The sequence below is a fragment of the Paenibacillus sp. FSL R10-2782 genome (genome assembly GCF_038592985.1).
Taxonomy (GTDB): domain Bacteria; phylum Bacillota; class Bacilli; order Paenibacillales; family Paenibacillaceae; genus Paenibacillus; species Paenibacillus terrae_C.
In genome coordinates, this window is record NZ_CP151951.1 from 3,459,449 (window position 1) to 3,574,791 (window position 115,343).

At 47.0% G+C, this 115,343-nt stretch carries 103 protein-coding genes, 1 tRNA gene, 1 other RNA gene, 1 pseudogene and 1 other annotated feature (1 of these 107 cut by a window edge); of the genes and pseudogenes, 18 read left to right on the plus strand and 88 right to left on the minus strand.

Annotation, left to right across the window (positions count from 1 at the left end; all coding sequences use genetic code 11):
• Window positions 1-499: the 3' portion of a glycosyl hydrolase gene (locus NST83_RS15645; protein WP_342414847.1), read on the plus strand. Its footprint begins 533 nt before the window's first position; 499 of the gene's 1,032 nt are visible here — the last part of the coding sequence; the start codon falls outside the window, past its left edge; the stop codon is at window positions 497-499.
• Between the two features lie 73 nt (window positions 500-572).
• On the opposite strand, the gene NST83_RS15650 is transcribed toward NST83_RS15645, so the two are convergent.
• The 3 genes from NST83_RS15650 to NST83_RS15660 form a co-directional block, all read right to left on the minus strand.
• A complete protein-coding gene (locus NST83_RS15650; RefSeq protein ID WP_025685324.1) occupies window positions 573-788 on the minus strand; it encodes a hypothetical protein in 216 nt (71 codons plus the stop codon).
• Between the two features lie 158 nt (window positions 789-946).
• A complete protein-coding gene (locus tag NST83_RS15655; RefSeq protein ID WP_342414848.1) occupies window positions 947-2,050 on the minus strand; it encodes a glycerol dehydrogenase in 1,104 nt (367 codons plus the stop codon).
• A 133-nt stretch (window positions 2,051-2,183) separates the two neighbouring features.
• On the minus strand, window positions 2,184-2,732 hold the full coding sequence (locus tag NST83_RS15660) for a GNAT family protein (RefSeq protein WP_342414849.1): 549 nt from the start codon (window positions 2,730-2,732) through the stop codon (window positions 2,184-2,186).
• 351 nt (window positions 2,733-3,083) lie between these two features.
• Between NST83_RS15660 and NST83_RS15665 the strand changes: the two are divergent.
• A pseudogene (locus tag NST83_RS15665) lies at window positions 3,084-3,251 on the plus strand (excalibur calcium-binding domain-containing protein); the annotation flags it as partial.
• 70 nt (window positions 3,252-3,321) lie between these two features.
• Here NST83_RS15665 and NST83_RS15670 read toward each other — a convergent pair.
• The 3 genes from NST83_RS15670 to NST83_RS15680 form a co-directional block, all read right to left on the minus strand.
• Window positions 3,322-4,308, minus strand: coding sequence for a ketoacyl-ACP synthase III (locus tag NST83_RS15670; RefSeq protein ID WP_342414850.1), 987 nt, complete (start codon window positions 4,306-4,308; stop codon window positions 3,322-3,324).
• 53 nt (window positions 4,309-4,361) lie between these two features.
• Window positions 4,362-4,712 (minus strand): hypothetical protein, encoded by a 351-nt coding sequence (locus tag NST83_RS15675; RefSeq protein ID WP_342414851.1) that lies wholly within the window; start codon window positions 4,710-4,712, stop codon window positions 4,362-4,364.
• 186 nt (window positions 4,713-4,898) lie between these two features.
• Window positions 4,899-5,546: a cell wall hydrolase gene (locus tag NST83_RS15680; protein ID WP_342414852.1), complete on the minus strand. Its 648-nt coding sequence runs from the start codon at window positions 5,544-5,546 to the stop codon at window positions 4,899-4,901.
• A gap of 350 nt (window positions 5,547-5,896) precedes the next feature.
• Between NST83_RS15680 and NST83_RS15685 the strand changes: the two genes are divergently transcribed.
• The 3 genes from NST83_RS15685 (at window position 5,897) to NST83_RS15695 (ending at window position 7,651) form a co-directional block, all read left to right on the plus strand.
• Window positions 5,897-6,568 carry a cupin domain-containing protein gene (locus tag NST83_RS15685; protein ID WP_342414853.1) on the plus strand — a complete coding sequence of 224 codons (672 nt, stop codon included), beginning with the start codon at window positions 5,897-5,899 and terminating at the stop codon, window positions 6,566-6,568.
• Window positions 6,569-6,658: 90 nt separating this feature from the next.
• On the plus strand, window positions 6,659-6,889 hold the full coding sequence (locus NST83_RS15690; protein WP_137063729.1) for a hypothetical protein: 231 nt from the start codon (window positions 6,659-6,661) through the stop codon (window positions 6,887-6,889).
• A gap of 492 nt (window positions 6,890-7,381) precedes the next feature.
• Entirely contained in the window at window positions 7,382-7,651 is a 270-nt protein-coding gene (locus tag NST83_RS15695) for a YuzF family protein (RefSeq protein WP_137063731.1), read from the plus strand.
• A gap of 80 nt (window positions 7,652-7,731) precedes the next feature.
• On the opposite strand, the gene NST83_RS15700 is transcribed toward NST83_RS15695, so the two are convergent.
• Complete coding sequence (locus NST83_RS15700; RefSeq protein WP_342414854.1) at window positions 7,732-8,919, minus strand: GH25 family lysozyme; 1,188 nt, start codon at window positions 8,917-8,919, stop codon at window positions 7,732-7,734.
• Between the two features lie 200 nt (window positions 8,920-9,119).
• Window positions 9,120-10,181: a putative sulfate exporter family transporter gene (locus tag NST83_RS15705; protein WP_342414855.1), complete on the minus strand. Its 1,062-nt coding sequence runs from the start codon at window positions 10,179-10,181 to the stop codon at window positions 9,120-9,122.
• Between the two features lie 118 nt (window positions 10,182-10,299).
• Between NST83_RS15705 and NST83_RS15710 the strand changes: the two genes are divergently transcribed.
• Together NST83_RS15710 and NST83_RS15715 are read left to right on the plus strand one after the other, a co-directional pair.
• Complete coding sequence (locus tag NST83_RS15710) at window positions 10,300-11,187, plus strand: LysR family transcriptional regulator (RefSeq protein ID WP_342414856.1); 888 nt, start codon at window positions 10,300-10,302, stop codon at window positions 11,185-11,187.
• A gap of 66 nt (window positions 11,188-11,253) precedes the next feature.
• Window positions 11,254-11,763 carry an STAS/SEC14 domain-containing protein gene (locus NST83_RS15715; RefSeq protein WP_342417969.1) on the plus strand — a complete coding sequence of 170 codons (510 nt, stop codon included), beginning with the start codon at window positions 11,254-11,256 and terminating at the stop codon, window positions 11,761-11,763.
• A gap of 161 nt (window positions 11,764-11,924) precedes the next feature.
• Here the strand turns inward: NST83_RS15715 and yqeK are convergent, their stop codons facing one another.
• The 8 genes from yqeK to NST83_RS15755 form a co-directional block, all read right to left on the minus strand.
• A complete protein-coding gene (yqeK, locus tag NST83_RS15720) occupies window positions 11,925-12,545 on the minus strand; it encodes a bis(5'-nucleosyl)-tetraphosphatase (symmetrical) YqeK (RefSeq protein WP_342414857.1) in 621 nt (206 codons plus the stop codon).
• 183 nt (window positions 12,546-12,728) lie between these two features.
• A complete protein-coding gene (locus NST83_RS15725) occupies window positions 12,729-14,306 on the minus strand; it encodes a glycoside hydrolase family 43 protein (protein ID WP_342414858.1) in 1,578 nt (525 codons plus the stop codon).
• The gene (locus NST83_RS15730; protein ID WP_342414859.1) at window positions 14,272-15,276 is read right to left on the minus strand and encodes a pectinesterase family protein; all 1,005 of its coding nucleotides are present in this window, start codon (window positions 15,274-15,276) and stop codon (window positions 14,272-14,274) included. The genes NST83_RS15725 and NST83_RS15730 overlap by 35 nt, the downstream gene beginning before the upstream one ends.
• A 25-nt stretch (window positions 15,277-15,301) precedes the next feature.
• A complete protein-coding gene (locus tag NST83_RS15735; RefSeq protein ID WP_342414860.1) occupies window positions 15,302-16,186 on the minus strand; it encodes a prolyl oligopeptidase family serine peptidase in 885 nt (294 codons plus the stop codon).
• A 48-nt stretch (window positions 16,187-16,234) separates the two neighbouring features.
• Entirely contained in the window at window positions 16,235-17,596 is a 1,362-nt protein-coding gene (locus NST83_RS15740; RefSeq protein ID WP_342414861.1) for a glycoside hydrolase family 28 protein, read from the minus strand.
• Between the two features lie 179 nt (window positions 17,597-17,775).
• On the minus strand, window positions 17,776-19,296 hold the full coding sequence (locus NST83_RS15745) for an extracellular solute-binding protein (protein WP_342414862.1): 1,521 nt from the start codon (window positions 19,294-19,296) through the stop codon (window positions 17,776-17,778).
• Between the two features lie 28 nt (window positions 19,297-19,324).
• Window positions 19,325-19,948 (minus strand): DUF624 domain-containing protein, encoded by a 624-nt coding sequence (locus NST83_RS15750; RefSeq protein ID WP_342414863.1) that lies wholly within the window; start codon window positions 19,946-19,948, stop codon window positions 19,325-19,327.
• 21 nt (window positions 19,949-19,969) lie between these two features.
• Window positions 19,970-20,941, minus strand: a complete 972-nt coding sequence (locus tag NST83_RS15755; RefSeq protein WP_137063747.1) for a sugar ABC transporter permease — start codon at window positions 20,939-20,941, stop codon at window positions 19,970-19,972.
• 268 nt (window positions 20,942-21,209) lie between these two features.
• Between NST83_RS15755 and NST83_RS15760 the strand changes: the two genes are divergently transcribed.
• Window positions 21,210-22,094 carry a carbohydrate ABC transporter permease gene (locus NST83_RS15760; RefSeq protein WP_137063748.1) on the plus strand — a complete coding sequence of 295 codons (885 nt, stop codon included), beginning with the start codon at window positions 21,210-21,212 and terminating at the stop codon, window positions 22,092-22,094.
• A gap of 31 nt (window positions 22,095-22,125) precedes the next feature.
• On the opposite strand, the gene NST83_RS15765 is transcribed toward NST83_RS15760, so the two are convergent.
• Window positions 22,126-24,387 carry a helix-turn-helix transcriptional regulator gene (locus NST83_RS15765; protein WP_342414864.1) on the minus strand — a complete coding sequence of 754 codons (2,262 nt, stop codon included), beginning with the start codon at window positions 24,385-24,387 and terminating at the stop codon, window positions 22,126-22,128.
• A gap of 219 nt (window positions 24,388-24,606) precedes the next feature.
• Here NST83_RS15765 and NST83_RS15770 point away from each other — a divergent pair, with 219 nt between their 5' ends.
• Both NST83_RS15770 and NST83_RS15775 read left to right on the plus strand, forming a co-directional pair.
• The gene (locus NST83_RS15770) at window positions 24,607-26,118 is read left to right on the plus strand and encodes a GDSL-type esterase/lipase family protein (protein WP_342414865.1); all 1,512 of its coding nucleotides are present in this window, start codon (window positions 24,607-24,609) and stop codon (window positions 26,116-26,118) included.
• A gap of 85 nt (window positions 26,119-26,203) precedes the next feature.
• A complete protein-coding gene (locus NST83_RS15775; RefSeq protein ID WP_342414866.1) occupies window positions 26,204-26,725 on the plus strand; it encodes an AAA family ATPase in 522 nt (173 codons plus the stop codon).
• Window positions 26,726-26,926: 201 nt separating this feature from the next.
• On the opposite strand, the gene NST83_RS15780 is transcribed toward NST83_RS15775, so the two are convergent.
• From NST83_RS15780 to lspA, 11 genes are all read right to left on the minus strand, one after another.
• Window positions 26,927-27,000: transfer RNA gene (locus tag NST83_RS15780), tRNA-Ile, on the minus strand.
• A gap of 125 nt (window positions 27,001-27,125) precedes the next feature.
• Complete coding sequence (locus tag NST83_RS15785; protein ID WP_014282411.1) at window positions 27,126-27,290, minus strand: hypothetical protein; 165 nt, start codon at window positions 27,288-27,290, stop codon at window positions 27,126-27,128.
• Between the two features lie 128 nt (window positions 27,291-27,418).
• A complete protein-coding gene (gene pyrE / locus NST83_RS15790; protein ID WP_342414867.1) occupies window positions 27,419-28,060 on the minus strand; it encodes an orotate phosphoribosyltransferase in 642 nt (213 codons plus the stop codon).
• Complete coding sequence (pyrF, locus tag NST83_RS15795) at window positions 28,057-28,794, minus strand: orotidine-5'-phosphate decarboxylase (RefSeq protein ID WP_342414868.1); 738 nt, start codon at window positions 28,792-28,794, stop codon at window positions 28,057-28,059. The genes pyrE and pyrF overlap by 4 nt, the downstream gene beginning before the upstream one ends.
• Window positions 28,795-28,918: 124 nt before the next feature.
• A complete protein-coding gene (gene carB, locus NST83_RS15800; RefSeq protein WP_137063754.1) occupies window positions 28,919-32,137 on the minus strand; it encodes a carbamoyl-phosphate synthase large subunit in 3,219 nt (1,072 codons plus the stop codon).
• Between the two features lies 1 nt (window position 32,138).
• Entirely contained in the window at window positions 32,139-33,275 is a 1,137-nt protein-coding gene (locus tag NST83_RS15805) for a carbamoyl phosphate synthase small subunit (protein ID WP_342414869.1), read from the minus strand.
• Window positions 33,276-33,338: 63 nt separating this feature from the next.
• On the minus strand, window positions 33,339-34,661 hold the full coding sequence (locus tag NST83_RS15810; protein ID WP_342414870.1) for a dihydroorotase: 1,323 nt from the start codon (window positions 34,659-34,661) through the stop codon (window positions 33,339-33,341).
• Between the two features lie 103 nt (window positions 34,662-34,764).
• Entirely contained in the window at window positions 34,765-35,679 is a 915-nt protein-coding gene (locus tag NST83_RS15815) for an aspartate carbamoyltransferase catalytic subunit (protein ID WP_025684627.1), read from the minus strand.
• On the minus strand, window positions 35,676-36,242 hold the full coding sequence (gene pyrR / locus NST83_RS15820) for a bifunctional pyr operon transcriptional regulator/uracil phosphoribosyltransferase PyrR (protein WP_137063758.1): 567 nt from the start codon (window positions 36,240-36,242) through the stop codon (window positions 35,676-35,678). The genes NST83_RS15815 and pyrR overlap by 4 nt, the downstream gene beginning before the upstream one ends.
• A 502-nt stretch (window positions 36,243-36,744) precedes the next feature.
• Entirely contained in the window at window positions 36,745-37,716 is a 972-nt protein-coding gene (locus tag NST83_RS15825) for an RluA family pseudouridine synthase (RefSeq protein WP_342414871.1), read from the minus strand.
• A 1-nt stretch (window position 37,717) separates the two neighbouring features.
• A complete protein-coding gene (lspA, locus tag NST83_RS15830) occupies window positions 37,718-38,209 on the minus strand; it encodes a signal peptidase II (RefSeq protein ID WP_342414872.1) in 492 nt (163 codons plus the stop codon).
• A gap of 237 nt (window positions 38,210-38,446) precedes the next feature.
• Here lspA and NST83_RS15835 point away from each other — a divergent pair, with 237 nt between their 5' ends.
• Window positions 38,447-39,178 carry a TraR/DksA C4-type zinc finger protein gene (locus NST83_RS15835; protein WP_137063760.1) on the plus strand — a complete coding sequence of 244 codons (732 nt, stop codon included), beginning with the start codon at window positions 38,447-38,449 and terminating at the stop codon, window positions 39,176-39,178.
• Between the two features lie 30 nt (window positions 39,179-39,208).
• Here NST83_RS15835 and NST83_RS15840 read toward each other — a convergent pair whose 3' ends face one another.
• From NST83_RS15840 to NST83_RS16020, 37 genes are all read right to left on the minus strand, one after another.
• Window positions 39,209-39,559 (minus strand): DUF5665 domain-containing protein, encoded by a 351-nt coding sequence (locus NST83_RS15840; protein ID WP_342417970.1) that lies wholly within the window; start codon window positions 39,557-39,559, stop codon window positions 39,209-39,211.
• 186 nt (window positions 39,560-39,745) lie between these two features.
• The gene (gene ileS, locus NST83_RS15845; protein ID WP_342414873.1) at window positions 39,746-42,832 is read right to left on the minus strand and encodes an isoleucine--tRNA ligase; all 3,087 of its coding nucleotides are present in this window, start codon (window positions 42,830-42,832) and stop codon (window positions 39,746-39,748) included.
• A gap of 76 nt (window positions 42,833-42,908) precedes the next feature.
• Window positions 42,909-43,195 (minus strand) — a binding site (T-box leader).
• A gap of 167 nt (window positions 43,196-43,362) precedes the next feature.
• Window positions 43,363-43,872 (minus strand): DivIVA domain-containing protein, encoded by a 510-nt coding sequence (locus NST83_RS15850; protein WP_014282424.1) that lies wholly within the window; start codon window positions 43,870-43,872, stop codon window positions 43,363-43,365.
• Between the two features lie 171 nt (window positions 43,873-44,043).
• Window positions 44,044-44,826, minus strand: coding sequence for a YlmH/Sll1252 family protein (locus NST83_RS15855; protein ID WP_342414874.1), 783 nt, complete (start codon window positions 44,824-44,826; stop codon window positions 44,044-44,046).
• Between the two features lie 8 nt (window positions 44,827-44,834).
• Window positions 44,835-45,092, minus strand: a complete 258-nt coding sequence (locus NST83_RS15860; protein ID WP_014282426.1) for a YggT family protein — start codon at window positions 45,090-45,092, stop codon at window positions 44,835-44,837.
• Window positions 45,093-45,099: 7 nt separating this feature from the next.
• Entirely contained in the window at window positions 45,100-45,552 is a 453-nt protein-coding gene (locus NST83_RS15865) for a cell division protein SepF (protein WP_137063763.1), read from the minus strand.
• Window positions 45,543-46,244 (minus strand): YggS family pyridoxal phosphate-dependent enzyme, encoded by a 702-nt coding sequence (locus NST83_RS15870; protein WP_342414875.1) that lies wholly within the window; start codon window positions 46,242-46,244, stop codon window positions 45,543-45,545. The genes NST83_RS15865 and NST83_RS15870 overlap by 10 nt, the downstream gene beginning before the upstream one ends.
• An 8-nt stretch (window positions 46,245-46,252) precedes the next feature.
• Window positions 46,253-47,137 (minus strand): peptidoglycan editing factor PgeF, encoded by an 885-nt coding sequence (gene pgeF / locus NST83_RS15875; protein ID WP_342414876.1) that lies wholly within the window; start codon window positions 47,135-47,137, stop codon window positions 46,253-46,255.
• Window positions 47,138-47,233: 96 nt separating this feature from the next.
• Window positions 47,234-47,578: a YlmC/YmxH family sporulation protein gene (locus NST83_RS15880; RefSeq protein ID WP_170970873.1), complete on the minus strand. Its 345-nt coding sequence runs from the start codon at window positions 47,576-47,578 to the stop codon at window positions 47,234-47,236.
• A gap of 117 nt (window positions 47,579-47,695) precedes the next feature.
• Window positions 47,696-48,478, minus strand: coding sequence for an RNA polymerase sporulation sigma factor SigG (sigG, locus tag NST83_RS15885; RefSeq protein WP_007431182.1), 783 nt, complete (start codon window positions 48,476-48,478; stop codon window positions 47,696-47,698).
• Window positions 48,479-48,574: 96 nt separating this feature from the next.
• Entirely contained in the window at window positions 48,575-49,315 is a 741-nt protein-coding gene (sigE, locus tag NST83_RS15890; protein WP_342414877.1) for an RNA polymerase sporulation sigma factor SigE, read from the minus strand.
• A 116-nt stretch (window positions 49,316-49,431) separates the two neighbouring features.
• Complete coding sequence (spoIIGA, locus tag NST83_RS15895) at window positions 49,432-50,394, minus strand: sigma-E processing peptidase SpoIIGA (protein WP_342414878.1); 963 nt, start codon at window positions 50,392-50,394, stop codon at window positions 49,432-49,434.
• 196 nt (window positions 50,395-50,590) lie between these two features.
• Window positions 50,591-51,715 (minus strand): cell division protein FtsZ, encoded by a 1,125-nt coding sequence (gene ftsZ, locus NST83_RS15900; protein ID WP_137063769.1) that lies wholly within the window; start codon window positions 51,713-51,715, stop codon window positions 50,591-50,593.
• A 67-nt stretch (window positions 51,716-51,782) separates the two neighbouring features.
• Window positions 51,783-53,054 carry a cell division protein FtsA gene (ftsA, locus tag NST83_RS15905; RefSeq protein ID WP_137063770.1) on the minus strand — a complete coding sequence of 424 codons (1,272 nt, stop codon included), beginning with the start codon at window positions 53,052-53,054 and terminating at the stop codon, window positions 51,783-51,785.
• A gap of 199 nt (window positions 53,055-53,253) precedes the next feature.
• Window positions 53,254-54,018: an FtsQ-type POTRA domain-containing protein gene (locus NST83_RS15910; RefSeq protein ID WP_342414879.1), complete on the minus strand. Its 765-nt coding sequence runs from the start codon at window positions 54,016-54,018 to the stop codon at window positions 53,254-53,256.
• A 56-nt stretch (window positions 54,019-54,074) separates the two neighbouring features.
• Window positions 54,075-55,385: a UDP-N-acetylglucosamine 1-carboxyvinyltransferase gene (gene murA / locus NST83_RS15915; RefSeq protein ID WP_342414880.1), complete on the minus strand. Its 1,311-nt coding sequence runs from the start codon at window positions 55,383-55,385 to the stop codon at window positions 54,075-54,077.
• Entirely contained in the window at window positions 55,375-56,280 is a 906-nt protein-coding gene (murB, locus tag NST83_RS15920; RefSeq protein ID WP_342414881.1) for a UDP-N-acetylmuramate dehydrogenase, read from the minus strand. The genes murA and murB overlap by 11 nt, the downstream gene beginning before the upstream one ends.
• Window positions 56,281-56,425: 145 nt before the next feature.
• Window positions 56,426-57,535, minus strand: a complete 1,110-nt coding sequence (gene murG / locus NST83_RS15925) for an undecaprenyldiphospho-muramoylpentapeptide beta-N-acetylglucosaminyltransferase (RefSeq protein ID WP_342414882.1) — start codon at window positions 57,533-57,535, stop codon at window positions 56,426-56,428.
• Between the two features lie 6 nt (window positions 57,536-57,541).
• Window positions 57,542-58,639, minus strand: a complete 1,098-nt coding sequence (gene spoVE, locus NST83_RS15930; protein WP_342414883.1) for a stage V sporulation protein E — start codon at window positions 58,637-58,639, stop codon at window positions 57,542-57,544.
• Window positions 58,640-58,688: 49 nt separating this feature from the next.
• Window positions 58,689-60,110, minus strand: a complete 1,422-nt coding sequence (murD, locus tag NST83_RS15935) for a UDP-N-acetylmuramoyl-L-alanine--D-glutamate ligase (RefSeq protein ID WP_342414884.1) — start codon at window positions 60,108-60,110, stop codon at window positions 58,689-58,691.
• A gap of 4 nt (window positions 60,111-60,114) precedes the next feature.
• The gene (gene mraY / locus NST83_RS15940) at window positions 60,115-61,083 is read right to left on the minus strand and encodes a phospho-N-acetylmuramoyl-pentapeptide-transferase (RefSeq protein ID WP_014282442.1); all 969 of its coding nucleotides are present in this window, start codon (window positions 61,081-61,083) and stop codon (window positions 60,115-60,117) included.
• Window positions 61,084-61,105: 22 nt separating this feature from the next.
• On the minus strand, window positions 61,106-62,509 hold the full coding sequence (gene murF, locus NST83_RS15945; protein ID WP_342414885.1) for a UDP-N-acetylmuramoyl-tripeptide--D-alanyl-D-alanine ligase: 1,404 nt from the start codon (window positions 62,507-62,509) through the stop codon (window positions 61,106-61,108).
• Window positions 62,509-63,996, minus strand: a complete 1,488-nt coding sequence (locus tag NST83_RS15950; protein WP_342414886.1) for a UDP-N-acetylmuramoyl-L-alanyl-D-glutamate--2,6-diaminopimelate ligase — start codon at window positions 63,994-63,996, stop codon at window positions 62,509-62,511. Before NST83_RS15950 ends, murF begins: the two co-directional genes overlap by 1 nt.
• Window positions 63,997-64,052: 56 nt before the next feature.
• On the minus strand, window positions 64,053-65,969 hold the full coding sequence (locus NST83_RS15955) for a stage V sporulation protein D (protein WP_342414887.1): 1,917 nt from the start codon (window positions 65,967-65,969) through the stop codon (window positions 64,053-64,055).
• 83 nt (window positions 65,970-66,052) lie between these two features.
• Window positions 66,053-68,386 (minus strand): penicillin-binding transpeptidase domain-containing protein, encoded by a 2,334-nt coding sequence (locus NST83_RS15960; RefSeq protein ID WP_342414888.1) that lies wholly within the window; start codon window positions 68,384-68,386, stop codon window positions 66,053-66,055.
• 63 nt (window positions 68,387-68,449) lie between these two features.
• Entirely contained in the window at window positions 68,450-68,830 is a 381-nt protein-coding gene (locus NST83_RS15965; protein ID WP_025685739.1) for a hypothetical protein, read from the minus strand.
• Window positions 68,831-68,854: 24 nt separating this feature from the next.
• Window positions 68,855-69,805 carry a 16S rRNA (cytosine(1402)-N(4))-methyltransferase RsmH gene (rsmH, locus tag NST83_RS15970; RefSeq protein ID WP_014282448.1) on the minus strand — a complete coding sequence of 317 codons (951 nt, stop codon included), beginning with the start codon at window positions 69,803-69,805 and terminating at the stop codon, window positions 68,855-68,857.
• Window positions 69,806-69,822: 17 nt separating this feature from the next.
• Complete coding sequence (gene mraZ, locus NST83_RS15975; protein ID WP_007431201.1) at window positions 69,823-70,260, minus strand: division/cell wall cluster transcriptional repressor MraZ; 438 nt, start codon at window positions 70,258-70,260, stop codon at window positions 69,823-69,825.
• A 335-nt stretch (window positions 70,261-70,595) separates the two neighbouring features.
• The gene (locus NST83_RS15980) at window positions 70,596-71,861 is read right to left on the minus strand and encodes an adenosylhomocysteinase (RefSeq protein ID WP_137063781.1); all 1,266 of its coding nucleotides are present in this window, start codon (window positions 71,859-71,861) and stop codon (window positions 70,596-70,598) included.
• A gap of 44 nt (window positions 71,862-71,905) precedes the next feature.
• On the minus strand, window positions 71,906-73,537 hold the full coding sequence (gene bshC, locus NST83_RS15985; RefSeq protein ID WP_342414889.1) for a bacillithiol biosynthesis cysteine-adding enzyme BshC: 1,632 nt from the start codon (window positions 73,535-73,537) through the stop codon (window positions 71,906-71,908).
• Window positions 73,538-73,662: 125 nt separating this feature from the next.
• The gene (locus tag NST83_RS15990; protein ID WP_342414890.1) at window positions 73,663-74,607 is read right to left on the minus strand and encodes an ATP-binding cassette domain-containing protein; all 945 of its coding nucleotides are present in this window, start codon (window positions 74,605-74,607) and stop codon (window positions 73,663-73,665) included.
• Window positions 74,608-74,618: 11 nt separating this feature from the next.
• Window positions 74,619-75,569: an ABC transporter permease gene (locus tag NST83_RS15995; RefSeq protein ID WP_137063783.1), complete on the minus strand. Its 951-nt coding sequence runs from the start codon at window positions 75,567-75,569 to the stop codon at window positions 74,619-74,621.
• A 4-nt stretch (window positions 75,570-75,573) separates the two neighbouring features.
• Entirely contained in the window at window positions 75,574-76,506 is a 933-nt protein-coding gene (locus NST83_RS16000; protein ID WP_137063784.1) for an ABC transporter permease, read from the minus strand.
• Between the two features lie 196 nt (window positions 76,507-76,702).
• Window positions 76,703-78,409, minus strand: coding sequence for a peptide ABC transporter substrate-binding protein (locus tag NST83_RS16005; protein WP_342414891.1), 1,707 nt, complete (start codon window positions 78,407-78,409; stop codon window positions 76,703-76,705).
• Between the two features lie 153 nt (window positions 78,410-78,562).
• Window positions 78,563-78,952, minus strand: coding sequence for a DUF3397 family protein (locus NST83_RS16010; RefSeq protein ID WP_342414892.1), 390 nt, complete (start codon window positions 78,950-78,952; stop codon window positions 78,563-78,565).
• Window positions 78,953-78,956: 4 nt separating this feature from the next.
• Window positions 78,957-79,916 (minus strand): 2-dehydropantoate 2-reductase, encoded by a 960-nt coding sequence (locus NST83_RS16015; RefSeq protein WP_342414893.1) that lies wholly within the window; start codon window positions 79,914-79,916, stop codon window positions 78,957-78,959.
• A 126-nt stretch (window positions 79,917-80,042) separates the two neighbouring features.
• The gene (locus tag NST83_RS16020; protein ID WP_134913477.1) at window positions 80,043-80,693 is read right to left on the minus strand and encodes an RsfA family transcriptional regulator; all 651 of its coding nucleotides are present in this window, start codon (window positions 80,691-80,693) and stop codon (window positions 80,043-80,045) included.
• A gap of 297 nt (window positions 80,694-80,990) precedes the next feature.
• On the opposite strand from NST83_RS16020, the gene NST83_RS16025 reads away from it, so the two are divergent.
• Entirely contained in the window at window positions 80,991-82,079 is a 1,089-nt protein-coding gene (locus NST83_RS16025; RefSeq protein ID WP_342414894.1) for a hypothetical protein, read from the plus strand.
• 149 nt (window positions 82,080-82,228) lie between these two features.
• On the opposite strand, the gene NST83_RS16030 is transcribed toward NST83_RS16025, so the two are convergent.
• The 5 genes from NST83_RS16030 to NST83_RS16050 all read right to left on the minus strand — a co-directional run bounded on the left by NST83_RS16030 (window position 82,229) and on the right by NST83_RS16050 (window position 88,520).
• Window positions 82,229-83,560 carry a PhoH family protein gene (locus tag NST83_RS16030; protein WP_137063789.1) on the minus strand — a complete coding sequence of 444 codons (1,332 nt, stop codon included), beginning with the start codon at window positions 83,558-83,560 and terminating at the stop codon, window positions 82,229-82,231.
• Between the two features lie 369 nt (window positions 83,561-83,929).
• Window positions 83,930-84,994 (minus strand): LCP family protein, encoded by a 1,065-nt coding sequence (locus NST83_RS16035; protein ID WP_342414895.1) that lies wholly within the window; start codon window positions 84,992-84,994, stop codon window positions 83,930-83,932.
• A gap of 124 nt (window positions 84,995-85,118) precedes the next feature.
• Window positions 85,119-86,960, minus strand: coding sequence for a translational GTPase TypA (typA, locus tag NST83_RS16040; protein WP_342414896.1), 1,842 nt, complete (start codon window positions 86,958-86,960; stop codon window positions 85,119-85,121).
• A 292-nt stretch (window positions 86,961-87,252) separates the two neighbouring features.
• Window positions 87,253-87,744, minus strand: coding sequence for a hypothetical protein (locus NST83_RS16045; protein WP_342414897.1), 492 nt, complete (start codon window positions 87,742-87,744; stop codon window positions 87,253-87,255).
• Window positions 87,745-87,860: 116 nt separating this feature from the next.
• Window positions 87,861-88,520 carry a TerC family protein gene (locus tag NST83_RS16050; protein ID WP_342414898.1) on the minus strand — a complete coding sequence of 220 codons (660 nt, stop codon included), beginning with the start codon at window positions 88,518-88,520 and terminating at the stop codon, window positions 87,861-87,863.
• A gap of 234 nt (window positions 88,521-88,754) precedes the next feature.
• On the opposite strand from NST83_RS16050, the gene NST83_RS16055 reads away from it, so the two are divergent.
• Window positions 88,755-89,456 (plus strand): TerC family protein, encoded by a 702-nt coding sequence (locus tag NST83_RS16055; protein ID WP_342414899.1) that lies wholly within the window; start codon window positions 88,755-88,757, stop codon window positions 89,454-89,456.
• A gap of 106 nt (window positions 89,457-89,562) precedes the next feature.
• Here NST83_RS16055 and thiI read toward each other — a convergent pair whose 3' ends face one another.
• The 6 genes from thiI to NST83_RS16085 form a co-directional block, all read right to left on the minus strand.
• Entirely contained in the window at window positions 89,563-90,789 is a 1,227-nt protein-coding gene (gene thiI, locus NST83_RS16060; RefSeq protein ID WP_342414900.1) for a tRNA uracil 4-sulfurtransferase ThiI, read from the minus strand.
• A 1-nt stretch (window position 90,790) separates the two neighbouring features.
• The gene (locus NST83_RS16065) at window positions 90,791-91,939 is read right to left on the minus strand and encodes a cysteine desulfurase family protein (RefSeq protein WP_342414901.1); all 1,149 of its coding nucleotides are present in this window, start codon (window positions 91,937-91,939) and stop codon (window positions 90,791-90,793) included.
• Between the two features lie 155 nt (window positions 91,940-92,094).
• Entirely contained in the window at window positions 92,095-92,790 is a 696-nt protein-coding gene (locus tag NST83_RS16070; protein ID WP_342414902.1) for a lytic transglycosylase domain-containing protein, read from the minus strand.
• Window positions 92,791-93,016: 226 nt separating this feature from the next.
• Entirely contained in the window at window positions 93,017-93,397 is a 381-nt protein-coding gene (locus NST83_RS16075) for a hypothetical protein (protein ID WP_342414903.1), read from the minus strand.
• 45 nt (window positions 93,398-93,442) lie between these two features.
• Window positions 93,443-93,670 (minus strand): DUF1540 domain-containing protein, encoded by a 228-nt coding sequence (locus tag NST83_RS16080; protein WP_342414904.1) that lies wholly within the window; start codon window positions 93,668-93,670, stop codon window positions 93,443-93,445.
• A 186-nt stretch (window positions 93,671-93,856) separates the two neighbouring features.
• On the minus strand, window positions 93,857-94,363 hold the full coding sequence (locus tag NST83_RS16085; protein WP_137063799.1) for a YpuI family protein: 507 nt from the start codon (window positions 94,361-94,363) through the stop codon (window positions 93,857-93,859).
• A gap of 187 nt (window positions 94,364-94,550) precedes the next feature.
• Between NST83_RS16085 and NST83_RS16090 the strand changes: the two genes are divergently transcribed.
• Window positions 94,551-96,434, plus strand: a complete 1,884-nt coding sequence (locus NST83_RS16090; RefSeq protein ID WP_342414905.1) for a S8 family peptidase — start codon at window positions 94,551-94,553, stop codon at window positions 96,432-96,434.
• A 63-nt stretch (window positions 96,435-96,497) separates the two neighbouring features.
• Here NST83_RS16090 and NST83_RS16095 read toward each other — a convergent pair whose 3' ends face one another.
• Together NST83_RS16095 and NST83_RS16100 are read right to left on the minus strand one after the other, a co-directional pair.
• Window positions 96,498-96,740, minus strand: coding sequence for a hypothetical protein (locus NST83_RS16095; protein ID WP_137063801.1), 243 nt, complete (start codon window positions 96,738-96,740; stop codon window positions 96,498-96,500).
• A gap of 87 nt (window positions 96,741-96,827) precedes the next feature.
• Complete coding sequence (locus NST83_RS16100) at window positions 96,828-98,303, minus strand: PLP-dependent aminotransferase family protein (RefSeq protein WP_342414906.1); 1,476 nt, start codon at window positions 98,301-98,303, stop codon at window positions 96,828-96,830.
• 230 nt (window positions 98,304-98,533) lie between these two features.
• On the opposite strand from NST83_RS16100, the gene NST83_RS16105 reads away from it, so the two are divergent.
• The 4 genes from NST83_RS16105 to NST83_RS16120 all read left to right on the plus strand — a co-directional run bounded on the left by NST83_RS16105 (window position 98,534) and on the right by NST83_RS16120 (window position 104,220).
• A complete protein-coding gene (locus NST83_RS16105) occupies window positions 98,534-98,944 on the plus strand; it encodes a MarR family winged helix-turn-helix transcriptional regulator (protein ID WP_342414907.1) in 411 nt (136 codons plus the stop codon).
• 58 nt (window positions 98,945-99,002) lie between these two features.
• Window positions 99,003-100,766: an ABC transporter ATP-binding protein gene (locus tag NST83_RS16110; RefSeq protein ID WP_342414908.1), complete on the plus strand. Its 1,764-nt coding sequence runs from the start codon at window positions 99,003-99,005 to the stop codon at window positions 100,764-100,766.
• Window positions 100,759-102,609, plus strand: coding sequence for an ABC transporter ATP-binding protein (locus NST83_RS16115; protein ID WP_342414909.1), 1,851 nt, complete (start codon window positions 100,759-100,761; stop codon window positions 102,607-102,609). Before NST83_RS16110 ends, NST83_RS16115 begins: the two co-directional genes overlap by 8 nt.
• Before the next feature lie 390 nt (window positions 102,610-102,999).
• Window positions 103,000-104,220: a PLP-dependent aminotransferase family protein gene (locus NST83_RS16120; protein WP_137063805.1), complete on the plus strand. Its 1,221-nt coding sequence runs from the start codon at window positions 103,000-103,002 to the stop codon at window positions 104,218-104,220.
• Window positions 104,221-104,522: 302 nt separating this feature from the next.
• Here the strand turns inward: NST83_RS16120 and rnpB are convergent.
• The 10 genes from rnpB to glyQ all read right to left on the minus strand — a co-directional run bounded on the left by rnpB (window position 104,523) and on the right by glyQ (window position 114,997).
• An RNA gene (rnpB, locus tag NST83_RS16125) (RNase P RNA component class A) lies at window positions 104,523-104,920 on the minus strand.
• 77 nt (window positions 104,921-104,997) lie between these two features.
• Window positions 104,998-105,564, minus strand: a complete 567-nt coding sequence (locus NST83_RS16130; protein WP_342414910.1) for a flavin reductase family protein — start codon at window positions 105,562-105,564, stop codon at window positions 104,998-105,000.
• A 64-nt stretch (window positions 105,565-105,628) separates the two neighbouring features.
• On the minus strand, window positions 105,629-106,744 hold the full coding sequence (locus NST83_RS16135; RefSeq protein WP_137063807.1) for a Nif3-like dinuclear metal center hexameric protein: 1,116 nt from the start codon (window positions 106,742-106,744) through the stop codon (window positions 105,629-105,631).
• Entirely contained in the window at window positions 106,720-107,481 is a 762-nt protein-coding gene (locus tag NST83_RS16140; RefSeq protein WP_342414911.1) for a class I SAM-dependent methyltransferase, read from the minus strand. Before NST83_RS16140 ends, NST83_RS16135 begins: the two co-directional genes overlap by 25 nt.
• Window positions 107,478-108,317: a hypothetical protein gene (locus NST83_RS16145; RefSeq protein WP_342417971.1), complete on the minus strand. Its 840-nt coding sequence runs from the start codon at window positions 108,315-108,317 to the stop codon at window positions 107,478-107,480. Before NST83_RS16145 ends, NST83_RS16140 begins: the two co-directional genes overlap by 4 nt.
• Window positions 108,318-108,403: 86 nt before the next feature.
• Window positions 108,404-109,537: an RNA polymerase sigma factor RpoD gene (gene rpoD, locus NST83_RS16150; RefSeq protein WP_014282481.1), complete on the minus strand. Its 1,134-nt coding sequence runs from the start codon at window positions 109,535-109,537 to the stop codon at window positions 108,404-108,406.
• Between the two features lie 43 nt (window positions 109,538-109,580).
• A complete protein-coding gene (gene dnaG / locus NST83_RS16155) occupies window positions 109,581-111,452 on the minus strand; it encodes a DNA primase (RefSeq protein ID WP_170970876.1) in 1,872 nt (623 codons plus the stop codon).
• The gene (locus NST83_RS16160) at window positions 111,445-111,927 is read right to left on the minus strand and encodes a YaiI/YqxD family protein (RefSeq protein WP_342414912.1); all 483 of its coding nucleotides are present in this window, start codon (window positions 111,925-111,927) and stop codon (window positions 111,445-111,447) included. The genes dnaG and NST83_RS16160 overlap by 8 nt, the downstream gene beginning before the upstream one ends.
• A 114-nt stretch (window positions 111,928-112,041) precedes the next feature.
• Window positions 112,042-114,117, minus strand: a complete 2,076-nt coding sequence (gene glyS, locus NST83_RS16165; RefSeq protein WP_342414913.1) for a glycine--tRNA ligase subunit beta — start codon at window positions 114,115-114,117, stop codon at window positions 112,042-112,044.
• A complete protein-coding gene (gene glyQ, locus NST83_RS16170; RefSeq protein ID WP_014282485.1) occupies window positions 114,110-114,997 on the minus strand; it encodes a glycine--tRNA ligase subunit alpha in 888 nt (295 codons plus the stop codon). The genes glyS and glyQ overlap by 8 nt, the downstream gene beginning before the upstream one ends.
• Window positions 114,998-115,343: the final 346 nt, after the last annotated feature.

Sequence of the window (115,343 nt, forward strand, 5' to 3'; positions counted from 1 at the left end):
CAAAACGTTGCGGGACGCAGATGTGCCTGTTTTGTGGAGACCCTATCATGAAATGAACGGCAACTGGTTCTGGTGGGGAAACAAACAAAATTACGCCCAGCTCTGGAATGTGATGTATGACCGATTCGTTAATGTTCACCATCTGAATAATCTGTTATGGGTATGGAGTCCGAATGCACCGAACGCATACAGCACACCATACAGTCGAACCTTTCCAGGTATAAGCAGAGTGGATATTCTCGCAGCTGATATTTATAACAATGATTACAAATACTCCTATTACACAGGACTGCTCAAGCTTGCACAAGGCAAGCCAATCGGAATTGGGGAAAGTAATATCCTACCGAACGCCAATGTGTTAAAAAACCAGCCCGACTGGGTCTATGCCATGACATGGGGAAAGGAGCTATCCGCAACCAATTCGCAATCAACGATCAGAACATTTATGAATCAGAATAATATTATCACACGGAACCTTCTCAACGAGGCCCTGCGCTGAAATAACAAAAAAGCTTCAACTTCGCTCTATGAGTGGAATTGAAGCTTTTTTAGGTCTAACCAAGCCAAGCGCTTTAACTATTTCTAATCACTTCTTCCAGATCAATATCGGCGTACGCCTCTTCACCGAGATGCACAGATACAATGGTATAGATCCGCTTGGTCAGTCTCGACATCAGTCGATCTCCCGGCGCTACAGAGTATTCTTCCCGATAATCACCAATTTTGTGAAAACCGCTGGACATATGGATGTACAAACTGCCTCTTCGTGTTTTACCATGTACCAACATCAAATCTCCTCCTGCTGTAACCATTCCTAATTTCATCTGTTACATGTATATCGGTCAGAATCAGATATGATATAAGTCCGCGTTTAAACCAAACGGGCCTGCCAGTAATATGACAGACCCGTTTTTGCAAAAGATATTTTAAGTCTTTAGGGAAAAAACTATCCCTGATAGGATTCTGCAATCGCATTCGCCGCAATGATGGCGTTGTACACGTCAGCAGGACTGACCAGAAACGGCATATTGACCATCGTGTCATTCGATGCACAGGCAGCTTCGGCTACTTGACGCCATTCAGCCTCGACAAACTCCTCTACACCCAGATCACGAAGCGTCAATGGAAGACCTACGTCCTTAACCAGTTTGATGACCGTTTCCAGTTCCTCTTTCGGTGCATTTTCCAGCACCAGCTGAGTTAGCAAACCGAATGTGACCTTCTCGCCATGCTGTGCTTTATGCAGTGAAGGAACAGCCGTCATGCCATTATGAATCGCATGAGCTGCTGCCAAACCACCTGATTCCGCACCAACACCACTCAGATAAATTGTCGCTTCAATGGTATCCTCCACCGCGCGAGTATACACTTTACGATCCACCGCAAGCTTGGCCTTCACGGCATTTTCCAGCAACGTATCATAACAGAGACGGGCCAGTCCCAGCCCTGTGGTGGAAGGCTTGTTCAGTACCAGGTTGTCCCCGTTGGACTGATAACAAGCCCGCGCTTCAAAATAAGTAGCCAGCGCATCGCCGATCCCGGCTGCAAAGAAACGTGCAGGCGCCGCTGCCAAAATGCCCGTATCCGCCAGTACAACGTCGGGATTGGTTGGCAGGAACAAATATTCATCAAAGGAGCCGTCTTTCTTGTAGATAACCGCGAGGGCAGTACAAGGGGCATCCGTAGAAGCAATCGTCGGGAAAATAACGACAGGCAGCTTTTCATAATAAGCCGTTGCCTTAGCGGTATCCAGCGTTTTACCGCCGCCGATCCCTATAATGATGTTAGAGCCATGCTTGCGCACCAATTCCCGGTTACGCTCAATTTCTTCTTTAGTACATTCATATTGGAATTTCTCGAAAATGGCCTGATTGCCAGCCGCTTCAATAGAAGCGCCAGCCTCCTTTTGCGCCTTTTCGAGTATAAACTCATCACAAATAATAAAGGCTCTATCGCCATAATCTTTAATGTAGTCATTTAACGACGAGAGCAGATTCTGGCCAGAAATAAATTTCTTAGGTGAAGTGACGGACCTTACAACGTTTGTCATGTAAATTCCTCCTTAGCTTTGACTCATACCGAAAACACGATGTATCTCAGTATGTGACAATTTAACTATAGACCTCTTTTGACCCTGTTAAAAGACTGTTTATGGAATATTTTATGAACAAATTGTGCAACTCTCAAACTTTAGCGCTTTCATTCCATTCGGAATACAGCATCCCCATCATAATACGGTCATAACTGTTGCCATCACGAAGAACAGCCGAACGAACTCTGCCCTCAAGCTGGAAACCCACCTTTTCGTAGGTCCGAATAGCCTGTTCATTGTACTCAATAACATCCAGACCGACCCGATTCAAATTTAATTCGTAAAAAGCATAACGAAGAATGAGACGCACCGCTTCGGTCCCGTAGCCCTTCCCACGGTAGTCCCCATTGCCAATGCCAACCGCCAACTGGCCGATCCGATTATTCCACTCAATCCCGTGAATGGCCACAAATCCGATCAGGACATCATCCTCTAACGTTCTCAACCGGAAATAGACTTCGCTCGAACTGGGTGAACCTTCCGATTCCATTTGCTTCAGCGTATAAGGAAGTGCCAGATCCGTATCCACATTTCGCAGATACTCCGCGTCCTCTCCCCATTTGAACATCGTTTCGGCATCTCCTTCCCTGACTGCGGATAGTTTAATCCGATCCCCGTAAAATAAATTTTCGATTGTCATGACACTCCATCTCCTGTTTTATGTTGTCCCATTTTCGCTCTAGCTATTATGATATTAAACGTCAGCAATATTAAGCCCCCTCAGGAATTCAATGTATAAACTTTACAAAACAATCGGACAAAATACAAATAAATAGTTATAAACTATCCACTCATCCTTTTTTATAGAAAAATATTCCTGATTCTGATAGACTATAACCAGTCTAATCCCCTACAAATTTGTATAAAGGACCGGGACTATAGTCATGAACAGAAAGGAAGTGTAAGGATGAACAAACAATCCAAAATCGTCTCCATCGCACTGGCATCGGCTCTAGTATTCAGCGTTTCTTTTCAATTCGCCCCCACCGTGGAGGCCAAAAAATCAAAAAAATCCCATAAATCAGCTACGCAAAGCTCCGTCTATTACAAAAACTGTACAGCTGTTAAAAAGGCAGGTAAGGCACCTCTCTACAAAGGTGATCCCGGCTACCGCTCAGCACTCGACCGTGATCATGACGGTGTTGCCTGCGAAAAATAATCTCTCATTACATTTGAATGGGTATTATGTACAAAAAGACCCTGCGGCCGCAAGGTCTTTTTCATATTTCTTAATATTTATACAGCATAGCAACCAACTGATATCCAGCTCCAATTGTCCAGAACAGCACATAATCACCGCGCCGGATGTGACCGGATTCAATGCCTTCATACAAGGCAATGAACGGGCTACTGGTGCCCGTATAACCATAACGGTCACCCACATAGATCATTTGGGCGTCCTCCAGCTCCAAATGAGCCTGTATTTTCAGCACATTCGCCAATGAAAACTGGGACAGGCAATAAGCCCGTACATCCTGAGGCGCCAGTCCGTTCTTCTTCAAAATTCTCTTGAGCAGATCAAATGTGGGGGGCAATGCCATATTGGCATCGAACGGGAGCCACTGAATATATTTTCCGGGTGCATTCCTTTGCAGTGTTGCCGCTAATCCCTGAGCCGGATACAAAATTTTATCTATATTGACCGGGTCGGTAAAATACATGGAATCTATAAAGCCGGTATCCTCTTCTGTACGCTCCAAAATAGCCGCACACGCAGCATCTCCATAGTTAGCATACGTAATTTCATCCTCGGGGCCGGAAATGAGCGAGTTATAATCCGAACCGATAATAAGCGCCGTGCGCACATCGGGATTGGCCAGCATCGCTCGACTAGCTTGATCAACAGCCACCGTCATGCCTGCACAATTCGCGTTAGAATCCATGACAACCACGTCATGCCTGGCCTCAATCGCTTGATGAATAAACAAGGCATTCATTGGAAACAGCGACTCTGGGACTTGGGTGGAAAACACGATCATGTCCACATCACGGCCTGTCATTTGAGCTTGATCCAGCGCTTTCTTGGCAGCCGCGATCCCCATCGTCAAGCCATTCTCGTCCGGGTGATCAATAATGTAACGCTTTTTCCTGCCCATATGTTCCATGAAGCGCCGAATATCTTTGCCCTGTTCGTCAAAATGACGAATATAATATTCGTTATCCACCGAATGAGGCGGATGATACACACCCAATGCCTTTATTCTAATATGGCTCATCAGCAGGTTCCCCCCTACACATCATCTCGCTGTTTATCACCGCTTCAGAAACATTATTGTACGACGATATCTACGTTGTTTAATCCTGCTTCACGTGCAACACGACCAAGTTGCATTTTAATAATCGTTTGTTGAAGGCTGATCACAAAAATCACTTTGGCAAAACCGGTCTCTTTATACCGTACAAAAGAACCTTTTAGTTTTTCTACTTCTTCCGGGCCCAGCAGTGCCATTTGGGTGCAGTCTACTTTGAGTGTAAAGCTGGAAGCCTGAATGGAGGATGTCTTGGATACATACTCCTTGACAAAGTTATCATACTCAGTCGGGCTAAACACACCGTTCACCGCCATATGTACCGTTTTAATGGTTTGATCCACTTCGATGCTGTAAGGACTTTGACTCATTTCAGTAAGACTCCTTTGAATTCAGATTTTTTACTATTAAGAATATCGGAAAAATATGTAGAAATTTTAATATTAAAACAGATAAATCGACACTCATATATTACAAATTTGTGAATATGCAAAAAAGCCGCCACTGCTCCTGGCTACAGAGAGCAACTGACGGCTAACAAGTGTTCTTACGTTGAATTAATTTGTAAACGTATGGCGGCCGAGTGAAATGACAGCCGGACGGCTCTTGCTCCACTTGGCTGTAGCAATGGCCGGATTGTAATAAAACAGGGACCCGTTCGTCGGATCTGCACCATTAAGAGCCTGTCTCGCCGCACGATACGCGGTCTTGTTCGGTTTCAGGCGGTATTGACCATCCTGTACAGCGGTGAACTGGCCTGGCTGCAAAATAACGTCCGGAATCGAGCTTGGAAATTCATTGGACTGCACACGGTTTAATACGACCGCCCCCACGGCTACCTGCCCTTGAAAAGATTCCCCGCGTGCCTCAGCATAAATAATCCGAGCCAGCTGGTCCAGGGCGGTTAAACGCACCTCCCCAAAGGAATCCAGCTTGGCTTGCGTTGCCGCTCCGGCTACACCGTCGGGCGTAAGACCGTAGTCCCGTTGGAAACGGGCAACCGCTTTACTGGTCAAAGAGCCATAATACCCAGTAAAACCGGCTTTAAAATAACCAAGCGAGTGAAGCTGCTGCTGAAGCTCCAGCACCTGCTCACTCTGAGTACCTTTCGACAGCGTTGATGATTGTGCTTGTGCTGGCTCAACTGGCAGCACAATGCCCAGCATACATGCGCAGGACAGGATCAACGTAGAACATTTTTTCATATTCCAGACAACCTCCTCTTTCTTGTTCTGTCCGGTACAACCTTACCGGCCTGTACAACTCAGGGACGTTTATCCGATGAATGTTTCTTGGGCTATAGCTTATGCCTGGCTGCGGAAATGACGCGTTGCTACATTCGGAATCGGACAAGGATGCACTCACACGTCCGTTGCAGTATACCACAAGCCGCATTTACGTATCATCCGGCTCAGGTCCTAAGACTGTGTATACAAATAAACGCTAGCCTTAACGGACTGACTCGTGCCCTATTCCTTGCACACAACTTTGGGCGAATGCATAGGGTAGCTGTACGATCATCAAATTTTGAATAACAGAAAGGCAGGAACCACACGTGGATTCATATATGGATTACACCTCTCCCTCCGCACAATTTACTTATGATGTAAAAGACAATGTTCTATTTCAAAAGGATGCTCAAAACTACATCAACGAGCTTTCGATCCAGCAACTAAATACGTTGGCGAATATATCGCTGCTGGATATTTACCTCAGCACAGCTAACGTCATAGAGCCTCATTACCACCAAAATGCAGCAGAACTGGTATACTGCCTCTCTGGAGCAGTGACCGTGTCACTAATGAACCCTTTTACCCGCGAGTTGCACCATTTCCCGCTCACACCTGGTCAGGTCGCTAATGTTCCCCAGGGATGGTGGCACTACGAGGTCGCCACAATGGATCATACTCATTTGATAGCGATTTTTAATGCTCCCATCCCTGAATTCATCCTCGGCTCCGACATCTTGCGATTAACGCCAAGCAATATTCTCGCTCATACCTACTGCCTGAATGAGAATAAAATTCAGGAAGCGCTCGCTCCTATCAAAAAGCCTGTAATCATCGGTCCGCCTAATGACTGCAAGCACCAGCCAGCTAAAAAGCCGGGAATACATGTGAGACTTGCCGATGCTCCCCCATACCAACAGGTCGCCACGGAAAGAAACTATGCCCCTACAAACGGATATCCCGGCTTCGCCTTTAATCCTTATCATGAATGGACCTAATCCTGCGGGAATGCCCTCTCCCTGTATATTAGCCGTTACCGTTACATCATTCGTCTCATAAAATGCGAATGTACAAGAGGGGGTGATTGAATGGACGCTTATTACAACTGCTTGGGCTGTATGAACAGACGGGTACGTGTTTTGACCATGGACGGACAGCAGCACGAAGGAACCATCGTGAAGGTGGATCGCAATAACGTGTACTTAAAAAGGGAATCAAACGGGCGTGTTCAAACGTCTGCTTTTTATCCTGGCTATGGATATGGTAATCAGCTCTTAACCTTGAGCCTGTTCACCCTGCTGGCAATTGCTTTAATTTAATTAGCTGCTCCACGTCAAGCCCTGTCTACCAAACGATGACACATCTTATGACAGCAACCACCCCCGACAATCATCCGTCAGGGAGTGGTTGCTGCTATTTGGGGTGTTTTACAATCCAAACAAGTCTCTTGAATCCCTTAAAACGCTTAAATCCCCCACCAGCTATGCTCCGGTGAGGGATTTAATACACTCATTTCAAATTAGATCCATAACGACTTGGTGATGATGACCAGCAGAATGAACAGTACCAAGATAGCCCCTGTTGATGTCCAAACTCCGCCTGGGTATCCACCGCCACAACCTCTTTCACATTCACTCATGGATAAGTTCCTCCTTCAATTCAAGGTACATCATAGCTTATGTATTGAGGCTTCCTATGGACCGGGCTTATCGGCAATGATGTGAATCTTTACGTTGATTGGGCATCCGCCTACACCCTTTCTGGGCAGGAGCATAAGATATCACAAATAATCCCCTGAAGGAGTGAAGCAATTGAATCCAAATCAAGCGCTTAATTACAGTATGAACCAACCTTTTCCCCATCACCAGCATACCCCTCATCACATCATGGTGACCCCTGTGGACCCGTATGTGGTAGAAACATTAAAATCGGTCATTGGCAAATATGTTGTACTGGAGACCACTCGTGGCAGAATTGACGGTTGTGTAGTGGATTGTAAACCCGATCATGTCATTTTAGATGTGTATGGAAAGAAATTCTTTGTCCGGATCTGCGAAATCGTATGGATTATGCCCACCTAAGTATTTAAACAATCAGACGCCAAAATCCTCGCCGATCCTATACTGGATTCGCGAGGATTTACTATAGTTACAAGCTTCTACTATTCAATATCTCCCGCCAGCGAAGAACGGAGTTCATCTATTGTTCCATTGAACTCATTCAAATCCACATTACCACGGATACCCTGAACACTGCCTGTGCTACTGTACTGCCATGCCCACCAGTTATCCCAGGCTGGAACTGCAGTCGGTTTTTGAGTGGTGCTGTATCTGGCTACCCACAATTTATACACAGAAAGTGTAGGATCAAACTTGGAAGCAAAGACATTGCCCGTGTATACGATTGGCAGACGTCCGGTAAGCTTCTCCGTTTCATCCAAAAATGCATGAGCCACTTCACTAATTTGCGCAGGAGTAAGACCTTTTGGATTATTTTCATAATCCATCACTGGCGGCAGATCCAGACTGCCGCCTGCTGATTCTATAGCCCTGGCAAAATTAGCAGCTTCCTGACGAGCACCATCCGCAGTTGTAGCGTTCAAAAAGTGATAAGCACCGACCAGTATGTTGGCATCCCTCGCTCCCTGAACATTTGCTAGAAATTGATTATCTTGATATGTTGTCCCCTCAGTAGCCTTGATGAAAGCAAATGTCTTGCCTGCGGCCGCAACCTGCTGCCAATCTATATTGCCATTATAGTGAGAGACATCGATCCCTTGAGCATGTCCGTCAGAAGAGATGACAGGCTCAGGGACAATGGTATCAGGAGCTATAGCAGATGTAACAGGCTCAGTAGATGTTGACTCCAGTGTTGCTTCTGAATCCTGATTCAAAGGAGCACTACTTCCACTTGAGACAGGCGGGGAAGTCAGAAACACCGTTTTTAGCTTGCTGCTCCATGCCACATCAAGACCTGTCTGTTCAGATACAAAGCGAAGCGGAACATAAGTGGTTCCGCCTTTAAGCAATGGAGCTACCGTCAACCCCATTTGAATACCATCGACAGATGCTATGGGGTTATTTACCTGAAGGCTGAGGTTATGATCTCGATCCTGGATCGTTACCGTACTTGTCTTGGAGTCCCAATTGACCTTATAACCTAATTCCTCCACAATGAGACGAAGTGGGACCAACACACTACCCTTTATTTCCTGAATCTGAATTCCCTTCGCAGTACTTAAATCTTTACCATCCAGCTCAATATGTGAGCTTGAAGACGTAGCGTGAGTTTCCCCTGGAAATACCCATAAAAACAGAAATAAAAAAGCCAAAAAATAAATTTTCTTCATTATGTACCCTACCATTCTATAAATTTTCACTGATGAAAATCGTGCAATCTAGTATCCTCAGTACCTGCCATTTTGATAGACGCCAATCATATGTAAAAAGTTACGAATAAGTCATCACATATCTTAAGTTTATCATTTATAGCACTAAAAAGTCTCTACCAGCTACATAGCGAGCAGAGACTTCTTTTTTGTATCCTTATTCACATAGTTAAAAATGTTAAGCTTGCAAGAATGATCGAGGTGATGGACAGCACCAGTAAGGGAAGCACCGCTTTCTCCCGCAAGGTCTTAAAGCTCACATTCAGCCCCATGCCTACCATGGCCATCGTCAGCATAAATGTGGTGATGTGAGAAAATCCGTTCATCAGACTAGAAGGAGCTACAATATATTTTCCCAAAACATAGCTACCGATCAAACTTGTGATGACAAATCCAATGAGAAACCAGGGGAACTCCATTTTCGCATCCGAGCGGATCTTTCCGGTTCGCTTCATCCAGTACATGATCATAAAGCTAAGCGGTATTAGTAAAAAGACACGGCCCAGCTTGGCTAGTAAGCCAAGCGCGAGAGCATCCTGTCCGGCAGGTTCGGCAGCTAAGGCCACATGTGCAATTTCATGCAGGCTGATGCCTGACCATATTCCATATTGCATATCCGTCAAAGGAAGCCACGATCGAAGGACAGTAAATAAAATGGCAAATACGGTTCCGACCAAAGCAATGAGCCCTACTCCTATAGCCGTATCCTCATCCTTGGATTTCAACAGGGGAGAAACAGCAGCAATCGCAGCCGCACCGCAAACACCTGTCCCAATACCGAGAAGAAGCGAGAGCGAAGCGTCAGCCTTAAAGAGCTTGGCCAGCCACATCGTAAACAGGATGGAAAATACGACGGTACCCACATCACGCAGGAGCAAGCCCATACCATGATGAATAACAACATCCATATTGAGCTTTAGTCCGTATAATACGATAGCCCCTCGCAGCAATTTTTTAGCCGAAAACTCAATCCCTGAGCGTAAAGCTTCGGGATATCCCCATAGCTGTCGGTATAAGACAGCGAGAAACATGGCGCAAGCCAAAGGGCCTACATAATGAAATCCAGGTATTTCGTTCAGACCATACCCGACGAAGGCAAATATCATGGTCAGTACAATGCCTAAGATACGTTGGATAAAGCGATTTCGGTTAGAGTGTGGGAAACGCTTTGGTGGTAAACCGGAACGTAGTGAACATTTCATGCGCTTTATGTGACTGCTCATGGTGAATACCTCCAATTCTGTCTTCATAAAGCTTAATGCGTATTTTGTCATAAGAAAAATAAATCATTATAATGGTATCCATAAGTAAATAGGTATGATGAAAATGGAGGAGTCGGCTTTGGATCAATCTTTAATCGTATTTGTTATGGTCGCAGAAAAACAAAACTTCACAAGAACAGCCGAAGAGCTACACATGACACAGCCCGCCGTCAGTCAATACATTCAAACGCTGGAGCGTACCGTGGGAACACGGCTTTTGGAGCGAAGTAATAAATATGTGCGTCTAACCAAAGCCGGTGAAATTGTGTATCATCATGCCAAGGACATCATCCGCCTCCACACCCGAATGCAGTATTTGGTGGACGAGTTGATGAATACGGCAAAAGGCAATCTATCCATTGGCGCAAGCTACACATACGGAGAGTATGTACTGCCGCATGTGATTGCGCAAATGAGAAGTCAATATCCGCTCATTCAGCCCTCCATTAGCATCGGCAACACTCAGGAAATTGAAAGATTGGTGATTCGTAATCAACTGGATGTGGGGATTATTGAAGGAGAATTTCAGCATGACCATTTGTATATTGAACCGTTTGCAGAAGATGAAATGTATATCGTCGTTCCACATCATCATCGTTTGGCTGGTAAATCTCAAGTAGGTTTAAGTGAGCTACAAGAGGACATATGGATCCTGCGCGAAGAAGGCTCTGGAACCCGGGAAGCGGCGGAAAAGATGTTTACACGATTTCAGTTTACCCCTGCTCATATTATGGATTTTGGCAGCACCCAGATTATTAAAGAGTCTGTAGAAGCAGGCTTGGGCATTTCTTTGCTGTCACAGTGGACGATTCAAAAGGAACTCACCTTGGGCACTTTAAAAATGTTGAATATAAGCGGTTTCCCAGTCGTTCGGAAATTCTCTTTTCTGACCCCTTCTGCCGTATTTGAAACGAAAGCGAACACCGTATTTTTAGAGATTTTGCGAGGTTATAATGTGAAAAGGTGAACAGGTACAGCTTCAAGTCCATAGAAAAAGCTCCCCGGAAGGCGCTGGGCTTACTCGAATATATCCATCCATGCCCCTTCGAGCTCTTTTAATAAGGCTCTTTTCGTAAATAATGTTGCTTTATTACGTAAGAATTTTATCCTTATTGATTTTGTGAGGTTTTTACGCATAATTGTAACTAAGGGAGATGGTTCCAAGTTGAGTAAACCTAATATCAGCACAACAGTTTCAGGAGATTTAATTGTTACCCATCTAATTGGCAAGATTAAAACAGATGATGTTAATGAATGGTTTAATGGCTTCGAGCAAGCTTGTCAGCAATTCATTTCCGAGGGTCGGAAATACAAATTGTTGGTGGATAGAAAAGGATACACGCCAGATCATTTTTCTGTTCAAAAAGCATGGAAAGATAAGTTCTTCAATGAAACCATTTTGAATCACAGCAAGGCAATTGCGTTCCTCCTTGAAGAAGGGGAGATAATGAATTATTTACAACAATCCAATACAAAAGAATCCGTAAAATTTTTTGATAATTATGAACAAGCATTGATTTGGTTGAATGAATATCCAATATAAAACCTTTATTGAACCAGTTGCTCTTAATCAACTGGTTTTTTTATGCCTAATGTTGCTGTTGTCATAAAATTCACTTGTTACAAGTTTCCTACACCATTGTTTTTCTTCACAGATTCTTGTCCACACAGATTGCCAGTTCATTGTGAGTCAGCAACAATATTTCAGAAAAGAGCCTTTAATAAAGACTGTCTGGCTTCTAATAACCAAGGATGTACAACCTTCATCTTTTCTTTATTGCTCCACACATGGTTTAAATAAATCATAATCGCTTCATCCAACAAATGATCGTTCACATTCTTCCTTATCTCTTGTACAAAAGGCGCAGCGTGTGCCTGATCCCATGACAATTTGTCTCCTATAAATAAAATTTTATCCATCAGACTCATGGATTTCCACAGCGTCGTGTGACATTCAATCGCATTCAGCAGCATCGAATCCGTTAGTCCAAAAATCTGAATAGTCATCTCTCTGGACAGCTTTTGGTGCAGAATATACGGAAATGCTAATTCTTCTTCAATAATGGGGATATGTAAAGCACGTGCAACAGCTACTTTATCTTCATTAGGAATGATCGTGCCTATATCGTGCAACCACCCCGCCCGTTCAGCTATGAAAGGATCAGCATGGAATTGTAGAGCCAGTGCCTTGGATTCATGGGCTACCCTTGTGCAATGAATCCACGTAGCTTCTGCGTTATGTTTGTTAAAAAGCTTCTCTATGTCCAAAAATAGTTCCCCTGAAAATTCAAGTTCAGCAATGTAATGATGTAAAACAGGATTCATGTATTGTTACCCCTCTTCGCTTATTCCGATGATTTTACTATACATATTGATTACATTATAACTGGACTCGTCCAAAATAATCCAATTTACTTCAGGTTAATGAAAAATTGCAAAAAGCCCCTGCTAAGAACAAGGGCTTGAAGAAAATACCTTGATAAATACTCCTAACGAAAGAAAGGTATTTTAAGAAGATAGATGATCTTGTCCGTGATACAGAAAATGGCTAAAATCGGCGTAGCTGCCTTGAAATTGTTGCATGTCATGGGCGGCAATCCCTACAAAATTCCCTGTAAATCCACCTGATAAAAAGCTGATGTTTTGCTTTTCAAAAAGCGGAGTCCAGGTAGGCTCATTTCCAAGATGGTAATAAAAATGTCCTTGGATTGCATGGACTTCTACGGCCAAATGTATAGGAATATCCTTCTGAAGCGCAATCGACTGAGGGACTAATGTGAATGTATCTGCTTCACATCTCATCATGCGCAGCACTTTCCCTTGTCCCTCTTCATAGCTGACATAGGCATACAGGTAATTTTCATCATTTAGATACAGCAGGAGCCCCGCCATTTGCAAATAGCTTGTAGGTTGATATTCCAACGCCGTTTCTACCCGAAAATGATGATCGGTTTGCCGGATGGCAAGCACATGATGCTGAAACAGACTTTGAATGGATTCTCCAGCCAGAATTCGAAGATAGCCCGGACGCTGGCTCAGTGAGCACCAACGATCATCCGCCAGTATACGCAATGTATTCCATGTTTTATTTAAAACTGGCCCTTCGAAAAAGTCTTCGAATATAAAGCTGTGCTTCTGCCCTGCCGAGAAAGTGGTTCCGATCGGTGCAGGCACTTCTAATTGCGGCGTATTGCCTCCGCCGGTTAATCGCAACCAGCCTTCATCATTCCAGTACACGTGCTGCAAGGCCGTTTCTCGCCCTAAAATGGCATACTTTCCTTCCAATGGACGAGTACATAAATGAGCCATATACCAATCGCCATCTGGCGTCTGTACAAGACTGCCATGTCCTGCACATTGTAAAGGGAGTTCAGGACGATCTCGTGATGTAAGCATCGGGTTATGCGGATCTACTTCATAAGGCCCGGATAGCTGCTTCGAACGGGCTACGGTTACCGCATGTCCCGTACCCGTTCCACCTTCCGCTGTAATAAGATAGTAATATCCGTTTTGCTTGTAGATATGAGGGGCCTCTGTTTTTTTCAAAGGTGTGCAATCAAAAATTTTCACAGGCTCGCCAATCAGTCGCTGCTGCCCGCTATCGTATTCCTGCATAACAATGCCTGAAGACTTATTGCTGTCCACCATGCGGTAATCCCACAATGCATTCAATAGCCATTTACGTCCATCCTCGTCGTGAAATAAAGACGGATCGAATCCACTGCTGTTGAGATATACCGGGTCCGACCACGGTCCATGGATCGCAGGTGCCGTCATCACAAAATTATGAACGTCCTTAAACGGACGTCTGGTGCTCTTCACATCCGTATAGAGCAGATAAAAAAGGTTATCCGCGTAGCTCAGCTGAGGCGCCCAAATGCTGCAATTTTTCGGGTTTCCTTTTAAATCAACCTGATCGGTCAAAATATCCGTACAGTGCTCCCAATAGGCCAAATCCTTGGACTGATACACCCGTACTCCCGGCAGCCACTCAAACGATGACACGACAATATAGTAAGTATCCTCGACTCGTACAATACACGGATCGGGATTAAAGCCTTTTAATATGGGATTTTGGATCATCATGAGAAATGACTCCTCCTTGCTTCCAAAAAGTGTCTCCCTCAAAAACCTGCTCCTTGCTCCACGCTTCTGCTCGTCCTTCAAAACAACCCGCCCACGGAACACGCTGCCTACGCAACGAGGTAACATCGGATACACCATACTCCTGATAGCAAACCGTTTTCTCATTTGCAGCATCGTCCCAATTGTCCCAACCCCGTGGATCAATATGTTCACCCATTTTACAATCCACAAATACGGTCTTGGCATACTCACGCCACGGACGCCCCAAAAATACCGGGGTAATATCAGGCTCTGCGGTTAAGCAGCAATGATTGAATACATAGCCATACGCTTGTCCCTGGGGAGTGGAGGCGGCTGTAATGTAGCTCGTTTGGTTCTCATGATGGCGTAAACTGCGAATTTCGCAATGTTCAAAATAAGCAGTGGCCCCGCCAAAAATGAAGTCTACCGTTCCCTCGATATAACATTGCTGATAAAGCTGGCGATAGTGGGCATGATGTTCTTTCAAATGGATGCCGCCAAACTTTAGCCGTTCTTTCGGTGCCGGAGGCAAGGGACCAGTAAATAACGTATCCTGATGCCCGCGAAAGGTGCAGTTTCTAAAAACCGTTTTATCACAGTGAGCATATACAGCAACAGCCTGCCCAATGGCTTCCCCCTGTCCCGCCGTGTTGGAAATCATGAGATTTTCCAACATCAGATGGCTACCGCCTAAAAATAAAGTGGGAGTCGCAAAGGTCCCTATTTCCTCCCCTGCCTCATCCCGCTCCCTGGCATATCGGTGCATTCGAATGTCTACCTGTCCGATGCCTATGATATGAAGATACGAACGGTAAATTCGCACCTCTTCCTCGTAGGTACCCGATAAAATATACAGCGTTTCCATTTCGTTAGAAGGCGACTGCTCCAATACAGCAATCGCCTCCTGAATCGTATGAAAATCACAAAAGGATTCTTTCCCTACCAGCATGGTTGCCCCAATCCTTTCATTGGAATTACAGATGTTCTGCTAAAAATGACTGCCACGCCGTTCGCATTTCCAGGGTCTCCATATGCCCGCCACCTGCGATCACAGGCTGCCAATGCTCAGGGTGACCTGCTTCCTGATAAGCTTCCAGCAGTCCCTTTGCCAAATGCTCGACCCCCTCAATTGGACACATTCGGTCATTTTGGCCTGTTATGCTCATTCGTGGACGGGGAACAATCCGCTTTTGAATATCCAGCGTGGTAAAATGCTTTAGCAAGCCGGGGACATAGGAATAGAAGCCATGGTGATCCAGTCCCCTTTTGGTGATCAGCGTATGGGCATCTACCTGTCCGCAAATATCAATGGTGACCTGTATTCGCTCATCTAACCCTGCCAGCCACCACGCCATCAGTCCTCCCATCGACATCCCAATCGTTGCGATGCGGGAAGCATCAACATTCTCTCGCTGGCACATATAGTCCACCAAACGACGGTTATCGTACAGCATCATGCCCCACAGCACCTGGCCCTGCCAGAGCATTTCCTTGACCAGCTCGCTCTCGGTTTTACCCCCGCGTTCATTAAAGCCCCACATGTCAATACAACAAGCGCAATAGCCCATGTCTGTCAGGGTTTTAGCAAACGAGGGCTGCTGCAAGTAAGAGCTGCTATGGATAAATTCCTTACGTCCATGGGTATAATTGCCTCCATGCGAATGGTTGAAAATGACCAATGGAAACGGACCGTTTCCTTGTAATGGTGTGGCTATATAAGCTGGCACAAGCTCGATTCCGTTGATGTCCAGCAGAATAGATTCCAGTTGGTATCCCTCTTGTTCCTCTTGCTTTAGCAGGGTGGCTGTAACGGGTCGATCTGCTGGAAGATCTCCCAATAATGCTTGCAGCTTATCCATGTTCTCCCTCCTTCCATGCCCCTCTTAAATCAGGAATTTGCAAAATCCTCAATTAAAAACATTTTGTTCAGAAGGTTGTATCGTCACTTGTTCGATCAGCTTTTCAGGCTGGTTTGTATTTTTCGAATGACAACGGTTGACCTCAACGCCTTCCCCATTTTCAATATAAAAAGCAGGACCTTCATGATTCTCAATCGTCACCTGTTGAAAACGGATATCTCTCACATTGCCTAAATAAAAACCACGGTTGTTCATATCTTCAATCCCTGTCATCATGGCAGGACGGCCAGGAATCGCATTTTTCGCCATAGAAATATCAATATTGGAAAATGTAATTTCAGCAATATATTGTTCTGCAAGTCCGTATAAGAATCCAGCAGCCGCATGAACCTGTCGTGCCGTGATATCGGAAAAATGAATCCGTCTAAAGCAAGGTGTTTCATCGGTAATTGGATAGGGATTTTTGTCCCAGACATATTTGTCTTTGCCCCGAGGTCCGCAGAAATAATAGAGATTCAGAATAAATGGACAAATCACATCTTCCATCACAATATTGCTAACGCGAATATCTTCGACGATCCCCCCGCGTCCCCGTCTTGATTTCAGGCGGATGCCCCGATCCGTTTGCTTGAACACACAATTGCTGATCGTGACATTACGGATATCTCCACTCATCTCGCTTCCCAGTACAACAGCGCCATGTCCATGCACCATCGTACAGTTGCTAATCGTTATATTTTCACAAGGAATCCGCTCCTGTGTATCTTCGGTTCCTGCTTTGATCGCAATACAATCATCGCCCACATCAATATTGCAGTTACTAATACGAACATTGGAGCAGGATTCGGGATTAATGCCATCCGTATTGGGGGAATCCGCCGGGTTAAGAATGGACACATTGTCAATCGTAACGTTATAGCAAGCGATAGGGTTTACAGTCCAACTGGGGGAATTTTTCAACATGATATCTTTAATGGTGACCCGCTGACAACGGTCAAAGCTGATTAATTTGGGTCTCGGGTGCTGTAACTCCTCGGGATGATTCCGATGCTTTTCCCACCACGGTTGACCATTTCCTTCCAACGTTCCACTGCCTGTAACTGAAATATTCTCCAGGTTCTTCCCATAAATACACGACGCATGTACTTCTCGCTGGACGCCTTCCCACCTGGATTCTACTACTGGATAATCAACCAAATCCGTGCTGAAGGAGAGAATTGCACCGGGGCTTACATGCAGCTCAATGTTACTTTTCAGAAAAATAGCGCCTGTCAGATACGTACCCGAGGGAACAAAAACCGTTCCTCCCCCGGCATTGCTAGCCGCTTCGATTGCAGCCGCAATCGCCCCTGTTGCCAACGTCGTACCATCCTGAGGTGCTCCATAATCTACAATGTTATACACTTGCATCTCGTTCTCTCCTGTCTTCATTTTTTGTGGATACGAAAATGATGTATAGGCTGAACTTAAAAATACACTGGAAAACGGAGTAGGCGGAATGGTGCTGAACAAGCGTCAGCGATGGTAAGCACCATCCGCCTGCGTAGTGGCACTTCATGTACACTGATGTTCAACCTATATCTATATCCTTATTTTTTCGATTTCTTATACGCTTCTTCGTATTCAGTAATAATCTGTGATCCACCGGAATTTTTCCAGTTCTCTACGGCTGCTTTGAATCCGGCTTCATCGGTCTCACCCATAATAAATTTGAACGTAGCATCGGTTATAATTTTTTCGAGTTCGGTTCCTTTTTCATTGGCAGTTACAGAATCCAGAGGAACGGTTGGATCCAAAACAGCAAAGTCGTTATTTTCCTTGATTAATTGATTGGCTAGTTCCTTTTCAGGGTTGGCATCTTTTAACGTATACGTCACTTCGCTCGGTCTGGAACTTGCAAATGGCTGTACATCTGCTTGCCACAAATCGGTGTTAATAATTCTGAAAGCTCCTTCATTATCAATGTCATAATGAGTTCCCTTAATACCACCTGTCATGTCCATAAATACTTCTTCATCAATCAAATCATTGACGAATTGAAGTAGTCTCTTCAACTCAGCTTCCGACTTCACCTCGGATTTAGGAAATGCCAGCAAACCACCGACTCCGCTGCCTTCGGACCAAATGTGATATTTACCGTCTCCATTGGAGATTTTGTTTACAGGCACCAGCTCAAGCCCCTTTTGCAAACCTTGTGACAGATTTCTCAAGTTGGTGATATCCACCATGCCCGTATAAATTCCGGTTTTCCCTTGAGCAAATTGCTGCTGCTGATCAGTTTTAGCAGTTACGGCGAAATCCTTGGATACATACCCGTTCTTATATAATTTATTGGAATACTTTAACGTCTCCAAATATTGAGGTGTATCAAATTCCGGCGTAAACTTGCCATTCTCATCTACTTTCCAGCCATTAGGTGTGCCAAAATAAGAGCTTAAGGTTTTAAAGCTGCTGTAGCGCAGATCAGATCTGTCGCCAAAGCCTGTCGTATCCTTTTTGCCATTACCGTCCGGGTCATCTTCTGTAAACGCTCTCGCAACTTCGTAAAGCTCATCCAGAGTCGTAGGTACTTTAAGCCCTAAGCGATCCAGCCAATCCTTACGAATAACCAGGCCTGCTCGTGCCAAATTTTTCTGGAATGGAACTCCATACAGAACTCCCTCGATGGAAGCTGCATTTCTAACTTCGGGAGGTATCTTTTTTAAATTGTCATAATCGTCCAGATACTTACCTACATCCCAGAATAGGCCTGATTTCAATGAACTTCGAACTGAAGAATTTGTCATCATCGTAAGAGTCACGATATCCGCCAATTCACCGGACGCCAGTGCTGTAGTGATTCTCTCTTCTTTGGACGCATCAGGAACCCAGTTGAACGTAATCTTGGAATTAGTGTATTTTTCAATTTTGTTCTTAATCGTGTCTGTAGGTGGAGAGGCCGTGTGCAATACATTTAACCAGGTTAATTCCAGCTTTGAATTTGGATCATACGTTTGGCTGCCTTGATCCTCTGCCCCCTTGTTACCGCAAGCAGCTAAAAAAACACTCATGACCATAAGTACGGTAAGAAGACCCGATACTCCCTTTTTCATCGATATCCCTTTTTTCATTGTGTTTGCTCCTTTTCTGATCGTATATTCATGCCATATCTTCCTCTTTCACCAAAACCTCTCGCTCTATTTTGCTAAATACCTGATGCGTCATCCACATCACGAGATAACCGATAATACTGGCTCCGGCAAAAGTCAGAATTCCTGGGTACAAGCCTAGAATCAATGTAAAAAGCGCGACAATCGCAACAAAAAGAACAAGTGTATATTGTAAATACGAAAAACCAATCACCACAGACATTCTGATTTTCAGCTTAATTCCTTTCCAATCATAATGAGCCAGTAAGGGGAAAATGTACGCCAACGAGATAAGATACAAAAAGGCTCCAATAAGCGTCACTACGCGAACATACCAGGACGAGACATTGACGATATCCACATAGAGCACGTAGCCCACGAGGCTGTAAATGGCTCCAATGATCGCGCCTTCTTTAAAGCTTTCTCTAAAGTAACGTACAAACGTGGGGAAAATGGCAACTTCCTCATTCCCCCGAATCCATTGCCTTAAAATACTGAGCATAGCGACAGTTGCAGGGCCCACGCCTATAAATCCCAAGCCCAGGATCGTCGCAACCGTCCACAGCAAATTAAGGTAAGCCAGCCGAAGCAGGCGCATGCACCATTTGTTCATGTTTTCTACAAACCGTACCATTCCGCATCCTTCCCGTCGTCATTAGTAAACGCCGTCTTCACCAAATTTCTTGGCCAGTCGATTGGAGCCCATGATCAGAATTAATCCCACCACACCTTTAAAAAGTCCTACCGTCGTACTAAAACTCAATTGTCCATTCTTTAAGCCTGCTGTATAAATGTAGGTGTCAAATATTTCGGCAACCTCGCGGTTTAATGAGTTTAATAGCAGATACATATGCTCAAAGCCCAAATCCAGCGTGCTGCCGATTTTTAAAATTAACAACGTAATAATGACTGGGCGAATTGCAGGCAAGGTAACATGCCATGTTTTTCGGAGACGTCCGGCACCGTCCATTTCTGCCGCCTCATACAGTTGCGTATCCACGACCGTAATCGCCGATAGATAAATGATGGTAGACCAGCCGAGTTCCTTCCAGATCACTTGCCCCATATAAACGGTACGCAACCATTCCTGGGAAGTTAAGAAGCTGATCTTCTCACCACCTAGCGCAGCAATCATTTCATTCAGTACCCCGCCGTCTACGGTTAAAAATACATAAGAAATCGAAACAATGATAACCCATGACATAAAGTGCGGGATGTAGATAATCGTTTGGATGATGTTTTTAAACACAAGCTTCCTTACCTCATTCAGCATCAATGCCAAAATGATCGGTAATGGAAAGAAGATCACAATGTTGAGCGCAAACAAAACCAGGGTGTTACGTAATAGCATGAAAAACGTGGGCTCGGTAAATAAACGAATGAAATGCTTCATTCCTACCCAGGGGCTGCCCGTGATTCCCAGAAAGGCTTGATAATCTTGAAACGCAATGACCAAACCGCCCATAGGGAAATACTTAAAAATAATGAAGTACACTAGCCCGGGTAAAACCATCAGGTACAACAACTTATGTTTTTGCATTCGTAAAAGATTTTCCGTCGTTCTGTTGTTCTTTTTCATTTTCATATTCGGTTTCATGTTTGGTGACGGGACACTTGAAACTTTCATTAGCTCGACCTCCTTCAAACGTTCCTGTATACGTTTTCAAGAGTACGTGATTTTAAGCGTTACGCATATAATCATCTAATGATAGCGTTTACAAAACCTTATACATAGCCTACTTTCCGCCTTTTCACCTTACCTAATGATTACTACACAACCTAATGATCATCCTCTTTTTTCCATGCTTAGGAGAACACCTCAAGATTTGATTATATACGGAATTCCGCCCTCTTGGTACAGTTTACATGTAAACGATTACGAGGAGGTCAAACACTTGGCGCAAACATCACTAAAAAAAGAATCGCTGGGCAGTCGTATTTTTACCATCGTAAACAGTACTTTATTAATTCTCATTGCCCTCACTTGTCTCTTGCCTTTTCTGAATATCATCGCCAGCTCTTTTGCTTCAACCCAAGAAGTGGTAGCTAAAAAATTCATTTTGTTCCCTGTCACTTTTTCCCTGGATGCATATCGGTATATCCTGTCGACTCCAACGATTTTCAGAGGACTGGGGGTTTCGGTCGGAGTGACTATCGTAGGTACCGTGGTGAGTATGATCTTTACGGCTTTTATGGCCTACGGATTATCCCGAAGATATCTGCTTGGACGAAATACGATTAATTTCATTGTCGTGTTTTCCATGTTGTTTAGCGGGGGAATGATTCCAACTTTCCTGGTTGTAAAAAGCATGGGGCTTATCAATTCGTACTGGTCCTTGATCCTTCCCGTGGCGATTAATGCATTTAACCTGATTATCATGCGTAACTTTTTTCAGGCGCTACCGGATGATCTGGAGGAATCGGCCAAGATGGATGGGTGCAACGATTTTGGCATTTTCTTTAAAATTATGCTTCCATTAGCGATGCCTTCAATTGCAACCATTTCACTTTTCTACGCGGTCGCCTACTGGAATACGTATATGCATGCCATTCTCTATATTAATGATTCCGCCAAATGGCCTATTCAGGTTTTGCTCCGCCAAATTGTAATCGTTTCCAGTGGTATGCAGGCAGAAGGAACCTCTGTGGATGTCATCCCACCTGCGCAGACGATTAAGATGGCGGTCATTGTGGTTGCAACCGTTCCTATGCTAATCGTGTATCCATTTGTGCAAAAACACTTTGTCAAAGGAGCATTATTAGGGGCGGTAAAAGGGTAAGCTGCCCCTTGATTGTCAGTGAATGTTTCACTCAATTCGCTTGCTTCATCTTACGATATGCTCCGGGCGTGACCTGCTCCTTCTTCCGAAACGAGCGGATAAAGTTCTGCGGATTATGATATTGCAATCGTTCGGCGATTTCTTTAATCGTCATATTTGTTTCAACGAGCCACTTTTTACCCATTTGCAATCGGTAGTTCATCAGATATTCGCTGAACGTCGTACCGTATTCTTTTTTGAAAATACTGCTTAGATAATTGGGATTGTAATGAAGACGCTCTCCAATAAGCTCCAGTGACAATTCCTGGTCATATTCAGCCCTGATCATGGCGGCAATTTTCTCGGAGAGACAGCGGAATTGCTGGTTCGTCTTTTCCTTCATACTTTTTACCATAGGGGAAATGACTTGCTCCACCAGCATACGCTCGATCTCTTCCGGATTACGTATGTCCAGCAGCCGATGGTACAATGCATGATTGTTCTGGGTCAGCAGCACTTCAATCCCTAACAGCTGCTCCAATTGAATGAGGTTATTCACGAACCGCACCAACAGCACCTCAAAGTTCATGGAATGATTGTTCTTTGTCATTATTTCAGTCAATAAGGAATGTACGGTAAGTCGTACTTGCTCTTCATCTCCTATTCTAATGGCGTCAAACAACTGCGATTCCATTTCCGTCGGATAATGAAGCAGCACCGGGCCTGAAATGACTGTGGAAATGTCTTCATAAAATATAATGGATTCTTTGCCTAAATTTAAACGATGGTGCAAGGCTTGCTTACTCATCTCACAGGCTTCCTTGCTCTCTAACAAATTGTCATATGACTTACTAATGCCGATACTGATGGATACATTCAAATACTCTTTTACAGTTTGAATCAAAAGGGTGGCATCATCCAGCACTTGCTTGTTTATTTCCTGTTCATTCTTGCCTGTAAACATTAAAATGGTCGCCTGGATGTCATCGTTCAAAATGATGGGAAGCATTCGCTGCTGCTCTGGAATGGTTTCTTCTACGATTTTGTTAATAGCCAGCAGTAAAACGTCCTTATCCGAGGGCTCCCGATCTCCCAGATTATCCAGTTGAATCAACAGGGTAATATACATTTGGTTCTCCAGTTGCGGATAGCCCAAACGTGGCATTTTTCGTGCCAGTTCCTCTGCTGAAATACGCCTGCGGAACAGGTTAAGAATCAATTGAGTTTCAAGCTGTGGCATTTCGGACTGAATGAGACTTTCCAGGCTCTCCTTTTCCGTTACAATGCTGTCAATCGAATCAATAATCCAGTCAACTTCATTTCGGGAAGGCTCATTTTTGAACGAAAAATTAGGATTCTTAGGCAGGCTGCGTTTAATTTTCTGGAATGGTTTTGTAAAATAAACGGCTCCCATATACGCCACCACAACAATCAAGAGCGTGAGTACAAGTACCATCGTGATGATTCCAAATTTAGTCGTTTGAAGTGCATTCGAAATCTCCTTTTTATCTAATATCGTTAAATAGGTCCAGTTGTTATAAGCAGACTTGGCATAAATGACCTGCTGAGCAGGCTGGTACTTGGTTTTTTCCAGTGTCAACATGCCTGAATTGTCGGGTGCAGCCGTAGCCTCCGAAATGTCCTGAAGCTGCTGGGTGGATAATAATTGTTTAACGGGCTCCGTTTCGTACATTAAATCGCCTTGATTATTCAGAATAAAAACGGCCATGTGATCCTCTGCCTGAATTGTACGATTTAACGTTTGCACCGAAATATCCGACAGAGCAATGGCTTGCTTCTTTTTGGAGAATACAGGCAAGGTATTAACAAAGCGGATTCCCTTGTCTGTTTTAATCCAGAACAGCCCCTTATCCTGATGGTCGATATAGGTTTTAAATAGCTTCTCTCGTTCCGTTTTCGTCAAATAGGACAGGCTTCCATTGGAGATCTTCCAATTCTGATCTAGGCTAATCAGTGAATATTCCGTTCCTTCTAATCCCATCGTAGCGATATAATTGAGTTGCGAATTCACATTCCGATACGCTACAAAATCTTTTTCTGTAATGGGATGTTTTACGACTTCATCAAATGAACTGGTCGTACTATACGTATTAAAGGCATATTCAATCGTTTGGATTTTCTGCTCCAGACTGTTTTTGATCTGCATCATGTAGCTTTGCTTGGTGTTGGAGACTCTTTCTACAACAGAGCTGATTGTTGTAAAATAAATGTAGCTACCAAAGCTTGCCACCAAACCTATTCCCAAAACCAGAATCGTAATAAAAATGGTGTAGAACATCCTGCCTTTTTTCATTGCGCTCCCCCTTTGGTTCTTTGCATCACATCAAATTATAGCGCTTTCATAACAAGGTTTAAATCATTTTTTTCACGTGTGCATTTATTTAAAAAACAAACATGGGCTTAAGCCCACTCTTTAAGCAGAAATGTTAAATACCATTACATCCGTCCCATCCCGTTTTATGTTCATCTGGATTAGCTTGCAGAATTTAAAAAAGGAATTTGGAGGTACCTTATGTTACACGTTGTTAGTCATAAAGAACAGATTGTAAAAAAAGAATTTACAGCAGACACTTCCTTTCTCTCCCTCTATCCAGCAGTGGCCCATGAAGCTCTCCCTTTTATATTGGTACTGCCCGGCGGTGGCTACGAGCATTTGGCTTCACATGAGGGGGAACCCATAGCTCGATGGTTAAATGATTTAGGTATTCATGCAGGTGTGCTGCATTATCAAGTCGGAGACTTTGAGGTCGATTCCTTGTTGGATGATGTGGAACATGCCCTGAGGTGGATTCGACAAACGTCCAAAGACTGGAAAGTGATTCCGGAGCAAGTCGGTCTGGTTGGATTTTCAGCAGGCGGGCACTTGGCCTCCATCGTCGCCACCAGAGGGGCGGAAAAACCCGATCTTCTGCTGTTGGGCTACCCCGTGATTACGTTTCATGATGCTTATACACATATTGGAAGCCGCACTCATTTTTTAGGTGAACAGCCAACACAGGAGCAGCTTCACGCCTTTTCATCCGATCAACAAGTGACTTCACAGACCCCTCCAACTTTTATTTGGACAACGGCCAATGATGCCACTGTTCCGGTCGAAAACAGCCTGTTACTGGCTTCCGCATTATCCAGAGAAGGCATTCCATTTGAGTTGCATGTATTTGAGGAAGGGCGACACGGCTTGGGACTCGCTGAAGATAACCCTGAGTGCCAACAATGGCTCTCTCTTGCGGAAAAATGGCTTCAAAAACATAGCTATGTTACAGAAGGCCAACAGATAACATCCAGGCTGTTTATCGCTGGTGATTCCACCGCTGCCCAAAAAGGAGCTACCGAAAAACCGATGACAGGCTGGGGCGAACACTTGCAGAGTTATTTTGACCCGTCTGTTCAAGTGAACAATCGTGCGGTTAATGGACGAAGCACTAAATCTTTTATAGCGGAAGGTCGATTGTCTCATATTGAAAAGGATTTTCGAGCCGGCGATTATCTGTTTATTCAATTTGGACACAACGATGAGAAGAAAGAAGATCCCACCCGCTATACCGATCCTGACGGGGACTACCGTCAAAATCTAATTCAATGTATCGAGTCTGCTCGGAAGCGTGGTGGAATTCCAGTGCTGTTGACCTCTGTAAGCCGCCGCCGCTTTACCGCAGATGGAGAACCTGATCCGCATGCAGTGGGAGCTTATCCCGCAGCCATGAGACGAGTAGCCGAGGAAACCCGGACACCACTGCTTGATATTTTTGAAGCCTCTCAGCAGCTTTATCATAACCTTGGAGAAGAAGGGTCCCAGCAGCTATTTATGCACTTGCCTGAAAAAGCACATCCGAATTACCCGGCTGGCGTAACGGATAATACTCATTTCTCTGAGGAAGGAGCACGGCAGATTGCCAAGCTGGTCGCTGAAGCCATTAGCCAATGTGCGGAATTACATGCCTTAAAGCAGTTTATGCACTTGGAAGGAACGAATCAAGATAGTGCAAGAGCAGAATTGTTGGTTAAAAAGGGTGGTTATTTATGAGAGATTTTAAAATAATAAAGGGACAATTCAACTCTTTTCAAAACTTCGTAAATGCTATTAACGAAAAATCTAAAAAAAATCTACTTTGCTGATTGGGATAGATGGTTGTGGTGGTTCTGGTAAAAGTACATTCGCTTACAAGTTAAAAGAAGAACTATCTAACTCAACTATTGTTCATAAGGATGACTTCTATCTCTCCTCCTCTAACATTTTAAATACACATCCCTCAAAAAAACCTATCGGTGCTGATTTTGATTGGAAACGTCTTTTAAATCAGATACTGGAGCCCATAAGAAATGAAAAGGATGGGCATTATCAACGGTATGATTGGGAGACGGATAAGCTTGCGGAATGGCATACTGTTCCTGTTGGTGGCATTGTCATAATCGAAGGAGTGTATTCCATTCGAAAGGAACTGGAGGATAAATATGACTTCAAAATTTGGGTTGATTGTCCACGAGAAATTAGGCTTTCAAGAGGTCTTGAAAGAGACGGAGAGTGTGCTCGTGGGATGTGGGAGGATAATTGGATGATTTCAGAAGACATTTATGTAGAAGCTCATAAACCCTTTAAAAGAGCAGACCTCGTTATTAGTGGAGCTTTATAAACTTCTTATTCAAAGAATAAAACAGAGAACCTCCATACATAGAGGTTCTCTTGTTTCTTAGCTTAACGATCATCACAGGCTTAGTTTTAAGGCGAAGAATTTTCGTCGTTGTAAATGAGCTTATAGATAGTGTCCTATCTCCTCAGCGAAAGAAGGTATAAACAACAAAAACCCCTTACTATGGAAGGGGTTTTGAGGAAATGGGCCCTGAGGGACTCGAACCCCCGACCAATCGGTTATGAGCCGACCGCTCTAACCAACTGAGCTAAGGGCCCTCAAAAAAATATGTATATTCACGCTACATTTACATAAAACAGCGGCGTTAATTAATATACAACATTTTCTTGTGTTTCGTCAATAGTTTAGAGAAAATTTTTCTTTTTAATTTTTTTTTATGAATCTAGGGAATAAACCGGACGCCGTAACGTCCTTTACGCGAGCGGTACACCTCCACTGCGCGAGGATCGTTGTAGCCGTACATCCAGCCGTCGTGCTCCAGCCTTTTTGCCAGACATCCTGCCTGAAATTTGGTCGTGTACAGTCTGCCATAGTAAATCCAATACATCCGAACTCCCTCTTTTCACATGATGGTAGGAGTTAGTGTAACCGGATCGAATTCGAATTACACGGCCTGCATATAACAATCTGCAACGAGTACGAGTCGCTTTAATAAATGGCCCCGTATGCTAAGCCTTATTTGCCAAAGGAGGCCGGGTCCTGACGCCACGAACGCAGCAGCTCCAGCTCTCCCTCCTGAATCGTTCCCTCACGCAAGGCAACGTCCATCAGAGCCGTGTAATTGGACAAGCTTTGCAGCTTCACACCTGCTTCTGCAAAGGCTTGAGTCGCTTTATCAAGCTGGTAGCTGAAAATAGCGAGTACAGCTAACGGCTGGGCGCCTGCTTGCTCTATGGCCTGCGCTGCTTTGATGGAGCTGCCGCCAGTAGAGATGAGATCCTCGATAACAATAACCTTCTGTCCCTCACTAATCCGACCTTCGATCTGGTTCTCTTTGCCGTGTCCTTTAGCTTTGTCCCTTACATACGCCATCGGCAGATTTAGCTTTTGCGCCACCCAGGCAGCATGAGGAATCCCCGCTGTAGCCGTGCCTGCTATGACTTCGGTTTCAGGGTATTGCTCACGGATCACAGCAGCGAACGAATCAGCAATCAGCTCGCGCACCTCCGGGTAGGACATGGTCAGGCGATTGTCACAGTAAATAGGCGATTTAATGCCGGATGTCCATGTAAAAGGCTGCTGTGGACGCAGCGCTACCGCCTGGATACGTAACAGATGGGATGCAATTTGCTCGGGGATATTATTTAATGTAGTCATACTTGGTTCATCTCCTCAATAATGTGTTCCGCTGCGGCACGCGGGTCTGCTGCAGCCGTGATGGGGCGTCCAACGACGATGTAGCTGCTACCCTGGGCGATGGCCTGTCCAGGTGTCACTACACGTGACTGGTCGCCTGTAGCGCTGCCTGCCGGACGTATGCCAGGGGTAATCGTCTTGAAGTCCGCCCCGCATACAGCGCGGATTGCAGGCACTTCCAACGGGGATGCCACTACTCCGTCCAATCCTGCCTCACGGGTCAGTTGTGCGTATCGAACGACCGCATCCTGTACCGTACCAGGAATACCTATCTCCTGGTTCATAGTTATCTGATCCGTACTGGTTAGCTGTGTAACAGCAATAATGAGCGGCATGGCAAGCGAGCTGTCTGCGGAAACTGCTGCTTCGGCCCCGGCCTTAGCGGCTGCCATCATATTTCTTCCTCCGGCAGCGTGTACGTTGAACATATCCACACCCAGGCGGGTGATGCTCTCCGCACCTCCCCGTACGGTGTTGGGGATATCATGCATTTTCAAATCCAGAAATACGGAGTATCCTCTCGCCTTTAGCTGCTCAACAAAGGCGGGCCCTGCGCTATAAAACAGCTGCATGCCTACTTTTATATAACAGGGAATACCCTCCAGTTGTTGAATAAGCCGCTCTGCCTGCTGCGCATCCGGGTAATCTAACGCGACCATCAACCGTCCTGCCATCTGCTGAAATGCTTCGTTCATCGTCCTGCATCCCCTTTTCACGTCAATTCGGGTACATTTGCCCGTGATAAAGGACATCCGTCAGCCGAAGCTGATGAATGTCCTTTCCTGTACTACTTATTTTTCATCCTCTATTCGTATCGCGTTAGTGGCTCAGAACCGGCATGGATTCGGATGTAAAGTTAATCGTCTCCAGCATTCTCAGCAAAGCGCGTACAGTATCCAGCGAGGTCATGCAGACGATGCCGTTCTCAACCGCTTCACGGCGGATACGGAATCCATCACGCTCTGGCGTTTTCCCCTTGGTCAGCGTATTGAAGACAAAGTTGGCTTCACCCGTACGGATCATATCCAGAATGTTCGGGGTACCCTCGCTCAGCTTGTTGATCGTCTTCACTGGAATGTTAGCCTGCTCCAGCGCAGCCGCCGTTCCACCTGTTGCAATAATTTTGTAGCCCAGTCTGTAAAAGCCCTGCATCAGTTCCACTGCTTCTTCTTTGTCCTTATCCGCCACCGTGATGATGATCGCTCCGGTAGATGGGATTTTCATACCAGCACCCACGAGTCCTTTGTACAGCGCTTTGGCGTACTGAATGTCGCGTCCCATCACTTCACCCGTCGATTTCATTTCCGGCCCCAGGGTCGGCTCTACACGGCGCAGCTTGGCAAAAGAGAATACCGGAACCTTGACCGAGACATAATTACTTTCAGGCCATAGCCCTTCTGTATAGCCCGCATCCTTGAGTTTGCCGCCCAAAATGGCCTGTGTCGCCAGATTCGCCATCGGAATATTCGTGACTTTGCTCAGGAAAGGAACCGTCCGCGAAGAACGCGGGTTGACCTCGATCACATACACCTCATCTTGATGAATGACGAACTGGATGTTTACCAGACCAATCGTTTTCAATTCCTTAGCGATGCTGATCGTGATTTCCACAATTTTTTGCTTCAACTCGTCGGACAAGTGCTGCGGCGGATACACCGCGATAGAGTCACCTGAGTGAACCCCTGCCCGTTCCACATGCTCCATAATGCCCGGCACCAATACCGTTTCGCCATCACAGATGGCGTCAACCTCAACTTCTTTGCCCAGCATATAACGGTCGATCAGTACGGGATGCTCAGGGTTGATTTTAACAGCTTCTTCCATGTAGCGCAGCAATTCCGCATCGGAGTAAACAATCTCCATAGCACGTCCGCCGAGGACGTAGGATGGACGCACCAGCACCGGATAGCCCAGCGCTTGAGCAGTTCCTACCGCTTCATCAACCGAGATGACCGTGTTGCCCTTAGGCTGTGCAATAGCGAGACGTGACAGCAGCCGCTCGAACTTTTTCCGATCTTCCGCTTCGTCGATACTTTCCAGACTCGTACCCAAAATGTTCACGCCTGCCGCACTAAGCGGAGCTGCGAGATTAATGGCTGTTTGACCGCCGAACTGGACGATAACGCCAATCGGTTTTTCCTGCTCGATGACGTTCATGACATCCTCGAAGAAGAGCGGCTCAAAGTAGAGACGGTCAGATGTGTTAAAGTCCGTAGATACCGTTTCAGGATTGTTATTGATGATCACTGCTTCGTAGCCCGCTTTTTGAATGGCCCATACCGCATGTACGGTGGAGTAATCAAATTCAATCCCTTGCCCGATCCGAATCGGCCCGGAGCCAAGTACGATGACTTTCTCTTTATTGGATGGAATCACTTCGTTTTCCACCTCATAAGAGGAATAGTAGTACGGCGTTGTAGCTTCAAACTCGGCTGCGCATGTATCTACCATTTTATAGACAGGACGCAGGTTGTGACTCAGGCGGAACTCACGTACCTCGCGCTCGGTTGTCATGCTGCCACCCAGTTGGCCCAGACTGCGAACCTCGGCGATGGAGCGGTCCGTAAAGCCATTACGTTTGGCCTGATAGAGTGTTTCGTAGGTCAGTTCGGATTCTTCAGCCATTTTGGCTTCGAACTTGACAATGCCCTCTACCTTGTCGAGGAACCACCAGTCAATTTTCGTTAAATCCTGAATTTCCTGCTGCTCCCAGCCGCGACGGAATGCTTCAGCTACCAGGAACAAGCGCTCATCATCCGCTTTAATCAGGCGCTCCGTGAGCACCTCATCCGACAGTTGATCGGCTCCCTTAAGATGCAGACGGTGTACACCGATTTCCAGCGACCGTACCGCTTTATGGATGGACTCTTCGAACGTGCGACCGATAGCCATCACTTCGCCAGTTGCTTTCATTTGCGTGCCTAGCTTGCGGTTGGCAGAAATGAATTTGTCGAACGGCCAGCGCGGTATTTTGCTCACAATATAATCCAGTGTCGGCTCAAAGCAAGCATATGTTTGCCCCGTTACCGGGTTCACGATTTCATCCAGCGTGTAGCCCAGCGCGATTTTGGCAGCCATTTTGGCGATTGGATATCCAGTCGCCTTGGAAGCCAGCGCCGAGGAACGACTCACCCGCGGATTTACTTCAATGACATAGTATTGATAGCTGTGTGGATCAAGCGCAAACTGCACATTACACCCGCCTTCAATGTTGAGGGCGCGGATAATTTTCAGGGAAGCAGAGCGCAGCATCTGGTACTCTCGATCTGACAGCGTCTGACTCGGCGCTACAACGATACTGTCGCCAGTATGTACGCCGACTGGATCAAAGTTTTCCATGTTGCAGACAACGATACAGTTATCATTGCCGTCACGCATGACCTCATACTCGACTTCCTTCATGCCTGCGATGCTTTTTTCCACCAGACATTGTCCAATTGGACTGTAACGCAAACCAGAGCTTACCGTCTCACGCAGTTCTTCTTCGTTCGCACAGATCCCGCCGCCTGTTCCACCCAGCGTATAAGCCGGGCGAACGATGATCGGATAACCGATTTCGTTAGCAAAATCCAGCGATTCCTCTAGCGTTGTAACAATAACGCTCTCAGGTACAGGCTGTTCCAGCTCACGCATCAAATCGCGGAACAAGTCACGGTCTTCGGCTTTTTCAATCGAAGTCAGCTGTGTTCCCAGCAGCTTGACGTTTTCACGCTCCAGCACTCCGGCACGAGCCAGCTCCACCGCCATATTCAATCCTGTCTGTCCTCCCAGTGTAGGAAGCAGGCCATCCGGACGCTCTTGACGGATAATTTGTGTTACAAAATCAAGTGTAATCGGCTCGATGTATACTTTGTCCGCCATGTTCGTGTCTGTCATGATGGTTGCCGGATTACTGTTGATCAGCACTACCTCGACGCCTTCTTCTTTGAGCGCTTGACAAGCTTGTGTACCAGCGTAGTCGAATTCCGCAGCCTGGCCAATCACGATAGGGCCGGAACCAATTACGAGTATTTTTTTAAGTTCTGTATTTTTCGGCATATTAGCGCTCTCCTCTCACTGCGGCGGCGATAGCAGCCTGACGCGGTTGCTTTGGATGATTTCTTTTGTGCTCACGGATCATGTCCAGAAAGCGGTCAAACAAGTAGCCGTTATCGTAAGGTCCAGGCGCAGCCTCCGGATGATATTGCACCGAAAACGCGGGATACTTGGTATGCTTAAGACCTTCAATCGTTTTATCGTTGTTATTAATATGCGTCACTTCAAGCTCGGTTCCTTCGATCGAACCCTCATTCACGGTGTAGCCGTGATTTTGTGAAGTGATGAAGCAGCGTCCGCTCTCCAGTTCCTTCACAGGATGGTTACCGCCACGATGACCGAATTTCAGTTTCTCCGTATCCGCTCCCGAAGCTAAGGCAAACAACTGGTGTCCCAAGCAAATTCCGAAGATCGGATATTCCCCTAGCAGCTCAGCCACCGTGCTTACGGCATGCGGTACGTCTTTGGGATCTCCAGGGCCGTTGGACAACTGAATTCCGTCCGGGTCCAAGCGACGAATTTCCTCTGCCGTTGTATCATGCGGAACCACTACTACGTCGCAATCCCTTTTATTCAGTTCACGCAAGATACCGCTCTTAGCGCCGTAGTCAATCAGTACGATCCGCTCCCCGTTGCCAGGGCTGCTATACGGATGAGGCGTGGAGGTCAATGGAACCTGATTACGCAGTTCTTCAATCGTCAGGTCAGCCATCATTTCTTTCAGTTCTTCCACAGGCTGAGTGCCCGTCGTCAAAATGCCCTTCATCGTGCCGTGATGGCGAATAATCCGGGTAAGCATGCGGGTGTCGATGTCGCTAATGCCAATGATGCCATATTCCTTCAGCAAATCGTCCACGCTGTATTGGGCACGCCAGTTGCTTGGCACCGGCTCGTAACGTCGAACGGCAAAGCCATGCACATAAGGCCGCACCGACTCGAAGTCATCCCGAGTAATTCCGTAATTGCCAATCAGCGGGTAAGTCATTGTTACGATTTGTCCGCAATAAGAGGGATCGGTCAGTACCTCCTGGTAGCCTGTAATCCCTGTGTTGAAAACGACCTCGCCTGTTTTTTCACCGTCCGCACCAAATGCTGTGCCTGTAAACAGCGTGCCGTCCTGAAGCAACAATCTTGCCTGCATCCCGTCTCACTCCTCTGTATGTTTTCCTGCTATAAGGTTCTATTTTTAAAATGATTTGTATGTTTAGTTTGCTTGGTCAGCCGACCAAACCAGTTTGCCGTCTACCCAGGTTTTTACGGGCCAGCCTTTGAGCTTCCAGCCTGTAAAAGGGGTGTTGCGTCCTTTGCTGGCAAATGCTTGCGGGTCAACTGCCTGCTCCTGCTCCAAATCAATCATGGTCAGGTCCGCAGGTGCTCCTTCTTCTAGACGCCCTGTGTCGAGGCGGAAGACACGTGCCGGGTCAGCCGTCATGCGCCGCACCAGAAAGTCGAGCGTCCACTGTCCGGTAGCTACAAATTTCGTGTATAGCAGCGGGAAAGCTGTTTCAAAGCCAACGATACCGAAAGGTGCCAGTTCCAAGCCTTTTGCCTTCTCTTCTTCGCTGTGTGCCGCATGGTCGGTTACGATGATGTCGATCGTACCGTCCTCCAGTCCCTCGATGCAGGCCTGCACATCACGCGGGGAGCGCAGCGGAGGATTCATTTTCCAATTCGCATCCAGCCCCGGAATGTCTTCATCCGACAATACCAGATGGTGTGGACATACCTCAGCCGTTACCTTGATGCCAAAAGATTTTGCGTGGCGAATCAACCGCACTGACTGCTCTGTGCTAACATGGCATACATGATAGTGTGCCCCGGTTGCCTCAGATAGTAAAATGTCCCGTCCGACGTGAATCGCTTCGGATTCGTTCGGAATGCCTTTAAGTCCGTGACGCTTGGCAAATTCGCCTTCTGTCACCGCCGCTCCTTCAACAAGCGTGTTATCTTCGCAGTGAGCAATAACCGGCATATCCAGTGCTTTGGCCCGCGCCATGGCGTCCTTCATCATTTGCGCGCTTTGCACTCCGACACCGTCGTCAGTAAAGCCGATTGCGCCTGCTGCTTTGAGCGCTTCAAAGTCCGTCAGTTCCCGTCCCAGCTCGTTTTTCGTAATGGCTGCGTAAGGAAGTACCTTGGCAAGCCCGGCGTCCTGCCCCTTTTTCAGTACCAGTTGAACCGTATCCGCATTGTCTGTCACCGGGCGTGTGTTCGGCATGCAGGCAATCGTCGTAAATCCACCTTTCACCGCCGCACGGCTGCCCGTTTCAATCGTTTCTTTATATTCAAAGCCAGGTTCTCTCAGATGCACATGCATGTCGATCAAACCGGGAATCACCAGCTTGCCTTGGGCATCGATTTTTTCGACTTGGCTCTCCTGCTCGGATGTCCCTTCGTCCACGAGGAGACTAACTCCAGCGTCCGCATTTACGATTGCTAGGATTTTTCCGTCCGCGATCAGAATAGATTTCAGTTCAGCTTCGCCCTGTTCGTTCAATACGCTTGCGTTCATAATTAATTGGTTCATGTAAAAAGTTCCTCCGCTCAGGTTTTCTGCAACTTTAGCCGCTGCTTGTTATGCTTTGCTTTAACCGTTACCCACGCTAATTCCGTGATCCTGCTGACAGCTTCTACAGCTTCATTGCCCGTTCCATAACCGCCATGCGGATTGGAACCCCGTTTGCCATCTGCGGGAAAATCCGTGATTGCTCGCTTTCCACGACTGCACTGTCGATTTCCACATTCCGGTTCACTGGAGCCGGATGCATAATGATCGTTCCGGGTTTAAGGTTGGCTGCTCTTTGCTCTGTCAAGCCGTACTGCTCGCGATACTCATCTGCTGAGCGCAGCATCCCTTCGGCGTGCCGTTCCAGCTGTACCCGAAGCATCATAACTACGTCTGCCTGCAATGCCTCTTGCATCGGTACATAAGGCGCGTGCGCCGCAAGATCAGATGCCTGCATATTGTCCGGCGCGCAGAAGCTAACCTGGGCTCCAAATTTTTGCAAGGCCCACAGATTCGATCGAGCCACACGGCTGTGCAGAATGTCTCCAATGATGGATACTCGCAAGCCTTTTAGCTCGCCGAAAGTCTTGCGCATCGTGTACAGATCCAGCAACGCCTGCGTTGGATGCTCGTTGTTGCCATCGCCGGCGTTCACCAGTGGAACACTGACCTTTTCAGCAAGCTCTTGCAGCACTCCGGCTGGCTTCAGCCGAATGACTCCTGCGTCGATACCCATGGATTCAAGCGTGCGCACCGTGTCGTATATGGATTCCCCTTTTTCCACACTGGAGGCCGCAGCGGAAAAGTTCAAAACCTGAGCGCCTAAGCGTTTTTCCGCCATTTCAAAAGAAAAGCGGGTGCGGGTGCTGTTTTCAAAAAACATGTTAGCCGCAAAGCGTGATTGTAGCACTGGAACCAGCTTTTCCGGCTGTGATTCCCAATAATGAGCGCGATCCAGAATGGACTCGATTTCATTTCGGCTAAGTTCTTTTAATCCGAGCAGGCTACGTTCTCTAAGTTGACTGGTTGTTGTAATCATGCCTGTTCCCCCCGGTTCTGATTGATCGTCACTTCGTCCTTACCGTCCGTCTCCTGAAGCGCAACTACGATTTCCTCGGATTTGGAGGTCGGGATGTTTTTGCCGATGTAATCTGGACGAATCGGAAGCTCACGGTGTCCGCGATCTGCCAGCACCGCCAACTGGATCATTTGCGGTCTTCCGCAGTGCATCAATGCGTCCATCGCCGCGCGAATGGTACGGCCTGTGTACAGCACATCGTCGAAGAGAATGACTTTCTTATCATGAACCGATACGTCAGCGGGATTCATCAAAAGCTCTTTTCCATTTCCCTTGGCTTCGGCATTGTTCCCCCGGTCATCACGGTAAGCTGTGACATCAAGCTCCCCCCATGGAATCGGAGCGCCCTCAATTTCAGCGATTTTTGCAGCGAGACGCTGCGCCAGATGAACCCCTCGCGTTCGAATGCCTACCAGCACACAATTGTCAATGCCTTTGTTTTTTTCCAAAATTTCATGTGCAATCCGTGTCAAAGCCCGGCGAATCGCAATTTCATCCATCAGTACATGTGTTTCATTACTCATGCTTCCAGCCTCCTCAGGTTATGTTCCCTTCAGACCTGGTCCCGTGTTCGGATACAAAAAAGACTCCTTGCCCAAGTTTGGCAAGGAGTCTCGTATGAACAGTCTTCCACCGTTCTCCGATCTCTCGGATACACTGAAGACATGCCGCCGCAGCGGATGCACTGATCAGTGATCCATTCACGTTACCTTGCCAGCCTCACGGGACTGATTTAAAGGTGCTATTCAGGATTTCCTTTATCCAGCTTCTCATAGTACAAGATGGCAAGCCATCTTTTGGACAAAGTTCATCGCAACTACAAGAAGTATGACAGATTGAAAACCACGTGTCAACACCTGTTCAACCGGAGCCACCGGAAGCACTTAAATAATTATACAACTTTGCTGTATAATTATCCATAGTTGTTTTTACATATCCCAGCCTAATAACAAAAATAACCGCCAATCAGGCGGTTATGCTTAATCATTATTCAGGTTTGTGAATACGAATGCAATTCGTCATGGATTACCGACTGCGTAAGGATGCCAGTACATCTTCCATATCGGGAGGAATCGGTTTGCTGAACTCCATATACTCTCCAGTGGTGGGATGCTTAAAGCCCAATACTGCAGCATGCAGTGCCTGACCGTCCATACGGACCCCTTTGCTACGTCCATACATCGGATCACCGACCAACGGGTGCCCAATAAATTTCATATGCACACGGATTTGATGCGTGCGCCCTGTTTCCAATTGAAGTTCCAGCAAGGTATAATCCCCCAAACGCTCAATCACGAGAAAATGGGTAACTGCATGCTTGCTGTTACGCTCTGTCACGGTGAACAATTTGCGATCCCCCGAATCACGCCCGATGGGAGCATCTACCGTCCCCTGATCATGACTTAGATGGCCGTGAACCAGCGCTATATATTTGCGAGTGACGCTGTGGTCCTTGAGCTGCGCTGCGAGCGAGGCGTGAGCCTGATCATTTTTGGCCGCCATCAGCAGTCCTGATGTATCCTTATCAATACGATGGACGATACCTGGACGCAATTCTCCGTTAATTCCGGAAAGATCATGACAGTGGTACATGAGCGCGTTGACCAGTGTTCCCGAAGAGTGTCCCGGCGCAGGATGTACAACCAGACCACGTTGCTTGTTAATGACAATGACGTCCGAATCCTCATAAACAACATCCAGCGGAATATTTTCCGGTACAATATCTACACTCTCCGGCTCAGGTACGGATAATGAAATTCGATCACCTTCAGCCAGCTTGTAATTCGCTTTGATCGCTGTCCCATTCACCAGCACTCGACTGTTCCCGATCCACAATTGAATCTGGGAACGGGACACATCCTTCATTTGTTCGGCGATATATTTGTCTATACGTGTTTTGGCATCCCCGGATTCCGCTGTCCATTCCAGAGATTCACCCTCCAGTTCGTCCTCATAAGACAAACCTGTGGCTTCGCCGTTTTCGTTTACTTCTTTCATGCTATGACTTCCCTTCAATGCTATCACTGCCATTACCTTTGTTCCGACGCGATTCCAATAATGTATCCAAAATAATCAGTGCTACACCAATGACAATCGCCGAATCTGCCACATTAAAAATCGGAAACGTATAGTTTCCAAAATTGAATTGAGCAAAATCAACCACTTCCCCTGAAATAGCCCGATCCAGGAAGTTACCAACCGCGCCTCCAAGCACCAAACTTAATGCAACTGGAAGCAATTTCTGCCCGGCCTTTACCGTTTTCCGCATGTACCATATGATACCGGTCACCACCACAATCGTAATCACGATAAACAGCCAACGCTGGCCTTCCAAAATCCCAAAAGCGGCTCCCCGGTTACGATGGGACGTGATTAGAAAGAAATTGCCGATGACGGGTATTTGCTCGTACAATTCCATGCGCGTAGCCACCAAATATTTGACTCCCTGATCAATCAAAAAAATAATTAGCGCAATACCAAAATAAATCACAGTCCTTCGTCACTCCGATCTGCTTATATCCGTTGTCGAACCCATTTATTGTAGCATAAGCCTTCTCAGATCGTCCACGAATCCCCCAAGCTATTGGGCCTAGATTACGAATGAAATCAACTCCAGCGAATTTGATCAGAATTTCCTATGTAAAAGAGGTCTTCCCGGTGCAAACTACAAGGAGCATAACCGACACAGCACACGCGCAGGTTAAACCTAGAATAAGGAGAGGATTCCATGTCCCCATTGACGGAGCAACAATTGCAGGGATTGCGTAACGAACTGCTGGAACGTAAAAAAGAAATTGAGCATCGTTTGCAGGACAACGATCATTATGGACTCGGCGATTCCCAACGCGATCAGACCGGCGAGCTTTCCCCTATTGATAATCATCCGGGTGATTTGGCTACCGAAACGTATGAGCGAGCCAAGGACATTTCCCTATTGGAGCACGACGAATTTCAATTAGAACGCATCGAATCAGCCTTAATGGCAATGGATAAGGGAACCTATGGCATTTGTGCAGCCAGCGGCAAACCAATTCCTTATGAGCGTCTGTTAGCTGTTCCCTATACCATTTACTGCAAAGAATACAGCCCTGAAACTGAAGTTTCCAACCGACGCCCGGTGGAAGAGGAATTCCTGGCTCCCGCATTCGGCAGAACAAGTCTGGATGAGCGTGAAGATCAAAACGGCTTTGACGGCGAGGACGCCTGGCAAATCGTTGAAAGCTGGGGTACATCGAATACACCAGCCATGGCTGAAAGTGGAGAAATTCATAGCTACGACGATATGGAAATTGAGGCCAACGATGATAATATGGGCTTTGTAGAGCCTTACGAAAGCTTTGTAGCCACAGACATATATGGAAAAAATGTATCGGTTGTCCGCAGCTCCATTTATCAGCGTTATCTGGATGATGGTGAGGGCGAAGGTCTGCTAGAGCCGGATACGCACGAAGACGAATAGTTAACCAAATCCTAATAGGTAAACAAGTAACTAGTAGGTGTTTAGCTGCAGTTGTCGTTGCACAATCCGTACAATATCAGCAATATAATCACCGATGATCGGCAAATTCAGCGCTCCCAACACTTGCAACACATAGATAATGGTCGCCGCGAAAAAAGTAAATCCAAGCGCGATCCCGAGCCCCCGGGACAGACCTGATATTAAGTTTAGCCATAGTAATCGCCAAGGCTTGTTGAGCAACAGGGCATAATCAGCAATGCGGCTGCGCTCCAACTGCTGCGACACGGAACGCACCAGCTTTTCTACACGGTTTAGCTGGTCAGCCTGATCACCTGCTGTACCTTGGTCTGTGGCTACGCTCCCCCTACTTCCTCCGTTCATGCCTTGGCGGCTTCTGCCCTGTCTGCGCCTTGATCGTGCGGTCATGCACAATCCCCCTTTTCCCCATGCTGCCCTGAACGCAGCAAACGAGCCGAAGCATGTAACGGAGATCATCCATCCGTTCCAATGCTTAGGCTCGTTTTTATATGCTGCCTGTTATTGTATTATGGGACAAGGGTCTTGTAATTATTCCCCAATATGCACACCGATAGTTTTACCGTTCACTTCTACGCGTTCCACAGGCTCGGCTTGACCAAATGTCACTGTCGTTACCAATACGTTCTCACGCAACACCGAATCGAAGTTTTCGATCGCCTGACGCAGCTCACTATCAACATCCAGCGTAAGTGCCACATACTTTTCAATCGGCAGATCCAGCTTCTTACGGTAATCCTGCACCGCACGAACTACCTCACGTACCCAACCCTCTTGCTCCAGCTCAGGCGTAATGTCCGTGTTCAATGCTACGGTTAAACCATAGCCGGAAGCGGAAGCAAAGCCTTCCTTCGCTTTTTTCTCCACCAGCAATTCCTCTGCTGTAAGCTGCAACTCTTCCCCTTCTGGAGAAACCACGTTCAGCACTCCTTTTTCCACAATCGAACGGGTGTCTTCAGCAGACATTCCTTTAAAAAAGTTTTGCAGAAAGCCGACATTTTTGCCGTATTTCTTGCCCGCTACCTTCAAATTGAGCTTCAGCGTGAAGTCTACAAAGCCGCTATCGTCCGTTTCAACATGAATATGTTTCACATTGATCTCATCCTTGATGATTTCCACATAACCACTCAGATTAAATTCCTGATCCATGGACAAAATCAATTCGGACAATGGCTGACGCGTTTTCAGCCCCGTTTCGTTGCGGACATTGCGCGCCAGTTCTACTACGCGGCGAGCCGTCTCCATGTCACGTTCCAACTCCAGATCAATCAGGTCTTCATTGGCAGTTGGATAATCATCCAGATGAACGCTTTCCCCGTTGCTCAGGTTCAGGTAAATATCCTCAGCCAGCATCGGTGTGAACGGCGCAAGCAGCTTCGCTGTCGTCAATAACACCTCAGTCAGTGTGCGGTACGCATCCAATTTATCTTCTGTAAGGCCATTGCCCCAGAACCGATCACGCGAACGGCGGATATACCAATTGCTCAGTTCATCCACGAACGACTCAATCGCTTTGGACGAGTTCAGGAAATCGTTCACAGCCAGTGCTTTGTCCACCACCAGAATCAAGCTGTTGAGACGGGACAAAATCCAGCGATCCAGCTTGTGTGCCGATGGCTTGAACGGATGCTGCGCCGGATCAAAACCATCGATATCCGCATACAAGGTCAGGAAAGCGTGTGTATTTACGAGCGTATCTACCAGCTTCGATTTGGCTTCGCCAACAATGCCTTTGGAAAAACGTTTGCTATTCCACGGTGCACTATCGGACAACAAAGCCCAACGAAAAGCATCTGTACCGTACTCGTCAATCACTTCCCACGGATCAATCACATTCCCCTTGGATTTGGACATTTTCTGTCCCTGCTCATCCAGTACGTGGCCTGTCGCCATAACTGCTTTATAAGGGGCTTTGCCTGTCAGCATGGTAGAAACAGCAAACAAGCTGTAGAACCAGCCACGAGTCTGGTCAATACCTTCACAGATCATGTCTGCCGGGAATTGCTGCTCGAATGTTTCATTATTTTCAAACGGATAATGATGTTGGGCAAACGGCATGGAGCCGCTGTCGAACCATACGTCGATCACTTCCGGTGTACGGGTCATTTCGTATTTGCCGCATGTACTGCGAACCTTAATTTCATCCACATATGGCTTGTGCAGCTCAATGTCGGCTGGTACACCAATCGCACGTTCCCGTAGTTCAGCAATACTATGCGGAGCGAACTGCTCTCCGGTTTCCTCACAAACCCAGATATTCAGCGGTGTGCCCCAATAGCGATCACGGCTGATGTTCCAGTCCACCAATTCCTCCAAAAACTTGCCGAAGCGTCCTTCGCGTATATGACCCGGATACCATTCAACTTCGTTATTGTTGGCAATCAGTTGATCCTTGATGGCGGTTGTTTTGATAAACCAGCTGTCCATGGCGTAGTACAATAGCGGAGTATCACAGCGCCAGCAGAACGGATAACTATGCTCGTATTTTTCTTTGCTGTACAACAAACCTTTTTCCGACAGCATTTTAACAATATCCACATCACAGTCCTTCACAAAACGGCCTGCAAAATCAGTGATTTCGTCTACATAGTTACCTTGGAGATCCACCACATTGATGAATCCAACGCCATTTTCACGGCATACCCGGTAATCATCCTCGCCATGCGCCGGAGCCATATGAACGATACCTGTACCGCTGGAGTCCGTTACGAACTTCGCACCCAGAATCTGATTGCCCTTCTCGACTTGGAAATACGTAAATGGCGGAGTATACGTTTGACCTACCAGTTCCGAACCCGGCAGCGTGCCAATCACTTCATGATCGCCTTTAATCACATCTTCGACGAGATTTTTGGCAACGATGTATACACCGTCTTCCTGTTTCACACGAGCGTACTCCAGGTCAGGATTGACAGCCAGTGCCACGTGACTCGGCAAGGTCCAAGGTGTTGTCGTCCAGGCCAGTACATATTCACCACTGCTATGCAGCTTAAATTTGGCCGTGGCACTCAGGTCTTTCACGTCTTTGTAGCCCTGTGCCACTTCATGGGAACTCAGCGTTGTCTGACAATCCGGACAATACGGACTTACGCGATGACCGCGATACAGCAGATCCTTTTCGTGAATCGTCGCCAGAATGTTCCACACACTCTCGATATAATTATTATCCAGCGTGATGTATGGATGATCGAGGTCTGTCCAGTAGCCGATCGCTTCGGTCAGATCACGCCATTGCTGCTCATACTCAAACACGCTGGCTTTACATTTTTTGATAAACTTTTCAACGCCGTATTCCTCAATTTCAGGCTTATGGGAAATGCCCAGTTGCTTCTGTACACCTAATTCTACCGGCAGGCCATGGGTATCCCAACCCGCCTTACGTACGACACGATACCCCTTCATCGTCTGGTAACGGCCGACAAAATCCTTAATTACACGGCCCAGCATGTGACCGATATGCGGTTTACCATTAGCTGTTGGCGGGCCTTCATAAAATACAAAGTTTGGCTTACCCTCACGATGCGTGATCGTTTTGCGGAACGTGTCCTCCTGCTTCCATTTGCTCAGGATGCGCAGGTCGCGGGACCGTGCCTTTTCTTTGACATCTACTCTGTTCATAATGTCACTCTTCCTCTCTGTTCATCAGTTTCTGTAGCATTCTCTGAAAAAAAGCAACAAAAAAGCCCCGTCCCTGTAAAGGGACGAGACTGTGCTCGCGTTACCACCCTGATTTCGTAAACAGACCATTCTAAAAAGACTGATCCCTTCACGACTCTCCGAGCCCTACTCAACTACAGCAGGGCGCCATTGTAACGTATGGCACACGGTGATAGCTTACACACGCCGGATAAAACTCAAGCGCTTCAGCTCACTTCTCAGGGATGATCTTCGGTCATGTTCTGAACGTTGGCTTGCACCGGAAAAAGGCCAACTCTCTGAGGGACAAAATCATGACGTACTCGTTCCCATCAACGAATTACAAATGTTAAATTCATCGGGATATTAAATCAGCAGCTTCGCTGCCCTGAATAACAACCCATTATCTATAACGGATAACGTGATATTCAGTATAGTATTTACAGTTATAGCCTCTTTGAAGATAAAAGTCAACCCTGACGGGACCAGATCATCGCTGTCAGAAATGACGATTAATAAATTTCTTTCATTTCACGCTCGCGCTCCAGCACTTCGCGTTCACGATTTTCAAGCGCTTCCCATCCGTCCTGACTTAACAAGTCAAGCTGCGCCTCCACCAGTGTACGAAAACGTGCCCGGTAAATCGAAGCCTGCTTCTTTAGTTCCTCGACCTCCAACGCAATTTTGCGGGATTTAGATAACGCTTCATTCACAATGCGGTCCGCATTCTTTTCCGCTTCCTTCACGATGAGCTGCGATTCTTTCTTGGCGTTGTTACGGACTTCATCAGCCGCTTCTTGCGCCACAATAATCGTCTTGCTCAGCGTATCCTCAATGGTCGAAAAATGATCAAGCTTCTCCTGAACATTCAACAGCTGTGTACTCAGTTCTTTATTTTCACGGATAACGCCCTCGTAATCCTTGATCACCTGATCCAAAAATTCATTGACCTGATCTTCGTCATAACCGCGAAGCCGGCGGGCAAATTCCTTGTTATGTATATCCAATGGCGTTAATGGCATGCCGTCCACCTCCTATAAGATTGACAAAAAAACATTTTCCGCGTCACGACGCTCACTATCATCTATCGGTCATCATACCCCGTTTTGTGAATGCTGTACAGAGAAAAATCGTTCCAGTTCTCCACTATAGCTTAATTCTTTCGACAGAAAGCTCGTGAATCCTGCCACCAGCTATATAAACTTACCAATTTTGACACGGAATCGTCCTTTTTTTGTCATTCCATCTGTTTCCAGCACTTTGAAACGCCCAAATCCCTGCATGGAAATAACATCGCCCGCTTTAAGTGAAGTGGATGGATTCTCCTCCACCTTCCAATTCACCCGGCACCGTCCGGCCCGGATCGGAGCTAAAATCTTGCTGCGGCTCAGCTTGTACACATCACTGGCAATGCCATCCAGACGCAAAGAAGCCACCGACAAGTCCAGCGGCTCCAATGCAACATCCTTCGTCCGCAGATTTTCTGGAGACAACAGTTCTGTCCACACATGAACACGGTGAACCTGCTGTAAATGCATCGTAATAAAATCGCTGATCTCAGAAGCCACCAATACATGGCACCCATCGTCCAGCACATGAATATCCCCTATTTTTCCACGCTTGATTCCAAGTCCTAATATTGCACCCAGATAATCCCCGTGCTCCAGCGTGCTAATTTTATGATCATCGGACGTGACGGAAAGAACCTGAATACCCATATTCTCTCCGTCCACATACGAATAATCGGGCGCTATTAGCGCCCGCTTTCGTTCCGATGCCTCATAACCGCCATCTACCCTAATCGTGACCTTGTCTTCCTTCGAGGCAAGCGTCTCCAATATGTACAGTTGACGCGGGTCCAAAAAATCAGTCAGCTTCTGCTCATGATAAGCCCCCGCATGACTGATCCATTCGGAAGCGCGATCTACATAATCCCGTTCATCCGGGTGAAAATGCTCATAAATCTCGGTTCGCATAAGTCCTCCTAGACGAAATTGCTAATTAAAGACATCAAACCGTACGACGCAAAACGCAGAGCAATCAGTGCAACGATGGGTGAAATATCAATCATTCCGAAGATTGGTGGTATAAATCTGCGAAAAGGAGACAAATACGGCTCCACAAACTTGGCAAGTAAATCACCGATTACACTTTCTCTTGCATTAGGAAGCCAGGACATCAGGACATATGCAATGATCATGTAAGAATAAATCTGAAATAGCCAACCGATTACCTCGATCAAGAAAAGCTCACCTCATTCTGTTAAGTTCTTGTTCAGTGTCCGCTAGTATTTCCGTAATGGAGCCTTGAATTTCAACCGTATCCGGTGTACACAGGAAAATATTGTTACCCACCTTGGAAATTCCCCCGCCCAACGCATATACAGTACCACTTAAAAAATCAATGATGCGCAGCGCCTGGTCCTTGCGGATTCGTTGCAGATTGACTACGACGGTACGATGGGAACGAATGTGGTCAGCAATTTCCTGTGCTTCATCATAAGAACGCGGCTCATACAGAACAACTTTCACATTTTTCTGTGAATGGATGCTGACAACATTATTGCTCTTCTGGTTCTTACGTTTATCAAAGCTTGGGGTTTCAATTTCTTGATCTTCCGGCGTATTCATAACCTCTCGCTCTACAACTTCCTCTTCTTCCTGAAGTCCCAGGAAGTTCATGAACTTATTCATTACGCCCAATGGAAATCCTCCTCTCGTCCGACCAGTACAGAGCCAAGTCGTAACCAGGTCGCTCCTTCTTCAACCGCCACCTCAAAATCATTAGACATGCCCATCGACAGGTGAACAATAGGCTCTCTCGTTAAAGCTTGTCCATTTAACGCATCACGCAGTTCACGTAGCCCCCGAAATACAGGCCGGGTATTCTCCGGGTCTGACTCATGGGGAGCCATTGTCATCAAGCCGATCACGTCCACATGCTCCAGATCGCGAATTTGTTTCAGAAAAGGTACCACCGCCTCAGAAGAAAGGCCATATTTCGAGATTTCCCCTGAAATATTAACTTGCACAAAGGCTTTAATCCTTAGTCCAAGAGCAGCCGCCTTCTTGTCCAATTCCTGAGCCAGCGACAACCGATCAAGCGAGTGTATAAATTCAAATTTTCCAATAACATCTTTAACCTTATTGGTTTGCAGATGACCGATAAAATGCCATGTTCCCCGGTCCCCCAACTTGCTCCATTTATCCGCAGCATCCTGCCAACGATTTTCGCCAACATGCTCCAAGCCATTGTTTAATACGGATGCCATTGCCTCTGCCGAAACATATTTCGTGACAGCAATCACATTTACTTCTTCGCACGAACGTCCGCTGCGGGCACATGCCGCTTCCACACGGGCGTACACTTCTTTAATTCGTTCCTCCAAAGACACGGGAGGACTCACCTCTCTTCCAGACCAATCCAGCTCGCCATTCTCCCTGTGACGCCGCCTTCCTTGCGATACGAAAAAAACAAATCGCTTCGGCTACTTGTGCATAAGGTAGTACATTCGATACGGCTCGGCAATATTCCTGCTTTCATCATAATGTGTCGATTGCATTGTTTCAAGTCAAGGAGCGTTTTTCCGCCACCTAACGGGAAATAGACAGTGCCTTCCCATTTATCATTACCCGGGCAATCATGCTCCAAAACCCGAATTTGGCTCATAACATGCTCATCCACCTCGTATGACTCAGAACCAATGGATGGCCCAATGGCTCCAAGCAAATCGGACGGCTGCGATCCATATTCGGTCTGCATTGTTTGCACCATTTTCAGCGCAATCTCGGCAACTGTTCCTTTCCAGCCCGCATGCGCAAGCCCAATCACACGTCGCACCGGATCACAAAAATATAACGGCACGCAATCCGCATAAAAGGATGTCAGCAAAATGCCCGGTACATCAGTCAAGAGTCCATCTGTATCCTGAAAAGCGGATGCACGATCCACAAAGCCGCGCCCGCGGTCACCAGCCTTTACAATAGCAACATGATTACCGTGTACCTGCTCTCCACAGGTCCAGGCTTCAGGCACAAAGCCGAGCCGAGCCGCAATAAGCTGTCGATTGCGAATAACTTTCTCCGGGTCATCCCCTACATGAAACGCACAATTCAGACTTTCGTAAGGCACTTCACTGACACCGCCATGGCGTCCGGTAAAACCTGCCGTCAATCCGCGAACCTGTTTCTCCCAGGATTGAATATATAATAACTCCGGCAAAGGATGCGTGCCATCTGTCGTTGACGCGACACCCGTTGCCCCGGTATTCACTACAAACGGTTCCATTCGTTTTCACCTCTACTGCCCAGTGTACCAAAAAGCCGCCGCCGTGTCTTCACATAGCTGTCAAATGCACATATTCCTACAGCTCAAAATCACTGCTCAAAATCCCCGTCGATCATTTCGTTCCTGACGTTCGATATATAATTTTTCCTCACCATCACCCTGCGACTCATGCAGTCCCTCCAATCGTACAAGCACCACATCCGAGCCAATTTTCACAATGTTGCGCCAGGGAATGACCAGTTCGCTTCCTCCACCAAACCAGCCCATAAAACGGCTGCTGCCAGGGACAACAATGGCCTCTATTTTGCCCTGCCGTACATCAATCTCCAAATCACTGATTTGTCCCAATCGTCGCCCATCTACAATGTTAATGACATCCTTTGTTTGAAACTCGGAAATTTTCATGGCCCTTACCGACGTTTCCGGCGTACTCACACGCATCACATCCTTTATTTCACTATATGAGCGAGAGAACCCAAAAAATGTCCTGAAACGCAAAAACGATCCACTGAGGATCGTTTTTAACAGTATGCCTTCCAAGCTTCTCTTTCCTTAAGACTAAGACTTCACGTGCTTTTGCATTTGCTGTATAGCCGACTTCTCTAATCTCGAAACCTGGGCTTGAGAGATACCGATTTCATCGGCAACCTCCATTTGCGTCTTTCCTTCATAAAAACGCATGGACAATATCATCTTTTCACGCTGGCCCAGGCGATGCATCGCTTCCCGCAGAGCGATTTCCTCAATCCATGAGACGTCCTTATTTCTGTCATCACTGATCTGATCCATCACATAGATTGGGTCGCCCCCGTCGTGATATATCGGCTCGAACAGCGAAACCGGGTCCTGAATCGCATCTAATGCGAATACAACATCTTCCTTAGGCACGTTCAGCGCCTCAGAAATTTCAAAAATCGTCGGTTCCCGCGAATTCAGATTTGTCAGACTATCCCGCACCTGAAGCGCCTTATATGCAATATCTCGCAACGATCGGGATACACGGATCGGATTGTTGTCCCGCAAATACCGGCGTATCTCACCGATAATCATCGGCACGGCATAAGTGGAAAACTTCACGTTTTGCGAAAGGTCAAAATTATCAATCGCCTTCATCAGGCCGATGCATCCTACCTGAAACAAATCGTCAACAAACTCTCCCCGATTGTTAAAGCGCTGAATCACACTCAGGACGAGTCGTAAATTACCGTTAACCAATTTTTCTCTGGCGGATCGTTCATTATTTTGCTGAAGTGATGTGAATAGCTCGCGCATTTCCGCATTGGTTAGCACTGGCAGTTTAGCGGTATCCACACCGCAAATTTCCACTTTGTTTCGGGTCATCGTGTCTTACCTCCCAAGGAGCAACATTAATGTACATTATCTCCTGAGGGTGTTTTTTTATTCGCCGTTTCCATCGCTTCCGAATATCCCCAAACGTCATACCATTTTGTTGAACTCTTTCCGTAAGCGCTTTATAATACGTTTTTCCAGACGCGAAATATAGGATTGCGAGATGCCTAACAGGTCAGCAACATCCTTCTGCGTCTTCTCTTCCCCGTCCTGCAAGCCAAAACGCAGCTCCATAATCAGACGTTCCCGATCCGTCAGCTTTTCCAGCGCCTTATGCAATAATTTACGGTCCACCTGCTCCTCAATATTGCGGTAAATGGTATCATTTTCCGTTCCCATCACATCGGAAAGCAGCAACTCGTTCCCATCCCAATCAATATTCAAAGGCTCGTCAAAAGAAACTTCTGTTCTCGTTTTACTATTTCGACGCAAATACATTAAAATTTCATTTTCGATGCATCGGGAGGCATAGGTAGCGAGCTTGATTTTTTTTTCGGGATCAAAGGTGTTAACTGCCTTGATAAGTCCGATCGCCCCTATGGATACGAGATCCTCAATGTTGATTCCTGTGTTTTCAAACTTACGCGCAATGTACACTACCAGCCGCAAATTTCGTTCAATCAACATGGAGCGTACTGCTGCATCTCCAGAAGATAATTTTCCAAGTAAATACTCTTCCTCATCCCTCGTCAGCGGCGGGGGAAGCGCCTCGCTGCCGCCGATATAATAAATCTCTTCACTTTTTAACCCAAATAAAAATAAAATACGATAATATTGCAGCTGTAAAGTCAACCTAATCTTCATCTTGAATTTCATCTGTTCCCGCATGTCATTCTCCCCCTTCCGAAAATGAGACAAAATCTCGCTGAATCCCTTTGTCCGTTACCGCAATAGGCTGATTGCCATTAGACCTGATCGTGTGTCCACGATCATCATCCTGCGCTTCAAAAGCGTGGTTCCTGCTTCTGGTCCGGCTCAGCAGCCCCCTCTGCGCGTGCCGTCACATCTGGATGAATGATTGCACGATATTTTCCCTCTGCTGACAGCTTTCCCCCATCCAAGCCGATCAGCACCCGATGATGCACATAACGTGCCCCATTCATCAGAACCTCTACGCGATCCGGTTTGAGTGCGAGCATAAAGGAGTGGTTACGGTTAATGCCACGATAGGGAACGAGACGAACTCGATCCTGCCAATTGAACGATTCGTCTCCCAACTCCATCACCAGTTGATCCACATTTCCCTCAGATAGCTTGTGGAGCCAGGAAGAGGGTAAATATGTATCCCACAAGGCAGCCTCCATGACCATCACTGGTGTCCGGGTCAAAGGATCATGAAGTTGGTTCCCCGTATCCAACAAGCCTGTACACTCAATATGATCCTGTCCGATCCATACCTGAACCTCACCCAGAAATCCACTCATCCTTTCCGCGCGATGCTTTGAAGATTGCACAATACGAAAGAAAAGCATCACTCCGCCAAATGTGCATAAGATAAACCAGAATGCAATTTTCAGCTCAAAGGACATTCCACCTGAAGCCGTGTACCAGATGCCATTAAACAATTCCCCCGTACTCTGGAGTAAATAATGCATCCCCAGAATTCCTCCTGCTGCTACAAAATTGATCATATAAAAAGCACCCATCGTACGAAGGTACTTTTGCATGCTGCCAAATCCAAAAGCCACCAACAGCATAATGACCGATAATGCCAGCTTAATCAGGAATGTAAATAAAAAGGACAACTCCGGCACAAACATCATGACCACGTACATCGCACCGATGACAGCCGAAGCAAGTAGCCGCCACCACACCGGACGAATTTTTCTCATCCAGGCGGTAGCCATCAGCAGTGCAGCATCAATGAACAAATTGACCAAAAAAATGAAGTCGATGTAAACAACCAAAGGTTCACCCGCCCAGCGTTTGCAGGATAGGCTTAAGTATAGTAGTCATGCTGTTCAAAGTCTGTCTAACGATGGGGACGGTGATCGACTAATTTTGTCGATTACAACGGAATCAACCAACGAATCGAATTACAAGATACAGAAAATAGAAAGAAGCCCGCATCTCCAAGGAGAACACGGGCTATCCGATTTCAATCTAGTTATCGTTATTATTATTGCGTGAACGGTTACGTAAAAATGTCGGAATATCAAGTTGATCACTGCTCTGAGTGTTTCCGAATGGACGCAAGTTAGGAGAACCCTTTTCCGCCGATTCAGGTGCAGCCGGGTTTGCTGCCGGTTTACGCCCCGGTGCCGGTTGGTTTGGTTTACCTTCAAAGCCAGTTGCAATGACGGTAACCTTAATCTCTTCTTTCAACTCTTCGTCAATGATGGCACCGAAAATCATGTTGACCTCCGGGTCGGATGCCGAGGTTACAATTTCAGCTGCTTCATTCACTTCGTACAAAGACAGATTGTTGCCGCCAGTGATGTTCATAATCACACCCCGTGCGCCTTCAATGGATGTTTCCAACAACGGGCTCATGATTGCCTTGCGTGCTGCTTCAGCCGCCCGATTCTCACCTGTTGCTTCACCAATCCCCATCAAAGCGGAGCCACGCTCCGTCATGATCGTTTTCACGTCAGCAAAGTCGAGGTTGATCAAACCTGGTACAGCGATCAAATCAGAAATACCTTGTACCGCCTGACGAAGAACATTGTCCGCTTCGCGGAATGCTTCCAGCATAGGGGTCTTTTTATCCACAATTTCAAGCAGGCGATCATTCGGGATAACAATCAAGGTGTCTACCTTTTCTTTTAATCCCTCAATGCCCAGCTCGGCTTGGTTGGAGCGCTTACGCCCTTCAAAGGTGAATGGTCGTGTTACAACGCCTACAGTCAGCGCGCCGCATTCCTTCGCAATTTCAGCAATGACAGGAGCTGCTCCAGTACCTGTACCGCCACCCATTCCCGCCGTCACGAATACCATATCCGCACCTTTGAGTGTGTTCATAATGAGTTCACGCGACTCCTCAGCCGCTTTTTTACCCACATCCGGATTAGCTCCGGCACCCAAGCCGCGAGTCAGCTTATCACCAATTTGAAGCTTATGCTCAGATTTCGCTAAATGAAGCGCCTGAGCATCTGTGTTGACGGTGATAAACTCCACACCCTGAACACCATTTTCGATCATTCGGTTAACCGCATTGCTGCCGCCGCCTCCGACGCCGATCACTTTAATTTGAGCCAAGCTCTCCATTTCAAAATCAAATTCCAACATACTATTCCATCTCCCCCTTAATGTGCATGGATGGCCCGTCCATGATTGGCATAATTAGCAATGAGCGTTATATAAACTCACTGAACATGTTTTTTAAGCGTTCAATCAACCCCTGCTTTTGCTCACCTTCCGCTGCGGGACTGCTCTTGGTACGGTTGGTCGGCTTCTTAGAACTTCCACCGCTGCTACTGCTAACGCTCGTCGATCTTCCGCGATAGTAGCGAATAGCATTATGCAAGATGCCGACTCCGCTTGTGTAACCCGGATCCCTTACACCAATAAAGTCTGGAACAGCGATCCTTACAGAAGCAGCCAGCTCGCTTTGTGCCACCTGTAGTACACCAGGCATGGAGACGGTGCCTCCGGTAAGTATATAACCCCCCGGAAGCTCTGTGTAACCCAAGCGCTTAACTTCCGCCTGAATGAGTTGAAAAATTTCCTGTACCCTCGGCTCAATGATGGCTGCCAAGTCCTGCTGATTGAATTCCTTATCGACATTACTGCCGATACGAGTAACTTTAAAGACGACATCAGTTGCCGCATCATCATACCATGCGCAGCCGTATTTAAGCTTTACTTTTTCGGCTTGATCGGTAAGGGTTCTCAGTCCGTAGGCAATATCATTGGTTACAAATTCTCCGCCTATGGGAAGTGTAGATGTGGCAACAATCGTTCCTTCCTGGAAAATAGCAACATTTGTAGATCCTGCACCAATATCCACCAGCACCGAACCCATCACCTTTTCATCCTTCGAAAGTGACAATTGTCCGGCGCCCAGAGGCAGCAGCACCAAATCTTTGATCCTCAAGCCGCCCTTCTCAACGCAGCGCAACAGATTATGTATCGGCGTCTTGCCTCCCGTAACAATCGTAGCCTCTACTTCCAGACGAACTCCGATCATACCGCGAGGGTCCTGAATACCTTCAAGGCCATCCACGACATACTGCTTGGCTACCACGTCAATAATTTCTCTCTCTGGTGGTACTGCAATAACTTCGGCTGCCTTGAGCACACGCTCAATGTCCTCCTCACCGATTTCACGGTCCTCGTTGGACACGGCTACTACGCCATGACTATTTTGCAGGCCAATATGGTTGCCTGAAATCCCCACATACACTTCTGTTATTTGAATACCAACCATGCGCTCTGCGTGATCCACGGCGTTACGGATTGATTGCACGGTTTGATCAATGTCTACAATTGCACCTTTGCGAATCCCTTCCGAGTCGGCAGATCCAACTCCAATAATATTAAAGGTTCCATTGTTCATTTCCCCAATAATAGCCCGAACTTTGGATGTACCGATGTCCAAACTAACAATGATGTCATTGTTGCTCAAGTCTGTGGCACCTCCTGACTCCAAAATGAATTTCGTTCTTTGAACACACTCTGTACATATTCAACATACTCCATGCTTTCCCTCTTTTTTCTACAAATTTTTTAGAAGCCAATTTATGGTTGCAGTCACATAAAAATTTGAAGAAAAAAGAAGGAGGCAAGTCTATTACCCATAAAATCAATTCTAGCATTTTTTCACATCACTGAGTAGTATCTTTTTCTTGGCCCTCTTCGCTCGTGTCCTGTTTGAACGGAACGTAGGAATCTGCCTCCAGCATTGTGATCAGACCGGGCTCTTCGGTTTCCAGCACCTGATTCAAATAGCTGATTTTAGAACTCAGCAGAGAAACCGTCGTAATGACCTCAAACTGAGAGCGTGTATACATTTTTATGCGGTCTGGAAAAGAAGGTATCGGCGCAGGAATAATTTCCGAAATGTCAGCTGTCCATTCCCCTGGAATTCGAGATAACACATCACACAGCTTTGCTTTGTAAGGATCATCCGATTTCCATTTGGTCAAAATGGGCTTCTCCACCGCAATTCCGCTGCTGCCCACGCCTACGCTTGTCCCATTCGCAAGAATGGCACGCAGGCTCCCATCACTCTGTAACTCGTAAGCAACTGTGGCAAACTCTTTAATATGAACAACAATGACTCCCGGAAAATGCTTGTCCACCGTTACTTGTTGAATCGACTGAATCTCTCGCAGCTTCTCGGAAATGCCCGAAGAACTGACTCCGAAATACTGATCCCCGACAGCCAGACCACTTCGATTAAGCAACTGTTCACGGCTGGAAAATACATTACCGTCAAAGCGAATTTCAGAAACCCGGCTTAACGAGGAACGGAAGAATAGGACAGCCAATAATACGATAAACAACAATATGAGCAGAATGGCAATCTTCCGACTTGTTCTTTTTTTCATTCTGTTCTGTTTAAGAACAGGTATTTGAGCGTTTGGCATAGCTTCTCTCCACAAAAGCCTTTGGTCCCTCCGCTAACGGAGGGACATTACAGGCATTAATTTACGAAATCCAACTGCTCCGGCACCGGAGACTGACGGCTCATTCGGGCACCCAGTCCCTGGAAAAGACGCTCGATCCGATCATACCCTCTATCAATATGGTGTACCTGCTCAACAATGGTAAGTCCTTGAGCTGCCAGGCCCGCTATAACCAGCGCGGCCCCTGCGCGTAGATCGGTAGCCTCTACCGTGGCCCCATACAGACGGGGAACCCCCCGTATAAAGGCAGCATTCGCATCAACCGTAATATCGGCACCCATCACATTCAATTCTTCCACATGTTTGAATCGGCTTTCGAAGACCGTCTCTTTCATTACACTAAAGCCATCTGCCAGAGAAAGCAAAACCATGACTTGAGACTGCAAGTCCGTTGGAAAAGACGGGTAAGGGGAGGTAACAATCCTCTCCACCGCTTTGGGGCGGCTCATGCAGCTTACGGTCATTATATCATTCAAGATGCCGATTTGAACACCAGCCCGCCTGAGGACGTGAATCAGCGCGGACAAATGGGAGGGGTTACAGTGCGTCAACGAAACGCTACCGCGCGTGGCCGCAGCCGCAATCATAACGGTCCCGGCTACAATGCGGTCAGGAATAACCTCATACGTACACGGATTCAAACAGTTGACTCCCGTAATCGTGATCGTATCCGTTCCCGCTCCGATAATACGTGCTCCCATCGCATTCAGGAAATTTTGAAGATCCTGAATCTCAGGTTCCCTCGCTGCGTTGGTGATCGTCGTTCGTCCTTCGGCCAACGCAGCGGCCATCATAATATTTTCGGTGGCCCCCACGCTCGGGAAATCCAGATGGATATCCGCTCCAGTCAGCTTGCGAGCCCGAAACGTAATTTGTTCTTCTTTTTCCTCGATCTCCGCTCCAAGAGCCTTCAGGCCCTCCAAGTGAAGATCAATTTTGCGCTCGCCTATGGCACAGCCTCCCGGCTGGTAAATGGAAACTTCTCCATATCTGGCGAGCAGCGGTCCCATCAGAAAGATAGACGAGCGCATCTGCTTCATCAAATCTTCCGGAATCTGGAACGTTCGGACGGACGACGTATCCACGTATACCGTTTCCTCTTCATGTCGGCATGTACAGCCAAGTCTCTCAAGGATGTGCAGCATGACCTTAATGTCTAATAGATGAGGCACATTCCGAATTTCTACCTTACCTTGTGCAAGCAAGCTTGCCGCAAGAATGGGCAGTGCCGCGTTTTTTGCCCCATGGATACGTATGGTGCCTGACAAGGGACGGCCTCCCTCAATCACCAATTTGTCCAATGTATCACCTCCGAGTTTACCGCTCACCCACTACGAAAACCTCCGGAACTAGCTTGATGCCGGTTTGAGATGATATTGTACTTTGAATATGCTTCATTAGGGTAAGCACGTCCTCTGCTGTCGCTTGACCGGTATTAACAATGAAATTGGCATGCTGTACGGAAACCTCAGCGCCTCCCGCTTTTAAGCCCTTGAGACCTGCGTCTTCAATAAGACGGGCCGCATAGTCTCCTGGCGGATTGCGAAACACACTTCCCGCACAAGCCAGCTGTAACGGCTGAGTCAGCCTACGACGATCTTTGAAAGCTGCAAGAGCCTCCGAAATTTCCTCACGGTCGCCCTGCTTCATCCGAAACACTGCCTCTGTCACCATTCCACGCTGCTCATGCAGCACGGAGTGACGATAGCCGAAATGCATTTGTTCGGCATCATACACAGCCAATTCCCCTGTATCCAGCACAATCTCAGCGGACTGGAATATTTGTGACACATCAGACCCATGGGCACCGGCGTTCATGTAGACAGCCCCGCCAACTGATCCCGGGATACCTCCCGCAAATTCGAGGCCGGATAGCGCCTGCTTGCTGGCCATAACACACAACTTGACTAGTGACACGCCTCCACCGGCGACGATCCGTTCATCTTCAAAACGGACATAATCAAATCCTGGTCCCAGCTTGATCACGAGGCCACGGATTCCTTTATCGGAAACGAGCATGTTTGAGCCCCGTCCCAACTGCATCCACGGGATTCCGTGCTCGCTAGCCAGTTGCAGTAAGGTTGCTAGCTGCTCCTTGGTATCCGGGATGACAAGAGCATCCGCTGGACCTCCAATCTTCCACGTCGTATATTTGGAAAGTGGCTCATGCTCCAGCACTTTTCCGATATCATGCTCCGCTAATAATGGCATCCATTGCTGCATTGTACTGAAACCTCCTTGTTGCTTGCCCCGCGTGGTTATAAGGCTCACACCTGACAACCGGCAACCTGAGTGATGGTCACAATGTATAGGGTATCTTATGTCAATACCATCTGGTGTGTGACAACCGCCCAGTTTGCACTGCGGTCTAACTTTTACGGGCAAGACGCTCCATTTCTTTTACTAAAATATTGGCTGAATCAGGCTTGCCAAGCGCAGACGCTGATTCAGCCATCCGGCTGCGCAATGCCTCATCCTCCATAATCCCCGCAATGGATTGAAACAAGGACGCACCATTCAGGTCCTTCTCCACTATCATGACAGAAGCCCCTGCCTTTTCGAGTGTACGGGCATTGGCCTCCTGATGGTTGTTCGTCACATTGGGGGATGGAATTAGAATGGATGGAATACCCAACGATGTGATTTCAGCCAAGAACGACGCGCCAGCGCGATTAACGATTAAAGAGGTACAGGCCAGCACCTCTGGCATATTATGAATATAGGGAAGCACGTGCAAATGATTGGGCAATGATCCGATCTGATTCCGTATGCTGTCCAACGTCTGCTCATAGTAAGATTCACCAGTCACATATACAAAATGGACGTCTTTCAGTTGCGAAAGTTGCGGAGCCATCGCAATCATGGCATCATTAATGGCCTTTGCTCCCCTACTGCCACCGACCACAAGCACGACCGAGCTGTTCATTGGAACCCCGATGGTAGCAAAGCCTCGGTCCCGGTTAGCCTGACGAACCGTTGTAGCACGCGGATTCCCGGTGTACAGTACATTTTTGGCTTTGGGGAATGCTCCTTCAGAGCCTTCAAAGCTGACAGCCACCGTATCCACGTAACGGCTCAGAAACGCATTGGTCAATCCCGGGATTGCATTTTGCTCATGAATAATGCTGGGTATCCCCAACCTGGAAGCAGCATACACGACAGGGCCGCATACATAACCCCCGGTGCCAATCACGATATCCGGCTTGAATTTTTTCAATAATGCTTTGGATCTGCGAACCCCTTTGAAGAAGCGCATAATCGTTTTTATATTTTCCACAGACAAGCTGCGACGAAATCCTGTAATATCAATAGCCTCAAACGGAATTTTTTCCTGAGGAACCAGCTTGCTTTCCAGTCCCCGCTGACCGCCAATGTACAAAAATTCAGCGCCCGGATCAATCTCTTCGCACTGTCTGGCTACAGCGAGCGCCGGATAAATGTGCCCTCCGGTACCGCCGCCGCTCAAAACGACGCGCATAAACGTTCACCTCGCATAACGTGATAAATTCAGTAAAATGCCCAGCGCTGTTAGCATCAACGTCAGAGAAGAGCCTCCGTAGCTGATTAAGGGCAGTGTTATTCCTGTCACCGGCATTAAGCCGATTACGACACCTATGTTAATGACCACCTGTAAGGCAACCATCCCCACAATGCCTACAGCGAGCAAACTGCCGTAAGTATCCGGGATGGTAATAGCGACGCGCATTCCTCTCCACACGAGAACCAGAAAGAGCGCCAGCACTGTCATTCCACCGATAAAGCCAAGCTCCTCTGCCAAAATCGAAAAAATAAAGTCCGTCTGCGGCTCGGGAACATAGCTGTATTTCTGGCGGCTCATGCCAAGCCCCAAGCCTGCCAGCCCTCCAGGTCCAATGGCATACAGCGATTGAATAATTTGATACCCTGCGCCAAGCGGATCGGACCACGGGTCCAAGAACGCTGTGATCCGCTGGAGCCGATAAGGCGCAGCCGCAATCAGGGCCGCAAATCCCGCCGCTCCCGTTAAAGCCAGCAGGCCCAGATGCTTCATACGTGCGCCTGCCGTAAATACGATTAGCATGGACGCCCCCATCATCACCGTGCCTGTACCCAAATCGGGCTGGAGCATAATCAGGCCAAAGGCCAGTCCCATGAGTCCAAGCGGGGGCAACAGGCCACGAGTAAAGGAATTAATATCATAATCCGGGCGGCTGAGCCAGCGTGCGAGAAAAAGAATCATGCCCAGCTTCATAAACTCGGATGGCTGAATGCCAAAAGAGCTGATACCGAGCCAGCTTCGTGCCCCGCCTCTGACTACACCAATGCCTGGGATGAGTACGGCAACCAGCAACGCGAGACAGATCAGCAGCACAACCCTAGCATACTTCTGCCAGATCCGATAGTCTGTTCGGGCAGTGAAGTACATTGCCACAAGACCTAGCCCGGCGAACAGCAGCTGCCGCTTTACAAAATAGTAGGAGTCCCCGTACTCGTGAAAAGCGAGAACGGCGCCCGCACTGTATACCATAACCATGCCGATGGCTAACAAGCTCAAAATACAGACGAAAAGCCATATATCCGGCGCCGGACGAGATTGCTTCATCAGGAGGCCACCCCTTGCATAAAAGTAGGGGCTTATCCAACCCCCCTACTTACAATTTATGCGCCGCCTCTTTAAAAATACGTCCACGCTCTTCATAGGACCGGAACATATCCCAGCTTGCACACGCAGGTGAGAGCAATACAACATCCCCCGGCTCAGCAAGTTTAGCAGCCCTGTTCACAGCCTCCACGAGCGTAGCGGCGGCGTCCTCCCCATTATCGACGACCTCGACACGCTCTATTCCGGCCTGACGTGCCCGGTCTGCCAGCTTGTGCCGAGTCTCGCCCAGCAGCACAACAGCCTTTACACCCTCCTGCAAGGAAGGTACAAGCTCGGCATAATCCGAACCACGATCCAGTCCTCCAGCAATTAGTACAATGGGTTGCTTGAAGGAGGACAACGCCATCATCGTCGCTTTGGAATTGGTGGCTTTGGAATTGTTGTAATAAGCCGCTCCGGCATATTCTCCAACATATTCGAGCCGATGCTCCACTCCACGAAAAGCGCTTAGCGGTTCAGCCAATCCAGACGGTTCCGCTCCTGCGGCAATAGCAATTGCGCAAGCGGCGAGGGCATTTTCCACATTAAAACGGCCCGGAAGGCCTATTTCAGCCACGCCTATAATCGGATGCACCACACCACTCGCATCGCGATATACGATGCTGCGTTCAATGTCATCCGTCACATCCGGTATGTATGGCGGGTCTGCGAACAACCCTTCCTGCAAACGTTCCGTCATCGAGAACGGAAGCAGTTTCGCTTTGATATAGGGCACAAGCTCCCGGCAAACAGGATCATCCCAGTTCAATACCGCAGTATCAGCCGCCGTTTGATTGGCGAACAGACGTGCTTTGGACGCAACATAGTCCTTCATGTCCCCATGATAGTCCAGATGGGTTTCAGCCACGTTCAGCAAGCAGGCTACAGCAGGTTTGAAATCCTTTGTTCCTTTTAACTGAAAACTGCTCAGCTCCACCACCATCCACTCGTCCGACCTGGCATCCACAGCGGCCTCACATAATGGAGTGCCGATATTACCAGCCACGATCGGCTTCATGTCTGATGCCTCTAACAGCTTACCTACCCAAGTGGTTGTGGTCGTTTTTCCATTCGAGCCAGTAATCCCGATCATCGGCGCTTTGCATAGATGATAGGCGACCTCGACCTCGGTCACGACCTCAATACCCAGTTCGACAGCTTTCTGCACTGGCGGGGCTGTATAAGGAATACCCGGGTTTTTGACAACCAGCTTCACTCCTGGATGAATTAGCCCTTCCGGGTGACTGCCGCATAAAACGGAAATTCCCAAAGCCTCTAATTCAGAAGCTTCGGGACATTGTTCCCTGTCTTTTTTATCATTGACTGTCAGATTGGCCCCGGCCTGATGCAGTACCTTGGCGACTTGCACGCCACTTTTGGCCAGGCCTATAATGACGACCTCTTGATCTCGGTATGTGTCTGGATGGTTCATTTGTCTACAACCCCTTGTTGAGATAAAGTCCGAGTCCTGCCAGCAGCAGTCCTACAGCCCAGAATGTAATAACAACGCGCCATTCGGACCAGCCGGACAGCTCGAAGTGATGATGAATCGGGCTCATTTTGAAAATTCGTTTGCCACGTGTTTTAAAGGAAGCTACTTGCAAAACTACGGACAGCATTTCAATTACAAATACGCCACCAATAATAATGAACAAAATTTCGCTTTTGGTGACGATAGCGATGGCACCTATAGCGCCTCCGATTCCCAGGGAGCCTGTATCGCCCATAAATACCTTGGCGGGATGCGCGTTATATACAAGAAAGCCAAGTACAGCACCAATCATGGCCGCTGAGCAAACCGCAGCCGGAAGCGAGGTTGCTTGAATCGCTACGATGGCATAAGCACCGAAGGCAATCGCACTGGTACCGGACAGCAGCCCGTCCAGTCCATCTGTGAAATTAACGGCGTTGCTAATCGCCAGCATCATAATGACGATGAACGGATAATAGAACCAGCCGCTCCAATCAAACGACCAGGAAGTTCCCGGTATACCGATGGCAGTGCTGTGATCATTGCTGATCAGAAGCCAGCACATGATTCCGCTGAACAGCAATTGCCCGAATAGCTTTTGACGGGCAGTCAGTCCGAGCGAGCGCTTGAATACAATTTTGATATAATCGTCCAAGAAGCCGATCAGTCCAAAACCAAGCGTAGCGACCAGTAGGACGTAAAAGTCCGTATTTTTTATCGCCGAAAACTTAAGAAAGGTCAGCGTAAAAGCCACCAGAATAACGATTCCGCCCATAGTAGGCGTACCCGTCTTTTTGAGATGGCTTTGCGGCCCGTCATCCCGGACCTGCTGGCCGAATTTCATTCGCCGCAGCAGCGGAATGAGTATTGGAGCGGCAATGACCGCCAATATAAACGATACGACGATCGTCAGCAGTAATAATTGAATATCCATGGGAGTCTCCCTCTCGTCAACATCATTTCTGTAGCGGACCGTTTTTCAGCGCATCCACAATTTCTTCCAGTCGCATCCCTCGGGATGCCTTAACCAGCACGATATCATCGGCACGGAGGTAAGCTTGCAGATCTTGAATCAGTTTTTGCTTATCCTCATAAGCATGTACGTCATCAGACGGCATGGACGTTTGCGACCCATGCGCAATGGACGCCCCCAACACACCGTAGGTGAACAGCATATCTACGCCATGTTTCGCTGCAAAAAGCCCAATTTCCTCGTGGAATTGCTTTTCCTCGGGACCCAGTTCCAGCATGTCGCCAAGCACGGCGATTTTACGCCCCTTTGTTTCGTAACCGGATAACGTCTGAATTGCAGCTTTCATTGAAGCCGGACTGGCGTTATAAGCATCGTTCAGCAGGGTAAGCCCATTCGTGCAGCTCACGACCTCAATGCGCATGCCTGTCAATTTCAAAGCCGATAGCCCTTCGCGCACATGGTCTGCATCCACCCCAAAATGACGCGCTACCGCCAGTGCTGCCAAACCGTTCACAACATTGTGCTGCCCAAGCAGCGGAAGCCGGAAAGCATCCTTGCCGGATTGGGCCGTCGTGAACAAACTGCCTACTCCATCCGTAGCTATTCCAGTTGGATAATCATCGTTATCCGCAGACATACCGAACGTGAACAGCTTCAAGCCGTCAGGCTTAACCGTTTCGGGCTCCGCAAGGACTTGCGGCAATAGCGGTTCATCTCCATTGTAAATCAGCAAGCCGCCGGGTTTGAGACCGCTGACGATTTCCAACTTTGCACGTGCAATTTCCGCACGGGAACCGAGCTGGAGCAAATGCGCTTCGCCAATGTTCGTAATGACCGCTACATCAGGCTGGGCAATATCTGACAGCAGGCGGATTTCCCCGCGTCCACTCATTCCCATCTCCAAAATCAGGATGTCCGCATCCTGCGGCATGGACAGCACGGTTAAAGGCAAACCGATATGGTTGTTATAGTTCCCTTCGGTTTTGTGTACTTTAAAGGTCGTACCCAGCAACGCGTTGACGATGTCTTTTGTCGTCGTTTTGCCATTGCTTCCGGTAATCCCTACGACAGAGACACCCGTTTCCTGCAAATATGCAGCCGCAAGACGCTGGAGGGCCACCAAAGCATCCTCTACTTCAATCGCATTCCCTGCCGGAGGTACACCGTGATCCTTTTGCCATAAAAAAGCAGCTGCGCCTTCTCCGCTCACAATCTGCTGCACATAATCATGCCCGTCAAACCGTTCACCCGTGAGTGGAACGAACAGCCCCTGGGACTGCGGCTTGCGTGAATCTGTAAAAACGCCCTCAACCATTCGTCCGGCGTCTGCCCCTATGTGAAGCGTTCCCCCACTCATGGAGGCGATCTGACTTATTGTTCTTTTCATCACTTGGATAAACCCCTTATCGCTTCTTTGGCTACGATGCGGTCATCAAATTCATGCACCGTTTTTCCGATCAACTGGTAGGTCTCATGACCTTTTCCCGCAATCAATACTACATCGTCAGGGCTTGCCATTTCAATAGCTTTATGAATAGCAGTTCTACGATCTATGATCAGTTCGTAGCGTTCTGCGGGTATACCTTCGTCAATCAGTCCTTGCTCAATGTCTTTCAAAATAGCTTCCGGGTCCTCTGTCCGCGGATTATCCGAGGTAATAAAAGCATGATCGCTGTATTGAGCAGCAATTTTTCCCATCAAAGGGCGTTTCGTACGATCCCGGTCCCCGCCGCACCCGAATACACACCATACTTTGCCAACTGCAAACTCCTGAACGGTGCGAAGCACATTTTCCAGTCCATCCGGTGTATGGGCATAGTCTACGATAACCGCAAATGGCTGACCTGCGTCTACAGGCTCTACCCGCCCATCTACACCTGCTATTGACTCCAAGCTGTGCTTGATATCAGCCAGAGGCACTCCTTCCAGCAAAGCGGCCGTGATGGCTGCCAATGCGTTATACACATTGAACTTGCCCACCATTCGCAGCTCAATATCGGCATCGCCTTTAAAAGTAGAGACATGGAAGGATGTCCCCTTGGCACCTACAGCGATATGGGATGCCTGCACATCCGATTTCTTTTCCACACCGTATGTAATCACTTGAGCCGCAGTTATGGCCTGGAAATAGGAAGACGACGGGTCATCCGCATTCAGAACAGCATATTTACTGTCCGACGCATCCCGCGAGAAGGTATTCCCCAGTCGGGAAAATAACAGCCCTTTGGCCGCACGGTACTCTTCCATCGTGTTATGGTAGTCCAGATGATCCTGCGTCAGGTTCGTAAATATAGCGGTGCGAAAATCAGTTCCTTTCACCCGCCCTTGCTCCAGCGCATGTGAGGATACCTCCATCACACAACATTGGACACCTTGCTCCGCCATATTGCCAAGATAGCGTTGCAGCTCTACAGCCTCGGGTGTGGTACCGGACATAGGGTAGGACCGACCACCGTAACGCATTTGAATAGTGCCGATCAATCCAGTGCTTACTCCGGCATCGTTCAAGATTTTTTCGATAAGATAAGTTATGGTTGTTTTGCCATTCGTTCCGGTTACGCCGATCATTCGCATGCGGCGGCTCGGTGAATCAAACATATAATCCGCCAAAACCGCCATTGCGTACCGGGCATCCTTGACTATAAGTTGTGGCACAGGTACGTTCAATTCCCGTTCCACAACCAAAGCCGCTGCCCCGGACGCAACTGCCTGCTGTGCATAATCGTGTCCGTCAACCGTAAAACCGGGCAGACACAGAAATAAATCTCCCTGATGTACCCTGCGTGAGTCCTCCCCGATTCCTCGGCAGTCCACTGTACCGTCCCCCACAATGCGGGAGGCAGCCAGCAATGAAGCCAATTGTTGAAGCTGCATCTTTCATTCCTCCATTGCTCTCTCGTTAATCTTAGTATGGGTATAAAAAGAACCTATCAATCCCCCATATATATACGGATTGTTGATCCCCGCTCCAGCCGGGAGCCTGGCTTCGGTGCCTGACTGACAACCGTCTTGCCTGACCCGGATTTTACGAGCATAAAGTTCATATTCATATCTTCGTATAAATCTGCAACCGTGGCACCTACCAAATCCGGCACCGTATCAATTCGGTTTTCCCCGTACTTGTATTCCTTAGAAATCTGATTGGTGCGAGGTGGTATTTTCAGAGCAAGCAGCGAATCCCGCAAAATATTTTGCACAATTGGCGCAGCGACCACCCCTCCGAATTGAATGCCTTTTGGGTTATCCACAGCCGTATAGACGACAATTTGTGGATCATCCGCCGGGGCAAAACCGATAAAGGATACAATATGCTCCGAGGAAGAATAACGTCCGTTGATCACCTTTTGCGCTGTTCCTGTTTTGCCACCCACCCGGTAACCCTCAATAAAAGCGGGGCGACCCGTGCCTTTGGCAACGACGCTCTCCAACGCTTCTCTCACCTGTCGGGAGGTATCCTCTGAAATAACTCTGCGCATCAGTTCAGGCTCTACTTTTTCCAGCACCTTGCCTGTCTCTGGTTGAATCCAGCCCTTGGTAATGTGCGGTTTATACAGATTCCCGCCATTGATCGCAGCCGACACAGCGGTCACCTGCTGAATGGGAGTGACAGATACCCCTTGGCCAAAGGCGGTTGTCGCCAGTTCTACTGGTCCTACCTGGGGTAACTTAAATAAGATACCATTTGCTTCACCAATCATATCAATGCCCGTTTTACTACCGAACCCGAAATTGCGAATATACTTGAACAACGATTCCTTGCCCAGACGTTGACCCAGCGTCACAAATCCTGGATTACAGGAATTTTCCACGACTTGAAGGAAGGTCTGGCTGCCATGGCCGCCTTTTTTCCAGCAGCGCAGGCGAGCCCCGCCAACTTCAATGTACCCCGGATCGAAAAAGTGATCGTTTTTGAGATTGACCTTCTTTTCTTCCAATGCAGCGGCCAAAGTAATAATTTTAAAGGTAGAGCCCGGTTCATATGTCATCCAAATCGGCAAATTTCGATTGTAAATTTCAGGTGCATATTGTTTGTATAGCGCAGGCTCATAGCCTGGTCGCCCGGCCATGCCCAATATTTCCCCATTCTTGGGGTTCATTGCAATGGCCAACGCAGAATTGGCCTGGAATTTGACCATAGCCTGGTCAAGCTCCCGTTCCATGATAGACTGTACAGACTTATCAATGGTCAGTTGCAGGTTCAGACCATCCTTTGGTTCAACGTACTTCTCAGACGAGCCGGGCATCAGGCGACCGCCTGCATCGGATAGATATGCAATGCTTCCGTCAATACCACGAAGCTTGCTGTTGTTCTTTTTCTCTACCCCCGTCAACCCCTGATTATCAATTCCCGTAAACCCGAGAATATGAGCCGCCAAATCGCCATAAGGATAATAACGTTTGTTGTCTTCAGCAACAACGATACCCGGCAGCTTCAAATCACGAATTTGCTGCGCTTTCTCCATCGTAATTTTTCGTCCGCCGGGCTGAAGTTTTTGACTTGCTGTTCGTTTGGTAATCAGCTTGAGCACCTTATCCACGCTCATATCTAGCAAGGGCGCCAGCCTACGCGCCGTTTCTTCCGGCTCCTTGATTTGCACCGGTATCGCCATGACTGTCGGCGAAGTGACATTATAGGTCAGCGCCGTACCTTGCCGATCTAAAATTTCGCCGCGTTTGGCGGCAAAAGGTATATTTCGGCGCCACGATTCCTCGGCCTTGGCCGAGAGTTCGCCCCCTTTACCCAATTGAACATAGGCGAGCCGGACCGACAAGGCTGCAAATAGTACAAACAATCCCAGCAGCCCCCATACCAGCCTGCGCCGCATGGTCACGTTAGATTTCTTCAAACGCGCTCCCCTCCGTTCCTCTAAATACTCATGACATGTCTTACCTCATGAATATTCAAAAAATCGGACGTTAGAACAAGCTATCAGTTATCCTCGCCTTTGATCGCAGCTGCACTTTTTTCATCGGCTACAGCGGAGGCCCCACCCTTGCTTGCACTCGCGGTGGTAACGGTTTTGGAATCGGTACCCGTTTTCGCTGTACTGCCTGTTTGGCTAGATGCTACGCTGGTAGTTGAGTCCGGTGTTTCTTCCGGCTTTACTCCGGTCACGGTTTCTTTAGCCGGCTGGAGCGTCACACTGACGATCCGCTTGCCACTCACCATTTGTGCCTTTTGCGAGACAACATAACCTTCGCCGCTTACCTGAACACCCACCTTCATGAGCGTTAACACTTGCAGCGTGTCACGCAACGAGACGCCTTTAAAGTCGGGAATGGTCATGTTGGCACTATCTTCAGTCAGCAAATAAATGCGTTGTCCCGGCTTCATTTTGACGCCTGCCTCCGGATACTGACGGACAATTTTGGAGCCTTTGCCGACCGTTTCATAGGCAATCCCCTGTTTGAGCAATGCGTTTTGCGCATCCTTCTTCACCTGACCGGTTAATTGTGGCACTGTCGGCAGATTCACCGTTTTCACAGCAGCACTGTCAGATTTATTCGCTTTGGCTCCTGTTTTAGGAACCCCCATATATTGCAGCGACTGGGATACGATTTTTTTGAACACAGGGGCTGCTGCGGTACCTCCACCTACCGATTTGTTAGGTTCATCCATAACAATTAGGACAGCTATTTTCGGATCATTCACGGGCGCAAAGCCGATAAAAGACACGACATCCTTCGAATGGTCATACACTTTGCCCACAACTTTCGTCGCTGTACCTGTTTTACCAGCAACACGATACCCATCAATATAAGCAAGACGCCCGGTTCCAATTTCTTGGTCAGACACGACCTGCTCCAGATAACTGCTGGTCTGTAATGCCGATTCCTGCGAAATCACCTGGCGGACTTCCTTCGGTTGAATCGTCTGTACTTCCCCTGTATCCGGGTTCGTAATTTCCTTCACCAGATGAGGCTGCATCAGCTTCCCCCCATTAGCAATGGCCGAGATAGCCGCTACCTGCTGGATTGGCGTTACCTGAACACGTCCGTGTCCATATGCAGCCGTTGCGACTTCGGATTTGTATTGGGTGTGGAACGTAATGGCTCCGCTAGACTCACTCGGAAGATCAATCCCTGTTTTCACACCAAATCCGAAGTTGTTAATATATTTCCTCAGCCTTTCGCCGCCCAGCTTATACAGCCCCAGATGGACGAAACCGACGTTACTTGAACGCTTAACCCCTTGAAGATAGGTTAACGTTCCCCAATTTCGACTCACGTCACGAATATCCCATCCCCCAACTCGGATCATACCAGACTGATAGGTTTCATTTGGGTTGAATACCTTTTCCTGAACTGCCGCAGCCAAGGTTACAATCTTAAACGTGGAGCCTGGCTCATAAATGGACTGAGTTGCATTATTGCGGAAAAAATCCATTGACGATGTGCTCCCGTATGTATTGGGATTAAAATTAGGATAACTCGCCATACCGAGAACGTCCATCGTTTTGGGATCTGCCGCTACAACCGTCATCGTTTTCGGATTGTATGTTGCAATGGCTTCCTGCATAGCGTCTTCTATATAATACTGAATCGTGTCATCAATCGTCAGCTTTAAATTCTTACCATTTTGTGCCGGTTCATAATTGCTCTCCGATCCCTGAAGAGGAACTCCCTTTAGATCCCGCTGATAGAGTAGCTTTCCAGCCGTGCCCGAGAGCTCTTTATTATAATAGGCTTCCAATCCCATGCCTGCTGTACCGTCTTTCCGGTAATAGCCAAGAACATGAGAAGCCAGCTTATTTTCCGGATAATAGCGTTTGGATTCCTGAACCGTGTCCACAGCTCCAATCACTTTGTACTTATCCTTTAAATATTCTTTGAACGTATCCACCTGTACCTTGACCTCAGGATCTACCTTCCAGCCTCCGTTACGGATCTCGCGGTTTTTTAAATAGTTACCGCCTTTGTCCTTGGCCGAGAGATGCTTTCTCAGTTCGTCCTCAGGTGTTTTGAGCAGCTGATGCAGTTTGGCTACGACCTCGTTTTCCAGATCATATTCCTGAATGATGCTTGGGTTGACCACTACCGTATAGGCAGGGGCATCTGTAGCCAGTACATTTCCTTTACGATCCGTAATCGTTCCGCGCTTGGGCTGGATCACCTGGTCTCTTTCCACCTGCGTAACTACCTGATTATGCCAGTATTCCCCGCTCACGACCTGAATCCAAAATACCTTAAATAGCAGAACAAGAAAAAAGAGGGTAATACATCCCCCTATCAGCAGTGTGCGAAGCTTTATTCTTTTGACCATAGCTCAAACCTCTTTGCAAAAAAATGTACGTCAGAGCATAGCTTAATGCTATGCCCTAACTAACTAATTGGCAGCCTGCTTTTCCACACGAATGGGCTCTCTCGTCGGCTCGATATATCCCTGTTCCTTTGCCGTAGGTACAATCTGATTTTCCAGCCGTTCCTTCTGAATTTTCAGTTGGGCGATATTGGTCTGTAATTTGGAAATGTCCTTGCTCGCTGTATTAATCGAATAATTGATTTGATAAATGTGCGCGTACCTGCCAATCAGCATACCAGCAATGACAATGCACGTTACAAGTGTCAAAAGATACAGCAGCTTTTCCCGAATCGGTAGCTCTCTGCGGCGTGTAACGACTTTAGTGGTTTCACGATACCGTTGTTGCTGAACCTGTTCCTGACGGGCTCTTTCTTTTACAGCCAAATTACCGCGTGTATAAGCCATGTCGCCTCTCCTTCTCCATTAAATTTACAATTTTTCGGCAACTCTCAGCTTGGCTGACCGGGACCGTGGATTAAGCTCCAATTCCTGCTCTGACGCCACAATCGGCTTACGATTCACCAGCTTCAGATCGCCTATCATTTTGTCCTCCAAAATAGGCAAATCAGATGGATAGATGCTTTTCGCCAAATACTCCTTGAAAATATGCTTGCATATCCGATCCTCCAGAGAATGGAACGTAATGACCGAAATTCTGCCCCCTGGAGCCAGACATTTTACTGCCTGATGCAAAGTATCTTCCAGTGCACCCAACTCATCGTTCACAGCGATCCGCAAAGCCTGAAAGCTGCGTTTGGCTGGATGTCCCCCGGTTCTGCGTGCCGCAGCCGGAATTCCTTCTTTGATAATATCGACAAGTTCCCCTGTTGTGTGAATAGGCTTGTTTTTTCGACGTTCAACCATAATCTTCGCGATCCGACGTGAAAACTTCTCTTCTCCATAATGAAACAAAATACGCGCAATCTCTGCTTCCGGCCATTCATTGACAATCTCGTAAGCCGTCAGCGAGCTACTCTGATCCATCCGCATATCAAGCGGCGCATCATGATTGTAGCTGAATCCCCGCTCCCCCTCATCGAACTGGGGCGAGGACACACCCAGATCGAACAAAATACCCTGGACCTGCGGGACGCCGTCTTTTTCGGGCAATCCCAGTTCGGCCAGCCTGTCCTGCAAGTGGCGAAAGTTGGATTTCACCAATGAAATCTTTCCTTCGTAGGCCGACAGCTTCTCGCGCGCATTGTTCAATGCCCAGTCATCCTGATCAAAGGCAATCAGCCTTCCCTCAGGGCCAAGCTGTGACGCAATGACGGAACTGTGTCCTGCCCCTCCCAACGTGCAGTCCACATAGATCCCGTCCTGCCTGATGTTTAATGCCTGTGTTGCTTCTTCCTTGAGTACGGTAATGTGGTGAAACAAACGGCTGACCTCCTAAATTACAATTCAAAGTTGAAATCAACCAATTTCTCAGCAATGTCGTTAAATGCTTCTTCTGATTGGCTGAAATATTGCTCCCAAGTGTGCTTGCTCCAAATCTCTACCCGGGTGGACACTCCCAATACGACGCACTCTTTGGTAAGCTTGGCGTATTCGCACAAATTCCCCGGTAAATTTACCCTGCCCTGTTTGTCCAATTCGCATTCAGTCGCGCCCGAGAAAAAAAACCGGGTAAACGCCCGCGCATCGGCCTTCATCAAAGGCAGTGCTTTAAGTTTTTTCTCCATGACAGCCCACTCATCCATGGGATACACGAAGAGGCATTGGTCCAGTCCGCGGGTAACCACGAACGAGGCACCGAGAAGTTCACGAAACTTGGCCGGAACAGTAAGCCGACCCTTCTCATCAATGCTATGTTGGAACTCCCCCATAAACATTGGTTTCGTCACCCCTTACCCCATTCTCCCACTTTGGCCCACTTTCCACCACCTAAGCATAATAGATTCGCTTTAAAAAATCAAAGACCTTCTTTACATTTCCAAAAAGTGATAAACGACAAATCCGTACGGTGATGTCTGTTATTGTTGCCACGTATCATTACACGCCAAAAAGCCCCTTATTCCATGAAGACGAACTCCCGACAATATGCATCAGGTTTCGAAACAACATGAAAATAAAGGGCTTATTCTCATTCATCATACCAACCTATACAAACACCTGTGTTACACGTTAAAACCTTTGAACCCGGCCAACGTGACCGACGATGCTCAAGTTATGCATTCCAGCTATCCAGATAGACCTTTTGGTCTTCTGTTAAAGAATCAATCTGGATTCCCAGGCTATCCAGCTTGAAGCGAGCTACCTGCTCATCAATTTCATAAGGTACATTAATTACGGCTTTGCCCAGCTCATTATAACGATCGTTCACATATTTCAAGCCAAGCGCCTGAAGTGCAAATGTGGTATCCATGATTTCCGCAGGATGGCCATCCGCCGCAGCCAAATTCACGAGGCGTCCTTCTGCCAGCAAATACATTTTACGTCCATCCTTGAAACGGTACTCCTCAATGTTGCGACGCACCGTCCGAATGGATTCGGAACGTTTGGCAAGCTCAGGCTTACTAACCTCCACATCAAAATGCCCCGCATTGCACAGCACGGCCCCGTCCTTCATGACATCAAAGTGCTCTCCGGTAATTACGGCTTTGTTGCCAGTCACCGTAATGAAGAAGTCACCCAGCTTGGCTGCTTCCACCATCGGCAACACATGGAAACCATCCATATGCGCTTCTACTGCCTTGATAGGATCAACTTCGGTTACGACCACGTTGGCTCCCAGCCCTTTCGCACGCATCGCAACCCCTTTACCACACCAGCCATAACCCACCACGACGACCGTGCTGCCCGCCACAACCAGGTTGGTTGTACGAATAATGCCGTCGAATGCTGACTGTCCAGTACCATAACGATTGTCGAACAAATATTTGCAGTAAGCATCATTAACGGCCACCATAGGGAAGTGGAGTTGACCCTCTTTTTCGAGCGCCTTCAAGCGGATAATCCCGGTAGTCGTTTCCTCAGCCCCACCACGGATGGTAGAAATCAGATCAGGGCGTTCGGATTGCAAGAGAGTAACCAGGTCGCCCCCGTCATCAATAATAAGGTCCGGCTTTGTTTCCAGCGCCTTAATTTGCAAGCTTTTAAACTCAGCAGGGTCCGGATTGTATTTAGCCAAAACCGTAACTCCATCTTCAACCAATGCTGCGCAAACATCATCTTGAGTGGACAACGGATTACTACCCGTAATCGTAACCTCAGCCCCGCCCGCCTGTACTACTTTAGCCAGATAGGCCGTTTTGGCCTCCAGATGCAGACAGATGGTTACCTTCAGCCCCTTAAAAGGCTGCTCCTGCTCGAACTGTTGACGTATACGGTTCAATACCGGCATATGGGCTTCCACCCAATCAATTTTTAGGTGTCCCTCAGGAGCCAGTTTAAGATCGTGAACGATGCTGTTTTGCAAAGAATGGGTTGTCATATTTGTTCCTCCTTCATATTGGTTATAGATGTTAAGATACTAAATCATACATAAATGACACGATGCGTACCCGTCAGGTCGGTCGGCATATCCATAATCATATCGATCAGGCTGAGACCATAACGGTTTAGAAAATGATAAATCGTATACACCCGTTCCTGTGGCTGTCCGAATGGAAAAAGTGACCACTCAATGCGATCCCATTGACGAAGCGCTGATTCATTTTGCCGAAACAGTGCTTCCTGAACTTTCGCTTCCATATAGGCAATCTGATCCAGAATCTTTTCACGATTGGTTTCCCCAAGCCGAAGCAAACCTTTTTCAATCAAGCCTGACTGCTGTATCAGTGGTTCATACATACGAACAAAAGCTTCCTTGGCCCCGGCAAACTGCTCCTGCATCCCAAGCTGATCGTGGGTGACAATCCATTGCTTTTTTCGTTCCTCAAGCCCGTCCCTAACTTCTCCAAAGCTCAATTCGTACTTCAGCATATGCTTTTCCACACCCGGCTCCACTAACGTAAAGGACATCCGTGGCAGCAGTAGTGGCATCTGCATCCCCAGCACGCCGAATGCGTCGCGTGTAATCGCCCAGTAGGCAATTTCTCCTAGCCCCAGCACAGAGGCCAGCACCGGAAACAGTGATTCCTGCATAAGAGGGCGGGTTAAGACATTGTTACTAAAACGTTCTGGATGCCTGTCTGTCTCTTCGAGCAGTTCTTCGACTGTAAATGTTACCTGACCGCGGCGATCCGTGAATAGACCATCTTGCTTGAACAGCAACAAGCGTTCTTCTTCATGGATATAAAAGAGATTGGCGCCGCCTTCATGCACATCTGCCTGCAAATGATAGCCAAAATCTACAATCCGTGCAGCAGTCGCGTGGTAAGCTTGCTCCAGTTCATCATTGTGTTGAACCAACCGACGGAAAACGGATGTCTCCAGCTTGCGCAGCGAAGGATCAGCCGAATCCAGCAGCACTAATCCGTAGGCACCGAAAAGAAGTCCCAGCAACTTGGCGAAGCCTTCACTTAATCCGTAAGCATCATTGAAACCATGCTCAATCATGCGTAAAATATCAGCCTTATGCTCTGAGTCAGGCAAGCTTTGCTCTATATCAGCCATAGCCTGCTTCCACTCTGCGGTATCGACCTTAATCGCACTAACCGAAGAACGACGTTCAGGCTGCTTATTCAGCTTGATTTTGACTGCTTGCGGGTCATTCGCCATCACATATGTATGATTGACCTCATCCCAGTCATGATCCTCACCCGCAATCCAGAAAACGGGAATAACTGGACGCCCCAGCCGTTCCTCCGCTTCCCTGGACGCCTTAATAATCGTAACAGCTTTGTAAATGACCAGCATCGGGCCTGTGAACAGTCCGCTTTGCTGCCCCCCAGCCACCACCAGAGCGTCTGGCTGCTCCAGCCGATCCAATGAAGCACGAACTGCCTTGTGTGCATTGTATTGCTCATTGTATATACGGAGACATGCTACGACATCCTTGCGGTTTAATCGCAGATGCTCCGTCTCATCCAGCCACTTCGCTCGTTGGGCATAAGCATCGGCATGCAGAACACCATATTCATACAAATCGCGTGCGCGTCCTGTACCCTGCGTGTAATCTTCTGCCAAAGCCGACCCTCCGCGAAGCTTCTCCGGAATTATTCTCATGGGTCTGCCTCCTGTCTCCACCAAAACCTTACTGCTTGATTGTACCGAAAGCCTTTGTCCACGTCAAAGCTTCCCACAAAAAAAACCGCCAAGTTTGTGCTCGGCGGTTGGTGCATAAAACAACATCAGGCGTAAGGCTCAGCTACAAAATGCCCTTTGGACACTTCGATCAGCTTGGCATTTTCCAGGTTATAAGCTCCTGACTTATTGTCGGATGTATCATTTGTATGAATGGGGCCGGCTTGATCGCTTGGCATAATAATCCGTTTTTTGTTGGCTTCCACTTCCGGATCGGGAATCGGAATCGCCGACAGAAGCATTTTCGTATAAGGATGGATCGGATTTGCATACAACTCCGCGCTTTCTGCAAGCTCAACCATTTTACCCATATACATTACGGCTACCCGGTCACTGATATGCTTGACCATCGACAGATCATGCGCAATGAACAGGTATGTCAGACCAAGACGCTCTTGGAGCTCTTTTAGCAGGTTGACAACCTGAGCCTGAATAGACACGTCAAGAGCCGAGATCGGCTCATCACAAATGATGAATTTAGGATTAACCGCCAGTGCGCGGGCAATACCGATACGTTGACGCTGACCACCGGAAAATTCATGCGGATAACGGGTTGCATGATCCGGGTTCAAGCCTACCAGATCCAGCAACTCTTCAATCCGTTTTTTGCGCTCTGCACGGCTACCTGCCATGTTGTGAATATCCAGTGCCTCACCAATAATATCAGAAACCGTAAAACGCGGGTTCAAGGATGCATACGGATCTTGAAAGATCATCTGCATATCACGACGCATGGCTTTCATTTTACTTGGTGATAATTTGTAGATATCCGTACCGTTGAAGCGTACGCTGCCTGCTGTAGGCTCGTATAGGCGAAGAATGGTACGGCCCGCTGTAGATTTACCACAACCTGATTCACCAACCATACCTAGGGTTTCGCCTTCGCGAATATAAAAATTCAGGTTGTCCACCGCTTTGAGCACACGGTTTTTGCCAACATTAAAATACTTTTTAAGACCTTCAACCTCAATTAAATTGTTGCTACTCACCATGATCTCACCTCCTATTTCTTCAGCTTCGGATCAAGCGCATCACGCAATCCATCACCAAAAAGGTTGAACGCAAGCATAATCAAACTGATCAAACCTGCCGGGAAAAGCATACGCCAAGGATAGTACATCCATCCTGTCAGAGCTGATTCAATCATTGAACCAAGCGATGCCTGAGGAGCCTGTACTCCTAATCCCAAGAAGCTCAGAAAAGCCTCGGAAAAAATAGCACTTGGAACCGTCAAAGTCAGTGTGACGATAATCGGGCCCACAGCGTTAGGTAACAGATGACGGAAAAGCAGACGGCCTGCACCTGCACCCATCGAGCGGGAAGCAAGCACAAATTCCCGATTTTTCAGCTGTAGCATTTCACCACGCACAATCCACGACATATTAATCCACCCGGTCACACAGAGTGCAATAATAATCGTCGTGATGCTTGGCTCCAGTACAACGAGCAGCAGGATCGTAACAAGCAGATATGGAATGGAATACAAAATTTCAGAAAATTTATTCATGATTTCATCTACACGGCCACCAAAGTAACCCATAATTCCACCATAAATAACACCAATCATCAAGTCAATCATTGCTGCGGCTAAACCGATAATCAGAGAAATTCGGGCACCCATCCATGTACGGACAAACATATCACGCCCCAGATCATCTGTCCCGAACCAATGCTCCGCCGAAGGAGGAAGATTGGTGCTCAACAAATCATTCGTGCGGTCATCGTATGGCGATAGCATCGGACCAACGATCGAAGCAAGTACAATAAAAATCAGAATGCTCAGGCTTGTCATTGCCAGTTTATTTTTACGAAGCCGTTCCCAAGCGTCACGCCAAGCGGATAAGCTTTCACGCTGAATAACTTCAGACTGCTTCTCATCCGCTCCGATTTTCTGAAAGTCTTCCGGTTTTACCTGAAGCTTCTCCAAATTCACAGCATTGTCTTTCACAGACATAAAGTTATCCCTCCTTCCCGCCGGTCAGCTTAATCCGTGGATCAATAAAACCGTATGCAATATCAGTAATAAAGCGTGCCACCATCAGCAAAATGCCGTAAAAAATAGTAACTCCCATAATCATGGTATAGTCACGGGTCGTTATACTGTCTACGAACACTTTACCGATACCACCAATCCCGAAAATACGTTCAATAACGACGGAACCGGTAATAATATTTGCTGTCATAGGCCCCACATAGGTAACAACTGGCAAAATAGCGTTACGTACAACGTGTTTGAACATTATGGTAACAGGTTTCAAACCTTTAGCCTTGGCAGTCTTAATATAATCCGCATGAAGCACTTCCAGCATGCTGGAACGCGTTAGTCGAGCGATAAACGCAATTGGCGAAGCGGATAAAGCTACAACAGGCAGGACGTAGTCCATTGGACCCTCAAAGCCCATGACATTAAACCAGCCTAACTCCTGTGCAAAGAAGAACTGAAGCAATGATGCCATGACAAAGCTGGGAACCGCAATCCCCATAATCGCTAAAATCATCGCTACGTTGTCAATAAGCCTGCGATGATACAAAGCTGCGAGCATACCTAGTAAGATACCTACAATAATCGACACAATTATGGCGACAAAGCCCAATTTAAGCGATACCGAAAAAGTTTGTCCAATAATGTCAGTAACACTTTGGTTCAGCTTTTTCATGGAAATACCAAAATCACCTGAAGCAATATCACCTAAGTATTTGAAATATTGGACATATACAGGCTTATCCAGCCCATATTGCTCCATTAATCGGGCTTGAATCTCAGGAGAAGTCGCTTTTTCACTCATGAAGGGGTTACCCGGAATTGCTTTCATGAGAAAAAACGTCGCAGAGATCAGAATGAACAAGGAAAGCAGCATATAGAAAAATTTACTGACCAAATAACGCGTCATTGCCCGTTTACACCCCCCATAAATTTTTTTCGACACCATTCGATTTTATCGAAATAGAATTGGAATGTCCAACCTACTTATTTGCATGGTTACATGATAATGGAAAAGACCATGACACACAAAAAAACGGGATATATATGGTTGTATCCACATATATATCCCGAAGTAACTATCGAACTTCAGAATTGAGCTTCAGTTACTGTGTAATATACGCTCGTGTGAAATCAATCGCTCCACTAAAGTCAAGAGCGATGTCTTTTACATTCGGTTTCGTTAAAGAAACATTTGAATAGTAGTAGATCGGAAGCATAACCATATCGTCTTGAACCAGAATTTTCTCTGCTTTTGCGAAATCTTCCATGCGTTTTGCTGGATCGGTTTCTGTCTTAGCCGCTTCAATCAAAGCATCGTATGCAGGATTAGCGTAGCCAGAATTATTATTAGTGTTGCCTGTTGTCCACATATCCAGGAATGTCATTGGATCATTGTAGTCGGCAGACCAACCACCACGAGCAATTTGGAAATTCAGCTTGTTACGTGTTTGAATAAATACGCCCCACTCTTGGTTTTGGGTTTTGATGTCCACACCAAGGTTTTTCTTCCACATATCAGCGACTGCCAAAGCAATCTTTTGGTGACCTTCACTGGAGTTATACAGCAAAGTTACCGGAGGAAGTGTAGTTACGCCTTCTTCCTTCATACCTTCTTGAAGCAATTTCTTTGCTTCAGTAAAATCTTCTTTGAAGAAATCGTCTTTATGCTCGGAACGGAACTCCTGAGAAACTCCTTTGATACCTGGAGGTACAAAGCCGTAAGCAGGAATTTGACCGCCCAATGTTACTCTCTCAACAATCGGTTGACGTTGAATAGCCATCGCAAATGCTTTGCGGATTTTAACATTATTAAATGGTTTTTCAGTTACGTTAAACAGATAGTAATACGTACTTGCAATCCCTTTAGCCTTAAACTCATTCGGCAATTCTTTTTTCACAGCCGGAATTTGGTCTGTAGGAATTTCACCGTTTGGCATACCTGCATAATCAAGTTGTCCACTTCTATAAGAAGCCAGTTCTGTTGCACCGCTGTTTACAAGAGACATCGTGATTTTGTTCAGCTTGATTTGATCTTTACCCCAATAGTTTTCACTCTTGGTAACTTCGATCTTTTGACCGCTGTCCCAAGTTGTTAAAGTGTATGGTCCATTGGTAATCATGCTGTCTTTCTGAACCGCCCATTTGTCATTCCCTTTAATAGAAGGATGTACAGGGTAGAAGGTGTAGAAAGAAGTCAAACCCAGGAAGTAAGGAGTTGGGTGATCCAGCTCTACTTGCAATGTATGGTCATCAACTGCTTTGACACCTACATCTTTGAAGTCTGTAATTTTAGTTCCTTTAAAAGATTTGGAAGTGCTCAGGTTGTAGCCCTCAGCATTTTTTATATAGTACAATTGGTAAGCATATGGAGGTGCTGGAGCCGTGGAAGGGTCCAATACCCGTTGCCAAGCAAATACGAAGTCACTTGCTTTGACCGGGTCGCCATTACTCCATTTTGCAGTATCACGAAGCTTGAACGTATAGGTTTTGCCGTCATCGGAAATTTTCCAGGATTCAGCTACGCCAGGAATTTCTTTGCCATCAGGACCCATACGCACGAGACCTTCATACAAAGTTTTGAGAACCGTATTCGTTTGACTATCCTGAGCTTGTGCCGGATCGAAGGTTGGCGGTTCGGAAGAAAGGTTAATGCGCAAAATTTGTTTGTCAGCCGGAGCCGGTGTAGTTGATGCATTTTCTTGTGCGCCCTTACCATTGTTTTCGTTCTTACTGCTGGAGCCACAACCTGCGAGCAGTGCGCCAACTGCAAGAACGAGTGTCAAAAGGACTAAAAAGCTTTTCCTTTTCATCTAGCGTTTTCCCCCTAGTTCTAAAGTGGTATATGTTTATAGATTATACAACCAGCGGTCAAAAAAATCTACATTACATTTCTTTAAATTGAGCTTTTTTTTCAAAAAAGCATGATTAATTCATGTTTTTTTGGGTTTTCATGTCATGTTACATCACATGTAATTGAATATATTTTTAAATATACCAATAATAGTTAATAAAATATACGCTAATGTCATGGCTATAAAAGTTAATCTCCACACTGCTCTACATAATCTTTTGCCATCCACCCTACCTTTTATTCGATTTTGTGCTCCTCCAATTAAACCCAGCGCCAGAAGCAGAAGCAGTAATATCAAATAAAAACCGAATCTTGATGAAAAAATGACGTTAAAGAGCGCCGCGACGGATAGTATCAGAAAAGCCGTAGTAATGTCCATAGATAGAAGTAACGACTTCTTTTTTTCCAGTTTAAGCAGGAAGCGGCAAACCGCAAACACGATCAGAAACGGAAAAAAGGGAAGAATGCTAAATGTGATGATGGTACCTTGTACAAGACTCAACTGATCACCCCTCTTTTAGCCGCATGCCCTCAATTAATTGCCATAATACCGCATGGGTAGGTGCAGCAACCCCTGCTTGCTCTGCCATCTGCACCAGTTGTCCGTTAATGGAAGCAACCTCTGTCATAGATTGCGCAAGCACATCGGCCAGCATAGACGACTGATTGTCTGCCGTTACCCGGCAAACCTTCATAATATGATCCCACCATGCGCTGTCCCACCGAATATCAAGGGCTTCGTACACTTGAATGCCTTCTTCATATAGCTTGCGCATCATATGTATGCGGCCCGGATCGGAAAGCAGTTCTCCATTGGGGATTCGCCAGATTGCTGTCAGCGGATTAATCACAGCGTTGATTAGCAACTTGCGGTATATACCGTTCTCGATTTCTTTCGACAAGCAAACGTCAAATCCTGCTGTAAGTAGCGGATTTAGTACATTTTGTTCGAAACTAACGACCTGTAGCTCCTCCAGTTCATCTGGATAGCCAATTTCAGTAAACCCCAGCCCAGCATGAACGACGGATGCTACTCCCTTTCTCTTGGCTCCTTCTGTCGTTACCGCAGGGTGTAGCATTGCTTCAGGAAAGGCTTGCCTAATTCGTTCTATATGTCCGATTCCGTTCTGTAAGCAAACAATTCCGATATCGCTTTCTGTATTAGCCGCAGATTTAATCTGCTCCAGCACTTCCCCAATCGCCCCCTGTTTAGTCATTATCAAAATCCATCGTGCCGGATCCTGTGAATTCAAGCGTTGCCAATCTGCCAGCGGCGCCGCCTTTAATGCGTCTCCAGGCACACGAATAGCAATATGCCCCTCTTTTTCAAGCACAGTAATCCCTTCACAAGCTATGACCCGTGCCTGCTCAAGCGTTCGTGTCCATAGCCTTACTTTTGTACCTGAGGCCGCCAGCCTTCCAGCGAACAACAATCCGAGCGAACCTGCTCCAATAATATCAATCACTTACGTATCGTCTCGCTTCCATCTTTTTTTCTACTATATCATATGCACTCTAGAGAAATACAAAAAACGCCAACTACGACTAAGCGCGAGTTGACGTTCTATTTAACATTTGCTGCTTTAATTTTGCTACTCAATACGCTCCAAGTTCCCATTGGCGTCCATTTTGAATCTGGATTTAAGCTCTTCCTCATCCTCAGTGATTAAAGCCAAACGGCGGGCCCGGTCCATAATCTGAATCAAGGCTTTGTAATCATCATTCACGACGCGATAGTCAGTTTGCACCTCATTAACCTCTTTGGACAACCGATCATTAATGGAGCGAAGTTGATTTAATTCCTCTTCCTTTTCACGTAAATCTTTTTCCAGCATCTTGATCTGTCGATTGGTTTCCTGTACAGATCCCTTCCATTGACGCAAAAAGCGGATCACAGCGTCGATGGACAACGTATCCTCACTCGTTCCATCCGCTCTGTATACCCCTTCAGCCATATCAAGCGTGGCAAAAGCCGCCACCTGAGATACACCAACCGGACTCTGCTTGCGAATATAGCTGCGTTTTTGACGCTGCGCTTTAGCAATACTGATGGCTTCATCATAACGCTTGCGCACGCAACTGTTCCAGCGGAAGCCACATGCTGCGGAGGTTCTTCCTATTTTTTGCCCAACCTCTTCAAATGCGGCTAGCTGTGTTCCACCTTCCCGAATATGACGCAATGTCACCTCCGCCAATATCAAATCATCTTCCGCACTCCATGCATCTTGTCTTATTGCAGTCATGCCTCTAGCCCTCCTAACAACATCCTGAAATAACCGTCTTCATGAACCGGGCTTACCGGTATTTGAATAGGGTATAAAAGCTGTTTATTCATTTCTATGCCTCTCGTAGAGTTCATAGAATCTATTTGATACTAAATTGTATTTCCATTTCTATAAGAACTCATACGTGGACAAATATAGTTTCGGGTTTCATGCATCCTCTGGCTGCTGTACAATAAATGAAATGGTTAAAGAATAAGAAAGGAACATATACATTACTGTTAGACTTTTGCGGGAATACATAAAAGGGGAAAACCAATGAACAGACCCACTCTAAAAAGGATAAGCTGTGCCCTGCTGACGATCATTATGATGTGGACCTCCATGTCTGCACGTCCTGTTCTGGCAGTTCCTTCAGAAGAGGCGAATCGGATTTTGCAGGATAGTCTGTCAATCGTCGAGATTGACCATGAAATTGAACGGATCAGCCAGGAACAGCAAGTGCTTTTACAACGTCAAAAGGAACTTCGAAGCAATCTTGCCACTCAGCAGGAGCAGATGACTATGCAAAGGGAACGCGCGGGCTTTGTGCTGCGCTCCTATTATATGGGGGAAAGGGACAAGCTGCTCAGTGTAGTACTGGGTGCCAAAAGTCTAAAACAACTTCTCTCCCTATACGATTACTACTTGTTGCTGATTAGCCACGATCAGGATGTACTTCAAGAATACGAGTCCAATTATCGGAATATGCGAAAAACAGAAGAACAGGTCACCCGGGCTTCATCAGATTTGGAAACTGTCAAAACAAACCTGCTGGAACAACGTAAGCGTATTGTTCTGCTTCAGGCGCGTGTAAGTGACGGTGTTAACGCCAGCAAGGACCCGGATACGCTACGCAAGCTAATCGGCGAAATGACAGCATACTGGGAGAATGTAGGCGTCTACGAGGTGAACAAGCATTTTAAAGCGCTGGCTCAAGCCATGCAGGATTTGCCTCAATTTATTCAACAACAGCAAGGAGCCATGATTACAAACGGCAAAATCATTACGATAAGCATACGTGAGGATGATTTTAACCGTTTTCTGAAATCGGAAAATGAATTATTTAATCACTTCAACTTTTCCTTCGGGCAGGATCGTATTGTTGTAGAAGGCCAACAGGGAACCATGAAATTGAGGGTAGAGGGGTACTACACGGTAGAGAACGAACCACAAAATGCGATTTTATTCCATGTGGATCGTCTGACCTTTAACGGGCTGGAGCTACCAGATACGACCCGTAACAAGCTGGAAAAGGATTTTGATCTAGGCTTCTATCCACAGCAACTCATTTCTTATGTCAAGGCCACAGAGGTACGCACCATAGCGGGAGTACTTGAGGTTAAGCTCGAATTGAGCTTGAAGTAAGGCTTTTATGCGCTTGTTTAGATCATAATTAATACATGGACAAAAATAAGAAGACCCCGGGATGTTCCATGTTCCCGAGGTCTTCTTATTTTACAACAAACATTACACAGTATATAAACATCCTGCTAATAGGATAGTAATATGAGCTTCTACAGCAGATCGGCTGCCAACTGCGCCAGCTTGGAGCGCTCTCCTTTTTCCAGCATAATATGCCCACTAATCCCTTCCTGCTTGAAGCGTTCTACTACATACGTCAAGCCGTTACTAGCAGCATCGAGATAGGGGTGATCAATTTGCTCCGGGTCTCCCATCAAAATGATTTTACTCCCCTCACCTACACGGGACACGATTGTTTTAATTTCATGCCGCGACAAATTCTGTGCCTCATCAATAATAATAAATTGTCCAGGTATTGAACGCCCGCGAATATAAGTGAGCGCCTCCACCTGAATGCTCCCCAAGCCCATCAAAATTTTATCGATATCGCCTGATTTTTTGGCATCAAACAAATATTCCAAATTGTCGTAAATCGGTTGCATCCACGGACGCAGCTTTTCTTCCTTTTCTCCCGGTAAATAACCGATATCCTTGCCCATAGGAACAACAGGACGGGCGATTAGCAGCTTCTTGAAGCGATGCTCATCTTCTACCTTGAGCAGACCAGCAGCGAGCGCCAGCAACGTTTTGCCTGTACCCGCTTTTCCAGTCATCGTCACCAGCGGGATATCATCATTAAGCAATAGCTCCAGCGCCATCCGCTGTTGGGCATTACGGGCACTAATCCCCCACACCGATTCATTGCTTAAATACAGAGGCTCTAATCGGTCTGCTTCCTGGTTTACTTTCAGCAAAGCCGATTTTCCAGTCCCCATCTCGTCCTTTAGAATAACAAATTCATGAGGATATAGCGTATAAGACAGCTCCAATGGCTTAATCTGTAAAAAACGATTGGAATAAAACTCATCTATGATGGACGGATGCACCTGAATTGCCGAGTACCCGGGATATAGCTCACTCAGATCACCGGTTCTGTCGGACAAATAGTCTTCGGTCAGCAGTCCTAACACGTCTGCCTTGATTCTCACCAGCACATCTTTACTAACCAGCACAACTGAACGTGGTTCAGGCAGTTCCTTCTCCTCCAGCTGATAATTCAAGGCGACTGCTAAAATTCGATTATCGTTCGAAACCTCCCCGAACATCTCCTGAACTTTTAAAAAGCTCCGATGATTTAATTCAACCTTGAGCCTCCCACCTTGCGGAAGCGGAACACCGCTGTGTAGATGTCCTACTTCCCTCAACCCATCCAGCAATCGCGATACGTTGCGGGCATTCCGTCCAATCTCATCCGCGTTGCGTTTTTTGGAGTCGATTTCTTCAAGAACAACAGCTGGAATAACCACTTCATGTTCTTTGAAGGTAAACATGGCTTTCGGATCATGCAGTAGCACATTCGTATCCAGCACAAAAATTTTCTTCATTTAGATCCCCTCCAAAGCGGCGTGGACAATCTCGTGTTTCATACCTATACCTATTCACCGGGTAGCCAATACTTGCTGATTCCCTGAAAAAGACCCCGGAAGCAGCGTTAAACAACGAAAAGTTGGTAGGTATTTATAGCCTTAGAGCCTATTCACCTTTGGATCAGACACAAAAAGGCCCAGTGATTACTCACTGGACCTTAGTTATTTCATTACGGAAAAAGCACACGATATTAGACAGCAAACGGGTATGAATGTCGAAACCATATACTTGACGTACTACCAATTCAGACATACCTCAACCCCCTTATGTAATATATGAGCTTTACTCGCTGCGAGTATAACATAAGAGGGAAGAAAGATACAAACTCAAGAATTGGAAGAAGAGACAGTATTATTGTCGCTCGCTTTTTTTGAAAGTTCCTCTTGCAAGGATTGTCTGGCCAGTTCAAGCTGTTGCTCATCAATATAGACATAAGGACTACGCCATGTTCCTGCTACCGGATTGTATTTCACATTTTGCTTGGAAATATTCCAATAGGTCTGTACAAGATTTTTCATTTGCTGAGACTCAATATCCGTCATCAAATTCTTATCAACAGATTTAATAATTGCACTAAATTTACTTAGAGCACTGAAGGACTGCATTTGGTCAATCAAGGAATGAAGCACCTGATTTTGTCGACGGTTGCGATCAAAATCGTCAGATTCAGCTGTTCTCGGGCGACAGTTTGATTTGCGGTAACGAACAAAATCAAGTGCCTGATCACCGTTCAAATGTTGTGCTCCTGCCTTCAAGTTAATGTTAGTACCATCTGCACTGTCACGGTAACACATATTTTTGTCGACCGTAACATCTACGCCACCCAAATTATCCACAACATCTCTGAAGCCCTGGAAGTTAATAACCGTCACATAATCGATGTCAATATTCAAATATTTGCCGATCATCTTCTTCATTTGCTCTTCAGCGACTTCACCAGACTCTTTCTCTCTAGCCTTGAACACCGGATAGTACTCATTCAGCTTACGAGGTTTATATCCTTCCAGTTCCAGCCGCGTATCCCTCGGTAACGACACGATCGTAGATGATTTGGTATTCGGATTCAGTGTAGCTACCATAATAACGTCCGACAAATAAGTTGGATGATCAGGGCGGTAATCCGTCCCAAGCAACAAAATGGTCAAAGGCTTTGCCTCGGCCAATTGTGTTTTGGGCACTTCCTTATTGATCCCCGTATCCAAAACTTCCTCTACCTGATTGTATAGGTAATAGGCATAACCGCCAGCCGCCAAGATACCTATAATAAGCAGAAACAGAACAAACTTCATAAACGATCTGAAAAAGCTTTTTTTCTTTTTGGTTTTTTTCGGTTTGGCGGATTTTTTCCCGCTTTGTGTCCGGGGAGGCAATCCGTTAGTAAGATTACTCATGCTTCAACACCTTTTCCTGCGTTTTGAGAAATAAAAATTTCTCTAAGTTTACAATCCTAAAACAGCTACAGCGGCGCATCCCGTTGCCGGGCGTCGCCGCTGTGGCCAAAACCAATCCAATCAATTACGAATTTGCTTGTGCTGTTTTACGCTGTTTTTCTGCACGCTCGCGCTCGCTTTTGTTCAAAATCTTTTTGCGCAAACGAATGGCATTAGGTGTAATTTCACAGTACTCATCATCATTCAAATACTCAAGCGCCTGTTCCAAAGAGAAAATACGTGGTGTTTTAAGTTTTACGGTATCGTCTTTTGTTGCAGAGCGGACGTTCGTCAATTGCTTCTCTTTACAAATGTTAACAACGATGTCGTTATCACGTGTATGCTCTCCGACAACCATACCTTCATAAATCTCAGTACCCGGCTCCAGGAACAGAATACCACGATCCTCTACACCCATCATTCCATAAAATGTAGTAGTACCATTTTCTGTTGAAATGAGTACGCCTTGGTGACGTCCACCGACTTGACCGCCAACAAATGGACCATAGCTGTCAAACGCATGGTTCATTACGCCATAACCACGAGTCAAAGTCAGGAAGTTCGTAGTGTAACCAATCAGACCACGTGCAGGAATCAGGAATTCCAAACGAACCTGTCCGGTGCCGTTGTTGATCATGTTGACCATTTCAGCTTTGCGGGATCCCAGACTTTCCATAACTGCGCCCATGCTTTCTTCAGGAATATCAATGAGGAGACGTTCAATTGGCTCCATTTTCTTGCCATCAATTTCCTTCACGATTACTTCCGGCTTGGACACTTGCAGTTCATAACCTTCACGACGCATGTTTTCAATCAGGATACCCAGATGCAACTCACCACGTCCAGATACGATAAATGCGTCAGGACTGTCGGTTTCATCGACACGCAAGCTGACATCCGTTTCGAGCTCTTTCAGAAGACGCTCGCGGAGTTTACGGGATGTGATCCATTTACCTTCGCGACCTGCGAATGGGCTGTTATTAACCAGGAAGGTCATTTGAAGCGTTGGCTCATCAATCTTGAGTACAGGTAAAGCTTCAGGATGGTTTGGATCGGCAATCGTTTCGCCAATGTTAATATCCTTGATCCCTGCAATAGCCACAATATCACCAGCGCCCGCTTGATCGGTTTCAATCCGTTTCAGACCTTGGAAACCGAACAGCTTCTCAATACGCGCTGATTTGCTGCTGCCGTCACGCTGCATAACCGTAACCGCTTGACCCTGCTTGATAATACCACGGTTTACACGACCAACTGCAATGCGGCCAAGATATTCGTTATAGTCCATCAGTGTTACGAGGAATTGAAGAGGCTCATCTATTTTCTCCGTTGGAGCTGGGATGTGATCCACAACGGTTTCGTACAATGCCTGCATGTTATCATCTTGCTTTTCGGCATCCAAACTGGATGTTCCGTTCAGAGCTGAAGCATACACAACAGGGAATTCCAACTGCTCATCACTCGCACCCAACTCGATGAACAGATCAAGTACTTCATCAATTACTTCGGCTGGACGAGCTGCCGGACGGTCAATTTTGTTAACAACAACGATTGGCGTCAGGTTCTGCTCCAACGCTTTACGCAGTACAAATTTAGTCTGCGGCATACAACCTTCGTAAGCATCAACGACGAGCAAAACACCGTCAACCATTTTCATAATCCGTTCCACTTCGCCGCCAAAGTCGGCGTGTCCCGGTGTATCCACAATGTTAATCAGATAATCTTTGTACGTAATAGCTGTATTTTTAGCTAAAATCGTAATACCGCGTTCACGCTCCAGATCGTTGGAGTCCATGGCGCGCTCCTGAACAGCCTCGTGATCTCTAAATGTTCCGGACTGTTGAAGAAGCTTGTCGACAAGCGTCGTTTTGCCGTGGTCGACGTGGGCAATAATAGCAATATTGCGAATGTTCTCTCTTGCATGCATGGTTTGTATCCATATCCTTTCCGTATATCAAAATAGTGTCTCTATCCTGAAAGTAATGCTTATCCAAGGCTAACAATCGTTCTTCAGGCCCGCTCCCTGCCAGCCCTCTGTATTTTTCAGGCATTGCAGGCAGCTTCTCTTTCCGATTCGCGTGAAAACCTTAAAATAAGCGTCAGAAAACATTCCGACGCTCTTATCATATCCATTATATTATAGTTGAAATATGTCATAAAGCAAGACATTATTGGCTGTTCCGTAATTTACCGCCATAAATTTTGCACTGCTTGTCGTTTCACCATTTACGTTTGGTACGATTGTTAACAATCAGCCATATCCCAGCACCGATCAATACCACTGCAAAAACATAAATCATTCCAGTCCTCAACATGCTAATAATCAGTAGAAGTACCGAAACTAGTCCTAAAATCATGCTCCCTGTATATATAGTGCGAGACAGCGTTATATCATTAATAGCGTATTCCCATAATCCAATCGCGACACCCAGCAGTAACATAGGCCATAGAAAAGCTATCAGATGCCAGCCCCATGTATTACAGAGGAAAAATAAAAAACCGTACACCGACAAAATCCCGGCCGGCAACAGCATAATGGGAGAAACCTTACGCATCATGTACATCGCATGCAGTATAATACCAGGTATTAAAATCAGCAAGGGCCAGAAGTTTCGTCCCAAAAAGGAGAAGACCCCCAGTTTTCCCAACAAAATAATCAGTCCTACGGCAATGATGCCCAACCCGATCATACGCTCTTTTCTGGAATTCATCGTGGTCTCCTTTATTTGCTGGATTTTATAGTGTTTTTACAAAAACCGAGTAGATTCCCCGGCGTTTGCAAAAGCCCTATATCTAGTTTAGCCGATGTTTTCCAAAAAAACTACGTTCAAATACGGCGGGCTTGCAACTGCTGAACTATTCCTGCAATTACAACTGCGGCGGCCAGCAATCCCGGCAACCATGAAGGTAAAACTTCCCCCGGTCCGGTTAACCACGCTCCCAGTCTGGGATCACGCAGCAGCATTTCACCTGCTGTGAAAGCCAATATTGCAGATCCAAGTAAAACAAGTACAGGGAAACGGTGAAGCCAGACTGCAATAACGTTGCTCCCCCATACCACAATTGGAATACTAATCGCAATACCGATGACAATGATCGCAATATCCCCATTTGCAAGTGCTGCAATAGCCAATACATTATCCAGACTCATCACAAAATCCGCCACCAGAATCACCTGTATAGCCTTCCATATAGTTGTTTCCGCTCTTACTCCCACATGATCGTTATTCTCATAAAGCAGCTTAAATGCAATCCATAACAGAAGCAGACCGCCTGCCGCCTGAATAAAGGGTATTCCCAGCAAAAGGACAGCTGCAAAAGTCAACACACAGCGCAGGACAACTGCGGCGAGCGCTCCCCACCATATTGCTTGGCTCCGCTGCCTTGCAGGCAAGTTTTTGCTCGCCATGGCTATAACAACCGCATTATCACCGCTTAACACCAAATTGATCATTAATATTTTCAACAGCAAAATGATATGCTCCATGTGTACAAACACCCCCATGCTACTTGTATGCAAAATAGGACGAGGCTATGCTGTGTACTTAGAATCTAATCCTTTTATGTATCAATAGCCACAATTTATTAAAAATCAATACCAGACTTGTTGAGCATAATCCTTGAAATCAATAGCAAACAGCAATATAATGAATCGTATTTCCGAAAAACGGGTATTAATCATAAACAGAGCATACTGAACTTAGGTTGTTTAATCAGGGAGATGAGAACGATTGACATGTCCGGATTTCAGTTTTTTGGGCTACTGCTTAATGTGATATTTATTGACCTTCTGCTTGCAGGAGATAATGCTATTGTCATTGGACTTGCCGCCCGAAAGCTACCGACCGAAACGCAAAAAAAAGCAATTTTGTATGGTACCGGCGGTGCTCTACTCATTCGTATAGCCGCCACGATTGTCGTGCTTTGGCTGCTTCAAGTGCCGTGGCTGTTACTCGTCGGGGGTGTAATGCTGATATGGATTGCATATAAGCTGCTGGTAGATCAGGAGGACCACGCCGAAGTCAAAGCCGGAACGACTTTATGGGAGGCTATCCGAACCATCATAATAGCCGATGCAGCCATGGGGCTGGACAACGTAATCGCCGTCGCAGGCGCTGCCCAGCAGCATTTGATATTGGTGGTGCTCGGTCTGCTGATCAGCGTACCGATTGTCGTGTGGGGGAGCACTCTTTTCATCAAGCTTATTAACAAATTTCCTTGGATCATTTATTTGGGCTCGGCTGTGCTTGGCTATACCGCCTCTAATATGATTACTGAGGAACGCAAGCTGGAGCCATACTTTACCGAACACCCCGCACTGCGCATCCTGTTTATTGCCACAGTGATGGCTGGTATTCTGCTCACAGGCTATCTTCAAAACCGCAGATCCATATCCAGGCGAAAAAAAGCCGTTTTGAAATAATTTCAAGAAAAATACTTGTATATCTATAATTTAAAAAAGGCAGACCCGACAATAGTCGATGAATCTGCCTTTTTATATACCGCTAAACGTAGCATCTCAAAAGATTTTAAAACCAATCCTCCTGCACAACTTCCTCTTTACGTCCCTCTATAGCTCCATCTGCCTCAAGCACAACAGTTTCCGTTGTAGCCACAGCCTGCTCAAGCAAAGTATTTAAATCCCGAATAGAGGCTTCGATCTTTTGAACAACCCATAAATTAGGATTGGTCGTTGGGGATTTGGGAACAAACAATGTGCAGCAATCCTCATATGGCAGGATAGATAGATCATATGTGCCGATTTGCTTGGCTATTTCCGTAATTTCCTGTTTATCCATCATCACGAGAGGACGCAGCAACGGTAGTTCCGTCGAACGCCCAATCACATTCATGCTCGATAAAGTTTGGCTGGCTACTTGGCCTAGACTATCACCCGTTACAAGCGCCAGCGCGCCTTCGCGCTCCGCCAGCATCGTCGCAATACGCAGCATGGACCGTCTCATCAGCGTAATGATTAGATTATCCTGTCCAGTGCGTGTAAAAGCAGTCTGCACCTCTGTAAAAGGTACGAGATGAATCTTGATGCGTCCGGCGTAACCCGCCAATACCCTCGCCAAGTCAATAACCTTTTCTTTCGCACGCTCACTCGTAAACGGATAGCTGTAAAAATGGACGCATTCGATTTCCAATCCTCTGCGCATGGAGGACCATCCCGCTACCGGACTGTCGATTCCGCCCGAGAGCAGCAGCATAGCTTTGCCATTTGTACCTAACGGATAGCCTCCTACAGCAGTAATAATATCGCTAAATATATAAGCCGCCTGCTCTCTGACTTCCACCCGCAGCTCGATATCCGGCTGGCGGACATCGACCTTTAACACTGGAAATTCGCGTAGTACCGGCGAGCCAATCAAATGATTCATCTCATGAGAAGAATGTGCAAATCCTTTCCACACCCTGCGAGCATTGACCTTGAAGGTCGTTCCTTCCGTCGGATTCAACTCACGCATCAAGGCTACAGCGGTTTCAATAATCGTGTCAAGCTCAACAGGAGCCATTTTAACAGGACTGATGGTGGTGATACCAAACACCTTTTGCAACACTTGGATGATCTGCTCATAAGACTCTCCCCCGAGAACGACATAAATCCGTCCAAATTCCTTACGCAGAGAAGCACCGGGAAACGGCTTGAGCAACAGTTTTACGTGATTCAGTACCGCTTTTTCAAAACGGGCGCGGTTTTTCCCTTTCAATGTAAATTCGCCAAAGCGAAGCAACAGCATGTCATAGTGCATTTTAACGTGTCCACCTTTCAAGGGATTCCAATTGTGCCATAGCCTGGCGAAGCGCGAGAATAAGCTCGTCAATATCCTGTTCTGTATGTTCATCGCCGAAGCTGATCCGAATACCGCCGGACGCCTCCGCCTTATTGCGACCCATCGCCAGTAATACCCGACTAGGCTCGGCCAATTTGGAGGAACAAGCCGATTGGGTCGATACTGCCACGCCCAATTGCTCCAGCGTATGCAGCAGCACCTCTGCCTTCATACCCGGATACGAAAAATGGACAATGTGCGGCGCTTCCTCCCCGCTATTCAGTCGCAATTGAGGGATCGTCTTCACTTCCGCGGCTACCCGATCTCTCCACCCAGTCATACGCTGCGCTGCCTCTGCTTGCCGCTCTCCTGCGAGCCGGACCGCCTTGGACATACCGACGAGCAGCGGAACATTTTCCGTACCTGCACGAAATCCCTGCTCCTGGGAGCCTCCGCTAAGCAGTGTGAAAAGCTCCACACCTTCCCGAACAAAAAGTAGTCCGGCTCCTTTGGGACCGCGCAGCTTATGTGCGGACAGGCTGTACAGATCAGCCTTCCAGCCCCGGATATCCACCGGAAGCTTTCCATAGCCCTGCACACCATCGACATGGAACAGTACACGTGGGAACTGTTCCTTCAACGCAACTCCGATATCATGCAACGGCTGTACCCTTCCCGTCTCATTATTGACATGCATAATGCTGACTAAAATCGTGTCTTTACGGATAGCTGCACATACCTGCTCGGCACTGACATGTCCTTCCGCATCAACGGGCAGAAATGTGACCTCAAAACCGAGGTCTGCCAGTTGTCTGCAAGCTTCATACACGGACGGATGCTCCGTTGACACCGTAACGATATGCTTGCCTCTGGCCTGATACTGCAAGGCCACTCCTTTAATAGCGAGATTGTTGCTTTCCGTTGCCCCGGATGTAAACACAATCTCCGCCGGATGCACCCCCAAAGCTGTAGCACAAACCTCCCGGGAACGCTTAAGCAGCTTATCCGCATCTTCTCCGTACCGATGCATTGAGGACGGATTGCCATAGTGGAGTCTCATCACCTCAGCAATCGTCGTAATCACCTCTTCAAAAGGCGGAGTTGTCGCTGCATAATCAAAATATTTCATGAAACTCCCCTTTCTGCCCTGCAACCTCTACAACAAAAAAAGACCAAAACAGGGAAAGGCCACTGCATTACACAGTGACACCCTTTCCCCATATTGATCCCACCTGCGGACCTGTCTGATTAAAATTTTGTTTTTTTCTTTATAAGCTACAGGGCTTAAAACGTATATTTTTCACGTGCATTCTGAATTTTGGCAATATACTTTTGCGTTTCTACCGGAAGCATGTTCAGCACAGCCATCAACTGCTCGTCACTATTTACGCCCAATCGCTGTACCCGTCCGGGGCCTGCATTATAAGCTGCCAAGGCCATATTTTCCTGTCCATTAAAACGCTTGATCTGGTAAGACAAATAACGAACTCCGGCATCAATATTTTGTGCAGGGTCATACGCATCGCTAACTCCCAAGCCTTGGGCCGTAGCATCCATAAGCTGCATAAGCCCCTTGGCTCCAGCTGAAGAAGTGACCAGCGGGTTAAACGAGGATTCCGTATCAATGACCGCTTTAATCAGCGACACCGGAACCCCGTATTTATTGCTGGCCTCGTTAATTAAATCATCATAAGCTGTAGGTTTGGTCGGCCCATCGGTTGCTGTGCTGGAAGCAGGATATACCGCCAATGGCGAAGCCGTTCCCCTCGATGGTCCCAATTGGAGCCAGAGCAACCCATTTTCATCCCTTGTAACGTCACCTGAATTTACACGAGCTGCAGCATCATCTGTCTCCAACTGCCCTGCCTGCTCAAGTAATCCGGAAAAAGCATCCGTTGTACCCGTTTGTGCTGTAGTACCTATATTATTCAACAACTGCGTATCAATTATGGACTTGGACACGCGCGGATCTATTTGCATATGGTATTCCCAACTTTCTTTAGTTGTTATATCCCAAACAGCCTATCATTACTGCTTATGATACAACGTTTTGCTATGTACTGCCATACTTTTTAACGAAAAAAAGCTCCGTATCTGTCGAATTGACAGCGGAGCTTCATGGTACTGGGTCAATACAGATAGATCGCTACAATAATTTTACTCGAACAGAGCAAGCGGTCACCCGGCTTTTCGTGCCTTCACAAGATCAACGAACAAACGGAATAAAAGCAAAGTAACTTAATGTCGCCAGCGCACCCAGTCCAATCGACCAAATACCTGTTGTTTTGTTCCCATTTACATAAGCAAAAAAGCCCAACACTGCAGCAATAGGCCCCAGCACAATTGACCACATAAACAGTGCAGCAATTCCTGCGGCTAGACCGATATAGCCAGAGATACGTCCAGTTTGGCTTTTGACATGCTGCTCATCCTTGTCCTGATTCCGAGTCACGGCTGGTGAGCCGGGAGCTACCTCAGCCGCATATTCCTCCCGGTGATTGCGACGCTTGGCAGACCGCTCTTTAATGCGACGGGGGTAGTCCACACGCTCACGGTCTTGATGCTTATCAGTTTCATGATCCTCCATAATACACTGCACCTCCAAATACGTAATGATTCGCGGTATGAATTTTTACAGGGACTTTGGTTTGAAAGTGTGGCAACAGGTTGCAGCAGATGTTGCAGCCTGGTCACGTTCGGCTGAGCTGAAGCTTTCACCCGCATATTCTTCATCAAATTTTTTCCCGGCATGACTGTCAATTTCTATCATGATCAAATCTGCCTTGCACAAGTTGTTTTCTCCCCAATAATGACAATTGGCTACGCTGCATTTGACTATTGGCTTGGCCTCTTGGCTCATGATTATCACCTCGGATTCATTGTCCCCCCCGTAGCGTTCACCTATGCGCCACGGCATATGGCAGTTGGTGACATACGAAAAAAGCCGTCTCCGGCACTTCCTCCAACTGGCAGGAAGCAAACAGGAAACGGCTTGCTTGTCTCATATGTTTTTGTTTTCAATTGAAAAAATCACCTGGCTAGATGCTTACACATGGGTACGGCGAGTCTGCATCCGGCGCTGAGTCAAATAATCGCTTTCATAATAAGCAAGATCATCGCGCAATTCTTCAAAATTTTTCGTAATGTCCATGATCACTTCGCGGGCGGGAGTTACTGGTGTTTTACGGAAGCGTATAGCATCTTGTCCCGTATAAGCGTAGCGTCCGTCCTCTGCGTAAGATTCATTTTTGGGATAAAAAAAGCTGTTCACGCAGTCATGGTAAACGTTATACAATGCCTTTTCCGCAAAATCCACGTCAAAGTTGGCACGGCGCAAGGATACACCCAGCTTTTCATAAGTTACTTCGGAAAAAACAAGGACATGGCGGAGATCCGACAAAAAGCCTTTGTAAAAGAGTACAGACTCCTCACTTCCATCCACAGCCAGTTCCGGCAGTGCATGCTCATTAAGAAATGCTTCCACCCGTTCCACGGCAGATTTCAGTTTCTCCTGCGCCGACTCACATAATTTTTGTACGTTGACTGCTGACATCAATGAAGCTCCCCCTTATTTGTTGCTTGTTCATCAATTTGGTTACCCGAAAATAGATCCTTCTTAAACGAAAGAGCTGTAATTTTCAGTATTTATCCTAACACAAATAAAGATTGAAAGGTATAAAAACATGCCAACCTTCTCACGCTAAACCATAAATTCATAAACTCCCAAGGAGGACGGTCCCATGTCTCGGCATAAATGGTTAAAACCTCTGATCGGAGCAGCCGCCGGGGTGCTTATCATCACCCTGATGCTGCCTTCCCGAGATCACCGCCACACACCACAGCCCGAATATGCGGCAAAAATGGTGCCACAGCAGGAAAAGCAGCTCAAAAAAGGAATGTTGGCTTTGGACTTGTCCGCTACGGATACCATCACCCGTATGGATGCCAGGCAGGATATTGAATACGTAATGCGAGAACTGAATGGTAAAACCAATGATCAGAAAAAGCATTTTGTCCGCAAGCTTCAGCAGTCGCACAGTCATCTTCACACGCTACAGTGGATCAATACACGTCAAGGAAAGAGCACTACCTACACAGGCAGCAAGGCACAACCCCGTCTACTTAATCACGTTCAAGTCAAAAACAGTCTAGATGCGGCTCGCCGTTCCGTCCTGCAAAACAAATCTTACGAATCCGCAGCCTTTCAGGTCGAGGGTCAAAAATATTTTGTCATGGCAGAGCCAGCGACTGACGGAACATACGGCGTTGCCGCGCTGGTCAGCCAGCAAGTGCTTCATGACGTGGAAAAGCATCAGCGCAAAAACCTGCGCCTGATTCCATACCCGAAGGAGGGCAGCTACAAAATCGAATCTGTACATCCCGACACACTGCATGATATTACCGTCAAGACAGGTCATGACAATGAAAATGCGAGCCATTATTTTGAAAATGAAATCGTCGTTCGCTTTCGCCAAAATCCTGATCAACAGCAATTACGCGAAATTGCAGCAGATTTGAACTGTGAGCCAGGCCGAAAGCTCGGTTATACGTATGTGTTCCATTCGAATAACATGAGCTTCAAAGAGCTACAGCAATATTTCTCGCAGAAGTGGAACCCGGTATATGCAGAACCTCACTACATGTATCTGACTAATAAAAAAACACCCGTAAAAGCGTCGGATGTCTCTATTCCGAATGACCTGCTCTTTTCCCGCTATCAGTGGAATCTGCCAGCCACCGAAACCAACCGGGGCTGGGCATTATCCAAAGGCAGCAAAAATGTCGTCGTAGCCGTCGTGGATACGGGAGTGGATATGGACCATCCTGATCTAAAGGGCCAAATCCTGCCGGGACAAAACGTAGTCAACCCGAAGGAAAAGCCTTACGATGACGTCGGTCACGGAACGCATGTTGCCGGCATCATTTCCGCGCTCGTGAATAACGGCGAGGGTGTTGCTGGCATGACATGGTACAACAAGGTTATGCCAGTCAAGGTACTCGATCAATCCGGCTCCGGTACCACATATTCCGTGGCAGAGGGCATTATATGGGCCGCAGACCATGGAGCCAAGGTCATTAATTTGAGCCTCGGCAATTATGCGCAAGCTGAATTTTTGCACGATGCGATTAAATATGCCTATGACAAGGATGTTGTATTAGTCGCGGCCACAGGAAATGATAATACGGAACGGCCCGGCTATCCCGCTGCCTATCCTGAAGTATTTGCCGTATCTGCCACAGACGCATCCATGCACCGTGCTTCCTTTTCTAACTACGGAGATTATGTTGACGTTATGGCCCCCGGCGCAAGCATAGCAAGCACATATCCAGGGAACCAATACGCTGCCCTCTCAGGCACTTCAATGGCCAGTCCGCATGTCTCAGCGCTTGCGGCCCTCGTTCGTTCCATCAACCCCGACCTAACGAACAAAGAGGTCATGGATTTAATGAGAAACAGCGTGATTGATTTGGGTACACCGGGGCATGACAAATATTTCGGATATGGCCAAATCGATGTATATAAGGCGTTGAAAGCAGCTCAACGTCCATATGTTCCTTTGCAGCTTTATCCACAGCATTTAGGTGACAAGATAAAATCTCTCTTGAAGATGCTGGAAACGTAAAGAGATTCCATTTGGGCAAAAAGCAGCCATGTACGCTCCATGGCTGCTTTTTTTTGTAATCTCTTAGCGCTTAGAGCTGCTACGTACCTGACGCTTGCCATTACTGCGAGTATGACTGCGGGTGTGACAGCAAGGGTCACCTGGATCCTTTACAGTCACTGGGAATACATGGTGTGGTACAGGTATAATGTGCGCTTGATTGATAATCTCAATCGGATGAACAACGGGAACAACTTGCGGATAAAATTGATGATTTACAAATTGGATCGGCGGGCACACGATCGGTTCGTTAGGGCAATGACTCATAATGTGCAACTCCTTTCGGTGAATTAGTACAGCATATTACGAAGGGGCTCCCAGTGATTGGATGATTACCCCCTATTGCAAATATCCTTACAAAATAGGCCTTCGTTCCATGATGACCGAGCGGTCAAGCAGTTCTCCCAGCAAGCGGCATAACTTGCGCAATCCTGCTTCGAGTGTATCCTTGGCCGTGTATGAAAAGGAAATACGAATATGATTACTTTCCATACCACCTGCATAACATACCCCTCCTGGTAAAAAGGATATGCCTTCACGATCAGCTAATCGTCCCAGTTGTGCGATATCAATAGCAGGCGGTAGTTTTATCCATATATTAAGACCACCCTCAGGTGCTTGCCAGGTGACTTCCGCAGGGGCAAAACGCTGGAGTGTGTGCAAAGCAGTTGTCAGACGGTCCTCCATTTGATCTCTTAATGAGACGAGATGGTTATCCAGCCTATGCCTGATAAAAGGTAATAATGCTTTTTGCGTCAACAAAGGGCTTCCCAGATCCGTAGTTGACTTGGCTGCCACAAGGCGGTTCAGCACACTTCCTGTAGCCACTACACAAGCGATACGACAGCCGGGAGCAACGGTTTTACTGAAGCTTTTAATATAAATCACATGTCCGGACAGATCATGCGCCTTGATGGGAAGCGGCGGCTTTGTTTTGTAGTACAGATCAGAAAACGGATCATCTTCGACGATCAGACAATGATAACTTTGCGCCAGATCCAGAAGTTGCATGCGTCTGACCGTCGTTAAGGTTATTCCAGTGGGATTATGAAAGGTAGGTATCGTATAGATCAGCTTTGGAGGATGAATGTCACAAAGGCGTGTCAGGATATCCATGCGCATGCCCTGCTCATCCATCGGAATCATGACCACCTTGGCACCTCGGCTGGTGAATACATCAATCGCACCCGTATACGTAGGAGCCTCCATATAGACGACGTCACCAGGACCAACGAACGTACGCGCCACAAGATCAATCCCCTGCTGGGCGCCACTTGTCACAAGCAGATGCTCTGCTTCAGTACGGATTCCACGTTCGCTCAGGTGAACTGCAAATACTTCCCTCAGTTCTACATCCCCTTCGAAGGTGCCGTAAACAGCCATCGCATCGGGATCTTCGGAGGATAAACGTCGGGTATCGTCAATGATTTCACGAGTGGGAAGAAGCTCTGGCTGAACTGCCGCAATATGAAATGAATAGGGAACCTGACGGCTATGATTAAAGTTTCTCCACAACTGTGCACGCGGCAAATAATCAATCAGCGACATTTGCCATGATAAATCCAGCGCCTCCTCACGATGCAATGACACAGAAGGCTCGGCTACATAGCATCCCTTTCCCTGTGTACACACCACAAGATGTATGGATTCGAGCTCCGCATACGCCTTGCTTACAGTTACAGGGCTAACGGATAGCAGACTGGACAAATGGCGGACAGAAGGAAGCTTTGTACCCTGAGGCAGCAGTCCGGACTGGATACGGTCCGCCAATGTTTTGGCAATTTGTACATATAATTTGACACTGCTATTGCGACTGAGTTCAATATGCATCGTAATCGTCCCTCCAGGATCTTGACCATTGGCTTCCATTGTAACATTCAATCACTTGGTAGACGACGCGAATCGGCCGAACGTGCTTCTTTTTCCAAGATCATCGATCCCATTCAATATATTCCCGTCATGGATGCTTCTTTTATTCCATTTTTTCTCGAATTGACTTTTTACCTGGGCATCATTATTATCTTATAGTATAAGATAAAAGCTAGAAGGTGTTGTGACCATTGGATTATAAGACATTAGCGACAGAACTATTCGAGTATATTGTCAAAAAGCACAAACCGTCATTAGAGGAGCGAGGGCACTACTCACGTGGTGAAATGGGGATTCTCATCTGTCTGAATTTAAATAAGGGCGGGGTTACCTCGGGCCACTTGAGCGAATACTTGTCTGTCAGTACGGGACGGGTAGCAACGGCGCTGAAGAGCCTGGAGAAGAAAGGTCTGGTTGTACGCCATACCGATGTCACCGACAAACGTAAGGTGATTGTATTCATTACGGATTCAGGCAAGCAATTTATGATTGACAAGTATAATGAAGGAATCGCCTGGACCGAGAGCATTCTTCGCAAGCTGGACGAACAGGATGCCAAAGAATTTATCCGACTCATTAAGCTTATTGTCTCTAAAAGTTGAATTCATATGTAAATTGCACCAAACACCTAAGATTTTCAGATAAAAGGAGAGCAACAGAATGCTGAAGATATTCAAATATCTCAAGAAAAATGAATGGATGCTCGTGCTTTGCAGCCTGGCTTTCATTGTTGTGCAGGTATGGCTTGATCTGAAGCTGCCTGATTATATGGCGGAAATTACGACCAAGCTGCAAACGGAAGGAACACCTATGTCGGAACTGCTGATTCCCGGCAGTTACATGCTGTTATGTGCCGTTGGCAGTATGATTGCATCTATTATTGTCGGCTATTTCGCGGCGAAGGTGGCGGCAGGGCTGGCCATGCGTCTGCGTGCGATGGTCTTTGATAAGACCTTATCCTTTTCGATGGAAGAGATGAACAACTTTTCGACGGCAAGCCTCATCACCCGCACCACAAACGATGTTACCCAGATTCAAACGATCGTTGCGTTAGGACTCCAGGTGATCATCAAGGCACCAATTTTGGCCGTGTGGGCTATTGTGAAGATTGCGGATAAAAACTGGCAGTGGACCGCCTCTACAGGAGCGGCCGTGGCTGTTCTGATCCTGATGCTAAGTGTTATTGTTATTTTCGCTCTCCCCAGTTTCCAGCGAATCCAGCGTCTCACCGATAATCTGAACAGGGTAACACGTGAGCATTTGACCGGACTTCGAGTGGTGCGCGCTTATAATGCAGATCAGTATCAGGAGCAGAAGTTCGAACAGGCCAACGTCGAATTGACGAATACAAACCTGTTTGCGAACAGGTTAATGGCGATGATTGGCCCGGGTATGACCTTTATTATGTCGGGTCTGAGTGTCGCTATCTATTGGATTGGCGCTTACCTGATTAACGGGACGGCCGTGCCCGACCGCATTGCACTGTTCTCCAATATGGTGGTGTTCTCGTCTTATGCGATGCAGGTGGTCATGGCCTTTATGATGGTTAGTATGATTTTCTTCTTGCTGCCTCGCGCTTCGATTTCTGCCAAACGGATCATGGAGGTATTGAACACCAAATCCAGCATCATGAACGGGCATGAGACGGCTGGAGAAGAGGGCGTTATGGGTCAGGTTGAATTCCGTAATGTCAGCTTCAAATATCCAGACGCGGAGGAGCCTGTGCTTCGCAACATTAGCTTTACGGCGAAACGGGGCGAGACGGTTGCCTTTATTGGCGCAACAGGCAGCGGCAAAACCAGCGTGATCAATCTGATTCCCCGTTTCTACGATGTGACCGAGGGAGAGGTGCTCGTGGATGGTGTGAATGTCAGAAACTATAAGCAGCAGGCACTCCATAACAAAATCGGGTATGTCCCTCAGAGAGCCGTGCTTTTCAACGGTACGGTGGCATCCAACGTTTCGTATGGCGATAACGGAAAAGAAGGAGCTTCGGAAAAACTCGTTAAAGCAGCCGTAGGGATTGCCCAAAGCACGGAGTTTGTCGAAAAAATGGACGGTCAGTATCAGGGACGGATTTCACAAGGTGGAGCGAACGTATCAGGCGGTCAAAAGCAGCGTCTGTCCATTGCGCGTGCCATCTACCGTCAGCCGGAGATTTATATCTTCGATGATTCCTTTTCAGCACTAGACTACAAAACAGACCGGATTCTGCGCTCGGCTCTCAAAAAAGAAACTGACCATGCTACCACACTCATTGTTGCTCAGCGCATAGGCACCATTAAAGACGCTGACCGAATTATCGTACTGGAACAGGGTGAGGTTGTAGGAAGCGGCACACATGATGAGCTGATGGCGAACTGCAGCACCTATCAGGAGATCGCTTATTCGCAGCTTTCGAAGGAGGAACTCGTACATGGATAAGAATGAACACACCGTCGACAGCCAGCATATGAAAACGAAACAGCGAGGTCCCATGGGTGGAGGTCCTGCGGGGGGCATGGGTGCTGGTGAAAAAGCGAATGATTTTAAAAAGACCATCAGCCAGCTTTTATCCTACATTAAGGCCTATGTGCCCATGATTATACTCTCTATGTTGCTGGCCCTGGTCGGTTCCGCCTTCAACGTCATTGGTCCGGGTAAGCTCAGCGATATTGCCAACCTGATCCAGGAAGGAATCGTAACAGGGGTTGATGTGAGTGCTGTCCAGAAGATTGTTCTTGTATTGGTGCTTTTGTATGGTTTTGGTCTTATCTTTAACTATTTCCAAGGCTTCATTACGGCGACCGTGTCACAGCGTCTTACAAAGAAGATGCGGACAGAGCTGTCCCGAAAAATCAATCATATGCCTTTGAAGTATTTTGATGCTACGAGCTACGGTAATGTGCTCAGCCGTGTGACCAACGATGTCGATACCATCGGACAAACGTTAAACAACAGTCTCGGCACGCTTGTCAGCGCGCTGGCAACCTTCGTAGGCGCCTTGATTATGATGCTGTATACAAACTGGATCATGACCTTTACCGGGATTGTAGCTACGCTGATCGGTTTTTCCCTGATGACCGTGATTATGAAGCATTCACAGAAATATTTTGTAGCACAGCAAGCGGAACTTGGCCAGATCAACGGTCATATCGAAGAAACCTATGCCGGTCATAACGTAGTCAAGGTATATAACGGAGAAAAAGCAGCCAAGGAAGAGTTCCATGGCATTAACAGCCGCTTATATACAAATGCATGGAAGTCCCAGTTCATGTCAGGCCTGATGATGCCGGTTATGATGTTCATCGGGAATTTCGGGTATGTCGCAGTCTGTGTCGTGGGCGCTTTGCTGGTGAACCAACATGCTATAACGATCGGAACTATTGTGGCCTTCATGGTGTATATTCGTCTCTTTACACAGCCCTTGTCACAGCTGGCACAGGCCGCAACCAATCTGCAATCGGCGGCTGCCGCCAGTGAACGTGTATTCGAATTTCTGGGTGAAGAAGAATTGGCGGATGAGAGCGACAAGACCAAGAAGCTGGACAACGCCAAAGGGGATGTCGAATTCAAACATGTCCGTTTCGGTTATAACCAAGACCGTATGATTATCAAAGACTTCTCCATGAAAGCTGAAGCCGGTCAGAAAATTGCCATTGTGGGTCCGACAGGCGCCGGTAAGACGACGCTCGTGAATTTACTCATGCGGTTCTATGAGCTGAACGACGGAGAAATCTATATTGACGGAACCCCGATCAGCCAATTAACACGTGAGAATATTCATGAATTATTCTGTATGGTGCTGCAGGATACCTGGCTGTTTGAAGGAACGATCCGTGAGAATATCGCCTTTTCCAAAGAGCATGTTACCCATGAACAGGTAGAAGCCGCATGTAGAGCGGTGGGGCTACACAGCTTCCTTAAAACACTGCCGCAGGGCTATGATACGGTGCTGGACGACAAAGCCACTCTCTCTGCCGGTCAAAAGCAATTGATCACCATTGCAAGAGCCATGATTGAAGATGCACCCATGCTCATTCTAGATGAGGCCACAAGCTCGGTCGATACGCGTACGGAATTGCTGATTCAACAAGCGATGGACCGGCTTACCGTAGGGAAAACCTCCTTTGTGATTGCCCACCGCCTCTCAACGATCAAGAACGCCGATCTGATTCTAGTCATGAAGGACGGTGACATTATCGAAACAGGTAACCATGAGGAATTGCTGGCTAAAGGCAGCTTCTATGCCGATCTATACAACAGTCAGTTTGAACATGCATCCTAATAAAAACCAGTCCCTAGTTGAAAAACAGGGTAGTAGCCACAAATAGCATATCAGGGTAAAAGAGTAAAGTGTCTGGAGAATCGCTATGAAGGCGATCCAGACACTTTTTTGTTATGCTCAAAAGCTGTCCGATGTCTGGTGGTTCAGCTTGTTTATTGAGTTTTTGTGGGGGATCTTGTTTTGCTGATTTTTATGCACATCTGGATAACCGGATCATTGCCGATGTAACCTTCCTTCCTCTAAGACTCAAATTTTTTCTTGGGGTCAGGTTTTTTTCGGCTTTCGATTAGACCAATCAACTGTTATATTCAGACGTTTACTGTTATACTTCATTATTGTTATAATACAATAAATTTCATAGTACAGTATAGAACACAGGAGATGATTGGATTGGAATACAAATTTTCGGGTATGGCTCGTACTCAGGGCTCGTCCATCGTTAGGGACATTTTGAAGCTGACACAGGGAACAGAAGTGTTATCCCTGGCAGGCGGTCTTCCGGCCGATGTCTTTTTTCCCGTCGAAGCTGTTGCTAAAGCCTATGAGCGGGTATTCCGTCTCAACGGTACTACCGCGCTTCAATACGGTCTAACCGATGGATATATTCCTTTACGGGAACGTCTTACATCCATGATGGCATCCCAAGGCATCTCCGTCACCAGAGATAACATCATCATGACGACGGGCTCACAGCAGACTATCGATCTGGTTTCGCGTGTACTGCTCGATCCGCAGGATACTGTATTGGTGGAGTCCCCTACTTATTTGGCAGCTCTTCAGGTGTTTAAGTCCTATGGTGCCAACATTGTAAGTGTAAATACAGACTCCAACGGTATGCAATTAGATGATCTAGAAGCGAAGCTCAAGGAATATCAGCCTAAATTCGTGTATGTCATCCCAACTTTCTCCAATCCAGCGGGGAGTGTATGGAGCATGGAACGCAGAGTAGGCGTTGTTGAGCTATGCCGTAAATACGGAACTTTAATTTTTGAGGATGATCCTTACGGACGTCTCAAATTTGACGAAAAACTTAACTTCCCAACCCTTTTATCCATTGACCAGCAGCAAGGTGAAGATAGTCATGTCATGTACACCTCAACGTTCTCCAAGACCGTTGCTCCTGGTGTTCGTTCTGGATGGCTGGTTGCTGATCAAGCGATTGTCAATAAAGTCTCGAAGGCTAAACAATCTGCTGATCTGCACTCCAGCAGTATCGATCAATGCGCTTTAAATGAGCTCTTGGACTTTTTTGATTTGGATGGACATATTCGTACCGTATCCAGCGAATATCACTCTCGTATGCTACGCCTCACAACGCTGATGAAAGAACGTCAATGGGAAGGTATTACTTGGAATGATGCACTTGGCGGAATGTTTATGTGGGTCACTTTACCCGAAGGCTTCCGTTCCGATCGTTTGCTGGAACTGGCCATTCAGGAAGGCGTCGCATTTGTGCCAGGACAAGTATTTTATGCTGATCTGAGCGGCAGCAACCATATACGGATCAACTTTACGCATACCGATCCTTCACTGCTTCCTGAAGCGGTTAACCGTTTGGATCGCGCATTGAAGATGTATACAGAGGAAAGATTGGAAAAAAGCGTGCGCTGATAAGGTTGGCAGGGCACGCACGCGAGAACGCTTCGCTTCTCCATATTCAAGTGCTCCGCTCCGCTGACTTCGTGCCGCATCCCCGCACGTTTTTACGGTAGAGAGAATGAGTAGATAAAAAACAGATAGACCTAAGTACACGCACGCTGCATAAATACGGTATACAAAAAAGGGTTCAAGCCATATATCCTGAGGGAATATGGCTTGAACCTTTTTTTGTTAAATACATTTGGATTACAGGCTTTTCATGCAAACAGGTTATTTACAAAATAAAATTCACTACATTTTAAATGTGTTGCAGTGGGGAAAGTTTTCCGTAAGCCGGGTTCTGTGCTATCGTGGTACAGACGGGAACTACCCTCCCACTACAAGCGACAATCATCTATCTAGGCCGAATATTGCTATCCGGCTCCAGCGACCAACCTAGACACGCCTCGGGCTAAGGCCGCTTCGCGAAGAAGCTGTGTCCCATTAGGTCTTGCTCCAGATGGGGTTTACCAGGAACGAAGTCACCAGCGTTCCTCGGGGTCTCTTACACCTCGGTTCCATCCTTGCCTGTGCCGCAAGCGGCCATCGGCGGTCCATTTCTGTGGCACTATCCTTCAACTCGCGCTGACTGGACGTTATCCAGCATCCTGCCCTATGGAGCCCGGACTTTCCTCTCGCGGTTTACACCGCCAGCGATTGTCTGTTAAACTTTCCGAACAACATTACATAGTATACAGGGAACGCACGCTCGACACAACCCTAAAAATATTGTAAATTAGCAAGCTTCCTTTATTTGTTCAAATAAAACGGGTGTACCTTCTTTTGTAACGTATCATCTGCCACAAAATAAGTAGAGCGACCCACGTATAAAGGAATATGAAGCTTACTAAATTCAGGTATGCCTTCATCCAGAAAGAGTTCATCGTCCCGGTAAGTTTGCTGTATCTCACCGACAATCCAATCATGATCTCCATAGGTATGAATATCTACCACTTTACACTCATAAGCAAGATAAGCATCCAGCAATACAGGGACATCCACAGAAATTCCGTCCTCATATGCAATCTCGAAATGCTGAAACTTATCTATATCCCTGCCGCTAAAGGAACCTACAGCCTGAATCCATTCCGATCTGTGGGCGGGCAAAAATTGAACACCGAAGCCTCCACTTTTTTCAATCAGACCATACGAATACGTTTCCTTCCGCAACGAAATGCCATACATGCCCGGTGATGATCCGATATATGTATGCCAGCCAGAGGCCATTACATTCTGCACACCGTTATGACGGGAAGTAACAACTGCAACCATTCCCGGATAGGCATGGATCGCAGGATCAGCAATTAAAGTTCGCATACAACCTCTCCTCTATGAACTAAAAATAATGACACATGTTCATCTTCTCATAGAAGTAAAGTTTTTACAAAAATTGAAAAGGCTCGGTATTCACCTGAGATACATGTACTTCTGTAGAGTATCGGCCTTCTTCCAACCGTTTGCGCATCCATTCTGCGGTTTTAGGCTTCATTATCTTCTCTGCGTTATGACCAGGGTCAATGAGGGCAATGCCAGCCATAAGGGCATCCTGAGCCGTGTGATAGTCGATATCACCCGTAACTAAGACGTCAGCCCCTTTAAAAATTGACTTGTTTACATAGCGACTGCCAGAGCCCCCGAGCACGGCTGCTTTTTTGATTGTACGTTCCAAGTCGCCCACTACACGTACATGCTCGACGTTGAAGCCTTCTTTTACATCATTGACAAACTCGCGTAACGTGCGGGCTTCCTTGAGCTTACCCACCCGTCCCAGACCAAATGTGCGGCCCTGCAAATCCATATGGTACAGGTCATAGGCTACCTCTTCATAAGGATGAGCTTTGAGCATCGCCTGAACGACTTTGTTGCGTACTCCCTGTGGCACAACCGTCTCTATGCGTACCTCTTCGCTGCGTTCCATTTTACCCGGCTCACCCAAAAACGGCTGTGTGCCTTCACCCGGCACGAAAGTTCCGTAGCCATCAATGTTAAAGCTGCAATGGCTGTAATTGCCGATATGTCCGGCCCCCGCACCCAGTACAGCATCCAACACCCGTTGATGATGTGTTTTCGGTACGAAAACGACAAGCTTGAACAATTGCTCCGTGTGGACATCTTCCAGCGTACCTTCACTTTGAATGCCCAAAGCTTCCGCCATCCAGTCGTTCATTCCGTCCTCCGCCGTATCCAGATTTGTGTGACTGACGTATACAGCAATATCGTTCTTAATGAGCTTTTCATACAGTCTGCCTGCAGGCTGATCCGTATTCAATGCTTTGAGTGGACGGAATATGATAGCATGATGAGCGATAATGAGGTCTGCCTTTATGCGGATCGCCTCTTCAACAACCTCATCATTGACATCAAGAGCTACCAGTATGTTTTTGATCTCTTTTTGCAGACTGCCCAGTTGAAGGCCGATTCTGTCGTCCGGAACGGCCAAATATTTTGGAGCCAACTGCTCCATATAGCTAATTACCGTTTGTCCTTTGGCAAACATGTAAGTACCTCCTCTAGCTGTTCAATTTGCTTGCGTAATTGTTGCTGCTTTTGCTGCGCCGATTCCTGCTCTGACCGCGCCAACTGTGCAAGCACATTTTGGAGCTTATGAATTTCCAGCTTCCATTTACGGAAAAAGACTTCATTGGGCTCTCTGACCAGCAACGGTCCAAGCTGTTCCAGCCAATTCTGCGTCAATACTAGCGAGCTACCGGAAAGGGCTAACGGTCGGTACAGTTCGCCCTGCTTCACAGGACTATCCGACACGGGTACAGCCGTCAAAACTTCGTATATCTTTCCGTCTTCTTCCATAATATGCTCGCCTGTCAATACCCATTGATGCTCGATCAGCCATCGACGCAAAATATCCTCGCCTACGTTTGGTTGTAAAATAAGCCGCTTCACTGAAGCCAGCTTGTCTTTCCCCCGCTCCAAAATGGAAGCGATTAAGGATCCACCCATGCCGGCTATCGTAATAATATCAACCTCATGGGCTATAATTACGGCCAAACCGTCGCCTTTTCTAACCGTTATGCGGTCAGCCAGGCCTGCTTCAACGACTTGCTTTTGAGCCGCTCGCAACGGCCCATCATTGACTTCGCCCGCCACAGCTTGCGTTACCCGACCACTGCGCACCGCAGCCACAGGCAAAAGCCCATGGTCAGAGCCAATATCCGCTAATCTGCTCCCGACAGGAATTTGTTCCATAATATACTGTAATCGTTGAGAAAGCTTCATGACGTCACCCACGTAATCCATTTTTTTCGAGTCCAAAATAAAATCCATACAACAATAGCCAACTTTAATAAGGCGTACAATACAACCTCTCCCGGCGCTTGAAGGCGCAGCACGATCATGTCTGCTTCAGGCATGAAAACCAATGTCATTCCGATAGCAAAATAAACCGAAGCCAGACGTGAAAAGCGGCGATGTACCCACCAGCTTAACCCTACAAGTAATGCTACATGTAAAATCCAAAATCCCTCAAGCATCACGTAAGAAGCTGTAGGCCAGTATCGCCCTATAAGCACTGCGTATACCAAAAGCAGTGCGATAAAACCACAATAGTGAAGCAACCCGATACGCAAGGTTAAGCCCACAAGGCACCATACCAGCCCACACAAACCGACAAGAACAAGAAACCAAAATTTAGGCTCACCTTGGTGAAGCTGAATAATCCACACACCTGAACCCAGCATAATCACACTGCCCAAGGTACTCAGCATGGTGCTCATGCTCTTTTCTGAAGAATGCCAAACGGCGGCCACTCCATAGCAGATCCCGGTTATTGCACATGCCGAGAATATTTGCATTGCCAACGGAAAAGCGGTAAAATAAAAACCGATCAAACAAATGCAGGAAATAATGACAAAACCAAGAAGCCAGGCGATTCCATGCCCGTTTCTAAGATATGTAAGTAGCCCGGTGCTACTGTGGCTATGGCTCTGGGACGGATTTTCGTCCTCCCGGTAGAGATTAGACAAAAAATCGCAATATTGCTCAGGGAGCAGCCGACTTCGCCGCCAATGCTCAATTTCATGTAACAGTATTGCCCGTTTTTTCTCCTGGTCCAAGCTTTTCCCCTCCACCAAGGTTGCCATGGGATAAAAAAGACCTCCTGCGCGCTTCAAGCCGCAGAAGGTCCGCAATGTTACACTTTCTATTCGAGGAAATCCTTCAGTCGCTTACTGCGGCTTGGATGGCGCAGCTTGCGCAGCGCTTTAGCCTCAATCTGACGAATACGTTCGCGTGTAACACCGAACACTTTACCCACTTCCTCAAGGGTCCTGGTTCTACCGTCGTCCAAACCAAAACGGAGACGCAAGACGTTCTCTTCCCGTTCGGTCAACGTATCCAGAACATCCTCAAGCTGTTCCTTCAGAAGTTCATAGGCAGCCGCATCCGCAGGCGCCAGCGCTTCCTGATCCTCAATGAAATCCCCCAAATGTGAATCATCTTCTTCACCAATTGGCGTTTCCAATGAAACCGGTTCTTGGGCAATTTTCATAATTTCTCGTACTTTCTCCACGCTCAGCTCCATCTCCGCAGCCACTTCTTCTGGCGTAGGTTCCCGTCCCAGCTCTTGCAACAGTTGACGAGATACCCGAATCAACTTGTTGATCGTCTCTACCATGTGCACAGGAATACGGATTGTTCTTGCCTGATCGGCTATAGCGCGCGTAATGGCCTGACGAATCCACCAGGTTGCATACGTACTGAATTTAAATCCTTTTTCGTAATCAAATTTTTCTACTGCCTTAATCAGACCCATGTTACCTTCCTGAATCAGATCCAGGAAAAGCATTCCACGGCCAACATAACGCTTGGCAATACTTACAACCAGACGCAAATTCGCTTCTGCGAGTCGACGTTTGGCTTCTTCATCACCGTTGTTGATCCGTTTTGCCAGCTCTACCTCATCATCAGCGGAAAGGAGTGGTACACGGCCGATTTCCTTCAGGTACATCCGGACCGGATCATTGATTTTAATACCGGGAGGCAGGCTCAGATCGTCATCGTAGTTAAAGTCATCCCCGTCATTGTTCTCCGGGTCGTCGTTTTGACGCAATCTGGTAACTTCTTCGTCGTTGTCATTTACTACCTCAATCCCCAAGTCACCCAGTTGCTCATAAAACTCATCCATTTGCTCGGGGTCTTGATCAAACGACGATAGTTTTTCCATGATATCTTTGTAGTTCAGAGAGGAACTTTTTTTACCCAACTCAATCAATTGATCTTTAACCTGATCCAGTGTCAGTTCCGTCTCCAGTTCAGTATGCTGATCATTCGCCATCTTTCGACTCCCTCCTCCCTAGAAACATCCGACCTCTGTGTGTTCATTGTCTCTCTAGGGCTATAATCTCAATTACAATTTGTGCTGCGCGTAAAGCATCACCAGAACGCTCCGCGGCTCTCATTTCTTCTCTCTTCAAATCCAATTGCTTCTGCAATGGAAATTTGCACACCTGCTGAATACAATCGTCCAATACGTGTGGCGATACATCTGGAGCATCCATCATCATAATCGAGCTTACGGTTTTCTCCAGACGGTCGTCTTGAAGAGAAGAAATAAATCGGCTTGTATCCGGTAATTTACCTTGTGCATAATAGGCGTATAGATAAGCAGCAATTGCTGCATGATCCTCAATATTAAAGGCATCCCCCAGATGCTTCTCCACATATTGTGCAGTTTCTGCATCCTGCATCATCCAGTGGAGTAATCTGCGTTCCGCCACATGATAAGCTGGCATAACATTTGGTTTTGCAATCTGCCCGTTTTTATGCCTACCATTATTCCACCGATTTTCGTTATTATCCCCAAAGTCCTGTTTTTTTTGCAGGGACTGTCGGAGTAAATTGCATTCTTGCTTTAAGGTTTCAAAATCCACCTTGACTTCAGCTGACACTTCGCGCAAATACACTTCCCGCTCGGTCGGGGATGACAGAGGTGCAATGACATTTAATGCTTCGCGGGAGTACGCGATTCTTCCTTCTTCCTCTTGCAGTATATGGTTTTTTTTCAGATATATAAGCTTAAATTTCACCGTTGAAACGGCACTTTCGATAATTTGGCGCTGAAACCTTTCCCCACCGTATTGCCGGATAAAATCATCCGGGTCCATACCGTCGCTGACCAGCGCTACCTTAACGTGAAGTCCCGCATTTTCCAACAACGGAAAATTTTTGAGCGCAGCAGCTTGTCCTGCCCGGTCACCATCATAGCAAATAATGACCTCGTCGCACAGTCCTTTTAGCATCGTGGCATGATGCTCCGTCAAAGCTGTGCCCATAGCGGCCACCCCGTTCTGCACACCTGCTTCCCAAGCCGAGATAACATCGCCGTATCCTTCAAAAAGAACACTTTGGCGAAGCTTGCGAATCGAATTTTTGGCATGATGCAGATTATACAAGGTCCGGCTCTTATTGAACAGCTTGGTTTCCGGTGAATTCAAATACTTGGGCTGTCCTTCACCCAGTATACGGCCCGCAAAGGCAATTACTTTGCCATTTCGGTTCCAAATAGGAAACATAATGCGATCCCTGAACCGATCCACATACCCATCACCCTCATGTCGGGGAGAGATAAGCCCGCCCTTTTCCATCTCAAGAGGATCGAAAGAACGCTTCTCCAGAAACTGGACGATCGTATCCCATCGGTTGGGGGCATAGCCAATCTGAAATTGATCAATGATCTTGTCAGTAAATCCCCGTGATCGCAGATACTCCATTGCCGGTTTTCCATGCTCCGTATTTTTAAGGAGAAAATGGTACATCTTAGATGTTAGCTCGTACGCTTGCAACAACCTGTCCAACTCAGGATGCTGGTGCGTTGACTCACGTCCCTGCCATTCGCCGAGAGGGATATGACTTTCTTCCGCCATTGTTCTGACAGCTTCGGGAAAGGATAGTCCTTCGATTTCCATCATAAATTTGATGGCATTGCCTCCCGCGCCGCAGCCGTAGCAGTAAAAAATCTGACGATCCGGTGTCACGGTGAATGAAGGGGTTTTTTCGGAATGAAAAGGACAGAGGCCTTTCATGTACTTCCCCTGCTTGGTCAAATGCACATACTTGCTTACCGTATCTACGATATCATGATGCTGTAAAACCGACTCAATGATATCGTCCGGTATGTTGCCTTGTCCAGCACTCATGTTAACCACCTTCATCTCTTTAGCACGTAAATATAATTCGATACCGTTATTCATTCTCCTGCAAGAAGAGTAAAAGTTTTGTCAGTTTATGTTGAAAAACTTCACGATCCTCTGATGTAAACGGTTTAGGACCTTTTCCGTAACGCCCTTTTTTCCTTTCCTTGGCAGAAGTATGACGGCGGTCGAGCATAAAATCAATCGAATCGTTTCGATACATTACTCCGCGAAAAGACATTACCTCACAGCCTTTAGCCAATGCCAGTGCAGCAAGACCGTAATCGTTAGTGGTTACAATGTCTCCCTGACGGATATGATTAGCAATATAGAGATCAGCGCTTTGGTCGCTCCGGTCCACTTTTACGACGGTCACCTCTCCGCTGCCCTGGATAAGATGATCATACGAAGACACCATAATAACCTGAACTTGAAAACGGGAAGCTGTATCCGCAATTTCGCTTTTGACAGGACAAGCGTCTCCATCGACAACGATTCGCACATCCGATAAACCTCCGGATATTCCCACAAGCATCCCCCATTCTCATCCGGATTCGAGTAAAATACGGAACGGCTGCAAGATTGCTCTTGCACCGTTCCGTATATTTATACCCATTTTTTCAAGTTGTTCATACTATTACAGCTGCGATTAGCCCACGAGCTTGGAAAAATCGGCAAAACGCTTCAGTTCTGTATCAATAGCGGCCAGTAATGCCAGACGGTTATTACGAAGCGCATCATCCTCAGCCATAACCATTACGGAATCAAAGAACGCTGTTATCGCAGGAGTAATGGACGAAGCAATTGCTAAAGCTCGCGTGGCATCACCTTCCTGCAATGCTGTATGATAAGATTCATAAACGCCGTACCATGCTTCATAGAGCTCTTTTTCACCCTGTTCCGTAAATTCACCCGTATTAACTGATGCATGAACAGCTTTTGCAGCCAAATTGCCTACACGGTTAAACGACTCTACCGTTGCTTTAAAGGCATCTCCCGTTTGTACTGCATTCATCAGAGCAGCTCCACGATTAACGACAGAAGCAACATCATCAAATCCGGCAGCAAGCACAGCTTCTACGACGTCATAGCGAAGCGTCTCAGACAACAATTTTTTCACCCGCAAACCGAAGAATTCATGTAACTCTTTACGAATTTCATCGGCAGAACGTTTCATATTTCCAAGGTTGTCGTGTACGTCAAGCGCAATATTGAACACATCAGACAAAGTCGCCGAAAGATTACGATCCAGTAAAATCTGCACAATACCTGCGGCCTGGCGACGAAGCGCATAAGGATCCTGCGAACCTGTCGGAATAATACCGATGGAGAAGCAACCGGTGATCGTGTCTATTTTGTCAGCGATACTCACAATAGCTCCAGCGTTCGTGGAAGGAACCGTTTCTCCGGCAAAACGCGGCTGATAATGCTCAAATACCGCTCTCGCCACTTCTTCCTTCTCTCCAGCCTTACGAGCATAATCCTCACCCATAACCCCTTGCAGTTCCGGGAATTCATATACCATTTGCGTTACCAGATCAAACTTACAAATATCTGCTGCCCGACTAACCGACTCCAGTGTATCCGGGGAAACCCGCAGCTTCTCAGCTAAAGCATCGGCAATGCGACGAATCCGACGTACCTTGTCTCCAACCGATCCCAATTCCTCGTGGAAAACGATACTTTCCAGCTTGGAGAGCGCATCCTTGATTTCCAGTCTCTGATCTTCTTCATAAAAGAATTTGGCATCAGATAGCCGTGCACGCAATACTTTTTCGTTCCCCTTGGCAATGACATCCAGCGATTGGCTTCCACCGTTACGTACTGTAACAAAGTATGGCAGCAGCTCTCCCGCGTGATCCAGCACCGGGAAATAGCGTTGATGCTCACGCATGGAAGTAATCAGCACATCCTTCGGAATGTTGAGGAACGATGGATCAAAACCTCCAAACAGTACCGTCGGCGTTTCGACCAGATACAACACTTCTTCCAGCAGATCATCCTTAACCGCGATCGTCCAGTCTTTTTCGGCTGCTAATGCTTCAATCTGCTTCACGATAATGGACTGGCGTTCCGCGATATCCACAATGACGTGCTGTTTACGAAGCGCCTCAACGTAGTCTGCCGGACTTTCCACAACAGTATCCTGCCCGAGAAAACGATGTCCTCTTGACACATTTCCGGATCGAACCCCGGCAATTTCCAGGTTAACAATATCTTTGCCGAACAAGGCGATCAACCAGCGGATTGGACGAACAAACTTAAAGTCATAGCTGGCCCAACGCATAAATTTAGGGAAAGTCATGGCATGCAAAATGTGCAATAAGCCCTCGGACAGCACTTCCGCTGTCGGTACACCTATACTGCTCTTGGTCGCGTAAATATACTCCACGCCTCCGAGCTCCTTGAATGTAAACTGTTCAGGATCAACACCCTGGCTGCGGGCAAAGCCGAGAGCAGCCTTGCTCCAATTGCCAGCTTCGTCAAGTGCGATTTTGCGGGAAGGCCCTTTGACTTCTTCGTTAATATCCTCCTGCTTTTCGGCTACCTCCTTAACCAGCACCGCCAGACGACGAGGGGTTGCATAAGCTTCTACATCACCATGAGCAATACGTGAGCTGTCCAGCCAAGCAGTCATACGCTCCTTTAACTGCTGAATCGCAGCAGGGATAAAACGGGCGGGCACTTCTTCCAAACCGATTTCAAACAGCAAATCCTTAGACATGTGCCGCACCTCCTTTCTTCAACAGCGGGAAGCCGAGCTTCTCGCGTTCCTCCAGATAAGTTGCAGCCACCTGACGGGCCAAATTCCGCACACGCATAATAAATCCGGTCCGTTCCGTTACACTGATGGCACCACGAGCATCCAGCAAGTTGAACGCATGAGAGCATTTCAACACATAATCGTAAGCTGGAAATACAAGGTGCTGTGCCATGGCTTTATTCGCTTCTTCTTCATACATATTAAAAAGGGTGAAAAGCATTTTGACGTCAGATACTTCAAACGTATATTTGGAATGCTCAAATTCAGGCTGGTGGAAAACATCGCCATACGTGATGCCATTCACCCACTCCAGATCGAACACATTCTCCTTGTCCTGAATATAGGAAGCAAGACGCTCCATACCATACGTAATTTCAACCGCAACCGGACTTGCATCAATACCGCCCACTTGCTGAAAATACGTGAATTGGGTAATTTCCATACCATCCAGCCATACTTCCCAACCTAGTCCCCATGCTCCCAGCGTTGGCGCTTCCCAGTTGTCTTCAACGAAGCGAATATCATGCTCCAGAGGATTAATACCAAGGCGGCTCAAGCTCTCCAGATACAGTTCCTGAATGTTATCAGGCGATGGCTTCAAAACAACCTGAAACTGGTGATGCTGATACAGACGATTTGGGTTCTCTCCATAACGTCCATCTGCGGGGCGGCGGGACGGCTCGACATAAGCTACGTTCCACGGCTCAGGCCCAATTGAACGCAAATACGTCATCGGGTTCATTGTACCTGCCCCTTTTTCCGTGTCATACGGCTGTACAATAATACAGTTGTGCTCAGCCCAAAATTGTTGCAGTGTCAAAATCATCTGCTGAAAATTCATGGTACACACTTCCCTTCCAAATTTCCTCAAATGGTGGTGATCCTTCTTCGAAATCTTCTATGTACAGGGCCGCCAGCTTCCAACAAGCCTCGCCAGAGACAGCAAAAAACCCCCGCCCCTACGCCTGTACAGACGTAGGGACGAGAGCTGACTCCCGCGGTTCCACCCTACTTGATTGCAGTCCTTCATCACCAGCCAGACCGTAATCCTCTTTTCCGTGTCCATTCAGATGCTCCCGAGTGCCTTGTTCACGAAGATTTCCCGCCGGGCTTACACCATCCCCGACTCGCTTACTCTAGAGAATAAACTCCGTTACTTTCTCGTTCAATGCCTCTGCTCCCGAAGG

Coding starts and splice junctions, on each gene's coding strand:
- NST83_RS15650 (WP_025685324.1), bottom strand. CDS start 788: ATGTTGGTACATGGTAAAACACGAAGAGGCAGTTTGTACATCCATATG.
- NST83_RS15655 (WP_342414848.1), bottom strand. CDS start 2,050: ATGACAAACGTTGTAAGGTCCGTCACTTCACCTAAGAAATTTATTTCT.
- NST83_RS15660 (WP_342414849.1), bottom strand. CDS start 2,732: ATGACAATCGAAAATTTATTTTACGGGGATCGGATTAAACTATCCGCA.
- NST83_RS15670 (WP_342414850.1), bottom strand. CDS start 4,308: ATGAGCCATATTAGAATAAAGGCATTGGGTGTGTATCATCCGCCTCAT.
- NST83_RS15675 (WP_342414851.1), bottom strand. CDS start 4,712: ATGAGTCAAAGTCCTTACAGCATCGAAGTGGATCAAACCATTAAAACG.
- NST83_RS15680 (WP_342414852.1), bottom strand. CDS start 5,546: ATGAAAAAATGTTCTACGTTGATCCTGTCCTGCGCATGTATGCTGGGC.
- NST83_RS15690 (WP_137063729.1), top strand. CDS start 6,659: ATGGACGCTTATTACAACTGCTTGGGCTGTATGAACAGACGGGTACGT.
- NST83_RS15700 (WP_342414854.1), bottom strand. CDS start 8,919: ATGAAGAAAATTTATTTTTTGGCTTTTTTATTTCTGTTTTTATGGGTA.
- NST83_RS15705 (WP_342414855.1), bottom strand. CDS start 10,181: ATGAGCAGTCACATAAAGCGCATGAAATGTTCACTACGTTCCGGTTTA.
- yqeK (WP_342414857.1), bottom strand. CDS start 12,545: ATGAATCCTGTTTTACATCATTACATTGCTGAACTTGAATTTTCAGGG.
- NST83_RS15725 (WP_342414858.1), bottom strand. CDS start 14,306: ATGATGATCCAAAATCCCATATTAAAAGGCTTTAATCCCGATCCGTGT.
- NST83_RS15730 (WP_342414859.1), bottom strand. CDS start 15,276: ATGCTGGTAGGGAAAGAATCCTTTTGTGATTTTCATACGATTCAGGAG.
- NST83_RS15735 (WP_342414860.1), bottom strand. CDS start 16,186: ATGGATAAGCTGCAAGCATTATTGGGAGATCTTCCAGCAGATCGACCC.
- NST83_RS15740 (WP_342414861.1), bottom strand. CDS start 17,596: ATGCAAGTGTATAACATTGTAGATTATGGAGCACCTCAGGATGGTACG.
- NST83_RS15745 (WP_342414862.1), bottom strand. CDS start 19,296: ATGAAAAAAGGGATATCGATGAAAAAGGGAGTATCGGGTCTTCTTACC.
- NST83_RS15750 (WP_342414863.1), bottom strand. CDS start 19,948: ATGGTACGGTTTGTAGAAAACATGAACAAATGGTGCATGCGCCTGCTT.
- NST83_RS15755 (WP_137063747.1), bottom strand. CDS start 20,941: ATGAAAGTTTCAAGTGTCCCGTCACCAAACATGAAACCGAATATGAAA.
- NST83_RS15765 (WP_342414864.1), bottom strand. CDS start 24,387: ATGAAAAAAGGCAGGATGTTCTACACCATTTTTATTACGATTCTGGTT.
- NST83_RS15770 (WP_342414865.1), top strand. CDS start 24,607: ATGTTACACGTTGTTAGTCATAAAGAACAGATTGTAAAAAAAGAATTT.
- NST83_RS15785 (WP_014282411.1), bottom strand. CDS start 27,290: ATGTATTGGATTTACTATGGCAGACTGTACACGACCAAATTTCAGGCA.
- pyrE (WP_342414867.1), bottom strand. CDS start 28,060: ATGACTACATTAAATAATATCCCCGAGCAAATTGCATCCCATCTGTTA.
- pyrF (WP_342414868.1), bottom strand. CDS start 28,794: ATGAACGAAGCATTTCAGCAGATGGCAGGACGGTTGATGGTCGCGTTA.
- carB (WP_137063754.1), bottom strand. CDS start 32,137: ATGCCGAAAAATACAGAACTTAAAAAAATACTCGTAATTGGTTCCGGC.
- NST83_RS15805 (WP_342414869.1), bottom strand. CDS start 33,275: ATGCAGGCAAGATTGTTGCTTCAGGACGGCACGCTGTTTACAGGCACA.
- NST83_RS15810 (WP_342414870.1), bottom strand. CDS start 34,661: ATGAACCAATTAATTATGAACGCAAGCGTATTGAACGAACAGGGCGAA.
- NST83_RS15815 (WP_025684627.1), bottom strand. CDS start 35,679: ATGATTACAACAACCAGTCAACTTAGAGAACGTAGCCTGCTCGGATTA.
- pyrR (WP_137063758.1), bottom strand. CDS start 36,242: ATGAGTAATGAAACACATGTACTGATGGATGAAATTGCGATTCGCCGG.
- NST83_RS15825 (WP_342414871.1), bottom strand. CDS start 37,716: ATGAAAGAAGTAAACGAAAACGGCGAAGCCACAGGTTTGTCTTATGAG.
- NST83_RS15835 (WP_137063760.1), top strand. CDS start 38,447: ATGTCCCCATTGACGGAGCAACAATTGCAGGGATTGCGTAACGAACTG.
- NST83_RS15840 (WP_342417970.1), bottom strand. CDS start 39,559: ATGAACGGAGGAAGTAGGGGGAGCGTAGCCACAGACCAAGGTACAGCA.
- ileS (WP_342414873.1), bottom strand. CDS start 42,832: ATGAACAGAGTAGATGTCAAAGAAAAGGCACGGTCCCGCGACCTGCGC.
- NST83_RS15850 (WP_014282424.1), bottom strand. CDS start 43,872: ATGCCATTAACGCCATTGGATATACATAACAAGGAATTTGCCCGCCGG.
- NST83_RS15855 (WP_342414874.1), bottom strand. CDS start 44,826: ATGCGAACCGAGATTTATGAGCATTTTCACCCGGATGAACGGGATTAT.
- pgeF (WP_342414876.1), bottom strand. CDS start 47,137: ATGGAACCGTTTGTAGTGAATACCGGGGCAACGGGTGTCGCGTCAACG.
- NST83_RS15880 (WP_170970873.1), bottom strand. CDS start 47,578: ATGCGTGTGAGTACGCCGGAAACGTCGGTAAGGGCCATGAAAATTTCC.
- sigG (WP_007431182.1), bottom strand. CDS start 48,478: ATGACCCGAAACAAAGTGGAAATTTGCGGTGTGGATACCGCTAAACTG.
- sigE (WP_342414877.1), bottom strand. CDS start 49,315: ATGCGGGAACAGATGAAATTCAAGATGAAGATTAGGTTGACTTTACAG.
- ftsZ (WP_137063769.1), bottom strand. CDS start 51,715: ATGTTGGAATTTGATTTTGAAATGGAGAGCTTGGCTCAAATTAAAGTG.
- NST83_RS15910 (WP_342414879.1), bottom strand. CDS start 54,018: ATGCCAAACGCTCAAATACCTGTTCTTAAACAGAACAGAATGAAAAAA.
- murB (WP_342414881.1), bottom strand. CDS start 56,280: ATGCAGCAATGGATGCCATTATTAGCGGAGCATGATATCGGAAAAGTG.
- murG (WP_342414882.1), bottom strand. CDS start 57,535: ATGCGCGTCGTTTTGAGCGGCGGCGGTACCGGAGGGCACATTTATCCG.
- spoVE (WP_342414883.1), bottom strand. CDS start 58,639: ATGAAGCAATCTCGTCCGGCGCCGGATATATGGCTTTTCGTCTGTATT.
- murD (WP_342414884.1), bottom strand. CDS start 60,110: ATGAACCATCCAGACACATACCGAGATCAAGAGGTCGTCATTATAGGC.
- mraY (WP_014282442.1), bottom strand. CDS start 61,083: ATGGATATTCAATTATTACTGCTGACGATCGTCGTATCGTTTATATTG.
- murF (WP_342414885.1), bottom strand. CDS start 62,509: ATGAAAAGAACAATAAGTCAGATCGCCTCCATGAGTGGGGGAACGCTT.
- NST83_RS15950 (WP_342414886.1), bottom strand. CDS start 63,996: ATGCAGCTTCAACAATTGGCTTCATTGCTGGCTGCCTCCCGCATTGTG.
- NST83_RS15960 (WP_342414888.1), bottom strand. CDS start 68,386: ATGGTCAAAAGAATAAAGCTTCGCACACTGCTGATAGGGGGATGTATT.
- NST83_RS15965 (WP_025685739.1), bottom strand. CDS start 68,830: ATGGCTTATACACGCGGTAATTTGGCTGTAAAAGAAAGAGCCCGTCAG.
- mraZ (WP_007431201.1), bottom strand. CDS start 70,260: ATGTTTATGGGGGAGTTCCAACATAGCATTGATGAGAAGGGTCGGCTT.
- NST83_RS15980 (WP_137063781.1), bottom strand. CDS start 71,861: ATGACAACCCATTCTTTGCAAAACAGCATCGTTCACGATCTTAAACTG.
- bshC (WP_342414889.1), bottom strand. CDS start 73,537: ATGAGAATAATTCCGGAGAAGCTTCGCGGAGGGTCGGCTTTGGCAGAA.
- NST83_RS15990 (WP_342414890.1), bottom strand. CDS start 74,607: ATGGTGAGTAGCAACAATTTAATTGAGGTTGAAGGTCTTAAAAAGTAT.
- NST83_RS15995 (WP_137063783.1), bottom strand. CDS start 75,569: ATGTCTGTGAAAGACAATGCTGTGAATTTGGAGAAGCTTCAGGTAAAA.
- NST83_RS16000 (WP_137063784.1), bottom strand. CDS start 76,506: ATGACGCGTTATTTGGTCAGTAAATTTTTCTATATGCTGCTTTCCTTG.
- NST83_RS16005 (WP_342414891.1), bottom strand. CDS start 78,409: ATGAAAAGGAAAAGCTTTTTAGTCCTTTTGACACTCGTTCTTGCAGTT.
- NST83_RS16020 (WP_134913477.1), bottom strand. CDS start 80,693: ATGACTGCAATAAGACAAGATGCATGGAGTGCGGAAGATGATTTGATA.
- NST83_RS16025 (WP_342414894.1), top strand. CDS start 80,991: ATGAACAGACCCACTCTAAAAAGGATAAGCTGTGCCCTGCTGACGATC.
- NST83_RS16030 (WP_137063789.1), bottom strand. CDS start 83,560: ATGAAGAAAATTTTTGTGCTGGATACGAATGTGCTACTGCATGATCCG.
- NST83_RS16035 (WP_342414895.1), bottom strand. CDS start 84,994: ATGAGTAATCTTACTAACGGATTGCCTCCCCGGACACAAAGCGGGAAA.
- typA (WP_342414896.1), bottom strand. CDS start 86,960: ATGCATGCAAGAGAGAACATTCGCAATATTGCTATTATTGCCCACGTC.
- NST83_RS16045 (WP_342414897.1), bottom strand. CDS start 87,744: ATGAATTCCAGAAAAGAGCGTATGATCGGGTTGGGCATCATTGCCGTA.
- NST83_RS16050 (WP_342414898.1), bottom strand. CDS start 88,520: ATGGAGCATATCATTTTGCTGTTGAAAATATTAATGATCAATTTGGTG.
- NST83_RS16055 (WP_342414899.1), top strand. CDS start 88,755: ATGAGAACGATTGACATGTCCGGATTTCAGTTTTTTGGGCTACTGCTT.
- thiI (WP_342414900.1), bottom strand. CDS start 90,789: ATGCACTATGACATGCTGTTGCTTCGCTTTGGCGAATTTACATTGAAA.
- NST83_RS16065 (WP_342414901.1), bottom strand. CDS start 91,939: ATGAAATATTTTGATTATGCAGCGACAACTCCGCCTTTTGAAGAGGTG.
- NST83_RS16070 (WP_342414902.1), bottom strand. CDS start 92,790: ATGCAAATAGATCCGCGCGTGTCCAAGTCCATAATTGATACGCAGTTG.
- NST83_RS16075 (WP_342414903.1), bottom strand. CDS start 93,397: ATGGAGGATCATGAAACTGATAAGCATCAAGACCGTGAGCGTGTGGAC.
- NST83_RS16080 (WP_342414904.1), bottom strand. CDS start 93,670: ATGAGCCAAGAGGCCAAGCCAATAGTCAAATGCAGCGTAGCCAATTGT.
- NST83_RS16085 (WP_137063799.1), bottom strand. CDS start 94,363: ATGTCAGCAGTCAACGTACAAAAATTATGTGAGTCGGCGCAGGAGAAA.
- NST83_RS16090 (WP_342414905.1), top strand. CDS start 94,551: ATGTCTCGGCATAAATGGTTAAAACCTCTGATCGGAGCAGCCGCCGGG.
- NST83_RS16095 (WP_137063801.1), bottom strand. CDS start 96,740: ATGAGTCATTGCCCTAACGAACCGATCGTGTGCCCGCCGATCCAATTT.
- NST83_RS16100 (WP_342414906.1), bottom strand. CDS start 98,303: ATGCATATTGAACTCAGTCGCAATAGCAGTGTCAAATTATATGTACAA.
- NST83_RS16110 (WP_342414908.1), top strand. CDS start 99,003: ATGCTGAAGATATTCAAATATCTCAAGAAAAATGAATGGATGCTCGTG.
- NST83_RS16115 (WP_342414909.1), top strand. CDS start 100,759: ATGGATAAGAATGAACACACCGTCGACAGCCAGCATATGAAAACGAAA.
- NST83_RS16130 (WP_342414910.1), bottom strand. CDS start 105,564: ATGCGAACTTTAATTGCTGATCCTGCGATCCATGCCTATCCGGGAATG.
- NST83_RS16135 (WP_137063807.1), bottom strand. CDS start 106,744: ATGTTTGCCAAAGGACAAACGGTAATTAGCTATATGGAGCAGTTGGCT.
- NST83_RS16140 (WP_342414911.1), bottom strand. CDS start 107,481: ATGAAGCTTTCTCAACGATTACAGTATATTATGGAACAAATTCCTGTC.
- rpoD (WP_014282481.1), bottom strand. CDS start 109,537: ATGGCGAATGATCAGCATACTGAACTGGAGACGGAACTGACACTGGAT.
- dnaG (WP_170970876.1), bottom strand. CDS start 111,452: ATGAATAACGGTATCGAATTATATTTACGTGCTAAAGAGATGAAGGTG.
- NST83_RS16160 (WP_342414912.1), bottom strand. CDS start 111,927: ATGCTTGTGGGAATATCCGGAGGTTTATCGGATGTGCGAATCGTTGTC.
- glyS (WP_342414913.1), bottom strand. CDS start 114,117: ATGTCTAAGGATTTGCTGTTTGAAATCGGTTTGGAAGAAGTGCCCGCC.
- glyQ (WP_014282485.1), bottom strand. CDS start 114,997: ATGAATTTTCAGCAGATGATTTTGACACTGCAACAATTTTGGGCTGAG.